105 protein-coding genes, 2 tRNA genes and 1 riboswitch (1 of these 108 only partly in view) are annotated in these 112,401 nt (G+C 72.5%); of the genes, 35 read left to right on the plus strand and 72 right to left on the minus strand.

From position 1 onward, the window contains the following. Positions 1–445 precede the first annotated feature (445 nt). The gene (locus ABIB16_RS05145) at positions 446–703 is read left to right on the plus strand and encodes a hypothetical protein (protein ID WP_134377518.1); all 258 of its coding nucleotides are present in this window, start codon (positions 446–448) and stop codon (positions 701–703) included. Between the two features lie 151 nt (positions 704–854). On the opposite strand, the gene ABIB16_RS05150 is transcribed toward ABIB16_RS05145, so the two are convergent. The 15 genes from ABIB16_RS05150 to ABIB16_RS05220 all read right to left on the minus strand — a co-directional run bounded on the left by ABIB16_RS05150 (position 855) and on the right by ABIB16_RS05220 (position 14,438). Then, a complete protein-coding gene (locus tag ABIB16_RS05150) occupies positions 855–1,232 on the minus strand; it encodes a hypothetical protein (protein WP_049145134.1) in 378 nt (125 codons plus the stop codon). Continuing rightward, complete coding sequence (locus tag ABIB16_RS05155; RefSeq protein ID WP_049145136.1) at positions 1,229–2,077, minus strand: hypothetical protein; 849 nt, start codon at positions 2,075–2,077, stop codon at positions 1,229–1,231. Before ABIB16_RS05155 ends, ABIB16_RS05150 begins: the two co-directional genes overlap by 4 nt. Positions 2,078–2,345: 268 nt before the next feature. Further along, positions 2,346–2,726: a hypothetical protein gene (locus ABIB16_RS05160; protein ID WP_049145137.1), complete on the minus strand. Its 381-nt coding sequence runs from the start codon at positions 2,724–2,726 to the stop codon at positions 2,346–2,348. A gap of 4 nt (positions 2,727–2,730) precedes the next feature. Further along, positions 2,731–4,635, minus strand: coding sequence for a type IV secretory system conjugative DNA transfer family protein (locus tag ABIB16_RS05165; protein WP_049145140.1), 1,905 nt, complete (start codon positions 4,633–4,635; stop codon positions 2,731–2,733). Beyond that, positions 4,635–6,137: a putative type IV secretion/conjugal transfer ATPase gene (locus ABIB16_RS05170; RefSeq protein WP_049145144.1), complete on the minus strand. Its 1,503-nt coding sequence runs from the start codon at positions 6,135–6,137 to the stop codon at positions 4,635–4,637. The genes ABIB16_RS05165 and ABIB16_RS05170 overlap by 1 nt, the downstream gene beginning before the upstream one ends. Beyond that, entirely contained in the window at positions 6,137–7,726 is a 1,590-nt protein-coding gene (locus ABIB16_RS05175) for an SCO6880 family protein (RefSeq protein ID WP_060973428.1), read from the minus strand. The genes ABIB16_RS05170 and ABIB16_RS05175 overlap by 1 nt, the downstream gene beginning before the upstream one ends. Continuing rightward, positions 7,726–8,766 (minus strand): hypothetical protein, encoded by a 1,041-nt coding sequence (locus tag ABIB16_RS05180; RefSeq protein WP_060973427.1) that lies wholly within the window; start codon positions 8,764–8,766, stop codon positions 7,726–7,728. Before ABIB16_RS05180 ends, ABIB16_RS05175 begins: the two co-directional genes overlap by 1 nt. A 32-nt stretch (positions 8,767–8,798) precedes the next feature. Further along, positions 8,799–9,104 (minus strand): hypothetical protein, encoded by a 306-nt coding sequence (locus ABIB16_RS05185; protein WP_060774791.1) that lies wholly within the window; start codon positions 9,102–9,104, stop codon positions 8,799–8,801. Between the two features lie 183 nt (positions 9,105–9,287). Then, positions 9,288–9,950 carry a hypothetical protein gene (locus ABIB16_RS05190; RefSeq protein ID WP_060973426.1) on the minus strand — a complete coding sequence of 221 codons (663 nt, stop codon included), beginning with the start codon at positions 9,948–9,950 and terminating at the stop codon, positions 9,288–9,290. Positions 9,951–10,036: 86 nt separating this feature from the next. After that, positions 10,037–10,333 carry a hypothetical protein gene (locus ABIB16_RS05195; protein ID WP_036340685.1) on the minus strand — a complete coding sequence of 99 codons (297 nt, stop codon included), beginning with the start codon at positions 10,331–10,333 and terminating at the stop codon, positions 10,037–10,039. Beyond that, complete coding sequence (locus tag ABIB16_RS05200; protein ID WP_231119441.1) at positions 10,330–11,139, minus strand: RNA polymerase sigma factor; 810 nt, start codon at positions 11,137–11,139, stop codon at positions 10,330–10,332. Before ABIB16_RS05200 ends, ABIB16_RS05195 begins: the two co-directional genes overlap by 4 nt. Before the next feature lie 35 nt (positions 11,140–11,174). Beyond that, on the minus strand, positions 11,175–12,233 hold the full coding sequence (locus ABIB16_RS05205; protein ID WP_061873033.1) for a helix-turn-helix domain-containing protein: 1,059 nt from the start codon (positions 12,231–12,233) through the stop codon (positions 11,175–11,177). Then, the gene (locus ABIB16_RS05210; protein ID WP_354436090.1) at positions 12,230–13,363 is read right to left on the minus strand and encodes a DUF2637 domain-containing protein; all 1,134 of its coding nucleotides are present in this window, start codon (positions 13,361–13,363) and stop codon (positions 12,230–12,232) included. Before ABIB16_RS05210 ends, ABIB16_RS05205 begins: the two co-directional genes overlap by 4 nt. Then, entirely contained in the window at positions 13,360–14,127 is a 768-nt protein-coding gene (locus ABIB16_RS05215) for a helix-turn-helix domain-containing protein (protein ID WP_231862087.1), read from the minus strand. The genes ABIB16_RS05210 and ABIB16_RS05215 overlap by 4 nt, the downstream gene beginning before the upstream one ends. An 83-nt stretch (positions 14,128–14,210) precedes the next feature. Further along, entirely contained in the window at positions 14,211–14,438 is a 228-nt protein-coding gene (locus tag ABIB16_RS05220) for a helix-turn-helix domain-containing protein (protein ID WP_060974140.1), read from the minus strand. 161 nt (positions 14,439–14,599) lie between these two features. Here ABIB16_RS05220 and ABIB16_RS05225 point away from each other — a divergent pair, with 161 nt between their 5' ends. Further along, complete coding sequence (locus ABIB16_RS05225; RefSeq protein ID WP_223246458.1) at positions 14,600–14,863, plus strand: helix-turn-helix domain-containing protein; 264 nt, start codon at positions 14,600–14,602, stop codon at positions 14,861–14,863. Here the strand turns inward: ABIB16_RS05225 and ABIB16_RS05230 are convergent. Beyond that, positions 14,825–14,896: transfer RNA gene (locus ABIB16_RS05230), tRNA-Asn, on the minus strand. The two genes, ABIB16_RS05225 and ABIB16_RS05230, sit on opposite strands and share 39 nt — an antisense overlap. 203 nt (positions 14,897–15,099) lie before the next feature. Between ABIB16_RS05230 and ABIB16_RS05235 the strand changes: the two genes are divergently transcribed. Continuing rightward, entirely contained in the window at positions 15,100–15,765 is a 666-nt protein-coding gene (locus ABIB16_RS05235; RefSeq protein ID WP_060974139.1) for a PepSY domain-containing protein, read from the plus strand. An 81-nt stretch (positions 15,766–15,846) separates the two neighbouring features. On the opposite strand, the gene dnaG is transcribed toward ABIB16_RS05235, so the two are convergent. The 3 genes from dnaG to ABIB16_RS05250 all read right to left on the minus strand — a co-directional run bounded on the left by dnaG (position 15,847) and on the right by ABIB16_RS05250 (position 18,962). Continuing rightward, a complete protein-coding gene (gene dnaG, locus ABIB16_RS05240) occupies positions 15,847–17,757 on the minus strand; it encodes a DNA primase (protein WP_060974138.1) in 1,911 nt (636 codons plus the stop codon). Positions 17,758–17,787: 30 nt separating this feature from the next. Continuing rightward, positions 17,788–18,033 (minus strand): hypothetical protein, encoded by a 246-nt coding sequence (locus ABIB16_RS05245; RefSeq protein ID WP_060974141.1) that lies wholly within the window; start codon positions 18,031–18,033, stop codon positions 17,788–17,790. Positions 18,034–18,095: 62 nt separating this feature from the next. Further along, a complete protein-coding gene (locus ABIB16_RS05250) occupies positions 18,096–18,962 on the minus strand; it encodes an arsenic resistance protein (RefSeq protein ID WP_060974137.1) in 867 nt (288 codons plus the stop codon). 32 nt (positions 18,963–18,994) lie between these two features. Here ABIB16_RS05250 and ABIB16_RS05255 point away from each other — a divergent pair, with 32 nt between their 5' ends. Next, complete coding sequence (locus ABIB16_RS05255; RefSeq protein ID WP_095353463.1) at positions 18,995–20,578, plus strand: anthranilate synthase component I family protein; 1,584 nt, start codon at positions 18,995–18,997, stop codon at positions 20,576–20,578. Positions 20,579–20,691: 113 nt separating this feature from the next. Next, complete coding sequence (locus ABIB16_RS05260) at positions 20,692–21,594, plus strand: NAD-dependent deacylase (RefSeq protein WP_060973407.1); 903 nt, start codon at positions 20,692–20,694, stop codon at positions 21,592–21,594. On the opposite strand, the gene ABIB16_RS05265 is transcribed toward ABIB16_RS05260, so the two are convergent. The 3 genes from ABIB16_RS05265 to ABIB16_RS05275 form a co-directional block, all read right to left on the minus strand. Continuing rightward, entirely contained in the window at positions 21,521–22,927 is a 1,407-nt protein-coding gene (locus ABIB16_RS05265) for a deoxyguanosinetriphosphate triphosphohydrolase (RefSeq protein WP_082067624.1), read from the minus strand. The two genes, ABIB16_RS05260 and ABIB16_RS05265, sit on opposite strands and share 74 nt — an antisense overlap. Then, complete coding sequence (dusB, locus tag ABIB16_RS05270; protein ID WP_354436091.1) at positions 22,920–24,215, minus strand: tRNA dihydrouridine synthase DusB; 1,296 nt, start codon at positions 24,213–24,215, stop codon at positions 22,920–22,922. Before dusB ends, ABIB16_RS05265 begins: the two co-directional genes overlap by 8 nt. Positions 24,216–24,334: 119 nt before the next feature. Continuing rightward, a complete protein-coding gene (locus tag ABIB16_RS05275) occupies positions 24,335–24,751 on the minus strand; it encodes an ankyrin repeat domain-containing protein (protein ID WP_170748003.1) in 417 nt (138 codons plus the stop codon). 139 nt (positions 24,752–24,890) lie between these two features. Here ABIB16_RS05275 and ABIB16_RS05280 point away from each other — a divergent pair, with 139 nt between their 5' ends. Next, positions 24,891–25,913: an LLM class flavin-dependent oxidoreductase gene (locus ABIB16_RS05280; protein WP_354436092.1), complete on the plus strand. Its 1,023-nt coding sequence runs from the start codon at positions 24,891–24,893 to the stop codon at positions 25,911–25,913. Beyond that, positions 25,910–27,223, plus strand: a complete 1,314-nt coding sequence (locus tag ABIB16_RS05285) for an MFS transporter (protein ID WP_354436093.1) — start codon at positions 25,910–25,912, stop codon at positions 27,221–27,223. Before ABIB16_RS05280 ends, ABIB16_RS05285 begins: the two co-directional genes overlap by 4 nt. A gap of 7 nt (positions 27,224–27,230) precedes the next feature. On the opposite strand, the gene ABIB16_RS05290 is transcribed toward ABIB16_RS05285, so the two are convergent. Genes ABIB16_RS05290 through ABIB16_RS05300 form a run of 3 tightly spaced genes read right to left on the minus strand, consistent with a single transcriptional unit; the run spans position 27,231 to position 30,378 of the window. Beyond that, positions 27,231–27,866: a cation efflux transmembrane domain-containing protein gene (locus tag ABIB16_RS05290; RefSeq protein WP_354436094.1), complete on the minus strand. Its 636-nt coding sequence runs from the start codon at positions 27,864–27,866 to the stop codon at positions 27,231–27,233. Next, complete coding sequence (locus tag ABIB16_RS05295; RefSeq protein ID WP_041103530.1) at positions 27,863–28,999, minus strand: GNAT family N-acetyltransferase; 1,137 nt, start codon at positions 28,997–28,999, stop codon at positions 27,863–27,865. Before ABIB16_RS05295 ends, ABIB16_RS05290 begins: the two co-directional genes overlap by 4 nt. After that, positions 28,996–30,378 carry a glycine--tRNA ligase gene (locus ABIB16_RS05300; RefSeq protein ID WP_041103531.1) on the minus strand — a complete coding sequence of 461 codons (1,383 nt, stop codon included), beginning with the start codon at positions 30,376–30,378 and terminating at the stop codon, positions 28,996–28,998. The genes ABIB16_RS05295 and ABIB16_RS05300 overlap by 4 nt, the downstream gene beginning before the upstream one ends. A 141-nt stretch (positions 30,379–30,519) precedes the next feature. On the opposite strand from ABIB16_RS05300, the gene ABIB16_RS05305 reads away from it, so the two are divergent. Continuing rightward, a complete protein-coding gene (locus ABIB16_RS05305; protein ID WP_041103532.1) occupies positions 30,520–30,762 on the plus strand; it encodes an RNA-binding S4 domain-containing protein in 243 nt (80 codons plus the stop codon). Between the two features lie 52 nt (positions 30,763–30,814). Here ABIB16_RS05305 and ABIB16_RS05310 read toward each other — a convergent pair whose 3' ends face one another. Continuing rightward, positions 30,815–31,507 carry an alpha/beta hydrolase gene (locus tag ABIB16_RS05310; protein ID WP_069941721.1) on the minus strand — a complete coding sequence of 231 codons (693 nt, stop codon included), beginning with the start codon at positions 31,505–31,507 and terminating at the stop codon, positions 30,815–30,817. Positions 31,508–31,587: 80 nt separating this feature from the next. On the opposite strand from ABIB16_RS05310, the gene ABIB16_RS05315 reads away from it, so the two are divergent. Further along, on the plus strand, positions 31,588–32,481 hold the full coding sequence (locus tag ABIB16_RS05315) for an SGNH/GDSL hydrolase family protein (RefSeq protein ID WP_041103533.1): 894 nt from the start codon (positions 31,588–31,590) through the stop codon (positions 32,479–32,481). 75 nt (positions 32,482–32,556) lie between these two features. Here ABIB16_RS05315 and metX read toward each other — a convergent pair whose 3' ends face one another. Together metX and ABIB16_RS05325 are read right to left on the minus strand one after the other, a co-directional pair. Beyond that, positions 32,557–33,687, minus strand: coding sequence for a homoserine O-acetyltransferase MetX (metX, locus tag ABIB16_RS05320; protein ID WP_041103534.1), 1,131 nt, complete (start codon positions 33,685–33,687; stop codon positions 32,557–32,559). Beyond that, positions 33,684–35,051, minus strand: a complete 1,368-nt coding sequence (locus ABIB16_RS05325) for a bifunctional o-acetylhomoserine/o-acetylserine sulfhydrylase (protein ID WP_354436095.1) — start codon at positions 35,049–35,051, stop codon at positions 33,684–33,686. The genes metX and ABIB16_RS05325 overlap by 4 nt, the downstream gene beginning before the upstream one ends. 130 nt (positions 35,052–35,181) lie before the next feature. Then, a riboswitch (SAM riboswitch) is annotated at positions 35,182–35,297 on the minus strand. A 177-nt stretch (positions 35,298–35,474) separates the two neighbouring features. Here ABIB16_RS05325 and ABIB16_RS05330 point away from each other — a divergent pair. Continuing rightward, a complete protein-coding gene (locus ABIB16_RS05330; RefSeq protein WP_020625524.1) occupies positions 35,475–36,113 on the plus strand; it encodes a VOC family protein in 639 nt (212 codons plus the stop codon). Positions 36,114–36,131: 18 nt separating this feature from the next. On the opposite strand, the gene ABIB16_RS05335 is transcribed toward ABIB16_RS05330, so the two are convergent. Next, entirely contained in the window at positions 36,132–37,028 is an 897-nt protein-coding gene (locus ABIB16_RS05335) for a CPBP family intramembrane glutamic endopeptidase (RefSeq protein WP_354436096.1), read from the minus strand. A 138-nt stretch (positions 37,029–37,166) separates the two neighbouring features. Here ABIB16_RS05335 and ABIB16_RS05340 point away from each other — a divergent pair, with 138 nt between their 5' ends. Beyond that, positions 37,167–38,243: a phosphotransferase family protein gene (locus ABIB16_RS05340; RefSeq protein WP_354436097.1), complete on the plus strand. Its 1,077-nt coding sequence runs from the start codon at positions 37,167–37,169 to the stop codon at positions 38,241–38,243. A 73-nt stretch (positions 38,244–38,316) separates the two neighbouring features. Here ABIB16_RS05340 and ABIB16_RS05345 read toward each other — a convergent pair whose 3' ends face one another. From ABIB16_RS05345 to ABIB16_RS05400, 12 genes are all read right to left on the minus strand, one after another. Further along, on the minus strand, positions 38,317–39,045 hold the full coding sequence (locus tag ABIB16_RS05345; protein ID WP_166437609.1) for a polysaccharide pyruvyl transferase family protein: 729 nt from the start codon (positions 39,043–39,045) through the stop codon (positions 38,317–38,319). A 251-nt stretch (positions 39,046–39,296) separates the two neighbouring features. Then, positions 39,297–40,802 carry an Asp-tRNA(Asn)/Glu-tRNA(Gln) amidotransferase subunit GatB gene (gene gatB, locus ABIB16_RS05350; RefSeq protein ID WP_078025703.1) on the minus strand — a complete coding sequence of 502 codons (1,506 nt, stop codon included), beginning with the start codon at positions 40,800–40,802 and terminating at the stop codon, positions 39,297–39,299. Next, positions 40,799–42,415, minus strand: a complete 1,617-nt coding sequence (gene gatA, locus ABIB16_RS05355; protein ID WP_155933499.1) for an Asp-tRNA(Asn)/Glu-tRNA(Gln) amidotransferase subunit GatA — start codon at positions 42,413–42,415, stop codon at positions 40,799–40,801. Before gatA ends, gatB begins: the two co-directional genes overlap by 4 nt. A gap of 8 nt (positions 42,416–42,423) precedes the next feature. Further along, positions 42,424–42,720, minus strand: a complete 297-nt coding sequence (gene gatC / locus ABIB16_RS05360; RefSeq protein WP_002854348.1) for an Asp-tRNA(Asn)/Glu-tRNA(Gln) amidotransferase subunit GatC — start codon at positions 42,718–42,720, stop codon at positions 42,424–42,426. A 204-nt stretch (positions 42,721–42,924) separates the two neighbouring features. Continuing rightward, a complete protein-coding gene (locus tag ABIB16_RS05365; protein ID WP_060973931.1) occupies positions 42,925–43,449 on the minus strand; it encodes a GNAT family N-acetyltransferase in 525 nt (174 codons plus the stop codon). Continuing rightward, positions 43,446–43,928: a hypothetical protein gene (locus ABIB16_RS05370; protein ID WP_060973932.1), complete on the minus strand. Its 483-nt coding sequence runs from the start codon at positions 43,926–43,928 to the stop codon at positions 43,446–43,448. The genes ABIB16_RS05365 and ABIB16_RS05370 overlap by 4 nt, the downstream gene beginning before the upstream one ends. Beyond that, complete coding sequence (locus ABIB16_RS05375; RefSeq protein ID WP_078025706.1) at positions 43,925–44,842, minus strand: inositol monophosphatase family protein; 918 nt, start codon at positions 44,840–44,842, stop codon at positions 43,925–43,927. The genes ABIB16_RS05370 and ABIB16_RS05375 overlap by 4 nt, the downstream gene beginning before the upstream one ends. Beyond that, the gene (ligA, locus tag ABIB16_RS05380; RefSeq protein WP_354436098.1) at positions 44,839–47,232 is read right to left on the minus strand and encodes an NAD-dependent DNA ligase LigA; all 2,394 of its coding nucleotides are present in this window, start codon (positions 47,230–47,232) and stop codon (positions 44,839–44,841) included. Before ligA ends, ABIB16_RS05375 begins: the two co-directional genes overlap by 4 nt. A 40-nt stretch (positions 47,233–47,272) precedes the next feature. Continuing rightward, positions 47,273–48,031, minus strand: coding sequence for a PP2C family protein-serine/threonine phosphatase (locus ABIB16_RS05385; RefSeq protein WP_323663011.1), 759 nt, complete (start codon positions 48,029–48,031; stop codon positions 47,273–47,275). A gap of 11 nt (positions 48,032–48,042) precedes the next feature. Further along, positions 48,043–49,182, minus strand: coding sequence for an adenylate/guanylate cyclase domain-containing protein (locus ABIB16_RS05390; protein ID WP_354436099.1), 1,140 nt, complete (start codon positions 49,180–49,182; stop codon positions 48,043–48,045). Next, on the minus strand, positions 49,179–49,706 hold the full coding sequence (locus ABIB16_RS05395; protein WP_206480676.1) for a PH domain-containing protein: 528 nt from the start codon (positions 49,704–49,706) through the stop codon (positions 49,179–49,181). The genes ABIB16_RS05390 and ABIB16_RS05395 overlap by 4 nt, the downstream gene beginning before the upstream one ends. 30 nt (positions 49,707–49,736) lie before the next feature. Then, positions 49,737–50,573: a biotin--[acetyl-CoA-carboxylase] ligase gene (locus tag ABIB16_RS05400; RefSeq protein WP_170079798.1), complete on the minus strand. Its 837-nt coding sequence runs from the start codon at positions 50,571–50,573 to the stop codon at positions 49,737–49,739. A gap of 189 nt (positions 50,574–50,762) precedes the next feature. On the opposite strand from ABIB16_RS05400, the gene ABIB16_RS05405 reads away from it, so the two are divergent. From ABIB16_RS05405 to ABIB16_RS05430, 6 genes are all read left to right on the plus strand, one after another. After that, on the plus strand, positions 50,763–52,346 hold the full coding sequence (locus tag ABIB16_RS05405) for an acyl-CoA carboxylase subunit beta (protein ID WP_044659702.1): 1,584 nt from the start codon (positions 50,763–50,765) through the stop codon (positions 52,344–52,346). Continuing rightward, complete coding sequence (locus ABIB16_RS05410) at positions 52,343–52,636, plus strand: hypothetical protein (protein WP_101967302.1); 294 nt, start codon at positions 52,343–52,345, stop codon at positions 52,634–52,636. The genes ABIB16_RS05405 and ABIB16_RS05410 overlap by 4 nt, the downstream gene beginning before the upstream one ends. A 35-nt stretch (positions 52,637–52,671) precedes the next feature. After that, positions 52,672–54,360: a DUF885 domain-containing protein gene (locus ABIB16_RS05415; RefSeq protein ID WP_144826470.1), complete on the plus strand. Its 1,689-nt coding sequence runs from the start codon at positions 52,672–52,674 to the stop codon at positions 54,358–54,360. Next, positions 54,357–55,052, plus strand: a complete 696-nt coding sequence (locus ABIB16_RS05420) for a Maf family protein (RefSeq protein WP_144826468.1) — start codon at positions 54,357–54,359, stop codon at positions 55,050–55,052. Before ABIB16_RS05415 ends, ABIB16_RS05420 begins: the two co-directional genes overlap by 4 nt. Before the next feature lie 164 nt (positions 55,053–55,216). Beyond that, complete coding sequence (locus tag ABIB16_RS05425; RefSeq protein WP_354436100.1) at positions 55,217–57,073, plus strand: acetyl/propionyl/methylcrotonyl-CoA carboxylase subunit alpha; 1,857 nt, start codon at positions 55,217–55,219, stop codon at positions 57,071–57,073. Between the two features lie 171 nt (positions 57,074–57,244). After that, positions 57,245–58,684 carry an MFS transporter gene (locus tag ABIB16_RS05430; protein ID WP_020623707.1) on the plus strand — a complete coding sequence of 480 codons (1,440 nt, stop codon included), beginning with the start codon at positions 57,245–57,247 and terminating at the stop codon, positions 58,682–58,684. Positions 58,685–58,800: 116 nt separating this feature from the next. On the opposite strand, the gene ABIB16_RS05435 is transcribed toward ABIB16_RS05430, so the two are convergent. Further along, positions 58,801–60,240, minus strand: coding sequence for an NAD(P)H-quinone dehydrogenase (locus ABIB16_RS05435; protein ID WP_186315064.1), 1,440 nt, complete (start codon positions 60,238–60,240; stop codon positions 58,801–58,803). A gap of 64 nt (positions 60,241–60,304) precedes the next feature. On the opposite strand from ABIB16_RS05435, the gene ABIB16_RS05440 reads away from it, so the two are divergent. The 6 genes from ABIB16_RS05440 (at position 60,305) to ABIB16_RS05465 (ending at position 65,936) form a co-directional block, all read left to right on the plus strand. Continuing rightward, complete coding sequence (locus ABIB16_RS05440; RefSeq protein WP_354436101.1) at positions 60,305–61,150, plus strand: purine-nucleoside phosphorylase; 846 nt, start codon at positions 60,305–60,307, stop codon at positions 61,148–61,150. Further along, a complete protein-coding gene (locus ABIB16_RS05445) occupies positions 61,150–62,880 on the plus strand; it encodes a phospho-sugar mutase (protein ID WP_354436102.1) in 1,731 nt (576 codons plus the stop codon). Before ABIB16_RS05440 ends, ABIB16_RS05445 begins: the two co-directional genes overlap by 1 nt. Positions 62,881–62,900: 20 nt before the next feature. Then, positions 62,901–63,590, plus strand: a complete 690-nt coding sequence (gene deoC / locus ABIB16_RS05450; RefSeq protein WP_182488493.1) for a deoxyribose-phosphate aldolase — start codon at positions 62,901–62,903, stop codon at positions 63,588–63,590. Between the two features lie 58 nt (positions 63,591–63,648). Further along, entirely contained in the window at positions 63,649–63,954 is a 306-nt protein-coding gene (locus tag ABIB16_RS05455; protein WP_354436103.1) for a hypothetical protein, read from the plus strand. A 78-nt stretch (positions 63,955–64,032) separates the two neighbouring features. Then, a complete protein-coding gene (locus tag ABIB16_RS05460; RefSeq protein WP_127435584.1) occupies positions 64,033–65,100 on the plus strand; it encodes an acyltransferase family protein in 1,068 nt (355 codons plus the stop codon). Continuing rightward, positions 65,097–65,936, plus strand: coding sequence for an arsenate-mycothiol transferase ArsC (locus tag ABIB16_RS05465; protein ID WP_134416402.1), 840 nt, complete (start codon positions 65,097–65,099; stop codon positions 65,934–65,936). Before ABIB16_RS05460 ends, ABIB16_RS05465 begins: the two co-directional genes overlap by 4 nt. A 10-nt stretch (positions 65,937–65,946) precedes the next feature. Here ABIB16_RS05465 and ABIB16_RS05470 read toward each other — a convergent pair whose 3' ends face one another. Then, entirely contained in the window at positions 65,947–67,281 is a 1,335-nt protein-coding gene (locus tag ABIB16_RS05470) for an O-antigen ligase family protein (RefSeq protein ID WP_129867207.1), read from the minus strand. 126 nt (positions 67,282–67,407) lie between these two features. Here ABIB16_RS05470 and ABIB16_RS05475 point away from each other — a divergent pair, with 126 nt between their 5' ends. Continuing rightward, positions 67,408–68,799: a tyrosine-protein kinase domain-containing protein gene (locus tag ABIB16_RS05475; RefSeq protein ID WP_134416400.1), complete on the plus strand. Its 1,392-nt coding sequence runs from the start codon at positions 67,408–67,410 to the stop codon at positions 68,797–68,799. A 108-nt stretch (positions 68,800–68,907) separates the two neighbouring features. Here the strand turns inward: ABIB16_RS05475 and ABIB16_RS05480 are convergent, their stop codons facing one another. Continuing rightward, positions 68,908–69,483: a hypothetical protein gene (locus tag ABIB16_RS05480; RefSeq protein WP_134416398.1), complete on the minus strand. Its 576-nt coding sequence runs from the start codon at positions 69,481–69,483 to the stop codon at positions 68,908–68,910. A 221-nt stretch (positions 69,484–69,704) separates the two neighbouring features. Here ABIB16_RS05480 and ABIB16_RS05485 point away from each other — a divergent pair, with 221 nt between their 5' ends. Together ABIB16_RS05485 and ABIB16_RS05490 are read left to right on the plus strand one after the other, a co-directional pair. Beyond that, a complete protein-coding gene (locus ABIB16_RS05485) occupies positions 69,705–70,592 on the plus strand; it encodes a nucleotidyltransferase family protein (protein ID WP_354436104.1) in 888 nt (295 codons plus the stop codon). Further along, positions 70,582–70,914 carry a PqqD family protein gene (locus tag ABIB16_RS05490; RefSeq protein ID WP_354436105.1) on the plus strand — a complete coding sequence of 111 codons (333 nt, stop codon included), beginning with the start codon at positions 70,582–70,584 and terminating at the stop codon, positions 70,912–70,914. Before ABIB16_RS05485 ends, ABIB16_RS05490 begins: the two co-directional genes overlap by 11 nt. Before the next feature lie 6 nt (positions 70,915–70,920). Here ABIB16_RS05490 and mfd read toward each other — a convergent pair whose 3' ends face one another. Further along, the gene (gene mfd / locus ABIB16_RS05495) at positions 70,921–74,577 is read right to left on the minus strand and encodes a transcription-repair coupling factor (RefSeq protein WP_324701502.1); all 3,657 of its coding nucleotides are present in this window, start codon (positions 74,575–74,577) and stop codon (positions 70,921–70,923) included. After that, positions 74,574–75,638, minus strand: coding sequence for a MauE/DoxX family redox-associated membrane protein (locus ABIB16_RS05500; protein ID WP_144879255.1), 1,065 nt, complete (start codon positions 75,636–75,638; stop codon positions 74,574–74,576). Before ABIB16_RS05500 ends, mfd begins: the two co-directional genes overlap by 4 nt. A gap of 184 nt (positions 75,639–75,822) precedes the next feature. Between ABIB16_RS05500 and ABIB16_RS05505 the strand changes: the two genes are divergently transcribed. Further along, on the plus strand, positions 75,823–76,350 hold the full coding sequence (locus ABIB16_RS05505; RefSeq protein WP_144879253.1) for a DUF2505 domain-containing protein: 528 nt from the start codon (positions 75,823–75,825) through the stop codon (positions 76,348–76,350). An 83-nt stretch (positions 76,351–76,433) separates the two neighbouring features. After that, positions 76,434–77,009 (plus strand): arsenate-mycothiol transferase ArsC, encoded by a 576-nt coding sequence (locus ABIB16_RS05510; RefSeq protein ID WP_230260078.1) that lies wholly within the window; start codon positions 76,434–76,436, stop codon positions 77,007–77,009. A 47-nt stretch (positions 77,010–77,056) separates the two neighbouring features. Here the strand turns inward: ABIB16_RS05510 and pth are convergent, their stop codons facing one another. The 3 genes from pth to ABIB16_RS05525 all read right to left on the minus strand — a co-directional run bounded on the left by pth (position 77,057) and on the right by ABIB16_RS05525 (position 79,759). Next, entirely contained in the window at positions 77,057–77,632 is a 576-nt protein-coding gene (gene pth / locus ABIB16_RS05515) for an aminoacyl-tRNA hydrolase (RefSeq protein ID WP_036340560.1), read from the minus strand. Positions 77,633–77,639: 7 nt separating this feature from the next. Further along, complete coding sequence (locus tag ABIB16_RS05520) at positions 77,640–78,263, minus strand: 50S ribosomal protein L25/general stress protein Ctc (RefSeq protein ID WP_044659564.1); 624 nt, start codon at positions 78,261–78,263, stop codon at positions 77,640–77,642. A 185-nt stretch (positions 78,264–78,448) separates the two neighbouring features. Beyond that, positions 78,449–79,759, minus strand: a complete 1,311-nt coding sequence (locus ABIB16_RS05525; protein WP_230277898.1) for an O-antigen ligase family protein — start codon at positions 79,757–79,759, stop codon at positions 78,449–78,451. A gap of 168 nt (positions 79,760–79,927) precedes the next feature. Here ABIB16_RS05525 and ABIB16_RS05530 point away from each other — a divergent pair, with 168 nt between their 5' ends. After that, a complete protein-coding gene (locus ABIB16_RS05530) occupies positions 79,928–81,325 on the plus strand; it encodes a tyrosine-protein kinase domain-containing protein (RefSeq protein ID WP_020626568.1) in 1,398 nt (465 codons plus the stop codon). Positions 81,326–81,496: 171 nt separating this feature from the next. On the opposite strand, the gene ABIB16_RS05535 is transcribed toward ABIB16_RS05530, so the two are convergent. The 3 genes from ABIB16_RS05535 to rfbB all read right to left on the minus strand — a co-directional run bounded on the left by ABIB16_RS05535 (position 81,497) and on the right by rfbB (position 84,768). Then, complete coding sequence (locus tag ABIB16_RS05535) at positions 81,497–82,255, minus strand: hypothetical protein (protein ID WP_036340554.1); 759 nt, start codon at positions 82,253–82,255, stop codon at positions 81,497–81,499. 70 nt (positions 82,256–82,325) lie between these two features. Next, complete coding sequence (locus tag ABIB16_RS05540; protein ID WP_036340551.1) at positions 82,326–83,759, minus strand: sugar nucleotide-binding protein; 1,434 nt, start codon at positions 83,757–83,759, stop codon at positions 82,326–82,328. A 13-nt stretch (positions 83,760–83,772) separates the two neighbouring features. Next, a complete protein-coding gene (rfbB, locus tag ABIB16_RS05545) occupies positions 83,773–84,768 on the minus strand; it encodes a dTDP-glucose 4,6-dehydratase (RefSeq protein ID WP_036340549.1) in 996 nt (331 codons plus the stop codon). 516 nt (positions 84,769–85,284) lie between these two features. Here rfbB and ABIB16_RS05550 point away from each other — a divergent pair. Continuing rightward, the gene (locus ABIB16_RS05550) at positions 85,285–86,115 is read left to right on the plus strand and encodes an alpha-1,2-fucosyltransferase (RefSeq protein WP_080695004.1); all 831 of its coding nucleotides are present in this window, start codon (positions 85,285–85,287) and stop codon (positions 86,113–86,115) included. A gap of 51 nt (positions 86,116–86,166) precedes the next feature. Then, positions 86,167–87,006, plus strand: coding sequence for a glycosyltransferase family 25 protein (locus ABIB16_RS05555; RefSeq protein WP_080695003.1), 840 nt, complete (start codon positions 86,167–86,169; stop codon positions 87,004–87,006). A 51-nt stretch (positions 87,007–87,057) separates the two neighbouring features. On the opposite strand, the gene ABIB16_RS05560 is transcribed toward ABIB16_RS05555, so the two are convergent. Further along, positions 87,058–89,025, minus strand: a complete 1,968-nt coding sequence (locus tag ABIB16_RS05560; protein ID WP_036340540.1) for a glycosyltransferase — start codon at positions 89,023–89,025, stop codon at positions 87,058–87,060. A gap of 4 nt (positions 89,026–89,029) precedes the next feature. Then, positions 89,030–89,890 carry an alpha-1,2-fucosyltransferase gene (locus ABIB16_RS05565; RefSeq protein WP_052001262.1) on the minus strand — a complete coding sequence of 287 codons (861 nt, stop codon included), beginning with the start codon at positions 89,888–89,890 and terminating at the stop codon, positions 89,030–89,032. Between the two features lie 51 nt (positions 89,891–89,941). Here ABIB16_RS05565 and ABIB16_RS05570 point away from each other — a divergent pair, with 51 nt between their 5' ends. Genes ABIB16_RS05570 through ABIB16_RS05580 form a run of 3 tightly spaced genes read left to right on the plus strand, consistent with a single transcriptional unit; the run spans position 89,942 to position 92,851 of the window. After that, positions 89,942–90,928: a glycosyltransferase family 2 protein gene (locus tag ABIB16_RS05570; protein WP_052001260.1), complete on the plus strand. Its 987-nt coding sequence runs from the start codon at positions 89,942–89,944 to the stop codon at positions 90,926–90,928. A 21-nt stretch (positions 90,929–90,949) separates the two neighbouring features. Next, the gene (gene rfbA / locus ABIB16_RS05575) at positions 90,950–91,819 is read left to right on the plus strand and encodes a glucose-1-phosphate thymidylyltransferase RfbA (protein WP_036340537.1); all 870 of its coding nucleotides are present in this window, start codon (positions 90,950–90,952) and stop codon (positions 91,817–91,819) included. A gap of 24 nt (positions 91,820–91,843) precedes the next feature. Beyond that, a complete protein-coding gene (locus ABIB16_RS05580; RefSeq protein WP_052001258.1) occupies positions 91,844–92,851 on the plus strand; it encodes a CgeB family protein in 1,008 nt (335 codons plus the stop codon). A gap of 10 nt (positions 92,852–92,861) precedes the next feature. Here ABIB16_RS05580 and galE read toward each other — a convergent pair whose 3' ends face one another. Genes galE through ABIB16_RS05635 form a run of 11 tightly spaced genes read right to left on the minus strand, consistent with a single transcriptional unit; the run spans position 92,862 to position 105,425 of the window. Continuing rightward, positions 92,862–93,845 carry a UDP-glucose 4-epimerase GalE gene (gene galE, locus ABIB16_RS05585; protein WP_036340621.1) on the minus strand — a complete coding sequence of 328 codons (984 nt, stop codon included), beginning with the start codon at positions 93,843–93,845 and terminating at the stop codon, positions 92,862–92,864. Beyond that, positions 93,845–94,987 (minus strand): glycosyltransferase, encoded by a 1,143-nt coding sequence (locus ABIB16_RS05590; protein ID WP_144862311.1) that lies wholly within the window; start codon positions 94,985–94,987, stop codon positions 93,845–93,847. The genes galE and ABIB16_RS05590 overlap by 1 nt, the downstream gene beginning before the upstream one ends. Before the next feature lie 25 nt (positions 94,988–95,012). Continuing rightward, complete coding sequence (locus ABIB16_RS05595) at positions 95,013–95,975, minus strand: glycosyltransferase family 2 protein (RefSeq protein ID WP_036340531.1); 963 nt, start codon at positions 95,973–95,975, stop codon at positions 95,013–95,015. A 16-nt stretch (positions 95,976–95,991) separates the two neighbouring features. Continuing rightward, positions 95,992–97,029 carry a glycosyltransferase gene (locus ABIB16_RS05600; RefSeq protein WP_036340528.1) on the minus strand — a complete coding sequence of 346 codons (1,038 nt, stop codon included), beginning with the start codon at positions 97,027–97,029 and terminating at the stop codon, positions 95,992–95,994. Then, positions 97,026–98,171, minus strand: a complete 1,146-nt coding sequence (locus ABIB16_RS05605; RefSeq protein ID WP_036340526.1) for an acyltransferase family protein — start codon at positions 98,169–98,171, stop codon at positions 97,026–97,028. The genes ABIB16_RS05600 and ABIB16_RS05605 overlap by 4 nt, the downstream gene beginning before the upstream one ends. Next, positions 98,168–99,250, minus strand: a complete 1,083-nt coding sequence (locus tag ABIB16_RS05610; protein ID WP_230297412.1) for a glycosyltransferase — start codon at positions 99,248–99,250, stop codon at positions 98,168–98,170. Before ABIB16_RS05610 ends, ABIB16_RS05605 begins: the two co-directional genes overlap by 4 nt. 47 nt (positions 99,251–99,297) lie before the next feature. After that, positions 99,298–101,541: an N-acetylneuraminate synthase family protein gene (locus ABIB16_RS05615; RefSeq protein ID WP_036340523.1), complete on the minus strand. Its 2,244-nt coding sequence runs from the start codon at positions 101,539–101,541 to the stop codon at positions 99,298–99,300. After that, complete coding sequence (locus ABIB16_RS05620; protein WP_036340520.1) at positions 101,538–102,329, minus strand: acylneuraminate cytidylyltransferase family protein; 792 nt, start codon at positions 102,327–102,329, stop codon at positions 101,538–101,540. The genes ABIB16_RS05615 and ABIB16_RS05620 overlap by 4 nt, the downstream gene beginning before the upstream one ends. Further along, positions 102,326–103,447, minus strand: coding sequence for an RNA-binding protein (locus ABIB16_RS05625; RefSeq protein ID WP_144879251.1), 1,122 nt, complete (start codon positions 103,445–103,447; stop codon positions 102,326–102,328). Before ABIB16_RS05625 ends, ABIB16_RS05620 begins: the two co-directional genes overlap by 4 nt. After that, on the minus strand, positions 103,444–104,505 hold the full coding sequence (locus tag ABIB16_RS05630) for a CgeB family protein (protein WP_052001243.1): 1,062 nt from the start codon (positions 104,503–104,505) through the stop codon (positions 103,444–103,446). Before ABIB16_RS05630 ends, ABIB16_RS05625 begins: the two co-directional genes overlap by 4 nt. After that, positions 104,502–105,425, minus strand: coding sequence for a glycosyltransferase family 2 protein (locus ABIB16_RS05635; protein ID WP_036340450.1), 924 nt, complete (start codon positions 105,423–105,425; stop codon positions 104,502–104,504). The genes ABIB16_RS05630 and ABIB16_RS05635 overlap by 4 nt, the downstream gene beginning before the upstream one ends. Positions 105,426–105,625: 200 nt before the next feature. Here ABIB16_RS05635 and ABIB16_RS05640 point away from each other — a divergent pair, with 200 nt between their 5' ends. Further along, positions 105,626–106,720, plus strand: a complete 1,095-nt coding sequence (locus ABIB16_RS05640) for a PqqD family peptide modification chaperone (RefSeq protein WP_152540188.1) — start codon at positions 105,626–105,628, stop codon at positions 106,718–106,720. A 46-nt stretch (positions 106,721–106,766) separates the two neighbouring features. Here ABIB16_RS05640 and lepB read toward each other — a convergent pair whose 3' ends face one another. The 7 genes from lepB to ABIB16_RS05675 form a co-directional block, all read right to left on the minus strand. Beyond that, the gene (gene lepB, locus ABIB16_RS05645; RefSeq protein ID WP_098093417.1) at positions 106,767–107,513 is read right to left on the minus strand and encodes a signal peptidase I; all 747 of its coding nucleotides are present in this window, start codon (positions 107,511–107,513) and stop codon (positions 106,767–106,769) included. Between the two features lie 2 nt (positions 107,514–107,515). Next, positions 107,516–108,496, minus strand: a complete 981-nt coding sequence (locus ABIB16_RS05650) for a ribose-phosphate diphosphokinase (RefSeq protein WP_036340441.1) — start codon at positions 108,494–108,496, stop codon at positions 107,516–107,518. A gap of 111 nt (positions 108,497–108,607) precedes the next feature. Next, positions 108,608–109,645, minus strand: a complete 1,038-nt coding sequence (locus ABIB16_RS05655) for a nucleotidyl transferase AbiEii/AbiGii toxin family protein (protein ID WP_020627446.1) — start codon at positions 109,643–109,645, stop codon at positions 108,608–108,610. Further along, positions 109,623–110,192, minus strand: coding sequence for a type IV toxin-antitoxin system AbiEi family antitoxin domain-containing protein (locus ABIB16_RS05660; protein ID WP_020627445.1), 570 nt, complete (start codon positions 110,190–110,192; stop codon positions 109,623–109,625). The genes ABIB16_RS05655 and ABIB16_RS05660 overlap by 23 nt, the downstream gene beginning before the upstream one ends. Positions 110,193–110,277: 85 nt before the next feature. Then, positions 110,278–111,771: a bifunctional UDP-N-acetylglucosamine diphosphorylase/glucosamine-1-phosphate N-acetyltransferase GlmU gene (gene glmU, locus ABIB16_RS05665; protein WP_144786288.1), complete on the minus strand. Its 1,494-nt coding sequence runs from the start codon at positions 111,769–111,771 to the stop codon at positions 110,278–110,280. A gap of 37 nt (positions 111,772–111,808) precedes the next feature. Continuing rightward, positions 111,809–111,880, minus strand: a tRNA-Gln gene (locus tag ABIB16_RS05670). A gap of 64 nt (positions 111,881–111,944) precedes the next feature. Beyond that, positions 111,945–112,401: the 3' end of a sugar transferase gene (locus tag ABIB16_RS05675; RefSeq protein ID WP_036384942.1), read on the minus strand. It continues 1,037 nt past the right edge of the window; only the last 457 of its 1,494 coding nucleotides appear in the window; the start codon falls outside the window, past its right edge; the stop codon is at positions 111,945–111,947.

Genomic DNA, 112,401 nt, shown 5'->3' on the forward strand with positions numbered 1-112,401 from the left:
CCACTACAACTACCATCGGCCTCATACCTCCTGCGGAGACGCTCCTCCGGCCTCGTTGGCACCGGCCCGAGTCAACAACGTCATGCCCTCCTACAACTAGGCCGAAAGCGACTTAGCATAGCTAAGTATCTAACTTGCTCCGGCTCCGCCGGTCCGCACCCTGCACGCCCTCCTGCGCCCCTGCACGCCCTCCTGCGCCCCTGCACGCCCTCCTGCGCCCCTGCACGCCCTCCTGCTGCTTACCGCCTCCGCCTCAGCCACCGACCCGTCTTCTGACGCACCCAACGACCAACCCACTGACGCAACCACCGACCCCCAACCAGTCCCGATCCTCGCTGGTGTCGAAGAAGTCAAAAATGACCAGGTCCCGACTTCGCTCCAGAACCTGGTGGGGTCGTTGATGCTGACAAGCGCCCTCCCTATCGTCGTGGGATTCTGGACCGTCATGTTCGGTGCATCCATCCTCATCCGCAAACGAGCAGTCGCATGGGCCACACTTGTTGTCCTGGTCAGCTTGTCAGCCATCGTCAGCTACAAGTTCAAGAGCACCATCACCGACCTTCAGAACCAGGGCCACGACATCGCGAACCTTAGCCTGGACGGGTGGACGTGGTTTGCACTTGCTCTGATTCTGGTTGCCTCGATCCTGCACGTGATCTTCGAGACCGCACGGCATCGTCGCGCCACCAATCGCACTGACTGACCCCAACACGACGGCCAGCCTCAGCCTGAGCCAACTATTCGAAGGCATCACAGGCTGGCCGTCCTGACTGAATCTCCTACGTCAGACCGAGAAGCCCGCGGCCCCGATACCTCTCCGGTATCGGGGCCGCTCCGTCATGGTGCTCCTGTAGTCAGCTCTGCGTCACAGCGACCTGGAGCTTCCGTTCGATTGCTTCGACGCATTCCCGACGCACGGCCTGATACCGCCCAGCACCCTCCTGGCGTTCATCGAAGTGCCCACCATGAGCCAGCCCCGAGAACAACACATCCGTGCGCTCGATAACATCGGTTCCGGCCAACTCGAACACGCGGTACCGGGACCGGTACGGCGCCCCGTTCTTCGTCATCCGCCAGCCACCGTCGCTGAGCATGGCCAGCACGGTGCCGTACTCCCGCTCCACCCACATTGCGCCGGTGCGGTCGTCCTCATAGAGGTCCCACTCCTGCCTGTCCATTTGCTGGACCCAGTGCATGTTCCACGGGCTACCGGTGCCGCGAACCCAGTTCATCGTCGTTCCTCCTCGCTCGAGTCTTCCGGCTGTTGCTCATCTCCCAGGGTGCCCCAGATGTGCCCGTCCGGGGAGCTCTCCCACTCCACACTGAGGTCGTCCCGACTATCAGCCACGGACACCGCCAGCCGTGGAGCCGACGGCGTAGACGAGGACATCTCCAGCACCACGGCCACGTCTTCAGGCTGCCGGGAGGCGGCCAGCCCCACCGGGTTCGACACCGCGACCTGCCCGCCGTCGCCGTCCACCACACGTGCCCGCACGTATTGCACGCCCGTCGCGGGTCGTTCGAGGGTGTCCTGTTCACGGGTGGTACCAGCCCAGGCCGTGAAGTCGTCCTCGTCGTAGTCCAGCGTGAACGCTGGCCGGTCTCCGTACGCCTCGGGCTCCTTGTGCCTCCCGATCTTCGCGCAGCCGGCCTCATCCACCATGCGGCGCAGACGCGCGGTGAGCATCTCCACATGCGGGTGCCACATCATCATCGGGCCCAGCCCCGGAGCCTGTTCCTCCCAGACCTTGTACTCCATGCACATCGCCGCATACAGCTCGGCCGTCAGGTCCGAGTGCTTGTACCAGCAGGGTGGCACTACCGAGGTCACCAGCCGGTACTCGGCTACGAACCAGTCCACCCACCGACGCAGCGTGTTCCACGCCTCCCACTGGTGCTCTGCCTTGATCTCCCTCCACCGCGTGCCCATCCACACCGGCGGACCCTCGCCCGCGAGTTCCGCGGCGACCTCCGGGTCGACGTAGGGCAGCGGAGTTCCCGTCTGTCCGTCGTCATCGGCGGCCGCCGGCGCCTCCCAGTCCGTGGGCTCGTCGTCTTCAACCCAGGGCGATGCCATCAGTTCCGTCCTTCCCTCGTGTACCGGCGTGCTGGCCCGCCCAACAGCCTCTCGAGCCGGGCGAACAGCTCCTCAACGGCCTCGCGCCCGTCTGCCCCGGTCGAGCGCATGTAGCGATGCGCGGCGTCCTCGCATGTACCGCACAACCACACCCCGATTCCGCCGGTGGCACGACACTCGGCGCGGTCCAGGTATCGTCCATCGGCGCAGTGCCACCTCGTGGAGACGGGCCGCTGGCAGACATGGCACCGTGCACCCCCGTCCGTGCTCATGCCTGCCTCTGCCGGATCATCCTGGCCACGATCACGACCGTGGCCCGCCTGCGGTCCCATCCAAAGAACTCCTTCTTGCCGTCCATGATCTGATGCAGCCGCTGATGGTGGTCCCGGCACAACGGCATCAGGTCGTTGTGCGCTTCGCGGGCCTGCCACCGGCCCTCCTCGTCCTGGCCCACGCCCTTGTACGAGACGTGGTGCAGGTCCAGGGTCCCAGCCTGGGTCAGCGTGATCCCGCAGACCTGGCAGGCCGGCTCTTGGCCGGCCTGCCGGCAGTCTGCGAACCACCGCACCCGCCTGTACCCCCATGCCTGGGACCGCAGGTACCGCTTGTACTCGGCCGAGCTGGTGCGGTGCAGCCCGAACCTGCCCATGCCCTCACCGCACCGGGATCGCCGGGGCCGTCTCCGGCACCGGGTCCAACGCCGCCACGGATTCTTCGGCCCGGTCCGCGTCGGTCGGTGTGGACGGGGCCGGGTCCTTGGACTCCAGCTCAGCCAGCAGCGCCTTCGAGTACCGCCCCGCGGCCTCCTTGATCTGCTTGCCGTCCTTGCGGTCCCACCAGCGGGTCATCTGCATCAGGATCGGACGCCCATTACGGTTCAGCAGGACCCCCCACCCGAACGGCAGCCGACGCAGCTCCGCGACCGAGACCACGTCGGTGTCGTGGATCTGCTCGGAGACCGAGGTGTGGTCCTTGCCGCGAGACTTCGAGGTCCGCATGATCTTGCGCTGGCCGGCCAGCTTGGCGAACTGCTCCAGGTCGGACACGTTCGAGGCACCCCCGAGCTGGACCTTCACCGTGGCCGCATCGAACAACGCCTGCGCCTGCTGCTCGCCCCACTCGTTGCGGGCCTGAGCCATCGACTGGAACACCGCGAACGGGGAGATGCCCACGCCGCCGCCGTCAGCCATGAGCTGGGTCAGCCCCGGCCAGGCACCGGAGATGTTCGCAATCTCATCGAGCACCAGCGACAGCGGCGGGTCGAGCCGGTTCCCGGGCGACTTCGCCGCCAGCTCGCGCGCCCGCTCGGTGATGGCGTCCATCATCGCGATCAGGAACGGCCCCGCCGACGAGCCGCCGGTCTTGGTGCCCACGATGTAGAGCGTCCCGCACTCGGTGAGGAACTTGTCGATGTCCAGGGTCTCCTCGAACCGGTTGGGTCGCAGCACGTCGCGGACCTCGGGCACCGACAGCCCCTTGACCGCACCTTCGACGCCGAACCACTTGGACTGGAGCAGCTTCGGGTCGCCCTCGATGATGCCCTTGAGCACCAGGTTCCAGTTCAGCGCGGCCTTGGGATGTTCGGTGAGGATTTTCACGGCCTCCTTGGCCTCGGCCGGGTTGTTGCCCCACCGCATCAGGTCATCCACGGTGCGCTCACCCAGCGCCGCGGCGTGCAGCAGGCACTCCATGATCGTGATGGCCGGGGCCTGCCACTCCGCGTTCGAGCTGGAGGACCCCAGGCCGGAGGCACCGATCAGCGACGCCGCCCGCTGGTTCGCCACACGCGGCTCTTCACAGCCCGTGATCGGGGACCACTTCAGCGTGGAGGGCTGACCGGTCAGTCCCTGCGGGTCGAACAGGGCCACTGGTCCCTTCTTCTTGCGCAGCTCGGCTGTGGCCCCCAGGTTGTCCGCACGTGAGCTGGTCGTGATGACCGGGCCGGGTGCGTCGAGAATCGCGCCGATCAGCAGGTGCACGCCCTTGCCCGAGCGCGGCGGGCCGATCAGCACCACCGACTCCTCGTAGCTCGCGAACACGTCCACGCCCTCGGCCTTGCCCAGGCGCATGGCCCCGTCCGTGATGGCCGGCTTCTTGATCGAGGGCCGGACCTTCTTCACCCGGGACAGCACCGACTTGCGGCCCACCGTCTTGGTGATCTCCGTAGACCGGGCCAGGCCCTCGCGTTCGCGCAGCTCCTTGATGAACTTCTTGTCCGACTGCTGGTATCGGCTCCACGCCGTCACCGCGACGCCGATCAGCACGAGCACCAACACACCCAGACCGATCAGCCAGCCGATGACCCCGCCGGTGGTCGCCGTGCATCCCTGCGCGGTGGCCCCGAACGTGGCCGGGTCGTGCTCGCCCACGAGGAAGCCCAGCGGCGCGAACAGCGAGTCCGGCTTCGTCGGTGCCCCACAGTGGATACGCCCGGCCAGGAACCCGGCCAGCAGGTACGCCCCGTAGAGCAGCACGGCCGGACCGATGAGCCAGATCAGTGCCGTCTCGGCCGGGCTGTCCCCTTCCAGGACCGAGTTGTTGCCACGTTCACGTCGCATCAGGCCACCGCCTCCTTCGCCTTGTCCATGCGCTCGTCCGTATCGAACAGCGGCAGCTCGGCCCGCGTGAGCACGTTCTGCACCTCGAACGAGGAATCCCCCAGACGCCACAGGCCCGTGCCCTTGGGCAGGGACCGCACCAGGGACCGCTCCCGGTCGGACAGTTCCATCTCCGACGTCGTGATCTTCAGCGCGGACCGGTCCTGCCGGTAGATCACCTTCACGTCCGCGTCGGCCAGCAGGGACCGGGCCATCGCGGCCATCTTCGAGCTCTGATCACCAGCCATGTCCAGGTCAGCGATCTTGTGCAGCACAAGCACGTTGAAGATGCCGTAGGCGCGGCTGAGCTTCCACTGCTCGACCATGCGCCGCAGGTCGGCCTCGGAGCTGATGTTGTCCCAGCCCTCTTCGTAGATCACGATCCGCTGCCCGCCGTCGCGCGTGGTGACCATCGCTTCGGTCCACGCGCCCGCGCACGCGTTGACCACGCGCACCGCCTCCGGGGAGGCACCCAGCAACGCGGAGGTGTCGATGCTCGTCGCGCACGCCTGATCGTCCAGGACCACCGTGGTCTCCCCGTCGAACATGCCGGCCAGATCGCCGGAGGACACGCGGCCCAGCGTCATCATCGTCACCGACGCGGCCTGCGCCTTCATCGCGTCCGGGTCCGTGCGGGCCGCGTCCAGCGCCCGGATCACGTCCGGGATGATCGGCGGACGTCCCTCGGCGTCCGCGACCGCCACAGCCGCGTCCAGGCCCGCCGAGAGCACATGGTGCTCGGGCGAGGTCATGTCCCGGTCGGTGAGGATCTTCACCAGGGCCACCAAGATGGACATGCGCCGAGTCCGCACCATCGAGGCCCACGCCCGATCCGTCATCAGCTCGCCCTGCACGTCCGTCGAGGGCCGGGTGCCCGGGTCCAACGGGTTCAGGCGCGTGTCCAGGCCAGGGCCGACCTGGATCACCGATCCACCCAGGCCCTTGACCACACGGGTCCACTCGCCCTTCTTGTCCGAGGCCACCGAGAGCTTGCGCCCGGCCAGCACCTGCCGCACCGCCAGCGACTTGGCCAGTGACGACTTCCCGGTGCCCACCTGACCGAACAGCATCATCGACATGCCCGAGATGATCCCGGCCTCATAGAGTGCCCACGGGTCGAAGCAGAACGCGCCGCCGCCGTGCATGTCCTTGCCGATCATCAGCCCGCGCGCACCCAGACCGGGGCCGGCCACGAACGGGTACGCCGTCGAGGCCGTATGCGTCGTCGTGCGGACCGGCCGCGGGGCCAGCGTGCGCATCCCCCGCAGCTGCCGTGCCCCGCGCGGTCCGGCCTTGCCCCACTGCGGCTGAGGGAACCGCACCTCCTTAGCCTGCGCAGCCATCGCCTTCCGCAGCGCCCGCTGGCCTCGCTCCAGCTCCCGGGCCGCACGCTTGGCCTCTCGGGCTTCGTCCTTGCCCGGTTCGATGATCTGGAACAGATCGACCTTCGGTTCTTCACGCATCAGAGCTTCATCCTTCCGAACGGCAGGGCACCGGCCACGAACGCCGCGTCCTGCTCCATCCACACCGGGCGCAGCTCGCACCCGGCCGTGATCCCGGAGGCCACGACCTCCGCAGCCGCGGACTCCAGCTCGGACCGCGAGGACCCGGTCACCGTGACCAGCACGACGACATCCACGCCCGTGTGCCGACGCCGCAGCTCGGCCTCCTCGCGCTCCACGTCCTCCAGGGACTGGTCATGTTCCAACGACCCGATGCGCCCGAGCTTGCTCATCAGCCGCGAGTTCGTGTGCCAGTCCGTCTTGCGCCGCTGCACGGACCGCACCGCGGCCCCACGCTCCACCGGAGCCAGGAACACCGAGACCGTGTGCCGGAAGTCCCCGGCGAACACCAGCTCGTCCAGGAACCCCAGCCGGGCCAGGTTCTGCGGCAGCTCGGAGACCTTGTAGGTGCGGTGGTAGTTCCCGTCCGTGACCATGTGGCCCGCATGGACCTCCACGGCCATCGGTCCCGCGCTCGAGGGCGCGGTACCCGCCGTCTTCCCGTCCGCCTTCATGGTCGAGACCATCACCGAGGCGTCCGGGTCGAACGCCGACCGCGAGAGACCGGCCAGCGTGCGCGGAGAGTGCCAGGCGGTCACCTGGGTCCCCGAGCGCGGCAGCGTGCTCTCCACCGTCGTCATCAGCTTGAGCATGTGCTCCATGAGCGCCGGGGTGCCCCCGCCGAGCGCCTTGACCTGCGAGGTGATCTTCGACGGGGAGACCACCAGCGTCAGCCACTGCTCGTGCACCGGCATCGACTGGGCCTCCTTCATCAGCTCACGGAACGCCTGGTCCAGGAACGGGTCGACGCTTGCCCCTGACCGGCCCGCGCCCTCCTGCTTGGACTCGTAGAAGTCCTCCACGGCCGCACCGGAGATGAGCGTCGTCTGATCCGACGCCTGAATCCGCACCACACCCGGCAGACGCGACAGCGCCGCCAGCGACGATCCCCACGACAGGGACCGTTCCTCCTGAGCGTCGAAGGACTCCAGGTCAAAGCCCCGCGTCGTCATGACCTTCGCACAGACCACCGCTTCCCGGGCGCGCGGGTCCCAGACGAACCCGGCCCCGTTGGGCATCGCGTAGACCATCAGCTCACCGGCCACACCCGGCAGCCGGAACCGTGCCGGCTCACCCGGCTTGATCCGCCCCTTCGCATCGCGCTGAGCCTGCGGCCCTGCCTCGCTCACCGGGGCCTGCGGCTCGCCGTCCACCAGCTCCAGCACGTGTGCCGGGGCCATCCCCTGGCGGTACTCGAGCTGATCCGTTGCCCCGCGCCGCAGGTACTGCATCGCCACCCACACCCAGCCAGGCAGGGACCGGCCACGGAACCGGGTCGCGCCGAACGCGCCGATCACGGCCATCAGCCCGATACCCACGAGCATGGCCGGCCCGCCACGCAGGATGAACGCCATGCCGATCAGCACGCCGGCCAGAACCACGATCACCTGCTCCAGGGTCAGCCCCAGGATCAGTCCCTGAGTCCGTTCCTGGGGGAATCGGACGTCGTCGTACTCCGAGTCCATCGACTCCTGAATCATCGTTGCCATCAGCGGCCTCCTCGCATCACCATCGCCCCGGCACGCTGGCGCATCCGGCCAGCCCGCGCCGAAACGCCCCGCATCGAATTCATTGCTCCACGCCCGGCCCGGCTCGCGGCCATCACGCCCGCCTGCTCAGCCTGGCCAGCACCGCCGGCCAGCCACGCGGTGACTGCAAGCATGAAGATCGGCATGGCCGCGGCCACGAACACCAGCACCATGCCAGCCACGGTCTGCACCCAATCCGTGGACAATGCCGCCATCGCCATGCCCAGCCGCACAACGGCGGCTGCGAGTGGCCCGGCCATGATCAGCCCCAGCATCATCGACAGCCACCGCCCCGCCAGCGCCTTGGCCGGCTCCAGGGCCAACGAGAAGATCGCCGGGGCCGCGAACGAGGCCAAGATCAGAATCAGCACCAGACGGAAGATCATCATCGCCATCAGCACGAAGCAGGCGAAGAAGATCACCAGCGCGATGATCACCGCGACCACGATCATCCCGTTCTCCGAGTTCTCGCTGGCCATCTCCCACTGCGCGAAGTTCTCATCCAGCAGGATCTTGTCGTTGGCGGCGTCGTAGGTCAGACCGAACAGCCCCAGCACGCCGGCCACCGCCTCGTCCTGGCCATCGGTGCCACCGGAACCGACCCGCAAGATCCACAAGGTCAGCTGCTGGGTCGCCCCCATCGCCATCCACACCAGCCCGACCACCACGTAAGTCGCCGGGATGCTGAACACCGCCGCCAGGAACGCGCGCACCATGCCGGCCGTAGACCCGCGCACCGCCGAGAGCACGACCTGCACGGCCACGAAGATCATCAGCAGCGGGATCATCGCCACCACGATGATGTTCAGCATCCCCGGGTGGTCGATCACCGTGCTCTCGCCACCGGCCACCGTCGTAGTGACCTGCCCGCCGACGACCGTGACCCACCACTCCGGGGTCAGCGCACCCACGGAGAAAGCCTGCTCGAGCAGCCCGGAAGCGGCCTTCGCCAGCCCCAGGATCGAACCCCGCATGAACTCCTCGAAGTCCTTCTCCCACATCGTTCTCTCCCTCCGTGAGTGCGCTCAGGACCTCAGAACAGCGGCAGGCCAGCGCCCCAGCCGATCAGGCTCGCAGCACCGGCGATCAGGGCCGCAGCAACGATGCCCCAGACCACGAAGCTGATACCCACGTCCTGCGCGCGGCCGCTCGAGGAGAGCTTGCCGAAGATCCAGACCAGCACGCCGATGCCGACGGCGACGATCAGGATGACCAGGAAGGTGCCCAACGCCAGGCCCGTGATGTTCTGGATGGTGGGCATCCACGGCCCGTTGAAGCTCGGTGCGATGTCCGGGACACCGGCAGCCACCGTGGTGGCCGCGTGAATCAGATTGCTCATCAGAGGTCCTCCCGTAGGGATGTGATGTGACGACGGCCTGGATACCTTCCGGGCCGAACGGGCAACTCCCGCCCGCTGCCAGATGTACGACGCGCCCCACCGCCACGCATGTCACCTGGCCCGCACACGAGAAAGCCCCCACCCGCTGCATCCGCAGCAGGTGGGGGCAACTCGCAGATCAGATTAAGAGCAGTTCTGACCCCGCGTCAGCGTCAGGGTCCGCCCGGTCTGAGCACCGTTGGTCAGCGACTGACGCGCCACGTGCACCTCGACCGGCGAGCACTCGGCCGTGGCCTCGTTCTGTGCCGAGCAGTCCGGCTCACCCGACCCGTTCACCTCGCCCGTGGCGTACCACTTCACCGATGTGACGACCGTGTACGAGGATTCCGTGCCCGTAGCCTCCTTGCCCCACTCGTACCCGTCCAACGCGGGCTGTCCACCGAGCAACGCACTGATCACACGCTCACGCTCTGCCCGATCCGGCGACGGCTCCTCCTTGTCGAAGTCCCGCACCGCCTGCCGGTTGCAGGTCTGCTTCGGGGCGTTCTTCTCGATCGCGACCGACTGTGGCCTGGCCCCGGCGGGCATCAGCTCGCTCGTGCCCAGCCCAGCCCCCCAGCTCGTGCCGGCCGTGCCAGCGCCCAGCACCGTCGCCCCCACCGCCGCCAACGCGACCATCGTCCACCCCTTGCGCATCCCGCCAGGTGAGAACAAGGCCCTGCCCCACACCGCCAGCGCCACGCCAGCCCCCACCGCCAGGATCAGCACGACCAGCGCCGTCCCGACCACCCATCCACTGATCTGTGACCACCCCGACAGCCCGTCCGGGTTGATTCCGTTCAACATGTCCGACTCCTCGCCGCTCGTCTGGCCCGCTCTTGCTTCGTTGCCGTGTCTCGTCCTGGGTTCGCGGTCCCCACCGCGAAGGTCTGTCAGCGCGCCATCGCCTGCACCACCAGCACCCACACCACGAGCACCGCCAGCGCCACGGCCGCGATCACCCACCGACCCCGCGCCGAGTCCCACGCGTCCGGTACCCGCTCCTGCCACGACGTCGGCAGCGGCGCGTCCACGGACTCCGCCACCCACCGCCGCCCGGCCTCGCCTGCGCGCTGGCGCAGTCGCCGCACGGACGCGACCAGTCCCCGGTCCCGCTCTACGTAGACCACGCGCGGCTCCTGACCCTCCGGGACGTCATGGCTCTGCTCGAACTCCGTCTGCTCGCTCACTTCTCTGCCCTCTCGTTTCGGATCACCGTTGTCGCCACCCTCAGCAGGTGCCGTGTCTCGGCCAGGTACTGCCGACTCGTGGAGTGGCTGAACCCGGTGGCCTGCATGACGTCCTCGACCGTGACCGCTTCCATCCGGCCCCCCGCCTGCGCGCAGGCCAACGCGACCTGCCGCGCCCAGTCCCCCGCGTCCCCGTCGTCGGGAAGGCAGCTGATCAGCACACGCATCGTCACCGCCTGCCCCGAACGGGCCACCTCCTGCGCCGCCCGGACCACCCGGGCACAGCGCACCAGCTCACGCCGGGCCTGACGCAGTGCGGTCACCGAGACGCCCATCGCCTCCGATGCCGCCACGACGTCATCCCCGAACGCCAGCACCACGGCCAGGGCACGGGCCGTCATCTCCGAGGACTCCATGACCGACTCGACCACCCGCATCACCTCCGCGACTTCCCGGTGTGCAGCCAGCGCTTCAACCACAGCCTCGGCCGGGTCCTCCATGACCGTCGACACCGCGGTCTTCTCCCGCGCCACCGCGGAAGCCTCCAGCGCCTCCTGGCCCGCCCGCGACCGGCCGACCGCCCGCAGATGATCCACCGCTCGGTTCCGGGCGATGGTGCCGACCCAGGTCCGCAGGGAACCCCGGTCCGGATCGAACCGCTCCCGGGAGTGCCACGCGGACTCCCACGTGCTCTGGAGCACGTCCTCGACGACGTCGCCGTTGCCCGAGGGTCCGAGTACGGCCACCACCGTGCCTCGCACCGAGGCCACCGCTTCCGCCAGCTCGTCACCGGTCACCAGCACCATCCCCGCCGGAGCCACCCGGTCCGCCTGCCCGGTCATCAGTCCACCGCCTCCATCAACGCCCGTGGCATCGCCCGCCGCTCCAGCCGGCAGTGCGGGCAGTCTGCAAGCACGGCCTGCCCGTACGCCGGGATGTGCACGTCCGGGTCCTGGCACGGCTCACCGGTCCGCAGCTCACGCACCTGCCCCGAAGCAGCCGGAGCCTGAGTCACGGCGACCGGCCGGGGCCGGGTCACAGCGACCAATTCCTCGAACTCCGAGGCCAAGGACCGCGCCACGAAGGCCGTGGGCTTGCGCACCGGCCCCGAGGCCCGCGCCAAGACCACGTCCACGATGGACCGCAGCTGCCCGTCTCCGAGGTCCGCAGCCGCCGGCACCCGCTGAACCAAGTCCGCCAGGACCACACCCCGATGGACCAGCCCCACGCCTTCCCCACCGTCGATGACCTGATCGGTCCGTCGTCCGTCGTCCGTCGTCGTCTCCGCGCGCACTGCACCGGACTGACGGACTGACGGACGGACAGATGAGGGTTCTTGAGGGTTAGTCCGCGCGCGATCCTTATAGTCGGCAAAGTCGTGATTGTCGGGTGAGTCCGCCGAAATTGTCGGGTGAGTCGACTCACCCGACAGATTGTCGGGTCGCGTGTTCATGCGGGTCTCAGATTTACCCGACAGATTGTCGGGTCGCGTCTTCGTGCGGGTCTCAGATTTACCCGACAGATTGTCGGGTCGCGTCTTCGTGCGGGTCTCAGATTTACCCGACAGATTGTCGGGTCGCGTGTTCATGCGGGTCTCGGCGTCTTGGACAAGGTCGTTCAGGGCCTCTTCGCGGAGGTAGTACCTCAAGCCGATCCGCCCGCGCCCGTCCCCGTAGCGAGACTCGGTGTCCACCAGGCCCAGGTCTCGCAGGCGGGCGATGTGCCGCTCCACCGAACGCACCGTCTGGGCCGACCGCCGGGCCAACAACTCCTGGCTCGGGTGGCACGACCACGCCTCGTCCGCATGGTCACCCAGCAGCAAAAGCACGAACGCCTGGCCGGTGTTGAGTTGGCCTGTCTCCGCGACTTTCTGCGCCCACTTCATCGCTTCGATGCTCATGCCTGCTCCTCCTCGGTCCCGAATGCCTCGGCGTGCGCCTCACGGGCATCGGCCAAGCGGCGGCGCCCGGTGCGCTCTGAGCACCCGAACTTCTCTGCGACCTCCGCCGCCGAGGGCACCTGGCCCTCCTGCGCGCGGGACACGATCCATGCGGTGATGTTCGCACCCGATGCCTTCTCCACCGTCTTCGTCTCTGCGGCGACCGGCTCTGACGACGCCACGGTCTCGACGACCTCGATCCCCTGGGCGACCTGCGATTCCTCGACCACGGCCTGCGGAACCTCGCGGGCCTCGCGTTCGGTCTCGAGTTTGGCTTGACGCTCCATCCGTTCCAGCTCCTGCCGGTGCCGAGCCTCGGCCACCTCGGCCTCCCGCTCGGCCTCGCGCCGCTGGGCCTCGATCTGCCAGCGGCTCGCTGCGAGTTCGGCCTCCAGCTCCGCGCGCTGACGATCCAGCTCCGCCTGAGCCTTCAGCTGCTCTGCTTCCTCCGACACCTGCGATGCGCGCTCGGCCCGCCGCGAGTCCGGGTTCTCCACCGCGACCCGCGCCAGCTGATCCGTGGCCACGAACACCGCCACCGGAACCATCACCGCGATGAGCGCACCCACCACGGACTGCCACACGCTCGCGTTCTCAGCACTCCACGCATGCGCCCCGTTGGCGATCATCGACAGCCCCGTGAACGCCCCCAGCGCCCACCACGACGCCCGCGCGGACTCCCCTCGAGACTCGTGCACCAGTACGGAGCCTGCGTAGACCAGGATCGCCAGGTCTATGAAGACCGGCACTGCCCAATGCATGAACGGCGGCAGCCCCAGCCACGCCGCGACCTCGTACAGCGCCGCGAACGAAATGGAGAACGCCACCAGCCCGGCCACAGCGGTCCCGGCCACCACGGCCCGGATGAACCGCCCATCGTTCGGGTTGACCCGGCGCGGAAGCGTCCGAATCCCACTGTCCGTGGGCCGCGCCCCGGTGCTATCCTTTGAGTGCTCGACCAGCGTGTTCTTTGGAATGTGCACCGTCTCGGATTGAGCGTTTTCGGAAGCCCCGACAGCCTGCCCGCTGGCCGGGGCTTCCGCCCTTTTCGGCCCAGACGTTCGGGCCTCCCACATCTGCTGCGCGCTCATCGCGTGCCCTCCTCGATCTTCTTCAGCACCTCATCCAGGTCGTCCACCGCGTCCCGCAGCGTCGACCGGATCTCCGCCTGGGACTCGCCCTCGACATGCCCCACGGACCGGATCACGTGCGCCAGCGTCCGCACGCACCGCACCGAGTCCCACACGACCCCGTGCAAGTCCTCGTCTTCGACCAGCGCCTTACCCGTCGCCGGAGACACCAGCGAGGCCACCGGGGTAGCCGCCTTGATCAGCGCTGGCACCGCGGCCGCACCCGACCCGTTGAACGCAGTCAGCACACGACGCGCGCGGTTCTTCTGTTCCTCGTCGTGCCGGACCAAGTCCAGCGGCTCGATCCCGAAGTCTTCGGCCGGCATGTCCAGCACCGAGTCCAGGCCCATCTGGCCCTCGAGCACCGCCTCTGGCCCTTCGGACGACGTCGCGGCTCGCTCGCGCACCGGCTGATAGGTCTTCCCGTCCGTGCCAGTCACCCGCCGAGCGTTTCCAGGTGTCCCATTTGGGACATCTCGACCCGCCGTCGCGTCGAGTTCCCGGTGCACGGTGCTCTTAGACAACTGAGTGGCGGTTGCGATGGCGCGTGCGCTCATGCCGGCCTCACGAAGTGAGAGGACCACGTCCTGCCGATATTCCAAGGGCGGACGGAGGTGGAGGTTTCCGAACTCACGGGTCACGTAGTCGTCCCAGCTGCGGTAGCCAAGAACGGCCCAGGCCCGTCCTCGATATGCCGAACGGATGAGGTGGTAGACCGACTCCATGCCAGTCTTAATCTGGTCCGTGAGGTCACGCGCTGCCGCAGCAGTCATGGACGCGCCGTGGTCAGGGTCAACCACTGTCGCCGTCACGGCTTCCCCTCCTCGGCCTCGAACACGAAGAGGTCTCGCATCGACAACCCAAGAAAGTCAGCGACGGTCTCGAGTTCCGTGAAGGTGAAATCGCGGTGCCCGTTCATACGTGCTGACACCGATGCGCGGCTTAGACCGAGGGCTTCGCCCAGGTCCCCCATGCTTTTGTCGGCCAGGGCCAACCTGGAGCGGATTTGCAGAGTTAACTGCTTCTGTCTCGTCATGGCCACCAGTGTTGTGCTACCCGCAACACTGGTCAAGCCGTATGTTGCTTATGTAGCAATTTTTTTTCGTATCCCATGACGACTGGCCTGCCCTTCGCTACGCTGGACACATGGATGAGTCAGAAATCAAGACCGCGCTCCTCGCGGAGATCCGCGCCTGGATGGGCCGCCGGCAGGTCAACCAGTCCGACATGGCCCGGCACATGGGCCTGACACGCAGCGCGGTCAGCCGGCGGATGAGCGGACAGCAGGACTTCACGTTCCCCGAACTGGCCTCGATCGCGGGGTGGCTCGACATCACGCTCGCTGAACTGTTCGGCCCGGTCGTCCTCCAGGCACGAAGAAGCCCCCGCACCGACATGGTCGGTGCAGGGGCCTCAGGATCGCTCCCCCGGTTGGATTCGAACCAACAACCCTTCGATTAACAGTCGAATGCTCTGCCGTTGAGCTACGGGGGAATGTGCCGCGAACCGCCGGAGCCGTTCGGACAACGGATGGAACTCTACCAGAGCCCCTGCCTGCGCGCCACCCGGCCGCGGGGCGCCGTCGTCGTCCTACCCACGCCCGGGGACCGGGCCCTTGCCAGGCACGGTTCCGGCGGGCCTACGGTGCGCGGACACCCCAAAACCATCAGGAACGGACCCGAAGGAGAGACGTGTCCATGACCATCACGACCCTCACACGCAAGACCGCCCTGACCGGCACGGGCATGCTCGCCGCCCTCGCCCTCGCGGCCTGCGGCACCACCTCCGACAACGGCGACGACGGCTCCGCCTCGCCGGGGGTCGACGCCTCCTCGGCGGTGGCGAGCACCCCCACCACGGACGACGCGTCGGGCTCGGCGTCGTCATCAGCCTCCTCCGCTTCGGCCTCGTCGACGGCCGCCGCGGCCGGCAGCGGCTCGGCCACCGGCCAGGCCGACGAGCCCGCCTACGCGGTGATCGACGCGGTCCTGGAGAAGTACGCCGACGGCATCATCGTCGCGGTGGATGCCAACGACGATGACACGACCTGGGAGGTCGACGTCGTGGTGGGCGAGGGGGCCAAGGAGCTGGACGTCACCGCCGACGGCGACATCACCGAGACCGATCGCGAGTCGGATCCCGAGGACGTCCAGAAGGCGAAGGAGGCCGAGGTCACCGCCCAGCAGGCCCTCGACACCGCCCGGGAGGGCCGTGACGGGGTGACCCTGGACGAGATGGACCTGGAGGACGACAACGGCACCCTCCAGTGGGAGGTCCGGTTCGATCGCGAGGACGGCTCCGACGGCCCCGAGGTCGAGATCGACGCCACGTCCGGCGAGGTGCTCACGGTCGACGAGCGCTGACGCCGCGCGGCCGACGGGCCGCCGTTTCCCGAACGAAAACGCGCCTGGAGCCGCCGTTTCCCGAACGAAAACGGGTGGGGGTCAGTCGTCGGCTCGGAGGGCCCGGCGGCGCGCCTCCAGTTCCATGAGCTCGCTGTTGAGGCGGGTGAACTCGGCGGGGTCGCCCTCGGGGCCGAGCCGCTGCAGGCGCCCGAGCAGCTCCTCCTTGCGGTGCACGATCTGCAGGGCGAACAGGCGGTTCATGATGTCCCGGCAGTACCGGTCCACATCCTCGGGAGTGCGGGCGGGCAGGTCGCGGACGGCCAGCTCGGAGACGACGCCGGCCACCTCCTGGGGCACGGCGTCCCGCACGGCGTCCACCCAGCGCTGCGGTGTCGCCCCCGCCGACCCGGCCACCTTCACGCCCTGGTGGACGGCGGCGTACTGCGGGACCGTGAAGCGGGCGGCGTACAGCGCGGTCCACTGCTCCGCGGAGAGCAGGGTGGGGTGCTGCAGCACCACCTCGAGGGACTCCCGCTCCCGGCGGGCGACGGGGTCACGCGGGTCCACCGGCACCACGATCCGCGGCGCCGGGGCGGCAGCCTCCCCGTGGCGGCCCGTGGGCCCGACCGCCTGCCCGTCGCTCGCCGGGGTCGGCCGTGCCTCGGGCTCGGGCCCCCGCCGCGGTGCGCGCCCGGCCGCGGCCACGGCCCGGTGCACGGCGTTCGGGCCCAGGCCGAGCCAGCCGGCCAACTCCCGCTCGTAGCCCGGGCGCAGGACGGCGTCCTTGATCCCCGCCACGATCGGCGCCGCGTGGCGCAGGGCGCCGGCGCGGCCCTCCACGGTGTTCAGGTCGTAGTCCTTCAGCCCCGCCCGGATCGCGAATTCGAAGAGCGGCCGCCGCGAGGCGATGAGCGCGCGCACGGCCTCGTCGCCCTTCTGCATGCGCAGGTCGCACGGGTCCATGCCGCTGGGCTCCACGGCCACGAACGTCTTGGCGAGGAACCGGTGGTCCTCGTCGAACGCCTTGAGGGCGGCCTTCTGCCCGGCCTCGTCGCCGTCGAAGGTGAAGATCACCTCGCCGCCCGTGCCGTCGTCGGAGATCAGGCGGCGGGCCACCTTGATGTGGTCCGCGCCGAACGCGGTGCCGCACGTGGCCACGGCCGTGCCGACGCCGGCCAGGTGGGCCGCCATCACGTCCGTGTAGCCCTCGACGAGCACCAGCTGGCGTTCCTTGGCGATCGTGCGCTTGGCCAGGTCGATGCCGTAGAGCACCTGGGACTTCTTGTAGAGCGGCGTCTCGGGGGTGTTCAGGTACTTGGGGCCGGGATCGTCGTCGTAGAGCTTGCGGGCGCCGAAGCCGATGGTCGCGCCGGTCATGTCCCGGATGGGCCAGAGCAGGCGGCCGCGGAACCGGTCGTACAGGCCGCGCTGTCCCTCGGACACCAGCCCGGAGGCGCGCAGCTCCTCGTCCCGGAAGCCGCGCTGCCGGAGGTGGTCCAGCAGATGCGACCACCCCTGCGGGGCGTACCCGAGGCCGAACTGCACCGCGTGCTCCTGCGTGAACCCGCGCTGGGTGAGGAAGTCGCGGGCGGCCTGGGCCTCGGGCGAGCCGAGGGCCCGACGGAAGAACTCGTCCGCCACCTTGTTCGCCTCGAACAGGCGACGACGGCGCCCCGTCTCCGCCTTGTCCGGGCCGGTGCCGCCGTCCTCGTAGTGCAGCTCCACCCCCACCCGGGACGCCAGTCGCTCCACGGTCTCCATGAACGTGGTGTGTTCAAGTTCCATGAGGAAGCTGATGACGTCCCCGTGCGCGCCGCATCCGAAGCAGTGATAGGTGCCCACGCCGGGGCGCACGTGGAACGACGGCGTCCGCTCGTCGTGGAACGGGCACAGCCCCTTGAACGAGCCCACGCCCGCCGAGCGCAGGGTGACGAACTCCTCCACCACGGCCTTCAGGTCCGTGCGCTCGCGGACGAGGTCGATGTCCTTGCGCACGATCAGTCCAGCCATGCGGACCATTCTAGGGACGGGGCGGGGCGGTCAGCCCCGAGCGGAACCGCCCTGCGTGGATGGCTCGGTCTCCGCTGCGGCCTGTGCAGGACCGGTCCCTGCCGCGCGGGACGCTTCGGTCCGCGCCGCGTCCACTCCCTCGGACGCGGGGCGCCCGGTGGCGGGGTCGATGACGGGCAGTGCGCCGGTGGCCGCCTCGACCAGCGGATGGAACAGCGCGGCCGACGCCAGGCCGCCGTGACGGCGGCGCGCCGAGGACACGAACGAGAGGCTCATGTCGCCCACCATAGCCACCCGGGACCGTGATTCCGGTCACGGTAAGGCAACATTCTGGGCGGTCAGGTCACGGTTCGACCCGCGCCCGCCCCCGCGGACTGCCCGTGCAGCGGCAGCAGCCGGGGCACCAGGCGGACGAGGCTCACCATCGCCCCGAGCTCCACGAGCGTCTGCGTCACCACCACGAGCGGGGCCGGGTCCAGGCTCGCCGGCAGGGCCAACGCCAGCGGCAGCACGACCAGGGAGTTCCGCGTCGCGCCCGAGGACACGAGCGCTCGTCCTGCGGGCACATCGAGGCGCGCCCACCGCGCAGCCACCACACCGAGGGCCACCATCACGACGGCGAACGCCACGAACAGGGGCACGACGGCGGCCAGCGCGGGCAGCCGTTCCCCCACCCCGCGGATCTGCGAGGCGACCACCGTGAACAGCGTGACGACCATGAGCGGGACCATCGCCACCGTGAACCCGCGCACCACCCCGGCCGCCGTGTCCCGCACCCCACCGCGGCCGCGCACCGCACCCCACTGGAGCAGCGCCGCGAGCGCGAGCGGCACCAGAATCAGCATGACCAGAGCACGGACGAAGGGCCCGACGTCGACCGCGGCCACCGCCGCCCCGCCCGCGAGTGCGGTGAACGCGATGACGTAGTCCACGCACGGGGCCAGCAGCACGAGGAGCACGCCCACGAGCAGCGCGTCGTCGTGGGCCACGAACCGGCTCAGCCCGAACACCACCGCCGGCACCACCACGAAGTTCAGGACCAGCAGTGCCCCGAGGAACCTGCCGTCCCGCAGCCCCGCGCCCAGCGCGGCGAACGGCACCGCCAGGAACGTCGCCAGCAGGAGCAGCGCGAGGACCGGCTCGACGAGCACCGCCCACGCGTCGGCCCCGGGCACGGCCCACCCGACGACGGCGCCCGCGGCGATCCCGGCGGGGGCTGACCCCTACGCTGGGGGCCATGCCCACCGCCCCCGCACCGTCCGAGGCCGCTGCCACCCCGTTGCACGTGGCCGTGCGCACGCTCGACGCCGCGGCGCTCGCGGCGGCCGGGCACACGGCGGCGACCGCCGTGGCCGCGGTCTATGCGCACGCCGTCGTGCGCGGGGCCGCGTCGTTCTGGCTGGACTCCGCTCTGCCGGACCCGGCCGAGGCGCGCTGGTCCGTGGCGGGCGACGGGCTGGACGTGCTCGGCGAGGAGCAGGGTCGCGTGCCCTCCCCTGGCCCGCGGCTGGTCCGGCACGACGACCCCGCCGATCCGGACCGCGCGTGGGCGGACCTCGGGGCCGCGGCCGCGCCCCGGTCGGTGGTCGGCGGCGAGGGCCTGCCCCTGCGCGGCGGCCTGGTCGGCTGGCTCGGCTACGAACTTGGCATGGCGGATTTGGGGGTGTCCCCGCCCTCACGCCGACCCGAGGACCCCGCGCCCCTGCCCGCGCAGTTCTGGGTGCGCCCGTCCCGCTACGTCGTGGCCGACCACGCGGCCGGGGTGCTGCACTGCTGCGTCGTCTCCCTCGATCCGACCACCGCGGAGGCCGGGGCCGACCGCTGGGCGGCGGACGTGCGCCGCGCCCTCGCCGCGGCCCGCCGCGCTCTCGAGACGGCGGCGGGCGACGTCGTCGTGCCCCCGCCGCGGGACGCCGGCCCGGGGCCGCGGGCCGATGAGGAGGCGCCGGGCACGTGGCGCGAGGACCGGGCGGCGTACGCCGAGCAGATCGCCCGTTGCCGCGCCGCGCTGCATGCCGGCGACTCCTACGAGCTGTGCCTGACCACCCGCTTCGACGCCGATCCCGGGCTGCGCGTGAACCCGCTGGTCCTGTTCCACGAGCTCGCCGCGCACCAGCCGGCCCCGTACGCGGCGCTGCTGGAGCACGGCACGGGCGCCCGCCGGTGGGCCGTGGTCTCTGCCTCACCGGAGCGGTTCCTCGCCGGGCGCGAGGGCCGGTACAGCACCAAGCCGATCAAGGGCACGGCCGCCCGCCTGCCGGACCCGGCCGGGGACGCCGAGGCCGCCCGCGCGCTCGCCGCCGACCCCAAGACGCGCGCCGAGAACCTCATGATCGTGGACCTGCTGCGCAACGACCTCTCCCGGGTGTGCGAGCCCGGCTCCGTGCAGGTGCCCTCCCTCATGGCGGTGGAGAGCTACGCGAGCGTCCACCAGCTCGTCTCCACGGTCACGGGCACGGCACGGGCCGGCGTCGAGCCCGTGGACGTGGTGCGGTCGCTGTTCCCCGGCGGGTCGATGACGGGCGCGCCGAAGCGCCGCAGCGTCGAGCTGCTGGCCGCGTGGGAGGCCTCCCCGCGCGGGGTCTACTCCGGGGCGCTGGGGATGCTGAGCGCGGACGGGACGACGTCGTTGTCCGTCGTGATCCGCACGGCCGTGCTCGCCGGGGGCCGCTGGTCCGTGGGGGCCGGCGGGGCGATCGTCGCGGACTCTGACCCGGCCGCCGAGCACGACGAGGTCCTCCTCAAGGCCCGCGGCCTGCGCCGGGCCCTCGCCCGCGCCGCCGGCACGGGCCTGCCGACGACGGCGCCCGACATCGCCTGACCCCACCCTGTGGTTCGGGGGCGATATTCGGCGGTATTCCGACGGAATAACGCCGCAAACCGCCCCCGAACAAGGGGAGGCGACCACCCGTGCGGCCTGCCTAGGCTGGGGACATGGCCGATCCGCACCCCGTCCTCGCCGCCTCCGCCCCCGACCTCGACCCTGACGCGCTGGACGCCGTCCGCGCGCTCGTGGCCGCCGCCGAGCGTCCCGTGGTGCTCTCCGGGGCGGGGATGAGCGCCGAGTCCGGCATCCCCACGTTCCGCGACGCCCGGACCGGCCTGTGGGAGCGATTCTCCGCGGAGGAGCTCGCCACGGAGGAGGCGTTCCTCGCCGATCCCGCGCTTGTGTGGTCCTGGTACCGGTGGCGTGCCCGGATGGTGCGAGCCCGCCGACCCAACCCGGGGCACGACGCCGTCGCCGCCTGGCAGCGCCGCACACCCGGTCTGGAGGTGGTCACCCAGAACGTGGACGACCTGCACGAGCGCGCCGGCGCCCGGGTCCTCGCACACCTGCACGGCTCCCTGTTCGAGCACCGCTGCGCCGAATGCTGGGCCCCCGCCGACGTCGACCCGGGCGCGCCCGCGGACGAGGCGACGGCCGGCTCCGAGGCCGACCTCGAGGCGATGCTCCGCGAGGCACCGCCGGCCTGCACCGTGTGCGGGGACGGGCTGATCCGCCCGGGGATCGTGTGGTTCGGGGAGATGCTGCCGGCCGAGCCCTGGGACCGGGCGTTCGCCGCGCTCGAGGACTGCGACCTGTGCGTCGTCGTCGGCACCTCGGGCATCGTCCAGCCGGCGGCGTCCCTGCCGTTCGTGGCGCTGGGGGCCGGGGCCGCCGTCGTCGAGGTGAATCCGGTGGAGACCGAGCTGAGCGGCGCGGTCACGCACGTCCTGCGGGGTCCCGCCGGCGCGGTGCTTCCCGCGCTGCTGGACCCGCCGGTCAGAGCCAGACGCGCCGGAACTCCGCGCCCTGCACCAGGGTGTGATGCCACTCGACGGCGGTCGAATCGGTGAGCGAGGCGATCTGGTCGATCACCACGCGCCGCCGGGCTGCGTCGTCGGGGGCCTGCGCCCAGTCGAACGCGAACATCGGCTCGAGGTACCGGTCCCCCGTCGCGTCGAGCAGCGTCACGAGCTCCGCGAGCACCTCGCGCTGCCGCGCGTAGAGCGGCTGGCGCTGCTCCGCGGTCATCACGTAGGCCGCCGCGATGCCCTTCATCACGGCGATCTCGGTCTCCGTCTCCTCGGGCACCACGACGTCGGCCCCGTGGCGGGTCAGCGGCTCGTTGCCGAACACCTGGCGCGTGGCGTCGAAGGCGGCGCTGCAGAACCGGCCGATCAGCTGGCTCGTCATGTCCTTCATCGCCGCCAGCGCCCGCCGGGAGCCGTCCATCTCGGAGACCCACACGTCGGTGGCCTCGAGGCGGGCCAGGGCCGCGTCGACCTCGGCCGGGTCCGTGTGCGGCAGGTACCACTGGCGGGTGGTCTCCACGACGCGCTCCCGGTGCTCCGGGATGGCCAGCCACTTGAGCTGGAACACGGCGTTGACCACGCCGTCCTCGACGTCGTGCACGGAGTAGGAGATGTCGTCCGCGAGGTCCATGACCTGGGCCTCCATGGACGTGCGCGTGCCGGGCACCCCGGCGCGGAACCAGCGGAACACGGGCAGGTCGTCCTCGTAGACGCCGAACTTGCGCGAGCGCGTGCCGTCGGGGCGCAGCGGGGCGTCCTCACGGGTCCACGGGTACTTGCATGCGGCGTCGAGGGCGGCGCGCGTGAGGTTCAGGCCCGCGGAGGAGCCGTCCGCGAAGAGCTTCTTCTGCTCGAGGCGGGCCAGCAGGCGCAGGGTCTGGGCGTTGCCCTCGAAGCCGCCGACGTCCTCGCTGAGCGCGTCGAGCGCCTTCTCCCCGTTGTGCCCGAAGGGCGGGTGGCCGAGGTCGTGGGACAGGCAGGCGGTGTCCACGAGGTCGGGGTCGCAGCCCAGCGACCGGCCGAGCTCACGCCCCACCTGCGCCACCTCGAGCGAGTGCGTCAGGCGGGTGCGGGCGAAGTCGTCCGCGTCCGGGGCGACCACCTGGGTCTTGGCCCCCAGCCGGCGCAGGCCCGCGGAGTGCAGCACGCGGGCACGATCCCGCTCGAAGTCCGAGCGGTACGAGGACTTGGGCGGCTCGGGCAGCCACCGCTCCCGGTCCCACGGCGTGTAGCCGGGGGTCTGCACGGCGCGGCCGGCATACGGGGGCCGGCCTTCCGGGCCGAACAGCACCGGCTGGTGGGCGGCGCCGGTCCAGGGCGACGACGGCGCGGCGGGCGTTCCGGCGGCGGGCTCCGGCGGCGTGGGCTCAGCCACCGGAGACGTCCAGCTCGGCGGCCTGGATCATGGCCTGCTGCTCGGCGTTGAGCTCGCGGGAGTCCAGCCAGCCGTCCGGCAGGTGCGGGCGCTTGGGGGCGCCGGCCCGGCCGCGGGGGCCCTCGGCGGCCTCGCCCGGGTAGGGCTGGTCCCGGTCCACGCGGGCGAGGATCTCGCGCATCGTGGCGAGGTCCGGGACGGTGGACAGCGCGGTGCGGATCTCCGAGCCCACGGGGTAGCCCTTTAAGTACCACGCCACGTGCTTGCGGATGTCCCGCAGCGCCTTCGTCTCGTCGCCGCCGAAGGTGTCCACGAGCAGCTCGGCGTGGCGGTACAGCGTGTCCGCGACCATGCCCAGGGTCGGCTGGAACCGGTCCTGGCGGCCCTCGAACGCGGCCTGCAGGTCCCCGAACAGCCAGGGCCTTCCCTGGCAGCCGCGGCCGATCACGACGCCGTCCGCGCCGGTCTGCTCGACCATCGCGATGGCGTCCTCCGCGGACCAGATGTCGCCGTTGCCGAGCACGGGGATGTCCGGCAGGGCCTCGCGCAGCCGGGCGATGTCGTCCCACACGGCGGTGCCCGAGTAGAACTGGCGGGTGGTGCGGCCGTGGAGGGCGACGGCGGCGACGCCGAGGTCGCGGGCCGTGCGGCCGGCGTCGAGGAAGGTCAGGTGGTCCTCGTCGATGCCGCGGCGCATCTTCACGGTCACCGGGATGTCCTTCTTGGCCGCCTCGGTCACGGCCGCCTTGACGATGGAGGCGAACAGCTCCGCCTTCCACGGCAGGGCGGAGCCGCCGCCGCGCCGGGTCACCTTGGGCACGGGGCAGCCGAAGTTCATGTCGATGTGGTCGCAGCGGTCCTCCTCGACCAGCATCCGCACCGCCGCGCCGGTGGTGACCGGGTCCACGGAGTAGAGCTGCACGGAGCGGGGCACCTCGTCCGGGTCGTGCTGGATGATCCGCATCGACTCGGGCTTCCGCTCGACCAGCGCGCGGGCCGTGACCATCTCGTTGACGTAGAGGCCGCCACCGTACTCGCGGCACAGGCGGCGGAACGCCGTGTTGGTGATGCCGGCCATCGGGGCGAGCACCACGGGGACGTCGATGGTCAGCGGCCCCAGCCGCAGCGGGGGCAGGGCCAGGCGGTCCGTCGTCGGGGCGGGGTGGCGGGCCTCGTGGAGCTGATCGTCGTCGGTGATGCGTCGACCGGCGCCGGCGGACTTGGCGTAGTGCGCGACGTCGTCGGCGTCGGTCACCGCCGCGGCGGGGAGGGTGTGGGAAGAAGTCATGTCGGACCCCATTCTTCCATTCCGCCCGGCACCCGCGTCACCGTGCCCCACGACGAGGCCCGCTGGGAGGCGATCGCAGAGGCACCCCGCCGGGACGGGCAGACCGTCCTCCCGGCGGGTCAGGCCTCCGACGCCGGCGCCGCGTCCCCGCCGTCGAGCACCGCCAGCAGGTCAGCACCGGCGAACATCTGAGCGGTCTGACGCGCCGAGGGGGTGCCCGCGTCCGGGTCCGCACCGGCCGCGAGCAGATGCCGCATCGAGGCGACATCCCGTTTGAACGTGGCGCAGGTCAGGGCGCGCTGGCCGCGATCGTTGGCGTGCTCGATCTCGGCGCCGGCCTCGATCAGCATCGCCACCGTGTCCGGGTGCTCGTGATAGGCGGCGAGGGTGAGGAAGGAGTCGCCCGCGTGGTTGCGCAGGCGCGTGCTCACCCCGGCGTCCAGGTATGCCTTCAGCTGGACCGTGTCCCCGTCCCGCGCCATGTCGAAGAGCCGGTTCGCCAGCTCGATGTCCTTCTCGCTCCACTGCTCACTCATGCCCGCCAGTATGGCGGACGCCGCGGCGATCGACCGCTCCGCAGCGACATCTCCGCGGGTCTGCCCGCAGGTGATGTCGCCGGCCGGCGGTCAGACGAGCACCGGGAACAGCCCCGCCCGCCCCGCGGTTGCACCCGGCATGACCCGCAAGCACCTCGGCTTCCTCAACTTCGGCCACTGGATCCACCGGCCCGGCACCGAACCGGACGCGCGGCAGGCCCTGGACGACGTCGTCGCCATGGCCGTGGCCGCCGAGGACGCCGGGCTCGACGGCGCCTGGCTGCGCGTCCACCACTTCCAGCGGATGTTCTCCTCGCCGTTCCCGATCCTCGCCGCGATGGCCGCCCGCACCGAGCGGATCAGCCTCGGCACCGGCGTGATCGACCTGCGGTATGAGAACCCCCTGTACATGGCCGAGGCCGCGGGCACCACGGACCTCCTCTCCGGCGGCCGGCTCGAGCTCGGTGTCTCCCGCGGCTCACCCGAGGCCGCCCTCGACGGCCAGGCGCAGTTCGGCTACGCCCTCGCCGAGGGGCAGACCTGGGCCGACGTGACCCGCGAGCGCGGACGCCGGTTCCTCTCGGCCGTGCGCGGCGAGGGCATCGCGACGCCGGACCTCACCTCCGGCTGGGCGCACAGCTCGCAGCCGCTGCGGATCGAGCCGCACTCCCCCGGGCTCGCGGACCGCATCTGGTGGGGGTCCGGCTCCGTGGGCTCGGTGGCCGGCGCCGCCACGGACGGCTACAACATGCTCTCCTCCACCCTGCTCCTGCAGGACGACGGCCGCCCCTTCCACGTCCAGCAGGCCGACCAGATCGCGCGCTACCGGGAGGCCTTCGCCGCGGCCGGCCACGCCGGTCCGGGCCGCACGGCGGTCACGCGCTCCGCGTTCGTCATCCAGGACCGGGAGGACGAGCTGTACTTCGGCCGGGAGCGGGCCTCGCGCGACTCCTCCGGCATGCTCGAGGGCGGCGCCGCCCGCTCCGGCCCGACCTATGCCGGGTCCGCCGAGGAGGTCGCGGAGAAGCTCGCCGCCGACGACGCCGTCGCCGCCGCCGACTGGGTCCTGTTCGCCAACCCCAACCAGCTCGGGGTCGAGTACAACGCGAAGATCTTCGCCGGCTGGGCGGAGGTCTGGCGCCTGCTCGGCTGGGATGCATGAGCCAGGCCGCGCCGCACGTTCCGGCCGCCGACGGGTTCACCCGAGCCCGTCGCGCGCGCTGGGCCGTCACCGCCGCCTTCGCGACGAACGGCGCCCTGCTCGGCGCGCTCATCCCGCACTACCCGGAGGCCAAGGCCGCGTTCGGCCTGGACCCGGCCGCGTTCGGCCTGCTCGTCATCGCGCTCGCCGTGGGCGGCACGCTCGCCGGGCCCCTGCCCGCCCCGATCCTGCGCCGGTTCGGCGCCCGACGCGTCATGCTCGCCGGCAGCGTGGCCATCGCCCTGCTCACGACGGCGGCCGGTCTCGTCCTCGACATCGCCGGGGCGGGCGCGGGGGCCGAGCACGGTGCGGGCACGGCCGCGGCCTGGCTGCTGTGGGTCTTCGCGGGCCTCGTCCTGGCCTCGGGGGTGCTCGATGCCGTCGTGGACACCGCCCAGAACGCGCAGGGCCTGCAGGTGCAGACCCGGCTGGCCCGGCCCGTGCTCACGACCATGCACGCCGGCTGGAGTCTCGGGGCGGCGGCCGGTGCCGGGCTCGGTGCGGTGGTCATCACCGTGGGCGGCCCCGCGGCCCTGCACCTGGGGCTCAACGGCGCCGTGTGCGTCGCGGTGCTGCTGGGGGTCCGGCGCCTGTTCCTGGCGGAGGCTCCCGTGGACTCGGCGTCCGCCCGCGGCGCCGCGGATCAGTCACCCGCACCGTCGGAGACGTCCACGCCGCCTGCCCCGGCCGCCCAAGCCCTCCCCCGCCGCGCCGCCGTGGCCGTGCTCGTCCCCGCCGTGGTGATCGCGATGGCCGGGTTCGGTGTGGAGGAGTTCGGCAACGCGTGGGCCACCCTGTTCCTGATCACCGAGCGCGGCCTGGACCCGGCCGCGGCGGTGCTCGGCGCGTCGACGCTGCTGGGCGCGCAGTTCGTCGGCCGCCTCGCGGGCGACCGCACCCTCGCCGCCCTGGGACGCCGCGGGGCGCTGACGGCGGGGCTGGGCGCCGTCGTCGTGGGGCTGGGACTGGCCCTGGCGCCGCTGCCGGGGCCGGTGGCCGTGCCTGCTGCGTTCGCGGGGCTGGCGCTGGCGGGGCTGGGCTGCGCCGTGGTGGTGCCCGTGGCCTATGCGCTCGGCGACGAGGCGCCCGGGCTCCGGCCGCAGACCGGGCTGGCGGTGACGAGCTGGTGCATGCGCCTGGCCGGGGTCGGGCTCAGCCCGGCGGTCGGGGCGCTGGCCGGCGCCGTCGGTCTTGCACCGGCGCTGACGGTGTTCCTGGGCCTGGCCGCCGTCGGGGCGGTGCTCGCCGCCCGGCTGCCCGCCGCCCCGTAGGAACCGCTCAGTCGTCGTCGACCTCGCCGGCGAGGGCCTGGGCCGCCAGGTGCTCCTCGGTCGCGGCCTCCCAGATCTCCTTGGCGGCGGAGCCGTTGAGCAGCACGAGCAGCACGCCCACGATGATATCCGCCCAGCCCGACGCCGTCAGCACCGTGATCCCGGACAGGGCGATCAGCACGGCGCCGGCCACGAGGTCGTTGCGCGCCGCGAGCCACGCCGCCCGGGTGAGGGAGCCGCCGTCGGTGCGGACGCGGGCCAGCAGGACCACGCACACGAGGTTCACGAGGATCGAGCCGACGGCCACCCCCAGCAGCACGCCCGCGGCCGGCGGCTCGGGCTCCCCGACCTTCGTGGCCGCCATGACGAGCGCCGCCACGGCCGGCAGCACGATGATCCCGGCCATGACCTTGCCGATGACCGCCTGCCGGGCCGCCGTCCACCCCAGCGCCACGAAGATCAGCAGGTTGACGGCGAAGTCCTCGAAGAAGTCGACGGAGTCCGCCACGAGGGCCACCGAGCCGATCCCCAGGGCCAGGATGATCTCGACCACCAGGTAGGCGCCGTTGAGCAGGGCCACCGCCAGGACGGTGCCCCGCAGGGTGCGGGTGCGCCGGCGGTCCGCTGCGGCCGCCCGGTTCACGCGCCCGGCGCGTCGTCCACGAACACGTACGTGTCCACCAGCGTCCGCGCCGCGTTGCCGCCGATGAGCCCGTCCACGATCCGCTCCAGCGGGGCCATCGCCTCGTCCACCTCGATCTGCACGGGGTACTGGGCCACGAGCAGGGCGAGCAGGTCGGCCACGGCCTGCAGCGCGTCCTCCTCCCCCAGCTCCGGATCCCAGCCCACGAGCACATCGGCCGGCGCGTCCTGGCGCTCCGGGGTGTAGGACACCGCGAACGCGCGGATGCGCCCGCCCTCGGCCTTCGGCGCGTCGCGGAGCACGACGGCGCCCGCGGCCCCGGTGGCCGGGCCCAGCAGCAGCTGCTGGGCGGCCCCGACGCTCAGGGTCGACGGGTCCCACGCGTGCACGGCGTCATAGAACGCGGCGACCGCCTGCGTCAGCTCGACGGAGCCGGTCGAGGCCTCCTCGAGGACCACGCCGTCCGGGTGCTCCTCCCCGCGCACATCCGGCAGGCCGATGGCCCCCGGGGCGATCGCGACGCGGCGGGAGCGCTGCACGGGGGTGAAGCCCTGGGCCACGAGGAACGCCTCGGTGCCGGCGGCCAGTGCGGCGGTCTGGGACCGCACGGCCTCCGTGTCCACGGGCGGGCGGCCCGTCGCACCGTCGGCCTCGGTCTGCGGGTCGGCGCCGGCCACGCCGGGCACCAGGGCGTCCTTGGCGAACCGGGCCTTCAGGGCCGTCGTCGGGATGGTGCCGGCGGCATGCGCCTCCGCGGCGAGCCCCCGCAGGGCCGCCACGAGCGCCCGGCCGATGCCCCGGCGCCGCTCGGCGGCCGCGGTCTCGACGTACAGCCACAGCCGCCGCGGGTGCACGGACGAGGCGTAGACGACGCCGGCCGCCACCGGCACGCCGGCGTCCTCGGCCACGAGCGCGCGGCGCCAGGGCCGTTCCGCGTCCTCGGCGAGCATCGCCCGGTCCTGGTGCTGCTGCGCGTTGGCCGGGTCGCCCCACACCTCGAGCAGGGCCAGGTCGTCCCCGGGCCGCCAGGGACGCAGCACGATCTCCCCGTCGGCGACCGCGGCGGAGTCGAACAGCGCGCCGCCGTCGTCATGCCCCGCGGCCCCGGCCGCTCCCGTCACGTCCCCGCTCACTTGACCAGGCGCTCCAGCAGGTAGGACTTCACCTGGGACAGCGCCACGCGCTCCTGGGCCATGGTGTCCCGCTCGCGGATGGTCACGGCCTGGTCCTCGAGGGTGTCGAAGTCCACGGTGATGCAGAACGGGGTGCCGATCTCGTCCTGGCGGCGGTAGCGACGGCCGATCGCGCCGGAGTCGTCCGTCTCGATGTTCCAGAGGGTGCGCAGCTCCGCCGCGAGGGACTGGGTGGCCGGCTGCAGCTCGGGCTTCTTCGACAGCGGGAGCACGGCGGCCTTGACCGGGGCCAGGCGCGGGTCCAGCTTGAGCACGGTGCGCACGTCCACGCCGCCCTTGGCGTTCGGGGCCTCGTCCTCGGCATAGGCGTCCACGAGGAACGCCATCATGGCGCGGGTCAGGCCGAAGGACGGCTCGATCACGTACGGGGTGTAGTGCTCGTTGTTCGCCTGGTCGAAGTACTGCATCTTCGTGCCGGAGTGCGTCGTGTGCTGGCCCAGGTCGTAGTCGGTGCGGTTCGCGATGCCCATCAGCTCGCCCCAGCCGTCGCCGCCGGTGAAGCCGAAGTCGTACTCGAGGTCGATGGTGCCGTCCGAATAGTGCGCACGGTCCTCCGCGGGCACGTCGAGGCGGCGCAGGTGCGCGGGGTCGATGCCGAGGTCGATGAACCAGTCCCAGCAGTCCTCGACCCAGCGGTCGAAGTGCTGCTTCGCCTCGGCCGGCGGCACGAAGTACTCGATCTCCATCTGCTCGAACTCGCGGGTGCGGAAGATGAAGTTGCCCGGGGTGATCTCGTTGCGGAACGCCTTGCCGATCTGGCCGATGCCGAACGGCGGCTTCTTCCGGGCCGCGCCCAGCACGTTGAGGAAGTTCACGAAGATGCCCTGCGCCGTCTCCGGGCGCATGTAGTGCAGGCCCTCCTCGTTGTCCACGGGGCCGAGGTAGGTCTTGACCAGGCCCGAGAACAGCTGCGGCTCGGTCCAGGCGCCCTGGGTGCCGCAGTCCGGGCACACGATCTCGGCCATGCCCTCGGCCGGCCGGCCCTTCTTGGCCTCGAACGCCTCGAGCAGGTGGTCCTGGCGGTGGCGCCTGTGGCACTGGGTGCACTCCACGAGCGGGTCGGTGAAGGTCTCGACGTGGCCGGAGGCCTCCCACACCGCGCGCGGCAGGATGATGGAGGAGTCCAGGCCCACCATGTCCTCACGGGAGCGCACGAAGGTCTTCCACCACTCGGCCTTGATGTTCTCCTTCAGCTCCACGCCCAGGGGCCCGTAGTCCCACGCGGAGCGCGAACCGCCGTAGATCTCACCGGCCTGGAACACGAAGCCTCGGCGCTTGGCGAGGTTGATGACGTTGTCCAGCGGGGACTTGGCAGCCATGGGGGCATCACTTCCGTACTCATCGGCGGGGCGGGAGGGGATCACGACGACGACGGCACCCGGCCGCCTTCGACGCGGCGGGCCCGTTCCGGCGCGGCGCGCCGGTCGATCCCGTCCAGCCTACCGGCCATGATGGACACCATGACCGAGACGAACGCACCCGACGCCCAGCCCCTGCCCATCCGTGACGAGTCCATCCGCCTCGGCCAGGCGCTCAAGCTCGCCTCCCTCGTGGACGACGGGGCCATGGCCCGCGACGTCGTCACCGACGGGCTCGTCACCGTCAACGGCGCGGTGGAGACGCGCCGCGGCGCCCAGCTGCACGACGGGGACGTCGTCGAGTTCGCCGGCGAGGCGTTCGTCGTCCAGGCCGGGCAGGCCTGAGCCGACGCCCCGTCGGGCGGCCGCGGCGCCGTCGTCGAGCGTGTCCGGTGCGTCAGCCGCGGGGCGGCACCATGTGGGCGAGGTACTCCTTCACGTGGCCCAGCTCCTGCTCGTTGATCGCGTGGCCGAGCCCGGCATAGACGATCTTCATGAGGTCCACGTGGGCGTTCAGCCAGGCATGGGTCTCCTCGACCCGGGGCTCGGAGATGATCGGGTCCTCCTGGCCGCGGCCCCAGAAGACCTTCGGTCGGACGCGGGCGACGTCGTCGTCGCGGGTGAACAGCTCGCGCAGCCGCGGCTCGTCCAGCTCCGGGTCCACCACGAAGCCGGACAGCGCCACGGTGCACGCGTAGGCCTCCGGGTCCAGGCGCAGCAGCGACGTGGCCATCGCCATGCCCTGCGAGAAGCCGAGCAGGGAGACGGTGCGGAAGTCCCCGCGCACCGCCTGCACCCAGGCGTGCAGGGCCTCGACGGCCTCGCGGACCGGCTCGGCGGTGGAGCCCAGCTCGCCCGTGACGGGGTCCTGGGAGAGCGGGAACCAGGCGTGGGAGCCCGGCTGCAGGGGCAGGGGCGCGCGCACGGCGGCCACCGTGACGTGCTCGGGCAGGTGCGGGACGAGGCCGAACAGGTCGTCCTCGTTCGCGCCGTAGCCGTGCAGGACGATCAGCAGGTCCTCGGTGCGCTCGCCCTCGGGGCGGGACCAGCGGACGACGGGCTCGACGGCGGGGGTGGGGTTCGCGTTCACGTCCGCCAGCCTAGCGAGCGGCGCGGTCGGCCCCTCCCGGAGGTTGACCCCTCCCGCGCGATGCGGGCAGAATCCTACCCGTGGGTAACCCATCCTCCTCCCAGCCTCCGCACGCCTCCGACGCGACCCCGGTCGACGACCCCGCCGCCCATCCGTGGCGCCGCTACGTCGCCATCGGGGACTCGTTCTCCGAGGGCATCGGCGACCCGGACCCGGACCGTCCCGGCTACCACCGCGGCTGGGCCGACCGCCTGGCCGAGGAGCTCTCCCGCCTGACGCCGCCCGGCGAGGACCTGGCCTACGCCAACCTGGCGGTCCGCGGGAAGCTGCTGGACCAGATCGCCGAGGACCAGGTGGAGCCGGCGCTCGCCCTGCGGCCGGACCTCATCAGCGTCTGCGCAGGCGGCAACGACATCCTGCGCGGCGCGGACCCGGACGAGATCGCGGTCCGGTTGGACGCCGTCGTCGAGCGTCTGGCCTCCGACGGCGCCACCGTGCTGCTGTTCAACGCGACCGACGTGAAGGGCACGCCCGTCATCGGCCGCATCCGCGGCACCGTGGCGATCTACAACGAGAACGTGCGCACCATCGCGCTGCGGCACGACGCGCTGGTGCCGGACATGTGGTCGCTCAAGGACCTCGCCCGGCGGGAGATGTGGGCCGAGGACCGCCTGCACTTCTCTGCGCTCGGCCACCACACGATCGCCGCGATGGTGCTGGACACCCTCGGCGTGGAGCACGGCCTCGAGCACCTGCGCCTCTCCCCGCCGGCGCCGCGCACGTGGCGCGCGGCCCGCGCGTCGGACGCCGCATGGGTGCGCACGCACCTGGCGCCGTGGGTGGTCCGCCGCCTCCGCGGCGTCTCCTCCGGCGACGGCGTCACGGCCAAGCGCCCCGTCCCCGAGCCGCTCTTCGGCGCGCCGATGCCGCAGGGCTCGGACCACACCGAGCCGCTGGACATCGTCGAGCCCTGAGCCCGGCCGGCGGGGACCGGTGGCCGTTTCCCGAACGACAGTGCCGCGACACGCCGCCGTTTCCCGAACGAAAGTTCAGAGGGCGAGGGTGCGCTTGAGCGTGTCGGCCACCTGGCCGTATTCGGTGAGGAAGCCGTCGTGGCCGATGGGCGAGGCGATCGTGTGCACCGGCGGCCGCGCGGGCAGCGCCGCCGCGAGCGCCTCGGACTCGGCCGGCAGGTAGAGCCGGTCCGAGTCGACGGCGGCCACGAACGCCCGGCCCCGGTAGTCCGCGAGCGCCGCCGCCACGCCGCCGCGCCCGCGCCCGACGTCGTGGCCCATGAGGGCCTCGGTGACCACGAGGTAGGAGTTCGCGTCGAACCGGTCGGTGAGCTTGGCCGCCTGGTGGTCCAGGTAGGACTCCACGGCGTAGCGCCCGCGCCCGCCCGGCACCCCGACGACGGCGCCGAACGGGTCCTCGATGCCCTGCGGTTCCCGGCCGAACCGCTGGCCGAGCTCGCCCGCCGTGCGGTAGGTGGTGTGGGCGATGCGCCGGGCGATGCCCAGGCCGGCCACGGGGCCGGGGCCGGGGTAGTAGTCGCCGCCCTGGAAGTCCGGGTCGAGGCGGATGGCCGCGGTCTGCGCCTGGCCCCACGCGATCTGGTCGGCGGAGGAGGCCGCGGTGGCGGCCAGCACGCCCACCCCGGCGACGCGCGCGGGGTGGGTCGCGGCCCACTCGAGGGCGCGGGCCCCGCCCATCGATCCGCCGATCACGGCACGCCAGGCGCCGATCCCGAGGTGGTCGGCCAGGCGCCGCTCGGCCTCGACCGCGTCCCGCAGCGTGAGGAACGGGAACCGGGAGCCCCAGGGCCGCCCGTCGGGCGCGGGCGTCGAGGGCCCGGTGGAGCCGTGGCAGCCGCCGATCATGGCGGGGGCGACCACGAACCACCGGTCCGTGTCCACGGCGCGGCCCGGGCCGACGAGGGCGTCCCACCAGCCCGGCGTCGGGTCCTCCTCGTGCGCGGCCACGTGCGCGTCGCCGGTGAGGGCGTGCAGCACGAGCACGGCGTTGGCGCCGTCGGCGGCGAGGGTGCCCCAGGTCTCGTAGGCCAGCTCGACGTCGGGCAGCAGCCCGCCGGTCTCGGTGCGCAGCTCGCCGACCCGCAGGCGGTGGCGGCCGCCGCGGGGCAGCGCGGTGCGCGACGGACGCGTGGCGACGGCGGTCATGCCCGCTCCCCCGCGTCGTCGGCGCCGCGGCGGGCGGCGGCCGCGAAGCCGCGCTCGAGGTCGGCGAGGATGTCCTCGACGTCCTCCACGCCGAGCGAGAGCCGCACCAGGCCGGGGGTGACGCCGGCGGCGCGCTGCTCGTCGTCGGTGAGCTGGGAGTGGGTGGTGGAGGCCGGGTGCACCACGAGCGAGCGGACGTCGCCGATGTTGGCCACGTGGTGGTGCAGGGTGAGCCCGTCCACGAACGCGGCCCCGGCCTCGCGGCCGCCCGCGATCTCGAAGGAGACGAACGCGCCCGCGCCCTTCGGCAGGTAGCGCTGGGCGCGCTCGTGCCACGGGCTGGACTCCAGGCCGGCGTAGACCACGTGCTCGACGTCGTCGCGGCCCTCCAGCCAGCGCGCCACCGCGGCCGCGTTGGCCACCTGCCGCTCCATGCGCAGGGACAGGGTCTCCAGGCCGAGGTTCACCAGGAACGCGTTGAACGGGGAGATGGCCGAGCCGTAGTCGCGCAGCAGTTGCACGCGCGCCTTGAGGATGAAGGCCAGGTTGGCGCCGAGCGGCGAGCCCACCCCGAGGTCCCGCGCGTAGACGAGGCCGTGGTACGACTCGTCCGGCTCGTTGAAGCCGGGGTACCGCTCGGCGTGCTGCGCGTAGTCGAACGTGCCGGCGTCGACGATCACGCCCGCGATGGCCGCGGCGTGCCCGCCGAGGTACTTCGTGGCGGAGTGGGTGACGACGTCGGCGCCGTGCTCGATCGGCCGCAGCAGGTACGGGGTGGCCAGCGTGTTGTCCACGATCAGCGGCACGCCGGCCTCGTGGGCGGCGTCGGCGACGGCGCGCACGTCCAGGACGTCCCCGCGCGGGTTGCCGAGGGTCTCGCCGAAGAACGCCGTGGTGTTCGGCCGGACGGCGGCGCGCCAGGACTCGAGGTCGTCCGGGTCGGTCACGAACGTCGTCTCGACGCCGACCTTGGCGAGGGTGTGCTTGAACAGGTTCTGCGTGCCGCCGTAGAGGCTGGCCGAGGCGACCACGTGGTCGCCGGCGCCGGCGAGGTTGAGGATCGCGAACGTCGTCGCCGCCTGGCCGGAGGCCAGCAGCAGCGCGCCCACACCGCCCTCGAGCGCGGCGATCTTCTCCTCCACCGGGCCCTGCGTCGGGTTGCCGATGCGGGTGTAGAGCGGGTCGAGGTCCTTGAGCGCGAACCGGTCCGCGGCCACCTGGGCGGACGGGAAGTCGTACGAGGTGGTCTGGAAGATCGGCAGGGCGGTCGCACCGAAGGCGTGCTGGCCGACGGCGACGCCCGCGTGGACCTGCGCGGTGGAGAAGCCCCAGGCATCGGGGGTCGGGGTGGTCTGGTCGGTCATGGCGGACCCTCCTGAGGGGTTCAGGGGCCGGACCCGGCCGCCCCGCCCGCCGGCCGACGTGCCGATCCGGGAACCGGCGTCGTCGAGGTGCCGGAGATGACCCGGCGCCGTCGAGAGGGGCCGTGGGATCGGCCCGCGCTTGCCGGCGTCCGTTGTGGGGCCGGCCTGGTCGTCACCCGGGGCACCCCACCGCGGAAGGAGGGTTGCCGGTCAGCATGCCGGGGCCTGTTGCTGACTCTCGTGACCGTGCCTCCGAGTGTAGCCCGCCGCCCCGCCACGATTTCGTCACGCGTGTCACACGCGGATACGCTCTCCGCACGGGGCGCCCGACCCGTCAAGGGCTCGACGCCCCGCGACTCGCACCAGGTCAACCCCCGGGGCAGCCCGGGAACGGAGAGGAACAGCGCAGTGCACACCTGTCGCATGGACCACGTGTCCTACGCCGCCGGCCCCGAGGGCCTGGACGCCACGGTCGCCCGCATCGCCGAGACGCTGGGCATCGAGCGGATCAAGGGCGGTGTCCACCCACGTTTCGGCACCCAGAACGCGCTCTTCCCCATGACGGAGGGGCAGTATCTGGAGGTCGTCGAGGCCCTGGACCACCCGGCCTCCCTCAGTGCGCCGTTCGGCCAGCTCGTGCGCGCCCGCACCGAGCAGGGCGGGGGCTGGATGAGCTGGGCCGTGGCCACCCCGGACATCGGCCGGTTCGAGCGCCGCCTCGGCCGCGAGGCCGTCCCCGGCAACCGTCGCTTCCCGGACGGCCGCGAGCTGTCCTGGCGGCAGATCGGCATCAAGGGCACCCTCGCGGACCCGCAGCTGCCGTACATCCTGCGCTGGGCCGACGGCCAGGAGGACATGCACCCCTCGCAGGCGGCCGAGCCGCAGGCCACCATCGAGCACCTGAACATCGCCGGCTCCCCCGAGCGCCTCGCCGAGTGGCTGGGCGGCGAGGACGAGGACGGCCAGGTCCAGGACGTGAACATCGAGTACGTCGCGCCCTCCGGCACCCCGGGGATCGTCTCGGTCACCTTCCGCACCCCGAAGGGTGAGATCACGCTCTGAGCGCGGGGGCGGGGCCGCTCAGCCGAGCAGCCCCGCCCGCGCCAGCAGCGGGTAGCCGACGAACCCGACGGCGTCCAGCAGCGCGTGCGCGATGACCAGCGGCATCACCCGGCGCACCCGCAGGAACACGAGCGCGAACACCACGCCCATCAGGGCGTTGCCCACGCCCGGCCCGATCCCCTGGTACAGGTGGTACGCCCCGCGCAGCAGCGCGAGGGCGAGCACCACGACGGCCGCGCGGGTCGGCAGGTACAGCCCCTCGGCGCTCACCCACGACGACGGCACGGCCGGTGCCGGATCGCGCGCCAGGCCCGCGGCGCGCAGCCGCTGCAGATACCCGAGCCGGTCGACGAGCCAGGCGCCCACGATGACCTCCTCCAGCAGCCCGTGCCGCAGCGCGGAGAGCAGCAGGACCGGCACCTGGTACCAGCTCTCCCCGAGCGCCGAGCCGACGATCGCCGTCGTGATCCCCAGGGCCCGGCCGGCGGCGTAGACGCCGAGCGTGCCCAGCCCGATGGCCGCGAACAGGCCCAGGCCCCAGGCCAGGTCGCGGCCGGGGCGGCGCAGGTCGAGGCCGAGCACCCGGAACGGGTTCCGGCCGCGCAGGTGCATCAGGTGCAGCACGAGGGCCACCGGCACGAGCGCGAACCCGATGCCGAGCAGCTGATAGGTCAGGTCGAAGGCCCAGCGGTCGGCCAGGGCCGGGTTGAGGACCGTGGTCTGCTCGCCGAGCGGGGCCTGGGTGGCCTTGTCGATGAGCTGGACGATCGCGTAGACCGCCGACTTCCCCAGGGAGAGGCCGAGGACGATCGCGATCTCCCACCGCACCGTGCGCGCCGAGGGGGCGGGCAGCGCGGGGGCGGGTCGGACGGCCGGGCCGGCCGGGGAGCGGGACGTGCGCGGGGTGGCGGGCATGCCCCCCAGTATCCGCCCGCCCCTCCCCCCGGGCGCTTTCGAACGTGTGGTAGGGCCTCTCTCCCGTTCGAAAGTCCCCATTCCCCCGATGTCACGTTCGAAAGTCCGGGCGGGCGGCGGGAGCGTTAGCGTGGTCGTGTGGTCTCCCCGCCTGCCCCCAGCGAGCTCGAGCTGGTCCACCGCGCCCTGAGGCACCTCCGCCCCGGCCTCGACCCCGCTCTCGCCCACCGGCTCCGCACAGCCGACTGGGCCGCGGCGTCCGTGGAGGAGGGCGGGCAGTTCCACCGCGTGCTCGTGCTCGAGGACGTCGGCGTCCTCCGGATGACGCGGGCCCACGAGGTCGGCGCCGCCCCGGCCGCGCGGTGGGCGCCCGAGCGGGACCCCGCGGCACACCTGCCCCGGCGCCTGGCCCTCCTCGACGGGCTCGCCGCGGCCCTGGCCGAACGCGACGTGTCGTGGGCCGTCCCGGTCGCCCTCTCGGACCCCGTCCCCGCGGGCCCGGGCGCCGCGGTGCTGCAGCGCTTCCTCCCGGGCGGGCCGCACCCGCCGCACGAGGGCGATCCGGCCGTGCTGCGCGGCGTCCTCGACGATCTCGCCGTCGTGGACGTCACCGACCCGCGGATCGCCCCGCACCTCGGCCGCCCGTTCGCCTTCCGCGGGCCGTGGACGCCGGAGCGCGCCCGGCACGTCGCGGCGCTGCCGGGGGCGGTCGCCGCGCGCCTGGAGGCGTGGGAGGGCCACGACGTCGACGCACGGCTGGGCGCCGAGGCGTGGCCGGACGCGGTGGCCGCCCTCACGGACGCGGTGACGACGTGGACCGCCGCGCCGCCCGTGCCGCCGTCGCTGGTGCACGGCGACCTGGCCGGGCACAACATGCGCTGGCGTGCCGTGCCCGAGGACGAGGACCCGCGCGCCCCGCTGCGCTGGGCGCTGGCCGGTGTGCTCGACTGGGACCTCGCGTGCGCGTGGGACCCGGCCCTCAACGTCGCCTACCTGGCGTTGTGGCACGGCGAGCAGAAGGTGCCCGACCTGGCCCGGGACGCGGCCGAGGCGCGGCGGGCCCGCGTGTGGCTCGGGGCGATGGCCCTGGAGACGCTCGACGACGCGGCGGCCCGGGACGCGATCGTCGGCGGGCTGGCCGCGGGGTCCTGGCGGCGTCTGCTGCGCAAGACCCTGCCCCGCGTGGCGCGGGCCCTCACCGCCCTGGACGGCTGAGGGCCCGCGCGGTCGTCAGGACACGCCCAGGCGCTCCAGCACGATCTCGCGGACGCGGCCGGCGTCGCGAGCATCACCGCCGGTAGAGCGTGGCGAGGTCCTCGGCCGGGAAGGAAGCGATCAAGGCGTCGAGGATCGCGTCCAACCCTTGACGCGGCGTCCATGCGGCGGCGAGCGCCGGTGCAGCGTCCAAGGCCTCGGCGAGGTGGAGCGGCTCGGGCTGCTGCCCGAAAACCGAGTAGTAGTCCGCGAACTTGTAATCGCCCCCTCCGAGATCGCCAGAGATCGGCACCCAGCGATTCGGCACATCGAGGGCGTCGGCGCATATCAGTCCGTGGAGGCTGGACGAGAGGATGATCTCGCTCGCTCCGATCTCTTCCAACACCCGGCGCGGATCCGCGCGGACGTCGATCACGTGGAGGTCCGGGACATCGACACGCGCCCGCGCCACGTCATCGTGCCAGGCTTCGCTGATGTGCGGGACCAGACTGACCCGATACCGCTTGGGAATCGCCATGAGCTGGGGATACATGCGACGCACCAGCAGCCCGGGGTCGCCCAGCGCGACGACCGAATCCGACAGATGGGCCACACGTTCCCTCGACAGCGTCCCTCGCACGGCCACGGGACGAATGTCTCGGCCCCGCCACCGGCCGCCTTCGCGAAGGAATCCCGACCCCCAGACGACCGGGGTGTAGGGATTCCGCCATCGTTCGAGCGGATCCAGGATCGACCCGATGGCCGAGAGGTCCGCCCCAGCGAAATGTGCTTCCACCACCGGGGCGCCGAGGACGAACTCCACGACGCGTGGACTGAGCTGGTCCCCGAAGTTCCGCCCGTTGTAATACGAGAGATGCACAGCCTGACTGCGCAGCGGTCGCGGAACGGCCGACTGGGCGAGGAACCGTGCACTCCGGATCTTCCATCGCGTGGCAGAGGACAACACCCATCGCCCGGCCGCGCTCATGTGACCCCCATTCCCATCTCAGTGAGCATGTTCAACTGGGTGCGCATTCGTGGTCTCCTCCAGGGACTCGCACAGCCTCCCCTGCGTCAGGACACGCCCAGGCGCTCCAGGACGATCTCGCGGACGCGGCCGGCGTCGGCCTGCCCGCGGGTGGCCTTCATGACCGGGCCGATCAGGGCGCCGACGGCGGCCATCTTGCCGCCCTTGATCTTCTCGGCCACGTCCGGGTTGGCGGCGATCGCGGCGTCGACGGCCTCGGTGAGCGCGCCGTCGTCGGACACCACGGCCAGGCCCTTCGCCGCGACGACCTCCTTCGGGGCGCCCTCGCCGTCGGCCACCAGACCGAGCACCTGCTTGGCGATCTTGTCGTTGATCGTCTTCGCGGCGATCAGCTCCTCGACCTCCACCACGTGCGCCGGGGTGATCCCCAGCTCGGCGACGGCGACCTCGCGGACGTTCGCCAGGCGGGCGATCTCGCCCATCCACCACTTGCGGGCGGCCGCCGCGGAGGCGCCGGCCTCCACGGTCGCGACGATCTCGTCCAGGACGCCGGCGTTGACGACGTCGCGGAACTCCTCGTCCGAGAAGCCCCACTCGGCCTTGAGCCGCTTGTTCCGCACGGCCGGCAGCTCGGGCATGGCCGCGCGCACGCGCTCGACCCACGCGGCGTCCACGTGCACGGGCACGAGGTCCGGCTCGGGGAAGTACCGGTAGTCGTCCGCGTCCGACTTCGGGCGGCCCGAGGTGGTGCTGCGGGTGTCCTCGTGCCAGTGGCGGGTCTCCTGCGTCACGGTGCCGCCCGCGGCGAGCACCGCGGCCTGGCGCTGGATCTCGTGGGTGACCGCGTGCTGCACGGCGCGCGTGGAGTTCACGTTCTTCGTCTCGGTGCGGGTGCCGAACTCGGTGGCGCCCTTGGGCATCAGCGAGACGTTCGCATCGCAGCGGACGTTGCCGCGCTCCATCCGCGCGTCGGAGATGTCGATGGCCTGCACGATGTCCCGGATCGCGGTGACGTAGGCGCGGGCCAGCTCGGGGGCCCGCGCACCGGCGCCGACGATCGGCTTGGTGACGATCTCGATGAGCGGCACGCCCGCACGGTTGTAGTCGACGAGGGACGCGGAGGCGCCCTGGATCCGCCCGGAGCCGCCCACGTGGGTGAGCTTGCCGGCGTCGTCCTCGAGGTGCGCGCGCTCGATCTCCACGCGGAAGACCTCACCGTCCTCCAACTCGACGTCCAGGTGGCCGTCGAAGACGATCGGCTCGTCGTACTGGGAGGTCTGGAAGTTCTTCGGCGTGTCCGGGTAGAAGTAGTTCTTCCGCGCGAACCGGCAGGTCTCGGCGACCTGCGCGTCCAGGGCCACGCCCAGGCGGATCGCGTACTCCACGACCTTGCGGTTGAGCACCGGCAGGGTGCCCGGCAGGCCGAGGTCGAGCGGGGTCACGTTCGTGTTCGGCTCGTCGCCGAACGCGTTGGGCGCCGAGGAGAAGATCTTCGTGGCGGTGTTCAGCTCCACGTGCACCTCGAAGCCCAGCACGGGGTCGAAGCGCTCCATCGCCTCCGCGAAGTCCATGGTCTGCTCTGCGTGGCTCATGCCCGGCCTCCTGCCGTGGTCGCGGTGGTGGCGCGCTGCGCGCCCTTCTCCAGCTCGGGGGCCTCGGCCCACACCGGCCCGCCCCGGCGCTGGGCCACGAGGCGTTCGAGCGCGGCGCCGGCCTCGTACAGGCGCGCGTCCTCGCGCGCCGGTGCCATCAGCTGCAGGCCGTAGGGCAGCCCGTCGACGACGCCACCCGGCACGGACATGCCCGGGATGCCGGCGAGGTTGGCCGGGATGGTTGCGAGGTCGTTGACGTACATGGTCATCGGGTCGTCCGTCTTCGCGCCCAGCTCGAACGCCGGGGTCGGCGCGGTGGGCGTGAGGATGACGTCCACCTGCTCGAAGGCGCGGGCGAAGTCCTCCTGCACGAGCGTGCGGACCTTCTGCGCGGAGCCGTAGTAGGCGTCGTAGTAGCCGGCGGACAGCGCATAGGTGCCCAGGATGATGCGCCGCTTGACCTCGGCGCCGAACCCGGCGGCGCGGGTGGCGCCCATGACCTGCTCGATCGTGCCGCCGCCATCGGGCACCACGCGGTGGCCGTAGCGGACGCCGTCGAAGCGGGCCAGGTTGGAGGAGGCCTCCGAGGGCATGATCAGATAGTACGCGCCGAGGGCGGCGTCGAAGCTCGGGCAGGAGACCTCCACGATCTCCGCGCCGGCCTCCCGCAGGGCGGCGACGTGCTCGTCGAAGCCGGCCCGGATGCCGGGGTGGAACGCGTCCGCCGGCAGGTCCGTCACGACGCCGACGCGCAGCCCCGCCAGGTCGCGGCCGCGGGCCGCGGCGGTCAGGTCCGCCGGCGCGTCGGCCAGGGACGTGGAGTCCTGCGGGTCGTGGCCGGCGATGACCTGCTGCAGCGCCGCGGCGTCGGCCACGGTGCGGGCGGCGGGGCCGATCTGGTCCAGCGAGGAGGCCATGGCGATGAGGCCGTAGCGGGAGACCGCGCCGTAGGTGGGCTTCACGCCGACCGTGCCGGTGAACGCGGCGGGCTCACGCACGGAGCCGCCGGTGTCCGAGCCGAGGGCGAAGGGGGCCAGGAAGGCGGCCACGGCGGCCGCCGACCCGCCGCCCGAGCCGCCGGGCACCCGGTCCCCGTCCCACGGGTTGCGGGTGATGCCGAACGCGGAGTGCTCGGTGGAGCCGCCCATCGCGAACTCGTCGAGGTTGGTCTTGCCGAGGATCGGCAGGCGGGCCTCGCGGAGGCGGGCCACCACCGTGGCGTCGTACGGGCTGAGCCAGCCCTCGAGCATGCGGGAGGCGGCCGTGGTCGGCTGGCCGCGCGTGACGATGTTGTCCTTCACGGCCACGGGCACGCCGGCCAGCGGGTGCAGGGCGTCGGCCTCGGGGCCGCCGGCGGCACGGATCGCGTCCACCTCGGCGGCGACGGCGAGGGCCTCGTCCGTGTTCACGTGGAGGTAGGCGCGCACGCCGCGGTCGCCGTCGGCGTCGGCGCGCACGTCGCCGTCGTGGGCCGCGATGCGGTCCAGGTGGGCCTGGACGAGCTCCACGGACGTGGTGGTGCCGGCGCGCAGGCGCTCGGCCATCTGCAGCGCGGTGAGCCGGACGAGCTCGTCGGCGCCGAGGGTCGCGTTCACGTCGAACGTCTCGGTCATGGGGGTGATCACTCTCCGTCCAGGATGGCGGGGACCTTGAACTGGCCGTCCTCGGAGTCCGGCGCCTGGTCGAGGGCCTCCTCCTGCGTGAGCATGCCGGCGGGCACATCCTCGCGGAACACGTTCTCCAACGCGATGGGGTGGGACGTCGGCGTCACGTCGTCGCCCGCGGCGGCCTGGACCGCGGAGACGTGCTCCAGGATCTTCTCCAGGTCGCCGGACATCGTGTCCAGCTCCTCGTCGGTCATCCGGATGTGGGCCAGGCGAGCCAGATGCTCCACCTGATCCCGGGTGATCTCAGGCATGGATCTCCTCGTGTGACGGGTCGGGGCGGGGTGGACGACGCCGGCGCGGCGGCGGCCACATCGGGGTCGAGTCTAGTGCCGGGGCCTGGACGGCCGCCGCCACCGCTTCGAGGCGGGAGATCCACCCCACCGCGGCGCTCCGGGCCCGCATGACAGGGATTTCCCGCCCCGAATGGGGTCCCGGTGCCGATGTCCCGCCCGGGGTCAGTCCAGCGCGAGCCGGTAGACGAGGAACGGGCCGGTCTCGTCGGCCGGGTCGAGGTCCGGCACCACGTCCGCGAGGAACCAGTCCCGCTCCGGGACGCGCACGAAGCCGGCGCGCTCGTACATCCGGTGGGCGCCGGTCATGGAGGGCATGGTGGTCAGCACGACGGCGTCCACGCCCTTCTCGGCGCGGGCCCGCGCCACGATCTCGGCCAGCAGGGCGCCGCCCACCCCGCGGCGGTGGAACCGCGGGTGCACGGCGAGCATGCGGAACTCGTACTCCCCGTCGCCGGAGGTCTCGGCCAGGGGCGAGCCGGGCGGGGTGAGCACCACTGACCCGGCCACCTCGCCGTCGACCTCGGCCACGAGCACCTCCGCGCGGCCGGCCCGGTCGGCCACGTCCATGAGGGTCTTCACGTAGGCGTCGTCGGGGGCGATGTGGCCGCCGTCGACATAGGACGCCAGGGTGAGCTCGGCGACCGCCTCGTGGTCCTCGGGGCGCAGCGGGCGGACGAGGGCGCTCATGCGTCGCCTCCGGCGTGCTGGCGCAGCGTGTCCTTCAGGCGGGCGCGGGTCGCGTCCGTGGCCACGACGTAGTCGCGCCGGCGCAGCCAGGCGGTGGGCACGGCCTGGTGGGGGTGGCCGTCGCGCGCCTCGTGCAGCCCCGCGAGGAACGTCGCGGCCGCCGGCTCCTGCCAGATGTTCACCCAGTAGGCGCGCTCCCGCTCCTGCGCCGTCAGTTCCGTGACCAGCCGCCTCGTGAACGAACAGCCCGGCCGCCAGAACACGACGACGCCGCCGCGCTCGACGTGCGCCTGCGCGCCGGCGAACGGCCGCGAGCGGACCCGGACCGCCCACCGGTACGTGACCGCGTAGCCGGCCAGGACGAGCCCGGCCACGATCATGCCGACCTGCTGCAGGCGCGTCCCCGCGATCATGAACGTCAGTCCGCCGGCCACGAACAGGACCGGGTAGAACCACGGGTCTCCGACGATCCGCCTCATGCCCTCTCCCCCGTCATGGCGGCCAGGGCGGACCCGTCCACGTCGCCGGCCACCATCCAGTCAGGATGTGCCGTGCCGTCCGCCGAGGCGGGCCGCGTCACCGCGACGCCGGCCTCCTCCGCCACCAACGCGCCGGCGGCCCAGTCGTACTCCTGCGTGCCGAACTCGGCGTACGCGTCCAGGGTGCCGTCGGCGACCATGCACAGGTCCAGCGCCGCCGAGCCGATCCGTCGCACGTCCCCGAACGCGGGCAGCAGGGCCGCGAGCGCCCGCACCTGCAGGGCCCGGCGGGCGGGGTCGTAGCCGAAGCCGGTGGCGAGCAGTCGCCCCGAGCGTCCGGGCAGGGGACCGGTGAGCCGCACGGGGGCGGCATCGCGGTCGGGCAGGTCCACGCCCGCCGTCGTCGCGTCCGCGGTGCTGAAGGCGCCCCGGCCCGCGCTCGCGTACCAGGTGCGCCCCAGCGCGGGCGCCGCCACGACGCCGGCCAGCCAGCGTTCGGTGCCCTCGGCCACCCCCAGCAGGTCGGCGGTCTCGGCGTCCACCGGGCCGGTGACGGCCACCGAGGTGCAGAACTGCGGAAGCCCGCGCACGAAGTTCGTGGTGCCATCCAGCGGGTCGATGGACCAGCGGTACCCGGACGGCTCGGCCGGACGGGTGGCGCCGTACTCCTCGCCGGTGATCTCGTCCGAGGGGCGGTAGCCGGCGACGACCTCCCGGACGGCCTGCTCGGCGCGGCGGTCGTAGTCGGTGACCCAGTCGGAGCCGGAGGACTTCGTCTGCGCGCCGATCTCCTCGATGCCCAGCGGGACGGCCGGGTGGTGACCGGTCCAGCGCCGGGCCAGGACGTCCGCGCCGGCGCGCGCGGCGGCCTTGGCGACCACGAGCAGGCCCGGGACCGTGGTGCGCGCGCTCATGCCGAGGCCTCCCCCTCTGCGGCGTCGTCGGTGGCGTCGTCCGTGCCCGCCGGGCGCACGGCGTCCGGGCCACCGGCCAGCAGCGCCGTGAACCCGGCCTCGTCCAGCACGGGCACGCCGAGGGACTGCGCCTTGTCCAGCTTGGAGCCGGCGGCCTCGCCGGCCACCAGGAAGTCGGTCTTCTTGGACACGGACCCGGAGGCCCTGCCGCCGCGCACGAGGATCGCCTCCTTCGCGGAGTCGCGGGAGAAGCCCTCGAGCGAGCCGGTGACCACCACGGTCAGGCCCTCGAGCGTGCGCGGGGTGGACTCGTCCTGCTCGTCCTCCATGGCCACACCCGCCGCGGCCCAGCGGTCCACGATCTCCCGGTGCCAGTCCTCGGCGAACCACTCGATGAGCGCGTCCGCGATGATCGGACCGACGCCGTCGATCTCGGCCAGCCGGTCCCGGTCGCCGGCCTCGGCCGCCGCGCGCAGCGCCGCCATCGAGCCGAACGCCGTGGCCAGCGAGCGGGCCGCCGTCGGGCCCACGTGCCGGATGGACAGCGCCACGAGGGTGCGCCACAGCGGCTGGGACTTGGCCTTCTCGAGCTCGTCGAACAGGCGGAGCGTGTTGGCCGTGGGCGCGGACGGCTTCTTCGCGGTGCCGGCGGTGAAGAAGTACGGCTTGAGCGTGAACACGCCCGAGGGCACCATGCGGCCGTCCACCTTCGTACGGCCCTCGCGCCACACGCGGACCTCGCCGAGGGAGCGCTGCAGGTCCGTCAGCCCGTCCTCGCCGCGGGGGCCCGTGATCTCCTCCGGCGTGCCGGAGGCGAGGTCGAAGATCTGCGCCTCCGCCGTGATGGGGCCGGGACCCTCGGGGCGCACCTGCCCCTCGTGCTCGGCCGGGTCCTCGCCGGGGCCCTGGACGAGCCAGCGGGCGGCCTCCTCGCCGAGCGCCTCCACGTCGAAGGCGCCGCGGCTGGCCAGGTGCTCGACGCGGCCGGCCAGCTGGGCCGGGCAGGAGCGGGCGTTGGGGCAGCGCAGGTCCACGTCCCCCTCCTTGGCCGGGGCCAGCGGCGTGCCGCACGAGGGGCAGTGCGCGGGCATGACGAACTCGCGCAGCTCCCGGCCCGCCTCGATCGCCTTCTCGCGCAGCGGCAGCACGGGGCCCACGACCTCGGGGATCACGTCCCCGGCCTTGCGCACCACCACGGTGTCCCCGATCAGCACGCCCTTGGCCTTGACCACGTCCTGGTTGTGCAGGGTGGCCAGAGAGACGGTGGACCCGGCCACGGTGACCGGCTCCAACACCGCGAACGGGGTCACCCGACCGGTGCGGCCCACCGAGACCGCGATGTCCCGCAGCAGCGTGTGCACCTCCTCCGGCGGGTACTTGTACGCCGCCGCCCAGCGGGGCACGCGGGAGGTGTGGCCGAGGTAGCGCTGGTCCGCGAACGCGTCCGCCTTCACCACGATGCCGTCGATCTCGTGGATCAGCTCGTGCCGGCGCCGGCCGTACTCCTCGATCACCGCGACGACGGCGGCCAACGCCTCCTCGTCCGCACCCTCCACCACGCGGGTGTAGGGGCTCACGGGCAGGCCCCAGCCCGCGAGCGCGTCGTACACCTCGTGCTGGGACTCCAGTCCGAACGCCTCGACCGAGCCGATGCCGTGCACGAACATGGCCAGCGGGCGCTGCGCGGTGACGGCCGGGTCCTTCTGACGCAGGGCGCCGGCGGCGGCGTTGCGCGGGTTCGCGAACGGCGTCTGACCCTCCTCGGCACGACGCGCGTTGAGCTCGGCGAAGGCGGCGGAGGACATGAACACCTCGCCGCGCACCTCGAACTCGGCGGGCCAGCCCTCGCCGGAGAGCTCGTGCGGGATGTCCCCGATGGTGCGCACGTTGGCGGTGACGTCCTCGCCCGTGACGCCGTCGCCGCGGGTGGCGGCCTGCACGAGCCGCCCGTCCCGGTAGCGCAGGGCGAGGGCGAGCCCGTCGATCTTCACCTCCACGAGCCAGCGGGGCGCCACGCCCGGTCGCACCTGCGTCAGGGCCTGCGCCGCGCGGCGGAACCAGACCGCGAGCTCCTCGATGGAGAACAGGTCCTCGAGCGAGTACATGCGGGCCCCGTGCCGGACGGGGGCGAACGCCTCCGAGACCTCGCCGCCGACCTCCTGGGTGGGCGAGTCGTTGGCCACGAGCTCGGGGTGCAGGGCCTCGAGGTCCTCGAGGCGGCGGTACAGCGCGTCGTACTCGGCGTCCGAGATCTCCGGGGCGTCCCGCTGGTAGTAGGCGGTCCGGGCGGCGCGGACCCGCTCCACGAGGTCCTCGTACTCCTCCCGCAGGTCCGCGGCGGGGATGTCCTGCGGATCGGGCTGGGCGGCGGATTCCTTGGGGGTGCTCACCCGGCCCAGCGTAGTCGGCGTCCCGGACGGCGCACCCGGGTCAGGGGATGCGCACGAGCACCGCCGTGATGTTGTCCCGGCCGCCGCGCCACAGGGCGGCGCCGATGAGCTTCTCGAGGGCGTCCTCGAGGGTGTCGGCGTCGTCGATCAGCGCGCGGATCTCCTCGTCCAGCAGCTCGCCGGTCAGGCCGTCGCTGCACAGCAGGACGAGGTCCCCGGAGGCGAGGGGGACCTCGGCCACGTCCACCGTGAGCGCCTCGCGCGAGCCGAGCGCGCGGGTGATGACGTTGCGGCGCGGGTGGACGCGGGCTTCGGCGGGGGTGAGCTCCCCCGCGTCGACGAGCATCTGGACCGCCGAGTGGTCCACCGTGAGCTGCTGGAGCACCGGCGAGCCGACGGGCCGCAGGTACACCCGTGAGTCGCCGACGTTCGCCACGGCCCAGCGGCCGCGCTCCGTGTCCAGGCAGGCCAGGACGGTCAGGGTGGTGCCGGAGCGCCCCAGCCCGGCCTCGACGACGGCGGCGTCCGCCTCGTGGATCAGGTGGCCGAGCTCCTGGGGCGTGTGGGCCGTGCCCGGGGCGAGCACCTCGGGGGCGCGGCGGCGCAGGGTCTCGATCGCGGCGGCCGAGGCCACCTCGCCGGCCTCGTGCCCGCCCATGCCGTCGGCCACGGCGGCGAGCACCGGCGGCTCCCCGACGAGGGTCCACGCGTCCTCGTTCAGGTCGCGGACGGCGCCCACGTGGGTGGCGCCCGCGGCCTGGGGCCGCGGCGCGGACGGGGTCTCGGGGCGGGGGTCCACGGGGTCCTCGATCAGTCGGCGAGCAGGGTCTGGGCCGACCCGTCCAAGAGCAGGGAGGGGCGGACCTCTCCGAACCCGCGGACGATCCTGGGCGGCTGCGGGACGAGCACGAAGCGCTCGTCCCGGGACAGGGCCGCAGCGGTCATGGCGTCCACGAGCACGGTACCCGGATCGGCCAGGGACGTCAGCCGCGCGGCGAGGTTCACGGTGGGCCCGTAGATGTCCCCCATGCGGGAGAGCACCCGTCCCCATGTCAGGGCGACGCGCGCCGAGGGCAGCTCCTCGTCCGCGGCGATGGTCTCGGCCAGGGAGAGCGCGATCGCGGCGCCGGCCTCGGGGGTCTCGGCGTTGAACATGACCTCGTCGCCGATGGTCTTCACGAGCCAGCCGCCGCCGGCCGAGATGGTCTCCGCGGCGAGGGACTCGAAGCGCAGCACCATGCGGGCCAGCGTCCGGTCGTCCATGGTCCGGGAGAGCGTCGTGTAGGAGACCATGTCCGCGAAGCCGACGGCGCGGGCCAGCGGCAGCGGCGCGTCCGACTCGGAGCCGTCGCGGCCCCGGGCGCTGGCCGCCAGCCCGGCCTCCACGCGCACGGTCAGGCGCTGCACGGCGCGGTTGAGCTGGCGCCGGTAGACGATCCGCATGGCCTTCTCGAGCGGTCCGACCATGTCCGGGAGCATGTCGACGACGGCCCGCCGCGCCTCCGGGTCCGTCAGGTCCTCGGAGGCGATCTTGTCCTCCACGAGCGCCTCGATCTGCCACACCACCATGCGGTCCGTCATCTGCCCGATCGAGCGGGCCAGCGAGATGGCGGTGTCCTCGTTCAGCGTCCCCGAGCGTACGAGCGTGAGCACGGACTCGAACGCCTCGATGTCCGCCTCGGTGAAGGCCTTGTGCCCCTCCGGCGACGTCGGATAGCCCAGCGCACGCCAGATCTTCCGGGCGGAGGCCATCGAGACGCCGAGGCGCTGCGCCACCTCCCGTGAGGTGTAGGCGCGCGGGCCCACCACCAGGCCGGCGTCGAGCGTGCGCATCGCGCTCGTCCAGCCGGCGGGCTCGGCGGACCGCTCCTGGGCGCCGCGGGCGGTCTCGTCCTCGGCCGGCGGGACGATCGGCAGCGGTGCGGTGTCCGGTGTCTCCGGACGGCTCATCGGAGGTCTCCTGTCGGGACGGGGGCGGGCCAGGTCGCGGTGCGGGCCTGGCGGGTGAGGTGGGCCAGGGCCTCCTCGAAGCGCGCGGCCTCGGGGACGTCGCGCAGCCGCCAGTGGACCTGGCGGGCGGGCTCCTGGAAGAGGATGTGCAGGTCTCCGGCACCCGAGCCGCGGCGGCGCCGCTGCACGTCCGCGATGGACACGAGCGGCATGGCGGCACCGGAGCCGCCGATGCCGGCGCCCTGGAGGATGCGGCGGTCGGTGAGCACGGTGCGCCGGAAGACCCAGCGCCACAGCGGGCGGACGGTGCCGGGGAGCAGGACGAGCGCCGCGAGCACCCACGCGGCCGCCTCGAGCACGGCGCGGTTCGCGGCGACGAGCCCGGGCAGGTCGGGGCGTGCGAGCACGCCGACGGCCAGGCCGAGCAGGAACGCGACGGCCACGAGGACCGCGGCGGGGCGCAGCAGCGCGCGCGGGTGGGTGCGGGTGCGCACCATCACCTGCTCACCGGGCTCGAGCCGCACGGCGGTCACCTCCTGGCCGGGACGGGTGTGTCATGCGCCGCGATGGACGTCTCCGCGCAGGTGGGCCACGTCCCCCGCACTGACCTCGGTCTCGATTGTGCCATGATCCGGTGTGACGTGCCTCACGCGCAGGGTGCCGCCGGGGCCGAGGCCCACGGCCGTGCCCTCCAGCACGCCGCCGCCGGGCAGCTCGGCGCGCACCGCGCGGCCCAGCGTGGAGAGCCGGTCCGCCACGGCCGCCACGGCCGGGTGACGCCCGTCCACGGCCGCCGTCTGACCCGCCACGCCCGCCGCGAAGCGGTCCACGGCCGCCACGACGGCGTCACGCAGCTCGACCGCGAGGTCCCGGGGCGCGGGCACGGCGTCCGCGCCGATCCACTCCGCCAGGTCCGAGGCGGTGTCCACCGGGGCGGCCCCGCGGTGGTCCAGGTTCACGCCCATCCCGACGACGACGCCGGGCCCCTTGCCGTCCGAGGACAGCGCCACCGTGGCCAGCACGCCGCACAGCTTGCGCCCGTCCGTGGCGAGCACGTCGTTCGGCCACTTCACGTGCGTCGGGACGCCCCGGGCCGCGAGGCGCTCGGCGACCGTGGCGGAGGCGACGAGCGAGAGCCAGCTCAGGTGGGCCGGGGAGACCGGCACCCCGCCGGACTCGGGACGCAGGTACACGGACAGGGCGAGCGCCGCCCCCGGGGCGGCGCTCCACACGCGGGAGTGTCGACCCCGGCCGGCCCGCTGGTCCGCGGTGGCCACGGCCGCACCGTGCCGGTGCCCCTCGCGGTCCAGCCGCGCGAGGAGCTCATCCTGCGTGGAGCCGGCGGAGTCCAGCCAGGTCAGATCCGGTGTGGGGGCGTCGTCGGGGTGCATGCCCCTAGATATACACGGCGTCCCCGGGGGCGGGCTGGGCGGGCCGATCCGCCGCCGGGGCGCGCGGACGGGCGGCCCGGGCCGACGTCCTCGCCGTTTGTGGGCTTCCTCCAACCGTGGGCGTCCGCGGCGGCCCGTACACTGGCCGACTGAGCCTCCGCATCTGGCGGACCACCACAAGGAGGACGTGTGACCGATCCCGATCTGACCACCACGGCCGGCCGGCTGGCCGACCTGCATCGGCGGCTCGAGGCGACGGCCGCGCCCGGCGGCCCGGACGCCGTCGAGCGCCAGCACGCGCGCGGCAAGCACACCGCGCGCGAGCGGATCGATCTCCTCCTGGACGAGGGCTCCTTCGTGGAGCTGGACGCGCTGGCCGTGCACCGCACCACCGCGTTCGGCATGGACGCCAAGCACCCGGCCGGCGACGGCCTGGTGTCCGGCTTCGGCACCGTGGACGGGCGCCAGGTGGCCGTCTACTCCCAGGACTTCACCGTGTTCGGCGGCTCGCTGTCCGAGCGCAACGGCCAGAAGATCGTGAAGGTCCAGGAGTTCGCCGCGCGCAACGGCTGCCCCGTGATCGGCATCCTCGACGGCGGCGGCGCGCGCATCCAGGAGGGCGTGGCCTCCCTCGCCCAGTTCGCGGACATCTTCCGGAACAACGTCCTGGCCTCGGGCATGATCCCGCAGATCTCGCTGATCATGGGCCCCTCCGCCGGCGGCGCGGCCTATTCGCCGGCGCTGACGGACGTCGTGGTGATGGTGGACCGGACCTCGCACATGTTCATCACCGGCCCGGACGTGATCAAGACCGTCACGGGCGAGGACGTGGACATGGAGACCCTCGGCGGCGCCCGCTCGCACAACGCCACCTCCGGCACCGCCCACTACATGGCCTCCTCGGAGGAGGACGCGATCGCCTACGTGCAGGAGCTGCTCGAGCTGCTGCCCTCCAACAACCTTGCGGAGGCCCCGACCTTCGAGGCCGCGGACCCGGAGCCCACGGACGAGGACCTGGCCCTGGACGAGATCGTCCCGGACTCCGCCAACCAGCCCTACGACATGCTCGAGGTCATCGCCTCGATCGTGGACGAGGGCCACCTGCTGCAGCTGCAGGAGCTGTACGCGCCCAACGTGATCACCGGCCTGGCGCGCCTGGACGGCATGAGCGTGGGCGTCGTCGCGAACCAGCCGATGCAGTTCGCCGGCACCCTGGACATCGCCGCCTCGGAGAAGGCCGCGCGGTTCGTGCGCTTCTGCGACGCGTTCAACATCCCGATCATCACCCTCGTGGACGTGCCCGGGTTCCTGCCCGGCACGGACCAGGAGTTCAACGGCATCATCCGCCGCGGCGCCAAGCTGATCTACGCCTACGCCGAGGCCACCGTGCCGAAGCTGACCGTGATCACGCGCAAGGCCTTCGGCGGCGCGTACATCGTGATGGGCTCCAAGAAGCTCGGCGCGGACCTGAACCTGGCCTGGCCGAGCGCGCAGATCGGCGTGATGGGCGCCCAGGGCGCCGTGAACATCCTGTACCGGCGCGACCTGAAGGCGACGGCGGAGGCGGGCGGCGACGTCGACGCGCGCCGGGCCGAGATCGTGGCCGACTACGAGGCCGAGCTGCTCAACCCGTACCAGGCCGCCGAGCTGGGCTACGTGGACGCCGTGGTGCCCCCGCACGCCACCCGCGGCCAGCTCATCCGCGCCCTACGCGCCACCCTGCACAAGCGCGAGGCCCGCCCCGCCAAGAAGCACGGGAACATGCCGCTGTGAGCGCCCTGCTGGGTCCGGGCGCCCCGGACGAGAACGACGAGTCGACGCAGGCCACGCCGGCGTCGGCCGACCCGCTGCAGCTCAGCGGCCCGGAGTTGGAGCCGGAGGAGATGGCGGCGCTGGCCGCCGTCCTCGAGGCGGCCGCCGCGGCCCGGGCCGAAGCCGCCCGGCTCGCCGCCGCGGCCGCCGACCCCCGTCCCCTGGACCGCACGCTCCGCCGTCGCGGCGACCTGGGCCTGTGGGCCCGGCCCGGCCGCGGCCAGTGGCGTCACGGCGCGGGCCCGCAGTGAGCCGGGAGGCGGGCGCCAGCGCCTAGAGTGCCGGTATGACCCAGCACACCTCCGAGGCCGCCGCCGACGGCGCCCGCACCCCGTCCGCCATCGACGCGCTCGCCGAGCGCTACGTGACCGACCTCCTCGCCCTGCATCCGGACACCGCCACCGAGCTCGGCTTCCCCGGCCGGGAGACCGAGTACACGGACTTCTCCCCCGCCGGCGCCCGCGCCGACGACGAGCTCAACGCCCGCCTGCTCGAGGACTTGGCCGCGCTCGAGCCGCAGGACGAGACGGACCGCGTCACGAAGGCGGCCATGCAGGAGCGCATCGGCCTCGAGCGCGAGATCCACGCGACCGGCCGCACCGAACTGAACAACATCGCCTCCCCCGCTCAGGGCATCCGCGCGGTCTTCGACCTCATGCCCACGGACACCGCGGAGCAGTGGGGCCACATCGCCGGCCGCCTCGAGAACCTGCCGGCCGCCCTGCGCGGCTACACCGAGTCCCTGCTCGCCTCCCGCGACGCCGGCCACGTGGCCGCGGTGCGCCAGGTGGACATCGTGGTGGAGCAGGCCCGCGCCCACGGCGCCGCGGGCGGGTTCTTCCCGGGCCTGGTCGAGCGGGCCGAGGCAGCCGACGTCGTGGACGACGCCCTGGCCGCCCGCATCCGCTCCGGCGCGGACACCGCCGCGCAGGCCTACCGCGACTTCGCGGACACACTCGAGGCCGAGCTGCGCCCGCACGCCCCGGAGGCGGACGGCGTCGGGATCGAGTACTACCGGCTGGCCTCCCGCGTCTTCCTCGGTGCCGAGATCGACCTCGAGGAGACCTACCGGTGGGGCCAGGAGGAGCTGGCCCGCATCATCGCGGCGCAGCAGGCGGACGCCGAGCGCATCCGGCCGGGCGCCACGATCGAGGAGGCGCGCGCGATCCTGGACGCGGACCCGGAGCGCACCCTGAAGGGCACCGAGGCCCTGCGCACGTGGATGCAGCGGCTCTCCGACGACGCGGTCGAGGCCATGAAGGAGCACTTCGAGATCCCGGCCCCGATGGACCGGCTCGAGTGCATGATCGCCCCCACCCAGGAGGGCGGCATCTACTACACCGGCCCCTCGGACGACTTCTCCCGGCCCGGCCGCATGTGGTGGTCCGTGCCCCCGGGCGAGGACGAGTTCACCACGTGGGCGGAGACCACCACGGTCTACCACGAGGGCGTGCCGGGCCATCACCTGCAGATCGCCACCGCCATGATGAACCGGGCGAACCTCAACCTGTGGCGCCGCAGCTTCTGCTGGACGTCCGGCCACGGCGAGGGCTGGGCGCTGTATGCGGAGAAGCTCATGGAGGAGCTCGGCTTCCTCGACGATCCGGGCGACCACCTCGGCATGCTGGACATGCAGCGCATGCGCGCGGCCCGCGTGGTGTTCGACATCGGCTACCACTGCGGCTTCGACGCCCCCGAGTCCGAGGGCGGCGGCGCGTGGACCCCGGAGAAGGGCTACGCGTTCCTGTCCAAGCACCTGAGGATCTCCGAGGGCCAGCGCCGCTTCGAGTTCACGCGGTACCTCGGCTGGCCGGGGCAGGCGCCGGCGTACAAGGTGGGTCAGCGCATCTGGGAGCAGATCCGCGCCGAGCACGAGCAGACCGAGGGCGCCGACTTCGACCTCAAGGCCTTCCACACGCGGGCCCTGCGCCTGGGAGGCATGGGCCTGGACACCCTGCGGGAGGCGCTCGCGTGATCCTGCACGACGACGGCGCGGCCGGCCTCGGCACGGGCCTGCGGCTGGTGCTCGGTTCGGCCTCCCCCGGCCGAGCGGAGGTCCTGACCCGGGCGCGGGTGCCGTTCCGCGTCGTCGTCTCGGGGGTGGACGAGGCGGCCGTGGGCGCGGCGGCGGGCGACCCGTCGCCGGCGGAGCTGGCGGGCCTGCTGGCGGAGGCCAAGGGCCGCGACGTGGCCGCCCGGGTGGCGGCCGCCGGCGTCGAGGCCCCCACGCTCGTGCTCGGCTGCGACTCCGTGTTCGAGTTCGACGGCCGCGCCCACGGCAAGCCCTATGAGCCCGAGGTCGCCGTCGAGCGCTGGCGCGCCCAGGCCGGCCGGCAGGGCGTGCTGCACTCGGGCCACTGGCTGGGCCTGGTGCTGCCGGAGTCCGGGGCCGCGTCGGGGATGGCGGCGGAGGCGGGCGTGGTGTCCGCCGTCGTGCGCTTCGGCGCCGTCACCGAGGCCGAGATCCAGGCCTACGTGGCCACGGGCGAGCCGCTGCACTGCGCGGGCGCGTTCACGGTGGACGGCGCGGGCGCGGCCCTCGTGGACGGCGTGGACGGGGACCCCAACGCGGTGATCGGGCTGTCCGTGGCGTGGCTGCGGCGGGCCGCGGCGGCCCTGGGCCAGGACTTCACCCGGTTGTGGGAACCCTCCAACGCGCAGCGCTGATCCGGCGCGACAGGGCCGCGTGCCTCGGAGGGTTCCGCCACAACGAGTAGGGTGCTGGTCAGAGTCGGCGCCGTCCCGCGCCTTTCGCCCCACCGGGTGAGGGGCACGACCCCGGACGTGGCGCCCGCACCCCCAGCCGTGATCGTCCGAGGAGTCCATCGCCCATGAGCATCGCCGACGCACCGCAGGCCTCGGTCGTCCCGCCCGTCGACCCCGCGGCGGAGCGCCGGTTCTCCCGGGTGCTGATCGCCAACCGCGGCGAGATCGCCGTGCGCATCATCCGGGCCTGCCAGGACGAGGGGCTGACCTCCGTGGCCGTCTACGCCGAGCCGGACCGGGACGCCCTGCACGTGACGCTCGCGGACGAGGCCGTGGCCCTCGGCGGGGAGACCGCCGCCGACTCCTATCTGGTGATCGGCAAGATCCTCGACGCCGCCGAGCGCGCGGGCGCGGACGCCGTGCACCCCGGCTACGGCTTCCTCTCCGAGAACGCGGACTTCGCGCGCGCCGTGACCGACGCCGGCCTCGTGTGGATCGGCCCGCCCGCCGAGGCGATCGACCGGCTGGGCGACAAGGTCTCGGCCCGCCAGCTGGCCACCAAGGTCGGCGCCCCGCTGGCGCCGGGCACCACCTCCCCCGTGACCGGCACGGAGGAGGTCGTCGCGTTCGCGGACGAGTTCGGCCTGCCGGTGGCCATCAAGGCGGCCTACGGCGGCGGCGGCCGCGGCATCAAGGTGGCCCGCACGCGCGAGGAGATCCCTGAGTTCTACGAGTCCGCGGTCCGTGAGGCCGTGGCCGCGTTCGGCCGGGGCGAGTGCTTCGTGGAGCGCTTCCTGGACAAGCCGCGCCACGTGGAGACGCAGTGCCTGGCGGACGTGCACGGCGACGTCGTCGTGATCTCCACCCGCGACTGCTCGCTGCAGCGCCGCAATCAGAAGCTCGTGGAGGAGGCCCCGGCGCCGTTCATCACGGACGAGCAGAACGCCCGCCTCGTGGAGTCCTCCAAGGCGATCCTGCAGGAGGCCGGCTACGTCGGCGCGGGCACGTGCGAGTTCCTCGTGGGCCAGGACGGCACCATCTCCTTCCTCGAGGTGAACACGCGCCTGCAGGTGGAGCACCCGGTCTCCGAGGAGATCACCGGCATCGACCTCGTGCGCGAGCAGTTCCGCCTGGCCCGCGGCGAGGCCCTCGGTTACGAGGACCCGCAGCCCCGCGGCCACTCGATCGAGTTCCGCCTCAACGGCGAGGACCCGGGCCGCAACTTCCTGCCCGCCCCCGGCCGGCTCACCACGTTCCGCATGCCCAGCGGCCCGGGCGTGCGCGTGGACTCCGGCGTGGTGGAGGGCGAGGCCGTCTCCGGGGCCTTCGACTCCATGGTCGCCAAGCTGATCGTCACCGGCGCGGACCGCCGTCAGGCCCTGCAGCGCGCCGCCCGCGCCTTGCGCGAGGCCGAGATCGTCGGCATGCCCTCGGTGCTGCCCTTCCATCGCGCCGTGGTGCGCGACCCCGCCTTCGCCCCCGAGATCGCCGGCTCGGAGGAGCCGTTCTCGGTGCACACCCGGTGGATCGAGACGGAGTTCGCGAACCGCATCGAGCCGAGCGCCCTCACCCCGGCGGAGCCGGCCCCCCGCGAGGCGCGCCACACCGTGACCGTGGAGGTCAACGGCAAGCGCGTGGACGTCACCCTGCCCACGTGGGGCGAGGCCCTGCACACGATCTCCGGCGCCGCCCAGCGGGCCGGTGCGGGACGACGCCGGCCCCGCGGCAAGCGCGGCGCACCGGTGGCCGCGGCCGTCAGCACGGACGCGCTGACCGCCCCGATGCAGGGCACCGTGGTGAAGGTCGCCGCCGAGAACGGCCAGACCGTGGCCGAGGGCGACCTGATCGTGGTCGTGGAGGCCATGAAGATGGAGCAGCCGCTCGCGGCCCACCGCGCGGGCGTGGTCAGCGGTCTCGAGGTCGAGCCGGGCCAGACGGTCACGGCCGGCACGGTGATCGCCACCATCGCCGACGCGGAGTGAGCCGCCGGCGACGACGGCGGGGAGCGCCGGCGTCGTGGGCTGGTTCCACATGGTGGACGACGGGGACATGACTCTCGCAGATCGGCGCGACGAGGCTTAACCTGACACGCATCTTCGTCTCACATCGTGGTCGTTCGCGACCCCCTGTGCCCGTCATACCAGGGAGACACCATGTCCCACTCCACCCCGCCCGCGAACCCGGGCGCCCCCACCGATCTCACGTCGGACGCGGTCGCCACTGCGGAGGAGGTGCCCCGCTCGCGGGTCATCATCGCCTCGCTCGTGGGCACCTCGATCGAGTTCTACGACTTCTACATCTACGCCACGGCCGCCGTCTCGGTGTTCCCGCTGATCTTCTTCGCGGGCGGCGACGACAACACGGCCCTGCTGGCCTCCATGGCCACCTTCGGCGCGGCGTTCGTCGCCCGGCCGCTGGGCGCCGTCGTCTTCGGCCACCTGGGCGATCGCGTGGGCCGCAAGACCACGCTCATCGGCTCGCTGCTGACCATGGGCATCGCGACGTTCCTCATCGGCCTGCTGCCCACGTACTACCAGATCGGCCTGTGGGCGCCGGCCATGCTGACGCTGCTGCGCTTCTTCCAGGGCCTGGGGCTCGGCGGCGAATGGTCCGGTGCCGCCCTGCTGGCCACCGAGTACGCCAAGGACGGCAAGCGCGCGCAGGCGGCCATGTGGCCGCAGCTCGGCGCGCCGATCGGCTTCCTGCTGGCCAACGGCCTGTTCCTCGCGCTCGTGCTCGGCTTCAGCCACGACTCCACGAGCCCGGTGCTCGACGGCCCGTTCCTCACGTGGGTGTGGCGCGTGCCGTTCCTGCTCTCGATCGTGATGGTGGCCGTGGGCCTCTACGTCCGCGTCAAGCTCGAGGAGACCCCGGTCTTCCAGCGCGCCCTCGACCGCGACCAGCGCGTGAAGGCGCCGCTGGGCGAGGTGTTCCGCCGCAACTGGTGGGAGCTGATCCTGGGCACCTTCGTCATGTACGCCACCTACGTGCTCTTCTACCTGATGACCACGTGGATCCTCTCCTACGCGATCGGCAAGCCGGCCAACGGCTTCCTGGGTGTCCCCTACGCCGAGTTCCTCGTGCTGCAGCTGGTCGGCATCCTGTTCTTCGCGGCGTTCGTGCCGGTCTCCGGCCTGCTGGCGGACCGCTTCGGCCGCCGCCCCACCCTGATCGTGATCTCGGTGCTCATGGTGGTGTTCGGCCTCTCGTTCGGCCTGTGGCTCGCGCCGGCGAACATGGGCGTGGGTGCGGAGCTGAACGTGCCGCTGATGCTGACGTTCCTGGCCACCGGCATGACGCTCATGGGCCTGACCTTCGGGCCGATGTCCGCGGTGCTGCCCGAGCTGTTCCCCACGAACACGCGCTACACCGGCTCCGGCATCGCGTACAACGTGTCCTCCATCCTCGGCGCGGCGCTGACCCCGTTCATCGCCGCCTGGCTGGTGCAGAAGTTCGACGTCTCCTACGTCGGCTACTACCTGGCCGCCGCGTCGGCGATCACCGTCATCGCGCTGGCGCTCTCCCCCGAGACCCGGCACACGGACCTCGACACCGTCACCTCGGCCCGGGAGCGCCGCGCCGCCACCCGCTGACCCCGCCCGGTTCCCCGCCCGGGGCCCCCGCCCGCACTGTCGAACGTGACATCGGGGGAATGGACGCTTTCGGTCGTGAGATAGGCCCTATCTCACGACCGAAAGTCGTCTCTGGGTCAGATGCGCACGTGCAGGCGTCGCGCCGCCTCCGCGATCGAGCCGGACATGGACGGGTACACGGTGAAGGTGTCCGCGAGGTCGTCCACGTGCAGCTTGTGCGTGACCGCGAGCGCGAGCGCGTAGATCAGCTCGGACGCGCGCGGCGAGACCACCACGCCGCCGATCACGGTGCCGGAGCCCTGTCGCGCGAAGATCTTCACGAACCCCTCCTCCGCGCCGGACATCTTGGCGCGGGGGTTGGTGTGGAAGTCCAGGCGCAGCACGTCCGCCTGGTACTGGCCGGAGTCCACCTGCGCCTGCGTGACGCCCACGGTGGCGATCTCCGGCGAGGTGAAGATGTTCGAGGCCAGCAGGTGCGGGCGCAGCGGCTTGAGGGCGTCGCCGAGCAGGTGGGCGACGGCGATGCGCCCCTGCATGGCCGCCACCGACGCGAGGGCGAGCTTGCCCGTGCAGTCGCCCGCCGCGTAGATGCTCGGCACGGACGTGCGGGAGACGCCGTCCACGAGCACGTGGCCGGAGCCGGTCAGCTTCACGCCCACGTCGTCGAGGCCGAGGCCCGCCGTGTTCGGCACGCCGCCGACGGCCACGAGGGCGTGGGAGCCCTCGATCGACGGGGTGTCCTCGGCGCCCTCGCCGGAGAGGTGCACGCGCACGCCGGTCTCGGTCCGCTCGACGGACTCGGCCCGGGAGCGGGAGACCACCCTGAGGCCGTTGCCCTCGAAGACCTTCTCGAGCAGCTCGGCGGCGTCGGCGTCCTCGCCGGGGAGCACGCGGTCGCGCGAGGAGACGAGGGTGACCTTGGCGCCGAGGCGGTTGTAGGCCGAGGCGAACTCGGCGCCGGTGACGCCGGAGCCCACGACGATCAGGTGCTCGGGAAGCTCCTTGAGGTTGTAGACCTGCTTCCAGTTGAAGATCCGCTCGCCGTCCGGGACGGCGGTGGGCAGCTCGCGGGGGCTCGCGCCGACGGCCACGAGGATCGCGTCCGAGGTGATGATCTCGGGCTCGGCGCCGGCGTCGGCGTCGTCGAGGGCGCGGACGGACACCTCGTGGGGGCCGACGACGCGGCCCACGCCGTCGATCACCCGGACGCCGACCCGCTCGAGGCCCGCGCGGATGTCCGAGGACTGCTCGTGGGCCAGGTTCAGGATGCGGTGGCCGACCCGGCCCATGTCCGCGTGGACGTCGCCCCCGCCGAGGTCGACGCCCAGGTCCACGGAGGCGCCCACGCGGCGCATCGAGTCGGCGGCGGCGATCAGCGTCTTGGAGGGGACCACGTCCGTGAGGACGGCCGCGCCGCCCACCCCCTGGCGCTCGACCAGGGTCACGCGGGCGCCCAGCTTCGCGGCCACCATGGCGGCCTCGTAGCCGCCGGGGCCGCCGCCGATGATGGTCAGGGACGGGATGAAGGTGCTGTTTTCCTCGCTCACGGGCTCCATTGTGTCCGCCGCGGACGGGAAAGTCCTAGCCCGCGCTCACGGGACACCGCCTAGACTCCACGACGTGACCGACCAGACCAGCATCCCCTCCCCCGACTCCCCCTTGACCGGCGACCATCCGGGCTTCGCCGAGGCCCGCGCGGCCGCCGACACCATCGCCCGGGCGACGGGCGTGGCGGAGCACCGCGTCGCCGTCGTCCTCGGCTCCGGCTGGGGCGAGGCCGCCGGCCTGATCGGCGACGAGGTCGCCGCCGTGCCGCTGGCCGAGGTGCCCGGCTTCCACGCCCCGAAGGTGCCCGGCCACAACGCGGTGATCCGCTCGGTCCGGCTGCCGGACGGCACGCACGCCCTCGTCTTCGGCTCGCGCACGCACTTCTACGAGTCCCGCGACGCCCAGGCCGTGGCGCACACCGTCCGCACCGCCGCCGCCGCCGGGGCGCGCACCGTGGTGCTGACCAACGGCTGTGGCGGGCTGGACCCGGAGATCGCCCCGGGCACCCCCGTCCTGATCGCGGACCACATCAACCTCACCGGTGCCACCCCGCTGACCGGCGCCACGTTCGTGGACCTGACCGACCTCTACTCCCCGCGGCTGCGTGCGATCGCCCGTGAGGTGGACCCGTCCCTGCGTGAGGGCGTGTACGTCCAGTTCGCCGGCCCGCAGTACGAGACCCCCGCCGAGGTGCGGATGGCGCGCACCCTCGGCGGCGACCTCGTCGGCATGTCCACGGCGCTGGACGCGATCGCGGCCCGTCACGCCGGGCTGGAGGTGTTCGGCATCTCGCTGGTGACCAACCTCGGCGCCGGCATCTCGGAGACGCCGCTGTCCCACGCCGAGGTCGTCGAGGCCGGCCAGGCCGCCGGCCCGCGCATCGCGCGCCTGCTCGCGGACATCGTGGGGCGGCTCTGATGCCCGCGCATCCCCCGCACGACGACGTCGCCGCGCTCCCGGAGGACGTCCTCGCCCGGGCTGAGCGGTGGGCGGCGGAGGACCCCGATCCCGCGCACCGGGACACCCTGCGCGCCGAGCTCGACGCGGCCGCCGGCGTCGGCCCGGAGGCCGCGGCCGCCCGGGCGGCGCTCGCCGCCCGCTTCGCCGGGCCGCTCGTCTTCGGCACCGCCGGCCTGCGCGCCGAGGAGGGCCCGGGCGAGTCCCGTATGAACCGGCTCGTGGTGCGCCGCACCGCGGCGGGTCTGGCCGCGCACCTGTGGGACGGCGTCGGACGGGACGCGGCCCCGCCGCTGGCCGTCGTCGGGTACGACGCGCGGCGCGGTTCGGCCTCCTTCGCCGCGGACACGGCCGCCGTCCTGACGGCCGCGGGCGTGCAGACCGTCCTGCTGCCGGACCCGCTGCCGACGCCGGTGCTCGCCTTCGCGGTGCGCCATCTCAGCGCGGACGCGGGTGTGATGGTCACGGCCAGCCACAACCCGCCCGCGGACAACGGCTACAAGGTCTACCTCGGCGGGCGGCTCACGGACGAGGCGGGTCGCGGGGCGCAGATCGTCTCCCCCGCGGACGCGGAGATCGCCGCCCGCATCGACCACGCGGCGTGGGCCGCGGACATCCCGCTCGCCGACGACGGCTGGACCGTGGCCGGGCCGGACCTGCTGGAGGCCTACCGCGCGGCGGCCCTCGGCGTGCTCGACGACGGCCGGCACGGCCACCGCGACCTGCGCGTGGTCTACACGCCCCTGCACGGGGTGGGCGGCGCCGTGGTCCCGGGCCTGCTCGAGGACGCCGGCTTCGGCCCCGTCCACGTGGTGGCCGAGCAGGCCGCCCCGGACCCGGCCTTCCCCACGGTCGCGTTCCCCAACCCGGAGGAGCCGGGGGCGATGGACCTCGCCCTCGCCCTGGCCGCCGAGGTGGACGCGGACCTGGTGATCGCCAACGACCCCGACGCCGACCGCCTGGCCCTGGCCGCGCCCGTCACCGACGCGGACGGCGTCCGCACGTGGCGGATGCTCTCGGGCGACGCCGTCGGGACGCTGCTGGGCGCGCACGCGATGCCGGCCCTGCACGCGGCCGGCCGCAGCGCCGCGAACTCCGTGGTCTCCTCCCCGCAGCTGGCCGCCCTGGCGGAGGCGAACGGGGTGAGGCACCACGTCACGCTGACCGGCTTCAAGTGGATCTCCCGCGCCCCGGACCTCGGCTTCGGCTACGAGGAGGCCCTCGGCTACTGCGTGGACCCGGACATGGTGCGGGACAAGGACGGCATCACGGCCGCCCTCATGGCCGCGGAGCTGGCCGCCGCCCTCACAGCGCAGGGACGGGGGCTGATGGACGCCCTGGCCGACGTCGACGCGGTCACCGGCGCCATGCCCAGCGCCCAGGTCTCGGTCCGCGTGGCGGACCTGTCCCTGATCGCCCGCACCATGGCGGCCCTGCGTCAGCAGGCGCCGGCCACGCTCGCGGGGGAACCGGTCACCGTGCGCCGGGACCTGGCCGCCGGCGGGGACGGGCTGCCGCCCACGGACGCGCTGCTGTTCGCCACCGACTCCGGCACCCGCGTGCTCGTGCGCCCCTCCGGCACCGAGCCGAAGCTCAAGTGCTACCTCGGCACCCGGGACGCCGACCCGGCCGCGGCCGCCGAGCGGCTCGAGGCGCTGCGGGCCGAGGTGACGGCCCTCGTGGGCGGCTGAGCCTCGGTAGGCTGGCGGACATGACCGTCTCCCTCACCACCGCCGAGCTGGCGAAGTACATCGACGCGACCGCCCTGAAGGCCGACACCTCGGAGGCGGACGTGCGCCGCCTCGTGGCCGAGTCCCGCGAGGCCGGGGTCAAGAGCGTGTGCATCAACCCCGTGTGGGTGCCGCTGGTGGCCGCCGAGCTCGAGGGCTCGGACGTGCTGACCTGCACCGTGATCGGCTTCCCCCTCGGCGCCAACGCCTCGGAGGTCAAGGCCTTCGAGGCCCGGCAGGCGATCGACGCCGGCGCGGACGAGGTGGACATGGTCCTCGACGTCGCCGCGGCCCGTGCCGGGGACCGCGCCCGGCTCGTCGCGGACGTCCGCGCCGTGGCCGAGGCCGCGCACGCGGGCGGCCCCGCGGGTGACGGCGGGGCGCTGCTCAAGGTGATCGTGGAGACCGCCCTGCTGGACGACGACGCGATCGTCCTGGCCTGCGAGGCCGCGGTCGAGGCCGGGGCGGACTTCGTGAAGACCTCCACGGGCTTCTCCACCGCGGGCGCCACCGTCGAGCACGTCGCGCTGATGCGCCGCACCGTGGGCGAGGGCATCGGCGTGAAGGCCTCCGGCGGGGTGCGCACCCGCGCGGACGCCCTGGCGATGATCGAGGCCGGGGCCACCCGGATCGGGGCCAGCTCCGCGCTTGCTATCCTGGGATCCGACTGACTCGCATCATTTCGGCCGGGCGTCCGCCCCGGCCGGGACCGCACCGAAGGAGCATCACGTGATCCGCAACGGCAAGGCCATCGACCACTCCAACGTGGGCGGCGTCTGGGGTTCCCTGATCGCCTTCATCGTCGCCTTCGGCGCGTTCCTCGGCTGCCTCTACGCCATGGGCTTCTGGTCGCTCGAGTCGGTCTGGGTCCCCGGCCTGATCGCGCTGGCCCTGGCCACCGTGGCCTTCCTGATCCCCAAGGCGTTCCTGGGCCGCAGCGACACCGTGGACACCACCGCCATCCACACCCGTCCCGTCGTCGAGCACGCCGCCTCCGGCGCCCACGCCGTCGAGACCGGCGCCGCGCACCGCTGAGCCGTCCCGGAGTCGAGGATCGCTGACACCGGTCGTCCGGCCGCCGCGCGCCGAAGGGCGTCCACCCGCAACACGGGGGTGGACGCCCTTCGGCTTGTCTCCATCGCGGCGGTGGTGCTGGGTCACGCATACCTGACGGACCTCACCTTCAGCCGGTACCTGGAGATCTGGCGGATGCCGCTGTTCTTCTTCCTCACCGGCTACTTCTGGACGCGCGGCCGCCCCTGGGCCAAGGACGTGCGGGGCCGCTTCCGGAGCCTGATGGTGCCGTACCTGGTGTGGGCGGCGCTCATGTCCGTGGCCGCGTTCGCGTGGTTCGCCGACGACCCCGACCTCCTGCGGCGCCTGATGATCACCGGCTGGTACGGGGGCGCGGACCAGGAGCCCCCGTGGTGGGCGTTCTGGTTCATCTCCGTCCTGTTCTTCACCACGGTGCTGCGCCGATTCCTCGAGCGCTTCCCGTCCGCCGTCGCCTGGGCAGTGGGCCTGGCCGGGCTGGCGTGGGCCCACCTCGTGCCGGACTCCGCGATCGCCCGCACGCCGCTGGGCGTCGGGCTGGCCCTGCCCTGCCTGCTGTTCGTCCTCAGCGGCGAGACGTTCCGTCGCCGCGTCCAGCCGCACGTGCGGCGCCACCGGACGCTCATCGGCGTCGGCCTGGTGCTGCTCGGGATGGTCGCGGTCCGGCTGGGCCTGGAGGCGCCCAACATCAAGTTCGGCGGTTTCGGTACGCCGGTGCTCACCCCCGTCGTGGGCGTCCTGATGTCCGCGGGGATGGTGCTCGTGTTCGGTTCCACGGTGGAGAGACTGCTGCGCTCCTTCGCCCGACGCACCGGGACGGGTCAGGCCCTGCGCCGCGCCATCACCGCCCTGGTCCGGACGGGCACGGTGGTGGTGCTGCTGCACGGCTGGGTGCTGATGTGGGTCACGCGCCACGGCGTGGAGGACAACGCCGCCAAGTTCGCCCTCGCGCTCGCCCTCAGCTGGCTGGCAGGCCTCGCCCTGCTCGCCACCCCCCTGTCCAAGCCGTTCACGGGGGCGCGCCGCCGCTGGCACCCGGTGCACCGCCTGCGACACGTGGAGCCCCCGCACCCCGTCACGTCCGCGCTGCCGCGCGTCACGACCGCCTCGGAGAGGACACACCCATGAGCAGGGATCATCGCCCCCCGATCCGCAATCCGTTCCTGCCGCCGACGCCGGAGGAGCCCGAGGTGTCGACCCGCGACGGCGGCCACCCGGCGGGTGACGGCGGCGACGCCGACGCCCCGGCGGCCTCCCCGGCGCGGGAGGATCGCCTCGCCGAGTTCCGGCTCGGCCCGGCGTTCCTCCCCCACCCGGCCGACCGTGTCCCCGGCCCCCTGCCGAGCGCCCGCGTCCTCGTCGTATGCACGGGCAACATCTGCCGCTCCGCCTACGTGGAGTACGCGCTGCAGGCGCAGCTCAACGCCCTGCTCGGCGACCGGGGCCGCGCGGTGGTCACGAGCGCGGGCACGGAACCGAACCAGGCGCTGACCGTCCCGGGTCCGCTGCTCGACCTCGCGCCGAGCCGCCGAGTCCGCGCCGCGTTGACGCAGCATCGACCGCAGCAGCTGACCGGGCGTTCGCTGGCGGACCAGGACCTCGTCCTGACCGCGACGGACGACCACCTGGACGAGGTGCTGCGTGAGGACCCCGCGGCGGTGCGCCGGACCTTCACGATCCTCGGCATGGGCACCCTCCTGCGCGACCACGGCGAGGAGCTCGCCGCGGCGGTCCCTCCGGGCGCGGGCGTCACCGCGCTCGTCACGGCGCTGGCGGAGCTGCGCTCCCGCCTGATCGCCCAGGGGGAGCGACCGGACGCGGATCTGCCGGACCCGTTCCGCGGCCCCGCCGAGGGCTACGCCGCCATGGCGCAGACCGCGCAGCCGATCGTCGAGCTGCTGGCGTGGGAGATCGCCCGGGCCCTCGACGGGGACCTCGTGGAGGAGGAGCCGACGGGCGCCTGACCGGCCGGCGTCAGAGATCGGGGACGGCGTGCCCGCCGGAGGACGGGGCGTGCTGCCCCCGGCGCGCCGCGGCCAGCACCCGACGGCGGCGCCGCTCGAGCACCTCGCTCTCGAGCGGGGCGTCCCGCTCGTCGAGCCAGAGGGTCACGCCGGCGGCGACGACGAGCATGCTCGGGATCGTGATGAACACCTCGCCCAGCTGCGTCGCGGAGACGAACACGACGACGGCCGCCGCCTCCACCGCCACGCGTGAGGGGGTGCGCAGCCGGGCGCTGAACAGGCGCAGCCCGAAGAACGCGTACGCGCCGAGGACGGCGAGGAGGAGCACGACGCCGCCCTCGGTGTAGAGGCCCGCGTAGGAGTTGTGGTAGTGCCACGTGGCACCGCCGAAGTCCACGTACGCCGTGGTGAGGCCCCGGCCGTACCACGGCGTCTCCGCGACGCGCACGGCCGTCTCGGCCTGGATGTTCGAGCGCAGCCAGTCCGTGCCGGTGCGGTCCGCGAAGAAGGCGATGCGGGCCAGGTTCTCCTCGGCGAACGCGACCGCCCAGGCGAGGACCGCCAGCAGGACCAGGCGCAGACCCGCCCCCATCCGCGGCGTCAGCCAGAGCCACAGGACGGCGCAGGCGAAGCCCGCCATGGAGGTGCGGGAGCCCGTGAGGACGACGCACACCGCGGCGGCGACGAGCAGGATCAGCTTCCACCGCCGCGTCCGCACGAGGGCGAGCGCCAGGACCGGCATGGCCGCGTAGTAGAGGCCCGCCACGTTCTTGTCCGCGAGGACGCCGGTCAGGAAGCTGCCGTAGGGCGCGGGCACGAGGCCGGCGTAGAAGAGGGGCACGTTCAGGGCCATGGCGGCGCCGAGCCCGACGGCGAGCGAGCGCAGGCTGAGCCGGCCGCCGGCGATGCAGCCGACGAGCCCGACGAGGGCCGCCATCCGCACCCACCGGCGCAGCCACTCCAGGTCCGGGATGCCCTGGGACACGGAGACGATCGCGAGGAACAGCAGCACGGCGGCGGCGAGCACGGCGGTCAACCCGAGGGCGGAGACATCGCGGCGGGACCGTCGGCACAGCGCCAGGGCCAGCAGCAGGAGCATGCCGGCCTCGTTCAGCGGGAGCGCCACGGGGCCGAGGGGGACGCCGAACGCCTCCATGGCCAGCAGGGCGCCGAGCAGCAGTTCGGGGATGCGCAGGGGCTCGCGGGGGACGACGGCGTCCGGGTCGGCCGACCACACGGACGTGCCGCGGGCGGCGGCGCGGGCGTGTCTCTCCCGCTCCGCCTGCAGGGCCACGTAGCGGGGGTCGGAGTGCCGCGGTCCGTGCGCATCGTGCCCCACCGTCATGACCGCCCCTCCGTCGCCCTGCCGGGGCGCGTCTCCGCCCCACGCCCAGCGTAGACGAGTGCGAAGGAATGGGCTGTCCCGCTTGTTAGAGTGAGCTGAGCCGCTGCCCTTCGATCCTGGGACCCCATGAACGTCATCGATTTCCTCCGTGTGCTGCGCGCGAACCGCCTGGTGATCCTGGGGTGCGCCGCCCTGGGCCTGGCATTGGGCCTCCTCTACTCGCTGTTGCAGCCCACGCTGTACACCGCGACCTCGACCGCGTTCGTCACGGTGGAGGGGGAGGCGAGCATCTCCGGCACCGAGACCGCCCAGACCCGGGCCCAGTCCTACATCCCGCTGATCAACAGCCGCACGGTCCGTGAGCGGATCGCGGCCGAGGGCTTGGACACCGTCGGCGCGACCATGAGCGCCGCCCTGGTGCCGAACTCGAACCTCATCACGGTGTCCGCCGTGGCCCCCGATGCGCAGCAGGCCGCCGCGCTGGCCAACGGGGCGCTCGTGGCGACCGCCGACGTGGCGAACGAGCTCGATCCGACGTCCAACGTCAAGGTCACGGCCATGGAGGACGCCCTCGCGCCGGCCGCGCCCTCGAGCCCGGACCGCGTCCGCCACCTGCTGTACGGCCTGGGCGCAGGTCTCGTCCTCGGTCTGGTCGTCGCGTTCCTGCGGCGGCTGCTGGACGTCAACGTGCGGACGACGACGGACGCCCAGGTGGCGGGCGGGGCGGGCCTGCTCGGCGCCATCCCCCTGGATCCCAGCATGAAGGCGGAACGCGCGGCGCCGATGGCGCCCCTCTCCCCCCGCGCGTCGGAGGCGGTGCGCCAGCTGCGCACCAATCTGCGGTTCGCTGCGGTGGACGACCCGCCCCGCACCATCGCGTTCACCAGCTCGAACCCCGGCGAGGGCAAGTCGACCGTGATCGGCAGCCTGGCCCTGACCGTGGCGGCCGCCGGCCAGCCGGTGATCCTCATCGACGCCGATCTGCGTCGCCCGCGCCAGGCCCTGCAGTTCGGCGTCGACGGCCGTGTGGGCCTGTCCGAGGTCCTCAACGGGGACGTCGCCCTCCAGGACGTGTTGATCCCCGTGGGCGAGGACGGGCTGCTGCTCCTGCCGGCCGGCCGCACCCCTCCTAACCCGTCCGAGCAGCTCGGCTCCGAGCGGATGAGGGATCTGCTCACCGCCCTCGCCGAGACGCACATGGTGCTCGTGGACGCCCCGCCCGTGCTGCCCGTCACGGACTCCACCCTGCTCGCCGCGGCGGTGGACGGCACCGTCCTGGTGGTCCGCCACGGCGAGACCCGCAAGGAGCACCTCGAGGTGGCCCGGGACATGCTCGCGGGCGTCAACGCCCGGGTGCTCGGCGTCGTGCTCAACGGCACCCCGGCCTCCGGTGTGGGCTCGGACTACTACGGCGGGGGCTACGGCGCGGACGGCGGCAGCTATGACGTCTACTACCAGGCGCCCCGGGACGCCGCCGACGCCGCGGCCGGGACCGCGGGCGACGCGTCGCGACGCTGACCTCGCCCGGCTGCGGGGCCAGGTCGTCGCACCGACGGCGCAGGCCCGGGGATGCAGAAGGGCCCCGCCTCTGAGGAGGCGGGACCCTTCGCGGTGGCGCTCAGAACATCAGCAGACAGCCGACGGCGGGGTGGCCGTGAAGCAGGCCTTGTCCACCGCGGCCTCGGTGCACAGGTTGGCCACGGGCTGGCTACCCTTGACCAGAGCCACGCCCAGAGTGGCGCGGATGCAGCCGGCATCGTTGGCCGAGTTGCCGGTGTTGCTCACGACGAACCAGAACGTGCGGGTGTCCCCGGCGGTCCCGGAAGGCTCGAGGATCAGCCGGTCGCTGTTGCCATTCAGCTGCACGCCGCCCAGGCACGGATCCTTGTCGAAGATCATCAGCTGTTCACCGGTGTACGTGCCCTTCTTCTCGAAGTCGATGAGCACGCTCTTCGCAGACAGTCGGATCCGGCCACGCGTCGGGTTGGTCACGGTGACGGAGAAGCCGTAGGCGTGCTTCAGCTTGCCACCTCCACCAGTCGAGTTGCCGGGGTACTTCACCGGTTCCGTGCTCGCGGTGTTGACGCACGAGGGGGAGGCGGCGGCGAACGGGGCGGCGGCGACGGCGGCGACCGCCGGAACCGACCACGCGATGCCGGCGGTCACCTTGCGACGGGAGAGGGTGGAGGTGTTCTTCTGCATGGCTTCACTCGTTTCGAGTCGAGGTGTGGCTTTCGCGCCCGAACGGGGTTACGCGAGTGGACGGAGCACCGCGGGATACTCGGTGAGTATTTGCTGTGGAACTCTCCAGCTGAGTGTAGATGGGCCGCACAGCTCATTGCCAGCCCTGTCGCACATTCCAGGGATGGCACGCCGGCACGGTCACCGATGGACCCTTCTGACGGTCGACTATGCTCGCGGCCATGGGAGAACGAGCGACGGGACAGCGACCGGCCGCCCCGCCGTCCCTGGACCTCGAGGTCCGCGTCCGCCTCGCTCACGCCCGCATCACGCATCTGCTGGACCGGGCCGGCATCCGCGGCCTGCATCTCAAGGGCTACGCCACCGAGCCCGGCGTCTACCCCGACCACCGCCGCAGTTCGGACGTGGACCTGCTGGTCCCTCCGGCCGATGCCGACGCCGTCATCGCACTCCTGGGCTCCCACGGCTGGGAACCGGTCGCCACCTTCTCTCAGGGGTCGATCTTCCAGCACGCGGCCACGCTCTGGCATGACCAGCTGGGGTACGTGGACGTGCATCGGCTCTTCCCCGGCCTCGGCGCGTCCCCCGAGGCGGCCTTCGACGCCCTGTGGAGCGAGCACATCCACCTCGTGATCGCCGGCCGGTCTGTCCCGGTGCCGAGCCCGCGCCATCAGCGGCTCGTCGTGATCGTCCACGCGGCCCGCGACCCGTTCCGCGGTGGCCTCGACGTCCGGCACATCCGGGAGTCCCTCCCCGCCGAGAGCTGGGCCGCCCTGCGCGAGGAAGCCCGCCGACTGGACGCGGGCGCGGCCTGGCACGTCGCCACGGGCGAGGCCGCCGACGGCGTCGACACCCGGCAGCTGACCCTCTTCGCGGCGCTGCACGAGAGCCAGAGCGGTCTTGAGCTGTTCCGCACCCGGTGGCGGTCGGCCGCCACGGTGCGGGAGCGGGCCGCCCTCGTGGCCCGCACGATCCCGGTGAACCGCCCCCATCTGCAGATGCGCCTGGGCCGACCCGTCACCCGCGCAGACCTGTGGCGCGAGCAGCGCGCCCGGCTCGGCGCACTCGCCGGCTGGGCCTGGACGAAGGCGGTGCGCCGTGGCCGGTGAGACCACCGAGGGCTGGGCGCTCGCCCCCGACATCGCGTGGGCCCGCACCGCCGGCGGCCAGACCGCCGTCATGACGCTCGAGGCCGGTCAGCCGCTGCTGCTGAGCGCCTCGGGCGACGTGATCTGGGACGTCCTCGTGGGAGGCCGCACCCCGGAGGACGACCTGGTCGCGGATCCGCCGGCGCCGCTGTCGACGACGGAGGTCACGGTCCAGGTGGCGAAGGCGTTCGGCCTCTACCCCGCCGACGTCGCAGCCGACGTCCACGCCTTCCTCGAGATGCTCGAGGCGCACGGCGTCCTCGTCCGCGTGCGGACGGCCTGACCCGGCTCAGCTCTCCGGCGCGAAGATCGCGTCGACCACCTGCTGCGCCCACTCGAGCAGCGGGACGTCCACGAGATCCTGACCCATGACCGGCTTGGTCTTGGGCCGCGGGATGAGGACGCCGTTCAGGGCCGGCTTGACCTGGGCGCCCTTGTACATGCGGGTCAGGCGCATCTGACGGGACTCCGGCAGGTCCGCGGCGGGGCCGAACTTCACGTTCTGGCCCAGCAGCATCACCTCGGTGACGCCCGCGGCCCGCGCCCGGTTGCGGAACCGGGCGACGGCGACGAGCGCCTCCACCGGCTCCGGCAGCGGGCCGTAGCGGTCCTTGAGCTCCTCCACCACGGCGTCCACGGCGGCGTCGTCCGCGGCCTGGGCGAGGTTGCGGTACATCTCCAGGCGCAGCCGCTCCCCCGGCACGTAGTCGTGCGGCAGATGGGCGTTGACCGGCAGCTCCACCTTCACCTCGGCGGGCGCGGTGTCCTCCTCGCCCTTGAAGTCGGCCACGGCCTCGCCCACCATCCGCAGGTAGAGGTCGAAGCCCACGCCGGCGATGTGGCCGGACTGCTCCCCGCCCAGCAGGTTGCCGGCGCCGCGGATCTCGAGGTCCTTCATGGCCAGCTGCATGCCCGCGCCGAGCTCGTTGTGGGTGGCCACGGCCTTGAGGCGTTCGAGGGCCACCTCGCCGAGGGGCTTCTGCGGGTCGTACAGGAAGTACGCGTACGCCCGCTCGCGGCCACGGCCCACGCGGCCGCGCAGCTGGTGCAGCTGCGAGAGGCCGTAGCGGTGGGCGTCCTCCACGATCAGGGTGTTGGCGTTGGCGATGTCCAGGCCGGTCTCGATGATCGTGGTGGACACGAGCACGTCGAGCTTCCGCTCCCAGAAGTCCACCATGATCTGCTCGAGCCGGGCCTCGCTCATCTTGCCGTGGGCGACGGCGATCCGCGCCTCCGGCACCAGCTCGGCGATGCGCTTGGCCACCTTGTCGATGGTGGTGACGCGGTTGTGCACGTAGAACACCTGGCCCTCGCGCATCAGCTCGCGGCGGATGGCCGCGGTGACCTGCTGGTCCGAGTACGGGCCCACCGAGGTGAGCACGGGGTGGCGCTCCTCCGGGGCGGTGGCCAGCGTGGAGGTCTCACGGATGCCGGTGAGGGACATCTCGAGGGTGCGCGGGATGGGCGTGGCGGACATGGCGAGCACGTCCACGTTGGTGCGCATCTTCTTCAGCGCCTCCTTGTGCTCGACGCCGAAGCGCTGCTCCTCGTCCACGACCACCAGGCCCAGGTCCTTGAACTGCACCTGGTCGGAGAGCAGCCGGTGGGTGCCGATCACCACGTCCACCTCGCCGTGCGCGAGCCCCTCGATGACCTCCTTGGACTCCTTGGCGGTCTGGAACCGGGAGAGCGCGGCCACCTTCACGGGGAAGCCGGCGAACCGGTCGGAGAACGTCTGGTGGTGCTGGCGGGTGAGCAGCGTCGTGGGGACGAGGACGGCCACCTGCTTGCCGTCCTGCACCGCCTTGAACGCGGCGCGCACGGCCACCTCGGTCTTGCCGAAGCCGACGTCGCCGGAGACGAGCCGGTCCATGGGCACGGCCGCCTCCATGTCCTTCTTGACGTCCTCGATGGTGGTCAGCTGGTCCGGCGTCTCGATGAACGGGAACGCCCCCTCCAGCTCGCCCTGCCACGGGGTGTCCGGGGCGAACGCGTGGCCGCGCGAGGCCATGCGGGCCGAGTACAGACGGATGAGCTCGCCGGCGATCTCGCGGGTGGCGCGCTTGGCCTTGGACTTGGTCTGCGCCCAGTCCGAGCCGCCCATCTTGGACAGCGACGGCGTCTCCCCGCCCACGTAGGTGGAGATCAGGTCGAGCTGGTCGGTGGGCACGAACAGCCGGTCGCCCGGGGCGCCGCGCTTCGAGGGCGCGTACTCGAGCACGAGGTACTCGCGGTAGGACTCCTCGGCGCCGGGGGCGGTGCGCGGGCCGCCGGTGACCTTGCGGCGCTGCAGCTCCACGAAGCGGGCGATGCCGTGCTGGGAGTGCACCACGTGGTCACCGGGCTGCAGGGTCAGCGGGTCGACGGCGTTGCGCCGCTTCCGGGCCAGCCGCGCCCCGGGGGCGCGCGTGCCCGCGGTGCGGTGCCGGCCGAAGAGGTCGTGCTCCGTGATCAGGGCGATCTGCGCGTCCGGGATCGTGAAGCCGGAGCCGACGGGCGCCGTCGCGATGGAGACCCGCCCCGGGGCGAGGTCCGCGGGCAGGGGCCCGTCCACCACGGCGGCGGTGAGGCCGGCCTCCGTGGTGAGCTCGGCGAGACGGCGGGCGGAGCCGGGGCCGTCGGTGAGGACCACGGCATGCCACCCCTCCGCGAGCCGGACGCGGGTGTGCGCGACCATGGCCTCGATGTCGCCGGAGAAGGTCTGCGGGACGCCGAGGGTGGCGCGCAGGGTGGCGGCGTCGGGCAGCAGCTCATCGTCCGAGACCAGCGCGGTGACGGACCAGAACCCCTGGTCCTGCTCGAGCGCGGCCGCGCGGAGTTCGGCCACCGTGAGGAAGCCGCCCGCGGCGGACTGGTCCGCCCCGGCCACGTCCACCGGGGCGACCGCGCCCTGCGCGGCACCGGCCCACGCGGCCTGGAGGAACTCCTCGTTGGTGGCCAGCAGGTCGTCGGCGCGGCCGCGCAGGCGCTCGGGCTCCACGAGGACGGTCAGCGACCCGGCGGGCAGCATGCGCGGCAGCGACGTCATGGCCTCGGCCAGCAGCGGGGAGAGGGACTCCATGCCCTCCACGGCCACGCCCTCCGCGATCCGGTCCAGCATGTCCGCGGCGGCCGGCATGGCCGGGATCAGCTCCTTCGCGCGCCGGCGCACGTGGTCCGTGATCAGCAGTTCGCGGCACGGGGGCGCGTACAGCTCGGACGGGTGGCCCGAGCCGTCCTCCGTGGTGTCCTCGAGGGAGCGCTGGTCCGCCACGGAGAACCAGCGCATCTGCTCCACCTCGTCGCCGAAGAACTCGATGCGCACGGGGTAGTCCTCGGTGGGCGGGAACACGTCGATCAGCCCGCCGCGCACGGCGAACTCGCCGCGTCGGCTGACCATGTCCACGCGCGAGTAGGCGGCGTCCACGAGCGCGGCCACCACGCCGTCGAAGTCCCGTTCCTCCCCCGTCCGCAGGGTCACGGGGCTCAGCTCGCCGAGCCCGGCCACGAGGGGCTGCAGCACGGCGCGCACCGGGGCGACGACGATGCGCAGCGGGCCCTCCGCGTGCTCCTCGGGGTGGGCGAGGCGGCGCAGCACGGCCAGGCGCGCGCCCACGGTGTCCGAGCGCGGGGACAGTCGCTCGTGGGGCAGCGTCTCCCAGGACGGAAACAGCGCGGCGGCACCGGCGGGGGCCCAGGCGGCCAGGTCGGTCACGAGGTCCTCGGCCTCGCGGGTGGTCGCGGTGACCACGAGGACGGCGGCGCGCTCGCCGTGGCCCTCGGCCAGCGCCTCGGCCAGGACGGTCAATAGGGGCGCGCGGGCTCCGTCGGGCAGGCCGATCTCCAGTTCGACGCCCCGGGACTCGAGCGGCCGGGCGGCGGAGGCGGCGGCCGCCTCGAGCGCGCGTTCGGCGCGCAGGCGCGGCAGCAGCGGGGCGAGGACGGGGGTGGTCTCGGGGGCGCTCATGCGCGGACCTCCGGGGTGGCGGTGGAGCCGTCCGTGGCGGCGGGCAGTTCGGTGGTCATGATCTCCCGGATCTCTTCGAGGAAGGCGAGGACGTCGTCGGCGCCGCCCACCGGGCCGCCGGCGGTCAGCCGGTCCGTGCCGAGCAGCACCGCGGTGGGGAACGAGTGCAGGCCGAGGGCCTGCGAGGCGGCGCCGGCCGGGTCGGCCAGCACGAGCGACGCGTCGACGGCGCCGCTGTGGATCGCCCCCTCGGCGCCGGGGGCGCGCTGGGGCATGAGGACCCGCAGCCGGACCGGCCCGAGCGCGTCCGTGAACTCGTCCAGCCGCTCGATCACCCGCGCGCAGGAGCCGCACCCCGTGGAAAGGCGCAGGGCCACCACGGCCCCGTCCGCGACCAGCCGGTGCAGACCGGTGTACTCGCCGTCCGCGACCACGACGGCGTCCGGGAACGGGCGGCGTTCGGGCTCGGCCTCGCCCACGGGGTCGACGGCGGCCGGGGCCTCCGCGATGGGCATCGCCGGGGCCGCGTCGGGTGCGGCCGGGACGGACTCGCGCCCGGCCAGGAACGCGGCGGTCGCGAGCAGCACGGACACGAACAGGGCCCAGGCCCACGCGCCGGCGCCGAAGGCGGTGAGCGGCTGCCAGGCCAGGCCCGCGCCGTGCACCGCCAGCGAGACGATCCCCTCGGCCAGGGCCAGGACGGCGAGGGCCAGGAAGACGACGTTGCGGACCACGGTGGTGCGGGAGATCGGGGCGGCCGAGGCCTCGCCGAAGCAGCCGCACGAGACGCCGTCGTCCTGGGCCCGGACCACGAGCGCGAGGAAGGCGGCGAAGAGGGCCACGGCCACCAGGCCGACGACGGGACGCAGCAGGGTGAAGGGCTGCAGGAGGGCGGCGGCGAGCAGCAGCTCGAGCCAGGGGAACGCGCGCGCCAGGGTGGGGGCCGCGAACGGGCGGGGCACCCTGAGTCGGGTGAACGTGGCCTGCACGTCCTCGCCGGAGCGGAGCTTCGCCGTCCCGCTCAGGAGCATGATGAGGGCCACGGCCCAGAGTGCCGACATGGCGGACACACCTTCCAGGGGGTTCACGAGGGGTCGCGCGGCCGGTCCCGGCGCCGTGCACGGGACCCGGGTCGCGGAGGCCAGCATATAAGGTGAGGGATGGACGCCCATCGCCGTCGGCGAACCGGTGCCGGCCCTCTCACGGCCCGCCGGGCGCGGTCCGACTTGACCCCGAGGAGACACCGTGGCCTTTTCCGCTCAGCAGCCCATCCCGCACCCGCCGTCGGCCGTGGCAGCCGCCCTGGCGTCCGAGGACTTCCACCGTTCCGTGGTCGAGTCCTTCGGCGGCTCCCTGGTCTCGTTCTCCGTGGAGGGCTCCCCGGAGGGCGCGATGACCGTCACCGCCGTGCGCTCCCTGCCCGCGGACCGTATCCCGGATCGGGTCCCGGACATGGCCCGCAAGCTCATCGGCTCCGCCCTCCAGGTGGAGCAGGTGGAGCGCTGGGACGCGCCCGCCGCGGACGGCTCCCGCGCCGGCACCACCACCATCACCGTGCCCTCCGCCAAGGCGACGGCGGACGGCTCCCTCCGCCTGACTGCCGCCGGTGAGGGCTCCCAGTTCTCCGTGGACGGCACCCTCGTCTGCCGGATCCCGCTGGTGGGCTCGAAGCTCGCGGCGAAGGCCGAGCCGATGGTCGGCAAGGTCGTCGATCGTCAGGCCCGGGCGCTGTCCTCGTGGCTCGAGCGTGACGGCGGAGCCGCGCGCAGTTGATCTCGTTCGCCCGTCGCCCGGCGCCGACGAGCTCGGCTCCGCCTGCCCGGCGGGGGCGCCGGGCCCTCCCCACGCCGGACGCCGTGCTCATCGTGTGCACCGGCAACGTGTGCCGCTCGGCCTATGCGAGCCGCGCCCTCCAGGGACGGCTGGCGGCTCTGGTCCCCGGCCGGGTGGAGGTCGGCAGCGCCGGCTCCCAGCCGAACCAGGCACTGAGGGTGCCGCCGCCGCTCGTGCGGCTCAGCGCCGAGGCCGGCGTCACCGGGCTGGAAGGCCACCGTCCCGTCGCGTTGCAACCGTTCATGGTCGCGGAGGCGGATCTCGTGTTGGCGGCGGCTCAAGAGCACATGCGCTTCGCGCTGCGGGAGGTGCCGCAGGCCGTCGCGCGGGTGTTCACCGTACTGGAGCTCGCAGCGCTGGTCCGCATCTTGGACGCGCGGGACGGACGGGACTGGATCCCCGCGGGCCGAGGAGTGCGTGCCTTCGCGGCGGAGGCGGCCCACCACCGGGCCCTCGCACGGTCGACCACCCAGCCCCTCGACGTCGTGGACCCGTTCCGCGGACCGGTGGAGGGGTACGCGGAGATGATCCGGATCATGGATCCCGCGCTGGAGACCATCGCGGATGCCCTGGCCCGTGCCGTGACCCCGACCCCCTGAGCGTGGGGCTGCACCCCCGTCGAGGACGTCCGCCCGGGGCGGGAGGCTCAGTGGAACGCCTGCTGGGCGGGCGCGAGCCCGTCCGTGACGATCTTCTCGACGGCGTCCGCCGCGCGGTCCACGTGCAGCGGCAGGGCGTCCTGCTCGGGCTTGGTGAAGGGGCGCAGCACGAAGTCGGCCACGTCCATGCGGCCCGGGGGTCGGCCGATGCCGACGCGCACGCGGGCGTAGTCCTTCGTGCCGAGCGAGGCGGTGATGGACTTCAGGCCGTTGTGGCCGCCCTCTCCCCCGCCGCGCTTGAGGCGCAGGGTGTCGAACGGGATGTCCAGCTCGTCGTGGACCACCACGAGGTCCTCGGGTCCGATCCCGTAGAAGGACGCCAGCGCGGAGACGGGGCGTCCAGAGACGTTCATGTAGCCGGTGGACTTCGCGAGCACGACGCGCGGCCCCCCGATGCCGAGGCGACCCGTGGCCACCACGGCGCCGGCCCGGTGGCGGGTGAACCCGACCCCCATGCGGGAGGCGAGCTCATCCGCCACCATCTGGCCGACGTTGTGACGGGTGCGCTCGTACTCGGGCCCGGGATTGCCGAGCCCGACGATGAGCGTGGTCCCCGTCGTCATGGCGTGATCAGTCCTCGGAGCCCTCGGACTCGCCCTCGGCGGACTCGGCGGCCTGCTCCTCCTGCACGGACTCGTCGCCGAGGTCCTGCTCGACGACCTCCGAGACGGTGGCGATGACGATGTCGTCCTCGAGCTGCAGGGTGGTGCCGGCGGGGACCTGCACGTCCGGGGCGTACACGTGGTCGCCGGCCTCGCGGCCCTCGACGGAGATGGTGACGGCCTCGGGCAGGTCGGTGGCGTCGGCCTCGACCGGCACGGTGACGTAGTCCAGCACGTAGTCGTTGCCGGGGGCGACCTCGCCCTCGACATGCACGGTGACCTCGACGATGACCTTCTCGCCGCGGCGGACCTCGATGAGGTCCAGGTGCTCCACGGTGTCCTTGATGGCGTGGCGCTGGATGTCCTTGGGCAGGACCAGGTGCTCCTCGCCGGCCTCGTTCACGACGGTGAGCAGGGCGTTGGGGTTGCGGACGGCCAGGGTGGTCTCCTGGGCCGGCAGCAGCAGGTGCACGGGATCCTGGCCGTGGCCGTAGACGACGGCGGGGATCAGGCCGGCACGGCGGGCCTGGCGGGCGGCACCCTTGCCGAAGTCGGTGCGGCGGGTGACCTTGATCTTGAGCTGGTCAGACATGATGCGTCCTCCTGTGGGGGTCTCGGCCGCGCAGCCGGGGGCGGCGCGGGATGCGGCCAGGAGGGGGCTTCAGTGCCGCAGCGGGTCAGCATGCTGACGCGCGGCGGCGGCCTCGTCGATCACGGAGCGCGCGCTCCCTCGCCTGGGCAACCTGGACAGGATAGCACCGGTGATGCTCGTCGCGCTCAGCGGCCCGCTCGTCGGGACCGCTCCACGATGCGGTCCAGCTTGCGGCGGTGAGCCCGTTCACCCGCGGACGCGCCGTGGGATTCGTCGTCCTCCTGGGCGCTCAGCAGCAGGCCGCAGCCGAGGACGACGGCGCCGAAGATCGTGATGAACACCTCACCCAGCTGGAGGGAGGTCACCAGGATGATGAGCGCGGCGGCCTCGACAGCCACGCGGGACGGCGATCGGTGCGTCCGGGCGAAGGGCCGCAGGCACAGCCACAGGTAGGCGCCCACCACCACGATCAGGAACGGCCAGCCGCCCTCCACCAGCAGCCCCAGATAGGAGTTGTGGAAGAACATGGTCACGTTGTCCAGATCGACGACGGCGGTGGAGAGCCCCTGGCCGAAGAACGAGGTGTCGGCCACCTTCTCCGCGGACGCCTGCTGGATCTCGGCCCGGAACCAGTCCGTGCCGGTGCGGTCTCCGAAGATGCCGAGGTCGGCCAGGTTCTCCTCGGCCCAGCTGACGAACCAGCCCATGACGACCGCGAGTGCGATACGGAGGACCCGCCCCAGGTAGGGGCTCACGAGGATCCACACGACGGCGCAGAGCAGACCGGCCATCGAGGTCCGCGAGCCGGTGAGGAACGTCAGGGCGGAGCCGGCGCCCAGCACGAGGAGCTTGGGGCCCATGCGCTGCATGGTGGCCACGAGCAGCACGGGCAGGAGCGCGTAGAAGAGGCCGGAGACGTTCTTGTCCCCCAGGAACCCGGTGAGGTAGCCGCCGTAGGTGTCCGGGGCCAGGCCCGCGTAGAAGAGGGGCACGTTGATCAGTGCGCCGGCCGTCATCCCGTAGAGGACGCCCTTGATGTCGATCCTCTCGCTGGCGATGGCGTAGATCAGCAGGATCAGGAGCGTGATCCTCGTGGCGCGACGCGTGGGGTCGAGGTCGTTGTGCACGGTCACCGCGACGAGATACGCCACCAGGGCCAGTGCGACGAGGGCCAGCACGCCGTAGTGGGAGAGGTCCCGGCGGGGCTGCCGGAATGAGGCGAGGAGCAGCAGAAGGATGGCGGAGAACTCCGCGAACGGGATCGGCAGGCCGGGAGCGGTGAACGCATCCATCACCAGGCCGATGGCCAGCACGGCCTCGAACAGCCGCGGTGAGGCCGGCGTGACCAAGGGGTTCCACGGGGAGCGGGTCCACGCGGCCTGACCGTCCGGGACGAGGCCGAGTGAGGCGTGACGCCTGGCAGGCCGGGCCTCGGGTGGCGCGACGGCCCCCATGGCGCGGGCAGCCGTCCGGTCACGGGGCGTGCTCGGGCGCATGGTGCGGAACCTTTCGTGGACGCCGGGCAATACTCGGCTCAGCGTAGCGCGGTGGCGGGCCTCGTCCTCGGGGCCTCAGAGCGCACGGTAGGTGTTGGTACCGTGGACCTGTGCGTTTCCTGGCCACAACGGCCCGCGCATCCCCGTCCATGACCCCCGAGGTGCTCCGTGACGATCGTCGACTTCTTCCGCCTCCTGCGCGCCAACCTCCTGCTGCTCCTGGCAGCAGCCCTTGTGGGGGGTCTGTTGGGTTGGGGCTACTCCGCACTGCAGCCCCGGATCTACGCATCCGAATCTCAGGGGTTCCTCGCCGCCCGGGCTGCAGATCAGAGCCTCATCACCAGCAACCTGCCCGCCGAGAGCCGGGCTCAGGCCTACGTCGCCCTGATCAACAGCGAGGCCGTGCGTGAACGCGTGGCACAGGACACGGGGCAGGACGGCGACGGCTCGCTCTCCGCGGTGCTCGTCCCCGAGTCCAGCATGATCAAGGTGACCGCCACCTCGACCGATCCCGAGACCGCCGCGCAGCTGGCGAACAGTGCACTGCAGGCGACGGCGGACGTGGCGGCGGACGTGGACAAGAACAGCCCGCTGGAGGTCGTGCCGCTGTCCGATGCCCGCGTGCCCTCTGCCCCCGTGAGCCCTGACACCCGGCGCAACGTCCTCTTGGGCGCGGTGGCCGGACTGGGTGCGGGACTCGCCATCGCCGTGCTCCGTCGTCTCCTGGACGTGAAGGTGCGCAGCCGCGCCGACGTGAAGGAGATCACCGGCGCCGGCGTCATCGGGGCCGTCCCGGAGAACGCGTCCCTGACCCGCACGGGCGAGGAGGCCGTGGACCTCGACCCCCGGGCCGGCGAGGCCATCCGGGCGCTGCGCACCAATCTCAAGTTCGTCTCCGTCGACGAGCCGCCCCGCGTCGTCTCGTTCACGAGCGCGGACCCCTCCGAGGGCAAGTCGACCGTCGCATCGAACCTGGCCCGCGCCCTGGCCCTGGCCGGCGAACGGGTGCTCGTGGTGGACGCCGACCTGCGGCGGCCCCGGCAGCACGACCTCTTCCAGGTGGCGGGCGACGTGGGCCTGTCCGAGGTGCTGGCCGGTGAGGTGCAGCCGGACGACGCCCTCGCGGCGACCGGCATCCCGAACCTCACGCTGCTTCCCGCCGGCCGGACGCCCCCGAACCCGTCGGAGCTGCTGGGCTCGAAGCGCATGCGGGCCCTGCTGAAGCTGGCATCGGAGGACTTCTTCGTCATCGTCGACTCCCCTCCCCTGCTGCCCGTCACGGACGGCTCCCTCCTGGCCACGGCCGTGGACGGGACTGTGCTCGTGGTGCGTCAGGGGCGGACCCGCAAGGACCACCTGGAGGCGGCTGTGGAGAATCTCGCCGCGGTGGACGCGCATCTGCTGGGCGTGGTCATGAACGGCGTCGCGCGCTCCCAGCGCGGCGGCGGCTACTCCTACGGCTACGGGTACGAGAGCACGTACCACAAGTCCCATGACAAGTACCTGCAGGGAACCGGCAAGGGCGGAAAGAAGTCCCGTCGGGCCGCACGGGCGAAGAAGGGCTGACGCCAGTCCCCTCCACACGCTGGGGCCCCGCACCTTCCGGTGCGGGGCCCCACTACGTCTGTGCGAGCCGGCCAGTGCTGGCTGCGGCCCCGTCGATCACGGAGCGCGCGCTCCCTCGCCTGGGCAACCCCGACAGGACACCACCCGCACGACGGGGGCGGGTGGCCCGGTTCAGCTGCTCAGCTGCTGCAGATTTGCTGTGGCTTCGGCGTCCGGCGTGACCGCCATGCGCCCCTGAGCGCCGGGAACGTAGGGTCCGCTCGGCCCGTTGCGGCGTTCGAAGCTGAGTGTCATCGGCTGCTGCGGCCCGGTGGGCCCGTCCGGGTCCACGACGATCTCCCGGTATGTCCAGTAGTCCAGGGGCAGGCAACGGTTATTCTCCCACATGGAGAAGTCGGCGGCCTGCACATGGAAGGTCTCGAGGTAGAGCCGCCCGTCACTACGGACGTCCGCCGGGTCAATGGTGCCGGTGTACGTCCAGGTGTAGGGGGTGTACACGAAACCGTCAGCCTTGGTCTGCGCGGCACCCCGCACGGGGCCTGACCACTTCGTCGAATGCCCGGTGGCCGCCTGCCAGGTGATCGGGTTCCGGGTCGCAGTATGAGTGCCGCGCACCCAGTAGACGAGCTTGGCGCCGCTGTAGCTGGCGTCCTTGGAGACGTCGTAGAGGTAGAGCCCCCAGGGCGCGCCATCGGGAGTGGCGCCCCCACGGGAGGGCGCCGAGTTCACCTCGAGAGAATAGCGGCAGCCACCAAGATCACGTGTCGTGTTCAGCACCCAGCCGTTGATGCCGGGATCCTTGCGCAGCGAAGCGGCAAAGGACGGCGCCGCCGAGACCATGGCCACGGCGGGGACAGACCAGGCCAGACCGGTGGCGACGGCGCGCCGGCTCGGGCCTGACGCGGGGGTGGAAGCGGAGCGAGCAGTCATGAGGGGCCTTTCGGGGCGAGATGTATGCCAGATGTATTTTCTTTGAGCAGACGCGATGTCCGCAAGAGTATCAGCGTGTGCCACCCGCCGTTTCTGACAGGTACGTCCGCAGCCGTTCGCGCTGGTCCGGGGCGGTGTAGCCGACGGCGGCCAGGGATCCGAGGTCGAGGGCGCTGTTGGTCGGCCGCGGGGCCACGCCCTCCTTGCCGGCCAGGTACGCGGCGGTGGTCGTGGCGGAGACGCGCGCGGCGTCGTGGCCGGTGTCCTCGAAGACCCACCGGGCGACGTCGTGCCAGGTGACCACGTCGCCGCTGTTGGTCATGTGGAACGTGCCCGTGGGCGCGTCCGTGGTGACCAGGTGCAGCAGGGCGTCGGCGAGGTCGTCGGCGAAGGTGAGGCGGCCGTGCTGGTCGGCGACGACGGCCGGGTCGATCCCGCGCTCGGCGAGGGAGGCCATCGTGGCCACGAAGTTCTTCCCCTCCCCGATCACCCAGGAGGTGCGCACGATCCAGTGCCGCGGCACGGTGCGCACTGCGGCCTCGCCGGCGGCCTTCGACTGGCCGTAGACGCCCAGCGGCGCGAGCGGGTGGTCCACCGGGTGCTCGTGGCCCACGGGGAGGGCGCCGTCGAACACGTAGTCGGTCGAGACGTGGGCCAGGGGGACGCCGGCCTCGGTGCAGCGGCGGGCGAGCTCGGCGACGGCGGTCGCGTTGACGGCCCAGGCCTGGGCCCGGCCCTCGGGCGTCTCAGCGGCGTCCACCGCGGTCATGGCGGACGCGTTGACCACGGCGCGCAGGCCGCGGAAGTGCTCCCGCGGCCAGGACACCGGATCGGTCATGTCCCAGGTGTCCCGGCCGTGGGCCTCGACCGGGATCCCCGCGGCCTCGGCGCGGGCCACGAGGGCGCGGCCGAGCTGGCCGCCGGCGCCGAGCACGAGGATCGGGGCGGGCGGCATGGGGGTGACGTCCGCGAGCATCGGGTGGGCGCGGTCCTTGTCCGAGAGTACGGCGTCCTCGAGCGGGATGGGCCAGGTGATGGCCGCCGTCGGGTCCGCGAGGTTGAGGAACGTGTACTGGCCTTGCGCGTCGGCGGACCAGTGGTCGTTCACCAGGTAGGTGTAGGCGGTGTCCGGTTCGAGCGTCTGGTAGGAGTTGCCCACCCCGCGCGGCACGAAGACGGCCTTCTCCGGGCCGAGCTCCACGGTGGCGACGGCGCCGAAGGACGGCCCTTCCCGCAGGTCCACCCAGGCGCCGAAGATCCGGCCGTGGGCGACGGCCACGTACTTGTCCCACGGTTCGGCGTGGATGCCGCGGGTGGTGCCGACGGCGTCGTTGAAGGAGATGTTGTTCTGCACCGGGGCGAGCGCGGCCAGGCGGGGGTGCTCGGCGGCGAGGGCGCGGATCTTCTCCCGCTGCCAGTTCTCCTTGAACCAGCCGCGGTTGTCCCCGTGGACGTCGAGGTCGAGGACGAGCAGGCCGGGGATGGCGGTCTCGGTGATGCGCATCAGCGGTGCCTCCTCACTGACCCTGGGCGCGGTACGTGGCCTCGACGGCGGCCTTGGCCGGACGCCACCAGGCCTCGTTCTCGCGGTACCAGCGGACCGTGTCCGCCAGACCGGCGCGGATGTCCGTGAACTGCGGCTCCCAGCCGAGCTCGGTGCGCAGGGCGGTGTTGTCGATCGCGTAGCGCAGGTCGTGGCCGGGGCGGTCGGCCACGAGGTCGTAGTCGTCCGCGGGGCGGTCGAAGAGCTCGAGGAGGATCTCCACGATCTCCCTGTTGTTCCTCTCGCCGTCCGAGCCGATCAGGTACGTGCGGCCGATCTCGCCGCGTTCGAGGATGCGCAGCACGGCCGAGGAGTGGTCCTCCGTGTGGATCCAGTCGCGGACGTTGACGCCCTGGCCGTAGAGGCGGGGGCGGACGCCGTCGATCAGGTTGGTGATCTGGCGCGGGATGAACTTCTCGATGTGCTGGTACGGCCCGTAGTTGTTGGAGCAGTTGCTCAGCGTGGCCTGCACGCCGAAGGAGCGCACCCACGCGCGCACCAGGTGGTCCGAGCCGGCCTTCGAGGCCGAGTAGGGGCTGGAGGGGTTGTACGGGGTGGTCTCGGTGAACTTCGCCGGGTCCTCGAGCTCGAGGTCACCGTAGACCTCGTCCGTGGACACGTGGTGGAACCGCTTGCCGTGCTTGCGCACCGCCTCCAGGAGGACGAAGGTCCCGACGATGTTCGTCTGGATGAACGGCGAGGGATCGTTCAGCGAATTGTCGTTGTGGGACTCCGCCGCGTAGTGCACGACGGCGTCCGACTCGGCGACCAGGCGGTCCACCAGGGCCGCGTCGCAGATGTCCCCGACCTCGAGAGTGACGCGGTCCTCCGGCAGGCCGGCGAGGTTCTCCCGGTTGCCGGCGTAGGTCAGCTTGTCCAGGACGACGACGTCGTGCCCAGTCTCGCGGACCACGTGGTGGACGAAGTTCGAACCGATGAACCCGGCGCCGCCGGTGACGAGGAGGTGCATGGGGCAAGGGTAACGGGAGCGCAGGCGGCGAGCATGGTGCCCCATTCGACACTGGCAGGATGGAGCGCCGGCCCCCATGGCCCACGACGGAGTTGTTCCACGAGGTCGAACGGCGCCTGGACTACTTCCTCCCCCTTCTGAGGAACCACCCGGGAGGCGTACGGGGCGAGGTCGAATTGTATCCCGTGGGCTGGACTCAGATCCTCACAGACATTGCCTACCCCTCTCCCACAAGTACCACGAGCACAATCCCTTGGAGAAGGAGATCACACCGCTGGACAAGGCCTATCGCTGCGACGACTCGCAGGCCACGCAATGGACTGGATCTTCGCCACAGCAGTTGGAGGCGTCTGCTCCAGGGGGGAGCGCGGGCAGCCCATCGCCCGAGGGGCCATAAATAGAACCAGCAGGGGGATACCCTCGGGGCGACAATCCCCTGGGCAAGATTGCGAAGCTCGTCACGCTCTAGAAGGCGAAAGGAACGCCTGTTCATGACCGCCCTGTAGATTGCAAGGCATGAGGTTCCTCAACAAAGCGAAGTCACGCGCCCTGACAACCATCCGTCGCGGCGATCCTGTGTCCTGGGTTCCCGATTGGATGGGCTTGGGAAATCTCCTGTATCAAGGGTTGTGGGCGTTCGAAGGCCACACGCATCGAGAGTCGCGCAGGGTCCTATTGCACCCCAAACGCGAGGCAGCGGTCGCACTCTTCCCCACTTTGCGGGAGCGCTACTTCATCCCGAGGGACCGCGTACCCTTCACCGCTCGACGGGTGATGCCGTGGCGAGAGGAGTCCCCGCAGCCGGTGCCCTATCAGCCCGCCGAACTCAGGAGCTTCATACGTGAGGTGTTGCTCTCCGGCTCCCCCGTCGCCTTGGACCCGGATGGCCTCTCCAAGGATGATGTCATCGTGAACGTGCGGCGGGGCGACTACTACTCGGTTCCCCAGCATGAGGCCGAGTTCGGAATGGACCAGGTGGCCTACATTCGGGCCGCCATCAGCCGAACAGCGGCGCTCTCCGGCCCCCTCTCACGGATCGTGGTGATTTCGGACGGCCTAGACTGGTGCAGGGAGCATCTCGGTCCCGTTCTCGGCCTTCACGGCGAGGTGGTCTATAAGGACGGCGACCTCTTCCACGATCTGCGCGCCGTCGTGCATGCCCGCCGCCTGATCATCACGAACTCCACCTTCTCCTATTGGGGTGGATACATCGGCGACGAGTTGCACCCGGGCCGTCTCGTCATTGCACCGGCACTGTTCAGCCGTAACCTCAACGGTGGTCGTGCTCACCAGCTCAGGCCTTCGTGGACCGTGCTGGAGGAAGGGTGCGGGGACCTCGCCAGGTAGCCCTCTGTCGGAACCTCGGAAAGGGGAACCGCCCTTGGCTATGCTGGGCGCATGGTTCATTCAAGCCGGTTGGAGCGCCGGGTTTGCATCTCGCTCACCGACAGTGATCGACGCCCCCGGTTCATGGATGGGCCGGGGGCCGCCTGGTTCCGCTTTTACGATGCGTTCAACGGCTCCACCTCGGATCCGTCCCCTTACTTCAATGTGGCCCGCTACCGCGAGCACTACCCCGGTTCACCCACCCCCGGCCAGGCGGGATGCGCCATCAGCCACTTCCGTGTCCTCGAGTCCTTCGCGTCGAGCACAGGCCCCGACGACGGGGTGGCTCTTATCTCCGAGGACGACGTCCTCATGCCGACCGAGACGGAGGCGGTCCTCAACTGCATCCTAAAGGACAACTCCTTCGACATCGCCGTGCTGGCAGATCGCGCCCCCACGAACCCCTCGCTCGCGTTCCACCGCATTCTTATGACCGAGTCCCAACTCTCGCTACTGTCTCGCCCCATTGTGCGCGGGGGCCGAATCCGACGGATCGGCCGGTTCGAGGGAAATCCATACACGACAGCCTTTTATCTGGTCACTCGCTCGGGTGCACGCAAGCTCGTCTCGGGACTCGTAGAAGATGCGGGCGGCCCCTGGACCATCGCCGACGACTGGCCGCTGTTCCGGGACAGGTACGGTCTCGACATTCGCGTGCTGAGACCCGGGCTGGTGACCTATATGGGCGGGTCCACGACGCGGGATGCGGAGTCCCTTGCCCGCGATGGCGAGACGCCTGGCCACGCCGATGGTCTCCTGGTCCGCCTGAAGACGGCGGTAGCGCTGCGCTCGCGATGGCAAGCCTCGCGTCTCGCCGTTCGGGCCACCGCGCACGACATCAAGGCTCGCTGAGGCGACCCGGCGAGCCGCCGCGGCGGCCCGCCAGGCAGGAGGGTCCGTAGATCAGAACCCGACGGCGGAGGCCCCGTCCATCAGCCGCCGTGGTGGGATCCGCTTCAACAGCCGGTAGCGGACCATACCCTGCAGGGCGCCCAGGTGCCCGCCGGCGATTCGGGCGTGGCGTAGCCGCGCGCCGCGCTCGCGGGTGACGACGTAGGCCGGAAGGTGGCGAGCCACCTCCGTGGCCGACACCCGCCAGCTCGGCCCACTCATGCCCTCGTGTCGGTGGCGGATCCACAGCAGCATCCTGCCGACCTGCTGGATCCGCTGCTGCCGGAAGACGGTCTGCGGGGTGGACCGCAGGCGATAGTGGACGACCGCATGCGGCGCGTGCACGACGACCACCCCGCGGCGCTGGGCGCGCCAGGAGAAGTCCGTCTCCTCAGAGCCACCGGGGAAAGAGGAGTCCATCCCGCCAGCCGCGAGGTACATGGAGCGGCGGACGCCGAAGTCATTACCCGCCACGGTGGGGAGGTGCCCGGCGAACCCGCCATGCACCACCGGATACCCCGTCGCGTCCGTGCCGGGCACGCCGACCTCGGAAGGGATGTCATAGGCGGCGAGCACGGCGGCGTCGTTGAACCGCCGGTGGAGGAGGGTACCCACGGCCAGGGCGTCCTCCCGCGAGCGCACGGCCGCGGCGAGCTCCCGGACCCACTCGGGCCCGACGAAGTCGTCTGCGTCGCAGAAAAGCAGGACCTCTCCCGCAGCCGCCAGGGCCCCGACGTTGCGGGCGTGCGAGGCGCTCGCCGGCCCCCGGGCGTCGACCACGGTCACAGTGAGACCGTAGCGCTTCGCGGCCTCGCGGGTAGCCGACACCGTGCGGTCCGTGCTCCCATTGTCGGCCACGATCACCTCGAACTCCGGAGGGTCCACCTGCACGGCCAGGCTCTCGATCTGCTCGGCGATGTAGGCCTCGGCGTTGTACGCCGGGATAATCACACTGACCAACTCGGGATCGCCGGGTTCCCCTGCGCCCTGCCGCACTTCCCCGGGGAGCGCCGGGTCGTCGGGGCCAAGGCCCAGGCCGACCTGCGGTGTGGGACGACGGCGCAACAGGTGGTACTCCACGGCTCCCGCGAGCGTGCCGGCGGCCATCGCCGTCCGCGAAGCGAGCCCCCGCCAGTCCGCCGTCGTCGGATGGGCCGCCATCTTCAGCGCCGCCCCCAGGCACCGCACGGGCTCGCTCGCCCACGTCGTGGCTCGAGAGCGGTCCCACACGCCATAGCGATCCGCCAGGAGCGCATGGGCCTTCGCGGACCGGAACGCGATCTTGCGAGCCGCCCGCGGGCTGGCCTTGCCCCGGGAGGCGACCCTTACCTGCGGCATCTCCACCAGCCGGTGCCCGGCTCGTAGGACGCGGAAGGCGAGGTCGTTGTCATCGCCCGCGTGGGGGAATGACTGGTCGAAGCCACCTACGGCTTCGAGCAACTGACGCGATGCTCCGAAGTCGCCCCCCATCAGCACGGGGAAGGGGCCGGAGACCTCCCGGCCGGGTCCGTCCTGCGGCTGCAGCTCGTCTCCGAGCCGGTCGCGGACGGCGTCCAGTCCCTGGTCGAAGATCTCGGCGGGAAGGTGCGTCACGCTACCCGTCCAGATCGACGTCGTGCCGAAGGCCGCCGCCCCGGCGGCCACCCAGTGCCGCGAGACGACGTCGTCCGCATCGCAGAACATGACGTAGGGGGCGCGGGCGGCGGCGATCCCCCTGTTGCGGGCGTAGGAGGACCCCTGATGCGCCTCAGCCCGGACCACCCTGAGCGAGGGGCCGGACTCCATGAAGGGCCGCATGGCGCCCTGTAGGTCGTCGGTGGAACGGTTGTCCACGACGATGACCTCGAACGGGGGCGCACCGACCTGCGTGCGGAGCGCCTCCAGCTGCAGCGGCAGGGTGCGCGCGCCGTTGTAGACGGGGATCACCACGGACACCGACGGCGCCGTGGGGGTCGAGGCGCTGTGGGCGTGGATGGACATGATGTCAGGCCTCTTCCTGGATTCGGTCCGGCATGGAGAACTCGTCATCGGGGATCGCCGTCCACTCGGGGAGGAGCAGCGGGGACTCCCCGTCGCTGTAGAGGCGGTTGAAATGGAGCGGGGCGAAGACGGTCCTCGGGCGCTCCCATGCGGAGCGCGCGGTGGCGAGGTACCCGCCCCAGTACGAAAACGTGGAGTTGCCCAGGATCAGGTCTCGCGCCACGGCCAGCTGCGCCAGGTCCTCGAACATGTCGTGCGGGGTCGGCATAAAGTCGACGGACCTCCCCTTCCCGAGGAAGCCGAGGTGCGCGGCGCACCAGCCCGGGTCGTCGGACACGACGACGACACGCTCCTGCCGCTCGGCCGGGATGCGCCGGAGCGCGGCATGCACGTAGCCGGGGATGTCGAAGCCGAAGACTGCCCTGAGGCCGGCGTCCGCGTAGTAGTCGCCGCGTCGCACATTGACGACCACGACGCCGTCCGGGCGAGCGGCCATCCGGCTGCGGAAGGACTCGCTCGCGAGCAGCAGCTCGCGCGCGAAGTCCCGCAGGTCCTTGAAGCGGAAATCCTGCCCCGCCTGCTGCCCCCACTCCACCGTGCGCCTCTGCCGCCAGCCCACGTCCGCCTCGTCGACCGTCAACGCCTGCAGCAGGGGGAACTCCTGGAGCCACGGGTCCATCTTGGGCTTGTGTCGCACGAGCCATCGCTCGCCGGTGTGCCGCTGCCGCGCCCACGCCGTCGCCCACAGGTAGAGGTAGTTCCCCCCGTTCATGGGCTCGGCGCCCCAGATGACGAAGGGCTGCTGGGTGCGTACCAGGGAGAGCGCCCGCGCACGGGCGGCGGCGGCAGGATCGCGGCGGGCCATGCCGCTACCCTACCGAGAGGACCTCTCCTCCCCGAGACGGAAGCGATCACTGTGGACCTCCTCTCCCCGGCGCGTGCCCTCAAGCACCGCGCCTTCCTGGCCCGCAAGGACGCGGAGCTTCGCGCAGAGGCCCGCCGCCTGCGGGCGGACCCCGTCTTCCGGGCCCAGTACTCGGCCGCCGAGGCCGGTCTCGAGGTTCCGCCGCTCGAGGACCATCCGGGGCCCTGGGCGATCGCCATGGTGCGCAACGAGGCGGACGTCATCGAGACGGCGGTCCGTCACCTCGTGCGGCAGGGCGTGGACCACCTGCTGATCGTGGACAACCTGTCCGAGGACGACACCCCCCAGGTGCTGGCACGACTGGCGGAGGAGTTCCCCCATGTGCACGTCGGCACGGACCGTGAGGCGGCCTACTACCAGTCCGCGAAGATGACCCGCCTGGCCGACCTGGTCTCCGCCGCGGGGGCCCGGTGGATCATCCCCTTCGACGCGGACGAACTGTGGTTCGCCCCGCAAGGCCGGCTGGTCGACGCCCTCACCGGCTCGGGGGCGCCGGTGCGCCGGGCCCACCTGTACAACCTCTTCCCGACGCCGGACGGGCAGCAGTGGCGCCTCGACACCGCCCGCCACTTCGACGACAAGGTCGCCTTCCGCGCATGGGAGGGGGCGGTCCTGGCGATGGGCAACCACGAGGTGAGCCGCCCGGGATCCCGCGAGGGCGAGGGGCTGCGCATCCTCCACCTGCCCTGGCGGTCCTTCGAGCAGTTCGCAAGGAAAACCCGCATCGGTGCCGCTGCGGTGGCCCTGGCGGACCTGGACGGGGACAAGGCCTACCACTGGCGCTGGCTCGGCTCGGCCTCGGAGGACGAACTGCGCACCGTGTGGCGTCGGCTCCTGTCCGGTGAGGCGGTCGCGAACGCCGCCTGGTATCCCCGGGGGACGCTGCGCCCGATCGGGGACACGTTGCCGTCGTCGTGGGCCGACGTCCAGGCGCTGCTGGGCCCGGGCCCGGCGGAAGGCAACGTGCTGAGCCGGTGAGGCCCCGATAGAGTCGCCACCATGAAGGGCATCATCCTGGCCGGCGGCACGGGCTCCCGGCTGCACCCGATCACCCACGCCATCTCGAAGCAGCTCGTGCCGGTGTACGACAAGCCGATGATCTACTACCCGCTCTCGACGCTCATCCTGGCGGGGATCAGCGACATCCTGGTGATCACCACCCCCCACGACGCCGGCCAGTTCCAGCGCCTTCTGGGGGACGGCTCCCAGTTCGGGATCTCCCTCACCTATGTGCAGCAGCCCTCCCCCGACGGTCTCGCCCAGGCGTTCCTCCTGGGAGAGGAGCACATCGGCGACGACCACGTGGCCCTCGTGCTCGGGGACAACATCTTCTACGGGCCGGGGATGGGCCAGCAGCTGCGGCGCCACACCGAGGTCCACGGGGCCACGGTGTTCGGCTACTGGGTGGCCGACCCCACCGCCTACGGCGTCGTCGAGTTCGACGGCACCGGGCGGGCGGTCTCCCTCGAGGAGAAGCCCACGGCGCCGAAGTCCCACTACGCCGTGCCCGGGCTGTACTTCTACGACAACGACGTCGTGGAGATCGCGCGCGCCCTGAAGCCCTCTGCACGTGGTGAGCTGGAGATCACCGACGTCAACCGCACCTACCTGGAGCGCGGCACCCTGAACGTCGAGGTCCTCCCCCGGGGCACGGCCTGGCTGGACACCGGCACCTTCCACGACCTCAACGACGCCTCGAACTTCATCCGCACCATCGAGTCCCGCCAGGGGCTCAAGGTCGGAGCGCCGGAGGAGGTCGCCTGGCGCCAGGGCCTGCTGACAGACGACGAGCTGCGCGAGCGCGCCGAGCCGCTGGTGAAGTCCGGGTACGGCCGGTATCTCCTGGACCTGCTCGAGAACGCCCGCTGAACCGGCGCGCACCCCGGAGAACCCATGACTCTCGACATCCTGTACGTCCGCCCCAGGGGCTCCGGCTGGGGGCCCGTCGCCGAGCTTGTGGCCCTCGCTGCTCGCCTCTTCGACGCCCGCGTGGCGGTGGTGGATGACCACGGGGAGGTGTCGCTGTTCCGGAAGACGGCAGCGTCCCTGCCCCGGGGTCGCCGGCGCCCGGGTCACCACCTCCTCGTCGTCGCCCCCCACGCGGGCATGGCCGCCTACGCGGCCCGGCCCCGTCTGTGGTTTCCGGGTTACGACTCCACCGCGGTGTGGGTCATCGACTCGTTCTGGACCGACAGGACACCGCGACTCCTGCGCGGCACCGCCCACGTGGATCGGGTGTTCATCACGGACCCCCAGCTCGTCGAGGAGTGGGAGCAGATCACCGGCACCCCGGTCTCCGTCCTGCCCTGGGGCGCGGACACAGCGCTCTACCCCGGCGCCGCGCAACACCGCGGCATCGATGTGCTGCGCCTGGGCCGCCAGCCCGAAGCCTGGGCGGACGACGACGCTACGGCCCTGGAAGCCCACCGGCAGGGCCTACGGTTCGCGGGGCGCCCGCCGACGAGTGACGACCCGGGCCAGAACCAGCGCAACGTCCGAGAGGCCCTCATGGGGGCGAAACTGGTGCTCGCATTCTCGAACCTCGTCAGCCCCGCTCCGTACACCCATCCCACACGGGACTACCTGACCGGCCGGTGGATGGATGCACTCGCGGCCGGATGCCTCGTGGCGGGGACCGCGCCAGCCGCAGCGACGAGCACGCTATGGGACGGGGCCACGCTGGAGATCTCCCCGACGTCGCGTGAGGATGCCTGGCCCATCCTGACCGCGGCCGCCGAACGCTGGTCCCCCGAGCGAGCTGCCGAGCAGCAGGAGTGCGCGCGTCGCACCCTCGACTGGCGATGGCGCCTGCGACAGATGGGCACCGTGATGGGGTGGCCCGAGCCGCCGCGTCTGACCCAAGAGCTAGAACGGCTGATCTCGTCCCCTCAGCAAGGCTGAACCGATTCGCCTATTCGTCGCCGCTTGCTGAGATCCCCAGGCGTCGATGGGCGTCCCACGCCGACCGGACCATGTCCTCCACCGAGTGGCGCATACGCCAGCCGAAGTCCTGGGCTGCCAGCGTGCCGTCGGCCACGATTCGCGCCGGATCCCCGGGGCGTCGGGCGTGCACCTCCGGCGGGTCGGAGACCCCCGTGACGTCACGGACCGCGGCCATGATCTCGCGCACAGAGGTCCCTTCCCCCGACCCCAGGTTGTACACGGAGTGCAGGCCCGCGCCGGACGTCAGCGCCCGCGCGGCCGCCACGTGCGCGTCCGCGACATCCTGGACGTGGACGTAGTCCCGGATGCAGGTGCCGTCGGGGGTCGCATAGTCGTCGCCGAAGATACGGGGCCGCTCGCCCCTCTCCAGCGCAGAGAAGACCATGGGGAAGAGGTTGTGGGGGCTGAGATCCGTGATGTCCGCCCACCCGGATCCGACCACGTTGAAGTACCGCAGGCTGGTATGACGGATGCCGACGGCACGCTCCTGGTCCCGCAGCAGCCACTCTCCGATCAGCTTTGACTCGCCATACGGCGACTCAGGTGCCGGCGATGTGTCCTCGGTGACCCGCTCAACGGCGGGTGTCCCGTAGACCGCAGCCGACGACGAGAAGACGATGTTCTCCACCTGCGTGGCCGCCATCGCGGCGAGTACGCTCGCGGTTCCCTGGACGTTGACGTGGTACGCCGTCAACGGCACCCGAACAGACTCCCCCGCGTACTTGTACCCGGCGACGTGGACGACCCCCTCTGCCTCATTCTCACGGAGCACCGCCGTCAGCGCTGCGGTGTCCGTGACATCCGCATGAAAGAACGGGACGCCGTCGGGGACGAACTCCCGGTGCCCGGTGGACAGGTCGTCTACGACCGCGACCGGCAGACCCCGCTCCCTAAACGCCCGGACGACGTGCGCCCCGATGTAGCCGGCGCCTCCGGTCACGACCCAGGTCATCACATCGCCCCCTTGTTCCGGGCATGGGTCTGGAGCTGCCCAAGTTGGGTGCGGACCTGACGGGCGATTTGGTCCTCCGAGAAGCGCTCCGCGTGCGCCCGCATCGCAGGGGGGTCCCAGTCCCGGGCCAGCGCCTGCTCGACGCCATCGGTCACGGCTTCCACCGTGGGCGCCTCGACGAACACCCCGTTGACGCCCTCTGTGATCGTGTCCAGATACCCGCCGGCCCGCAGCGCCACGGTGGGGACGCCCCACGCGCTCGCCTCCAGGGGAGTGATTCCGAAGTCCTCGTGGCTGGCCGCGATCAGCGCGGTGGCATGGGCGTAGGCCCAGCGCAGCTGCGCGTCGGTGAGGTCCTGGGCGAAGACGACGCCGTCGCCAGCCATCGCCTTCAGGCGCGCCTCTTCGGGGCCCTTGCCGATCACCAGCAGCCGCAGGCCGGTGCGCTCCGCTGCACGGATGGCCACGTCCACGTGCTTGTACGGCATGAGCCGCGCCACGGAGAGCAAGTATCCGCCCTCGGCAAGGTGCTCGGCGCCCGGGATCGGCTCCTGGGGTCCATCAGTGGACACCGAGTGCGGCGGGAACACGACGGGCACGTCTATCAGCCCGTACACCTCCTCGATGCGCTCCTTCACCACCGTGGAGTTGGCCACATAGCGTGATCGACGTCGAACGGCCGCGCGGTCCCACCTGCGCAGACCCGGGCGCAGCACGCGGGCGATCCGGCCCTTGATGCTGTTCTGACCGTCCTCGCCCAGGTAGTCGTCCAGCAGGTAGACCCAGCGCGCCGGGGTGTGGCAGTAGACGAGCGTGGCGCCGTCGTAACGGAATCCGTGGGCCCATCCGGAGGTCGAGACCACCGCGACCGGCTCCTTCACGTGCATGAGCGAGGAGGCGACGGGCAGCAACGGCAGGGCGCGGCGCGGATCCCTGCGCAGGACGCCGACCCGGTTCAGGGGGGAGGTGATGATCCGGGCGTCCTTGAACTCCGGGAACGTCCCCTCGGGGTCGTAGAAGGTCGTGTAGATCGGGGCGTCCGGCCACATGCGGTGCAGGGCCAGGACGACCCGCTCGGCTCCGCCCTTCTGCGTCAGGTAGTCGTGGGCGATCGCGATGCGGCCGGCGGCGTCGGCGGTCATGGGGTCCTCTCCTGCGAGCCGATGGTCAGAACGTGCGGCGAGCACGCTCGGGGTGGACGCGGCCAGCCTCCGCGGCGGCCTCCACCTGCAGCGCGATGAGCTTGCGGGCGACCGGGGCGGGGAGGCGGCCCGTCAGGGCGTCGACCGCCTTGGATCCCTGTTCCAAGGTGGCTTCCGTAGTGACCGCGGCGAGCGCCCGCACGGCGGCGCCCCACAGCCCCGCGGGGGCGCCGACCCCCTCGAGGACACCGACGCCGTGCTTGGCTACGAACGTCTGCCGGGCAGAACCCGAGTGCAGGGCCCGGCGGGCCTTGGTGTACGTCGTCGCGGCGGCGGCATGATGCCGCGTCTCCAGCTCCGGGCAGATCACCACGGGGTATCCCGCCGCGTGGAGCCGGTAGCCGAAGTCGACGTCCTCCCACCCGTAGCGGCGGTAGTCCGGGTCGTAGCCGCCGAGCTCCTCGTGCAGAGTGCGGGGCACGGAGACGTTGCCCGCCCAGTGCCGCCACTGCTGCTCTGCGGGCAGAGCGTATGCGTGGGCCCGGTGGGTGCGCCCCTGCGCCGTGCCGTAGACCTTTTGATAGGCCGTTTCGGGCAGGACGTCCTTGGTCAGGCCGATGACACCCCGAGGACCCTCCTCATGAGCGGCCACGTGGTCCCGGATGTAGTGCGGTCCGGGCTCGAGATCGTCGTCCGCGCGGATGAGGATGCGGCCGGACGTCGCGTCGGCGCCGGCGTTGAGCGCAGCGACCCGTCCGCGGTTCTCCCGGAAGACGGTCCAACTCAGGTCCAGGCCCGGATGTTCTGCGGCCAACTGGGCGAGCACCGCTGCCGACCCGTCCACATCCCCGTCCACGGCCACATGGACCTCGAACGGCGGGGCGTCCTCCTGCGCGGCGAGGGCGCCGATCAGGCGCGGCAGCCGCTGGGCTCCGCCCCGGCTGGGGACGATCACGCTGGCCTCGGGGGTCAGGGGCGTCTCGGTCATGAGTCCTCCGCGGGGATCATAGGGACAGGTCATCCAGGAGCTCGGCGACGGCGGCGCGGCCGGCCTCGGGTGAGAACAGCGACTCCCAGCGGCGCCGCTGGGAGTGGGCCACCGCCCCCAGATCGACCGCACGTACCGCCCGCAAGCAATTCGCGAGTGCGGCAGCGTCGCGCTGCGGAAAAACGAAGGGGTGCTCGCTGCCGACCACCTCGGGAACGGCCCCCGCATCGGAGGCCACCACCGGAACGCCCGCGGCCATCGCCTCGGCCGCCACGAGGCCGAAGGACTCCGCCCACTGCGACGGCACGGCCAGCACGTCCACGGAGGTCAGGAACTCGCCGGTGTCCTGCCAGCCGAGCACCTGGACGTCCTCACCGGCTGCCTTCAGGGCGGTGGCGAGCCGCTCGGCTTCGTCCTCCGCCACGAATCGGCTCTCCCCCGCGATGCGGAACACGAAAGCACCCGGGTCGGTCCTCCGCAGCAGCGCGGCAGCCTCCAACAGGGTGACGATGCCCTTGTCCTCGGACAGCCGTCCGAGGAAGCCCACGGTCACCGGATCATCGGCACCGCGGGCCGGACGTGTCTGCGGCGCCGTCGGGGCCGGAACCCAGTTGTGGAGCACGCGCGCCCCGCGGATGCGGTCCGCCGCGAATCGGGACGGCGCGAGGACCGCGAGCGCACCGGGACGCGCCAGGGCGGAGAACACCCGCAGAAGCGGCTTCTCGGGCACCTGATGCAGGTGCACGATCCGGCGCGGCCGGCCGGCCAGCGCCGTGGCCGGCAGCAGCCCGTTGCACCACACGACGTCGTCCCCGCCACGGCCACGGTCCCAGGCCCGGAGAGCACGCATGTACCCCAGTCGTCCGGGCCCACCCACGCGGACCACGTCGAAGCCGTCCGCGGCCAGGCGATCGGCAGTCTCGGCCGGGTGGGCCGGAGCCACGACGCCCACGTCCCGCCCCAGCTCGCGCAGGGCCGTGGCGAGGTGGTGCAGCATCACCTCGCCGCCACCCACTTTGCCCTGGTTCGCCAGGATCCAGATGCGACCGGTCATCGGGCCGGCTCCAGGGATCGGGGTTGTCCGGTCCGCGCGTCCACGACGGAGCGGACGCGGGTCAACCCCCGCTTGGCCGCGCGGCCGAGGTGCTCCTCGCCGTACTTCTGCAGGGCCCAGGCGAGCACGGAGACCACGGCCAAGGCCACGAGCATGGCCATGTTCCGGCCCACATACGGCCAGAGCGCGTGGATGAGGATGTATCCGGGGATGGCGTGGAGGATGTAGAGGGAATAGCTGATCTTCCCGTACCACTGGACAGGGGCCAGGAGCAGCACGGACGTCCTCTCCCGCAGCATCACCGTGACTGCGAGGAGCACCACCACGAGGACCTCGAGGGCCAAGGGCATCCCCCGCATGACGAACGTGCTGCCCACCGCGGACACCGCGGCCGCCGCGACCCAGCCGCGGTGCTGCCCCGTCTGCCGCGCGATGTACAAGGCCATCCCCAGCACGAACAACGGAGCGTACTCGGCCACGGTGGCGTTGTTGAGGAGCTTCACCCACAGGGGGTCCCGCTGAGGGTCCGAGCCCACGTGCGGCGCGGTGAACAACACCACGGCCCACGAGATCACCGACCACGCGAGGCTCCCCCACAGCACCACGCGGTCCGAAAGGCGGCAGCGCGTGAGATACAGGAGGATCAGGATGATCACGTAGAACTGCATCTCCACCGCGAGCGTCCAGTAGACGTCCACCACGTTGTCCACGCCGACCCACCGCTGGACCATCGTCAGGTTGACGAGGGCCTGGCCCCACGTGAAGGGGAAGCCGGGCACCGGGTGCAGCAGGAGCAGCACCACGGCGAACACCAGGGAGATCCAGTACGGCGGATAGAGCCGGGCGGCCCGGGAGATGGCGAAGTCGCTCGGCCGGTCGGCCCGCCGGGCGGACATGAAGATGACGAACCCGGAGATGATGAAGAACAGCTGCACGCCCGCCGCACCCCAGGCCGCGTCGTGGAACGCGGCGGGATCCTGCGGATAGTGCGAATTGTGGGCGCCTGTGTAGTGCGAGAACACCACGGCCAGCGCGGCAAGGCCGCGGAGCCCGTCCAGCTCCCGGAACCGGGGCCCCGGCACTCGCTTCTCGGCCGGAGCCACCGACACCGATCCCGGCTCGTTCGGGCTCGCCGCGGTCATCGGTGCCCGCCCTTCCCCACCCGGCGCCCGAGCACCTCGAGGGTCGCCTCGGCGGTCGCCCGGGCCATGGTCTCTACATCGTCCACGCGCACCTCGCCCGGGCCGTCGGCCGCGGCACGCATGACGGCGTCAGCGATGGCCGCCGGAGTGGTCTCGTGGGCCAGGCGCTCGGGGGGCAGGATCTCCCCGTTGCCGCCCACGTCCGTGGCGACGGCGGGCAGGCCCGCGGCCGCGGCGTCGAGCAGGGTGTAGCTGAGGTTCTCCCACGCGGAGAGCTGCACCAGCACGTCGTGCTCGGCCATGGTCTCCCACGGCTCCACGAAGCCGGGCAGGTCGACCGCCTCCGCGACACCGAGCGCCTCGGCCTGGGCGCGCAGCTCCCCCTCCAGGGGACCAGCGCCGGCCAGCGTCAACCGCGTCCCGGGGTCCCGCTCCAGCAGGGCCGGCAGCGCGGCGATCAGCCGGTCGAGGTTCTTCTCGGGCGCCAGCCGGGACAGGGAGAGGATCCGCAGCCCCTCCCCCGGTGCGCGCCGCTGCCCCGCGGCCGCGGCCCGCACCGCGGACACGTCCACCCCGTTGCGCACCACGGTGAGGGGCCCCCCCGTGCCCCACTTGCGCCGGAGCACGTCCGCGGTGGACTGCGCCACCGCGATCACGAGGTCCGTGCCGCGCAGCCGGGCGCGGTGCGCGGCGTTCTTCACCCGGGCCGCCGCGGCGCGGTTGTACAGCCCGTCGTCCGGGGCGATCCCATGCTCGGTGCTGAGCAGCGCCGGCGCACCGGCCCGCCACCGGGCCCGCCCCGGGCCGAACGCGGTGAACGCCGCGAGGTCGGCGTAGGCCAGGTGTGTGTGGACCGCGGCCGGGCGCAGGGTGCGCACCGCCGTCCGGAGCGTGCGCACCGAGGCGGCCAGGCCGGCGTCGGGCCCGACGGCCCCGGTGAACACCGCCGCACCCTGCTCGCGGAGGCGCTCGGCGAGCGGCCCCTCGGGGCAGAGCACCGCCAGACGCAGGCCGGGCAGGCCCACGCGCGCGACGTCGAGGACGTGCCGGGCCACGCCGCCGAGGTCGGCGACGGGCACCACCCAAAGCGTCAGCGGGGCCGGAGTGGTCCTCGCGGCCTCGGGGATCACAGCCACTGCTCCAGGCGGTCCAGGGCCGTCCAGAAGCCCTCGCCGTTGTTGATGTGGCCCTGCCAGATCTCCGGGATGAAGCTCACCCCGGGGGCCAGGCGGTCCAGCTGCTCGCACAGCACGGGCCAGTCGACGTCACCCTCCCCGATCTGCGGTCCCTCCCCGTCCACACCGGTGGCGTCCACGAGATGCAGGTGGATGGTGTGCGGGGCCAGCTTCTCCACCATCTCCGAGAAGGGGATCCCCAGGAACGTGGCCGAGAGCTTGGAGTGGGAGATGTCCAGGCACAGGGGCACCCCCGTGGCCTCCACGAACGCCACGGTGTCGTCCGGGTCCATGAAGAGGTTGTGGTACTGCTGACCGCCCATCAGCCACGGGAACGGCGGCAGCGTCTGCGCGGCGATCCGGATGCCGGAGGTGTCCAGGCGCTGCACGGCCTCGGCGATGCGCTCGTACTTCGGCAGCCGCTCCTCCGGGCGGATGTGCCGGTCCAGGGTGAACCCGCCCATGGTGATGACCATGATGGGCTCCTCCTCGTGCGGGAACCAGCGCTTCAGGTCCCGGGTGATGTCGATCGTGCGCTGCACCTCGGCGATCGAGCGCTCCCACACGGCGTCGTCGTCGCTGGCCAGGTCCACGAGGAAGTCGCCGGAGAAGATGTCCGGCAGGTGGGTGGTGAAGCCCATCGGCATGGGCTCGGTGAACACCGAGTCGATGTCGATCTCGAGGTCCTTGTAGGAGAAGTGGAACTCGAGGAAGTCCGGGGTGCAGTCCTTCGTCAGCGCCTCGACGTCGTGGTAGCGCACCGGCAGGCCCCAGGGGCGCCGGAACTGGAACTGGCGTCCGGTGGGCACCGTGTCCGTGAGGTCGCCGGCGAAGAAGAAGTCGCCCTCGGCCATGTCGCGGTGCAGCGTGCGGCCGACCAGGCGCGGCAGCTCGTTGGGCTGCAGGCCACGGCCCGGGGACTTCACGGTCACGTCGTCGGTGGTGATCGTGGCGCCGGCCCGCAGCGGACGGGCCGCCACCAGGGACTTGGCCAGGTTGATGCGGTTCATCGCCTCGCCCGTGGAGACCACGCGCTCGGTCCCGACGCCGATCGACTCCTCGATGTCCCGGGTCTGCCGCACCATCTGCGCGAACTCCTCCGGCAGCAGGGAGACCTTGTGGTCGTTGCCCTCGAGCCCGCGGTCCACGGTGAAGTGCTTCTCGATGATCGCAGCGCCCCGGGCGACCGCGGCCAGGGCCACGTGGAAGCCGCGCTCGTGGCCCGAGTAGCCCACCGGCGTCTGCGCGATCTCCGCGAGCCGGTCCAGGTAGGCCAGGTTCACGTCCTTGTAGGGGGCGGGATAGGTGGACTGGGCGTGCAGCATCGCGAAGGGGACGCCGGAGGAGCGCACCAGGGCCGCCGCCTCGCGGATCTCCTCCTCCCGGGACATGCCGGTGGAGAGCACCATCGGCAGGCCGGAGGCGGCCGCGTCCCGCAGCAGACCGTGGTTCGTCAGGTCCGCCGAGGCGATCTTCACGCCGTCCACCGGGTACTCGCGCAGCACCCGCATGGACGGGGCGTCCCACGGGGTGCACATCAGGGCGACGCCGGCCTCCCGGACGTGGTCGAACACCCGCACCATGTCCGCGGCGGAGAGCGAGAACTTGGCCAGCTCGTCCAGGGTGCGCTGGGCCCCCAGGTCCTCGCCGGCGGTGGCCGCGCCGGACTGCCGGTACAGGGCGTCCATGTCCCGCAGCTGGAACTTCACGGCGTCCGCGCCCGCCTCGACGGCCAGGTCCACGAGACGGCGGGCCAGGTCCACATCGCCCTGATGGTTGTTGCCGATCTCCGCGATCAGGAACGCCGGGTGGCCCTCCCCGATCCGGTGCCCGCCGATCCGCAGCTCCGCCTCCCGGTTGATCGCCAGGGCCGTCAGACGGCCGCGCTCGTCCAGCAGCGGCAGGTGCAGCGCCCCGGTGGGCAGGGCCTCGCGCATCTCGGCCGGGGAGGCGCCCAGGGGCGCCGTCACCGGGTCGCGATGGGCGACGTCGGCCGCGGCCACATCCAGCGACGCCTCCGGATGCGCCACCAGCCAGCGGCGCACGTCCCCGTCCGTCAGCGAGCCGACGAGGAAGCCGTGGGAGTCCACCACGAACACGGTGCGCTCGCGGTTGTCGGTCATCTTCTGCAGGGCGACCAGGAGCGAGTCCTTGGGGAAGACGAGGTAGGGGGTGAGCCTGCGTTCGATGATCACTGCGCGCCTCCGGGGGTGCGGTTCGGGCCGGTGGTGGGGGTCCCGGCGGTGCGCGGGGCACCGAGCTCGGGGCGGTGCCGGAGCACCTTGTGGACCGCCAGGTACTGGTCCATCTGCTGCTCGGCGAGGGCGAAGTCCAGCTCGGTGTCGATGTCCACGCCCTCGAGGTCGTCGAGTTCCAGCAGGCCGATCCGGCCGCCGAGCCGGTTGTGCAGCCGGTCGTAGACCCAGGGGCGCGTCACGTAGAGGGACCCGTTCTCGCGGAACCGCAGATCGGCGCGCGTCATGTCCTGCCGGCGCTTGCGCGCCGTGACGTCGAAGTCCGGGATCGGCTCCCCGTCGGGGTCCCCGGCGTGGCGCCACAGGAACGGGGACACCGGGACGACGCCGACCAGCGAGTCCACCCCCGTGTCCCGGAACTGCCGCACGGCGCGGTCCAGGGTGCCGGGCAGGCGCAGCGGGCTGGTGGCCTGGAGGAGCATCACGCCCTCCGGTTCGACGCCGGCCGCGCGCTCGGCCGCGAGCACGTGCTCGATCACGGGCTCGGTGGGGGTCGAGTCCTGGGCCAGGTGGGCCGGACGCAGGCCCGGCACGTCCGCGCCGTAGCGGAGGGCGACCTCGGCGATCTCGGCCGAGTCCGTGGAGACCACCACGTGCAGGTCCTCCTCCGCCTCGAGGGCGGCCTGGATGGTCCAGGCGACGAGCGGGTGGCCGCCCAGGAGGCGGATGTTCTTGCCGGGCAGCCCCCGGGACCCGCCGCGCACGGGGATGACGCACAGGATGCTCACGCGGTCTCCTTCCAGACGTGTTCGGCGATCGCGGCCGCGGGGTCCGCGGTCGGCGAGGCCAGGGGCGGGGTGGGCTCCGGGGTGCGGCCGGGCCGCCACCGGGTCATGCCGTAGCGCTGCCAGAACCCCTCGAGCCAGGCGGGCGGGTCCGGGTGGACGGCCCACGCGGGTCTGCCGGCCTGCGCGGCCTCGAGGATCCCGGTGGAGAAGACGGCGGCCACGGGCCCGCGGGTGGCGACGAGGGGCGCCCCGGCGTCGTCGATCCGCACGCCGGCCCTGCGCCAGGCCGCGTGCTGACCGCGGGAGAGGCGGTCCCGCTCGGCCGGGTGGGGGCGGTAGGCGGCGCCGGTGGCCCGCACGTACTGTTCGGCGGCCGCGGCGAAGTCCCGGCGGGGCAGCTCGGCGCCGTGCAGCTGGCCGAGGAACACCCCGGGGCCGTCGTCTCCGGCGCCCGAGAGCGCGGGCGCGGTTCGGCGGGCCTGCTCCAGCAGTGCCGAGCCCACCGGGACGGCCTCCACATCGGCGCGGCCCTGGGTCCACCAGTCCGCGTCCGCGCTCGTGAAGGCGTACAGGGTGGCGTCCTGCGGGACGGGCGGCGTGGACACGGCCAGCAGCCCGTGCTGGACGACGCCGATCCGCGCCCCCCGCTGCCGGGCCCAGCGCACGGCGGCGCGGCCCGAGGGCAGGTACTCCCCCGCCACCAGGACGCGGCGGAGCCCGGACAGGCGATCCCTCACGACGTCGGCGGTGGCGGCGTGCTCCCGGTGGCCCGCGGCCCCGGGCAGGGCGGGTGCGTCACCGGCGGGCAGCACCCAGCCGACCCCGGCGGCGGCCTCCGGCCGCGCGGTGGCCAGGGCGGCCACGGGCGAGGCCAGCGCGGCCAGCTGCGTGGGGCCGAAGGACTCCAGGGCGACGAGGGTGTGCACGTCCCCCGCCGGCAGGAGCAGGCGCGGGACGTCGTCGCCGGTGAACCGGCGGCGTGTCAGGGCGCCGGCCACGCCGCGCACGGTCGAGCGCGCGGTGTCCGCGGCCCGCCGGGTCAGCGGCCACTGGGCGCGCTGCCAGGCGTGCCACCGCGGCAGGTCCTCGGAGCGCCAGAAGAGGGGCGCGTCGGTCATGCCCACCACCCCTGGGCCATGGCCGCCCGGTGCGCGAACGTGTGCTCCGCGTGCGACCGGCGGCGGCCGGCCTCCCGGATGCGCGCTCCCCAGGCGGGATCCGCGACGACCCGGCGGCCCAGCTCGATGAGGTGGTCCGCGTCCTCGAAGACGAGCACCTCCTCGTCCGGGACGTAGAACTCGGCCACGTCGGCCCGATCGACGAGCTGGAGACCGCCCATGCCGGGCACCTCGAAGGTCCGCATCGCGTGGCCGGCCTGCAGGCCGTGGATGTTGATGGCGCCCGCGGCGGCCGCCTGCACGGCGTACGCCTCCTCGAGGGGGATGTCCCGTTCGGCCGGCAGGTCCGGCCGGGTCAGCTCCCACGTGCGCAGGCGGTCCACCGGGTGGTGGCTCCACTGACGCCCGTAGGCGCGCACCGGCACCCCGGCCGCGGCCAGGCGGGTGAGCAGCTCCACGCGGTTCGGGTAGCGCGAGCCCACGAAGACCAGCTCGTCGCGCCGCGGCACCTCCGGCAGCGCCATCGCCGGGTCGAAACCGTTGGGCATGTAGTGCGCGTCCACGCCCTCGCCGGCCAGCAGCTCGGCCTCGGAGCGGGCGTAGCTGAGCACCGGCCCGACGGAGCGCAGGAACTCCATCGAGTAGTCGTGCCGCGCGAGGTCGTCGTACAGCCAGAGCATGCGGGGCAGGCCCGCATCGAGGATCTCGGACCAGAAGTCCTCGCCCAGCGAGTCCCCCTTGATCACGAGCACGCGGTCCGGCCGGGCCTCGCGCAGCGCGGCCACGGCCCGCCCCGTGTCCCAGGCGACCCGCGCGGCCGTGCGGTCCACGCCCGCCTTCTGCGGCAGCTCGAGCAGCCCCTTGTTCCGGAGCTTCATGCCGAGCGTGGCGTAGGCGTCGTAGCAGTGCACCGCGACGTCGAAGCCCTGGGCAGCCCACGCCGCCGCGATGGAGCGGTGGTAGCCGTGGAACGCCGGCGAGACGAGGAACAGCCGTTCCGGTGAGCGGCCGCCCCGCGCGTCGGGCGGCGCGGGCACGGTGTAACCGGTGGCGCTCATCGGCGCTGCCCCTTCCAGACCAGCGCGTGCTCGTCCCGGAGCACGGCGCGGGCGTCCACGTTCACACCCCGGGCCTGCCGGAGCGCGTTCACGGCGAAGTTCGCCCCGGTGGCCGCGGTGAGCGCGGCCTTGAGGACCCGGGGGTGACCGAACTTCCGGGCGTAGCGGTACCGGGAGTCCACCAACCAGCCGCGCCGGCGCAGCGGGTCCGAGGAGCCGTGCAGCCCGTGCGGCACACGGACGGCCGGGACCACGATCGACGGCACGCCGCGCTCGCGCAGGCGGCGCTGCAGGTCGACCTCCTCGGAATTCATGAAGTACTCCTCGTCGAACCCGCCGACGGCGCGGACCTGGGCCATCGGCAGGAGCAGCACGGCGCCCATCACCCAGTCGACCGCCACGGGCGAGGCGGACCGGGCCGCCGCGACGTCGTGCCCCACGGCCTCGTGGAGCACGTCCAGGTGACGGAAGCGGGCCAGCGGAGTCAGCCACTCCACGGTCTGGTGCAGGACCGTCGGGAAGTGCCGCCCGGACCACTGCGGCGTGCCGTCCTCGTTGACGACCTGCGGGCTGACCACGGCCGGCTGATACGGGGCGGCCGCCGCCACCAGAGCGTCGATCTGCGCCCCCGTGATCTCGGCGTCCGAGTTGAGGACCAGGGCCAGCTCGGTGGTGACCGCGGCCAGGCCGGTGTTCACGTTCGCGCCGAAGCCGCCGTTGCGCTCGCGGCGCACCACGGTCAGACGCGGATCGTGCGCCTCGGGGTACGGGGTGGGCGAGGCGTCGTCCGAGACCACGACGGCGGCCAGCGCGTCTCCGGGATCGCTCAGCAGGCGGTCGACGAGGGCGAGGGTGGGGGCCGCATCGCCGTAGTGCGGGATCACCACGGTCACCGCCGCCGTGGGCGACTGGGCTGCCATGCGGGCTCCTCCCTCAGCTCGGATGGACGGCGCACTCAGCGCCCGAGAACCTGTGTCGAGTATAGGGAGGCTCTGGCGAAGACCCGTGCCAGCCGGTGGGGCGGCGCCATGGCCGCCCACACGGCGCTCAGTACACTGACCGGACAGCCACGGGATGGAAAGGGTGAGCCATGCCCGGCGCCCAGGGGGAGGACGAAGCCATGAGCGAGACCACCGCGTTGCGCATCGGCACCGGTCTCGATGCCGTGACGGTGAGCGGCCTCACAGGAGACGAGCGCGCGGAGGTCATCGCGTCCTGGGCCCGGTGCGGTGTGGAGGCCGTGGAGCCGCCGGCCCGCGCGGATGCGCACCGCGGCGCCGACACCGCGCGTCCGTGGCTCCAGTGGCACGAGGACCTGGTGTCCCTGGCGACCTCGCGGGCGATCGAGTCCGCCCGCGGCACCCACCTGCTGTTCCATGCCGCGTGCCTCGCCGCACCGGACACCGGGGCGGCGATGGTCCTGGTGGCGGCGTCCGGGACGGGCAAGACGACGGCCACGCGCCGGCTGGGACCCCATTTCGCCTACCTCACCGACGAGACGGCGATCATCGCACCGGACGGCCTGACCGTCACGCCCTACCCCAAACCGCTGTCCCTGCTGGGGTCACGGGGGGTGCGCCCGAAGACCCAGCGAGGCCCGGACGACCTGGGTCTCGGTCCGACCCTCCCCGACGCCCGGCTGGCCCGGATCGCCGTGCTGGACCGCGTGCGGGATCCGGCAGGCCCGGTGACGCCGCGGGCGGAGGCCATAGAACTCGTGGCCGCGCTCGAGGCGCTCGTCCCCCAGACATCCTCCCTCTCCCTGCTCCCCCGCGGTCTCGTGACGCTCTGCCGCGTCCTCGACACGGTCGGCGGCGCCCAACGCCTGGTCTACGCCGAAGCGGAGGACCTGCGGGATGTCGTCGACGGCCTCCTGGCGGCCCCGCCCACGCCCGTCACCCCCGCCTGGGAGGCGCTCACCGAGGAAGAGCTGCGGGCCTCGGTCGGTGCGGCGGCCCCGGGCGCGGTGTCCCGCTGCGCCGTCGACGACGGCATCCTGACCGACAGCGGCCGCCTGGTCCTGCTCGCCTCGGACCGCCTGGTCGTGCTCGAAGGTCTGGGCCCGTCCGTCTGGCTCCTGCTGGACGAGTCGCGGACGGCCGTCGACGTGGTGGCCTGCCTCCGCGCCGAAGGGCCCGTTCCCGAGGACGCCGAGGCCCGGGTGCGGAAGGCGATGGACGCCCTGGTCACCGCGGAACTGGCCAGGACCGGCTGAACCGGCACGGGCCGCCGTCGCCCAGGAGGCCCCGCGCCTCAGGAGATCAGTGCCCGCCCCAGTGCGTGGGCGGCCACACCGTCACGAAGACCTCGCCCACGATGTCCTCGCGGGTGACGAAGCGCGCGCAGTCCCCGGCCTGGTCGGCGGGGATGCCGCGGCACGCGATCACGGAGTCGGCCGAGTTGGAGCGGTGGTCGCCGAGCACGAGCATCGAGTCCTCCGGCACGGTGACCGGGCCGAAGCAGCGCGCGGAGATCACCTCGGACTCGCAGTCCAGCTCGTCCCGGAGGAACGGCAGGTCGTTGTGGATGTACGGCTCGTCCAGGGGCTCCCCGTCCACCGTCACCGCGCCCTCGGCGGTGCAGCACTCCACGGTCTGCCCCGCGGTGCCGATCACGCGCTTGACCAGGGCCTGCTCGTGCGAGCGGCCGATGCCGGTGAGGTCGCCGAACGTGCGGACGGCGTTCTCCACGGCCCCCTCCGGTGGCATGGGGTGCGCCCAGTCCTCGTTGGCCGTGAAGACCACCACGTCCTGGGACTCCGCCATCCCGTCCGGGTAGGCGGTGCGGTTGACCAGCATGCGGTCCCCCACCTCGAGGGTGTTCTCCATCGAGCCGGACGGCACCGAGTACACCTTCACCCACAGGGCCTGCACCACGGCGACGACCGCGAGGGCCACCACCACGTTCAGCAGCAGGGAGGCCCAGAACGGCAGGCGCGGACGGTGAGGCTGCGGCGCGGCCACCGCGCCGCCGTCTTCCCCGTGGGCCGGCTCGACGCGCTCGGCCATGGTCAGGCGACGCCGTCGAAGAGGCTGGTGACCGAGCCGTCCTCGAAGACCTCGCGGATCGCGCGGGCGATCAGCGGGGCGATCGAGAGCACGGTGAGGGTCTCGAAGCGCTTCTCCTCCGGGATGGGCAGGGTGTTGGTCACCACGACCTCACGGGCGCCGCACTCGCCGAGACGCTGGGCGGCCGGGTCCGAGAACACCGGGTGCGTGGCGGCGATGATGACGTCCTTGGCGCCGGCGTCCTTGAGGATCTGCACGGCGCCGGCGATGGTGCCGCCGGTGTCGATCATGTCGTCGATCAGCACGCAGACGCGGCCCTCGACGTCCCCGACCACGGTCTTGGACTCGGCCTTGTTCGGAACGGTGAGGTCCCGGCTCTTGTGCACGAAGCCCAGCGGCACGCCGCCCAGGCGGTCCGCCCACTGCTCCGCCACGCGCACGCGACCGGTGTCCGGGGAGACCACCGTGACCTCCTCGCCCTCCACGCTGGAGCGGATGTGGTCCGCCAGCAGCGGGATGGCGAACAGGTGGTCCACCGGGCCGTCGAAGAAGCCCTGGATCTGGGCGGTGTGCAGGTCCACGCTCATCACGCGGGAGGCGCCGGCGGTCTTGTACAGGTCCGCCACGAGGCGGGCCGAGATCGGCTCGCGGCCGCGGCCCTTCTTGTCCTGGCGGGCGTATGGGTAGAACGGCGAGACCACTGTGATGCGGCGGGCGGAGGCGCGCTTCATGGAGTCCACCATGATCAGCTGCTCCATGAGGTGGTTGTTCAGCGGCGCCGGGTGCGACTGGATGATGAACACGTCCTTGCCGCGCACCGACTCGCCCGAGCGCACGTAGATCTCGCCGTTGGCGAAGTCGTAGGCGCTCATGGGGAGCAGCTCGGTGCCCAGCTCCTCGGCGATCTCCTGCGCGAGCTCGGGGTGGGCGCGGCCCGTGGCCAGCACCAGTCGCTTGTCCTCGCTGCGGCTCAGCTCCGTCATGACGTCCTCAACATCCTTCGTGGTCTCGCGTTCCAGGACCGACGGCGTCCGGCGTCGGTGTCGGCCGCCCGGGGCGGCCCGGTCCTCGCACCCATCCTAGGGCGCGCGGGGTCAGCCCTGAGCGCCGGAGCCCTCGGCGCCGGCGGCCCGCGCGATCCTTGTGATCAACGACTCCAGCCAATCCGCCGCGTCGGACACGCGCGGCTGCAGGAGCCTGGCCTGTCCCTCCGCACCCACTCGTGTCTCCTCCAGCGCATCCAGGTACCCCTGCTCGAGAGTCCGGACGTGAGCGACCGGAGGCGGCCACTCATGCGGTGTGTGTCCTGCCGCAGTCCGGCCGGGTGACCGAAACATGAAAGTACGGCTGACGAGATCTGCGAGCAACGGGATGTCGACACCACCCTCGGCCTCCGCCCCATGCCAGAGCAACTGGATGTCCACGAGATCGTGGCCTCGCGTCTGATGTGGATCCGTGACGGCATGGATCTTCTGTGCGAGCTGCTGCTCGACAGCCATCACGGCCACAGACCGCGGTGTTCCACATCCCAACGCGGTGACCGCCTCCGCGACCTGGGGTGCCACGACCTCGACTGGCTGCGCCAGCGTGCTGCCCTCGAATTCGTCGCGCCCGATCTCGATCGGGACCGACACCCAACTTGTCCTCGCGGAGAGAAAATGCAGGGTCACCTTCGCTCGTGACAGGACGTAGGGATCGGGCACTCCGAGAGGCTCCGCAGGATCGTCCTCATGCACCGTGCCGAAGAAGGCCACCCGGGTCGCAGCCGGGTCGGCCTTGAGTTCTCTCTTGCTCCCGGGCGCGGCCCCCCATCCCCGGTCGACGAACCCGGTCAAGTCCTTCAGCGCCTGCTGGGGATCGCGAGCCAGTAGATCGAGATCCCGGGTCGCCCGCGTCCCGGTGGCTCCATGTCGGAGTCGAACGCCATTTCCACCCTTGACTACGACGCCTTCCGGCAACATCTGCGCCACGATCACTGCTCCCAGCAACCGGCGCGCCCGGTCCACCGGAACGCCCATCGCGTCAGCGATCGCCTCCAGTCGACGGTTGAGTTGGCCTTCGCTCCTGGGCGCACCTCGAGCTCCCAGATCGCCCAGGCCCACGACCACGTCATCGACCGCCACGATGTCCACCGTTCTGCCGCGCCTCCAGGTCCTTCTTCAAGCTCCTCGCCTCGCCCACCGTGAGCAGCCCGCGCGCGCGGGCCTCCTCGATCGCAGCGGCGACGCGCTCGAGAGGGATGCGGTCGAGTGCCTCACGAAGGGCTTGGTTGATCGTGAGGCCTCGCACGCCGCCGTGAAAGGTGAGGTCCTCGTCGCCCGGCGGGGGACGGCGTCGTGTCACTCGTACATGCGCGCGCGGCGAGCCGCGGTACCGCCTCGTCACGCCCACCCGTACGACGGAGGGATCGACCAGGGCGAGGTCGTACAGTGACAGCACTGCGTCCCAGTCCAGGAATGCATCTTCACCGCCCGTGGCCACGGCCTCCGCCGCGTCCGTGAACCGGTCGCGGGGAACCTGGCGATGGAGGTACACCCCGTGGGCCAGCCTCCGCAGAACGCCGCGCTGGGCGAGCTTGCGGACCTCGACGGCGGGCACGCCCGCCTCCTCCGCTTCCGTAGTGGTGATGACCCCGTGGTTCCCCGCAGCCACGTCCCACAGATCGTCACGATACGTCACGGGATCACCACCTCATCTCTGGTGTCACAACCGTACCGGAATCGGTACGGTTGTGACACGCCGACCTCTTGTCGGGCGCGCGGGGTCAGCCCTGAGCGCCGGAGCCCTCCGCGCCGGCGGCCCGCGCGGCCTCGGCCGAGGAGGTGCCCGGGCGCTTGGCCGGCACCCAGCCCTCGAGGGTGCGCTGGCTCACGGCGTTCAGCGCCAGGGCCCCGGCGGGCACGTCCTCGCGGACCACGGCGCCCGCGCCGGTGTAGGCGCCGTCGCCCACGGTCACCGGGGCCGTGAACACGGTGTTGGAGCCGGTGCGCACGTGCGCGCCGATCACCGTGCGGTGCTTGTTGACGCCGTCGTAGTTGGCGGTGATGTTGCCGCAGCCGATGTTGGTGTACTCGCCGATCTCGGCGTCCCCGGCGTAGCCCAGGTGGGAGAGCTTGGCGCCGCGGCCCACGGTCACGTTCTTGGTCTCGTAGAACGCGCCGATCTTGCCGTCCTCCCCCAGCACCGTGCCCGGGCGCAGGTAGGTGAACGGGCCGACGGTCGCGCCCGCGCCGATCACGGCCTCCGTGGCGTCGGTGCGCTTCACCACGGCGCCCTCCCCCACCTGCGTGTCCGTGAGGGTGGAGTCCGGGCCGACGACGGCGCCCGTGGCCACCGACGTCGTGCCATGCAGCTGGGTGCCGGGCTTGAGCGTGACGTCCGAGGCGAGGGAGACGGTGACGTCCACCCACGTGGAGGACGGGTCGACGACCGTGACACCCTCCTTCATCCAGCCGCGCAGCACGCGGTCGTTGAGCTGGCGGCCCAGGTCGGAGAGCTGGCGGCGGTCGTTGGCGCCCTCGACCTCCCACACGTCGTCCGTGCCCACCGAGGCGACGCGGCCGCCCTCGGCGCGGGCCATGCCGAGCACGTCCGTGAGGTACTTCTCGCCCTGCACGTTGTCCGTGGAGATCTCCGGCAGGGTGCGGCGCAGCAGGGCGGCGTCGAAGGCGTAGATGCCGGAGTTGACCTCGCGGATCGCCACGAAGGAGTCGTCCCCCGTGGACTCGGCGTGGGCGAGGGCGTCCTTGTGCTCCATGATCCGCTCCACGAGGCCCTCGGCGTCGCGGACGATGCGGCCGTAGCCCGTGGCGTCCTCGAGGGTGGCGGTGAGGACGGTGACGGCGTTGCCGTCCGCCTCGTGGTCCGCGACGAGGCGGGCGAGCGTCTCCGGGGTCAGCAGCGGGACGTCGCCGTAGGTCACCACGACGGTGCCCTCGAGGTCCGCGGGCAGGGCGGCCAGGCCCAGCTCGACGGCGCGGCCGGTGCCCGGCACGTCGTCCTGGTCGGCGATCGCCAGCGCGTCGATGCCCAGCTGGGCCGCCACCGTCTCGATGTGCTCGGCCACGCGGGCCCGCTCGTGCCGGACCACGGCCACGAGGTGCTCCGGCGCGAGCGACCAGGCCGCCGCGAGCGCGTGGCCCACGAGGGAGCGCCCCCCGATCGCATGCATGATCTTCGGCGTCGTCGACTTCATGCGGGTGCCCTGACCCGCGGCCAGGACGATCACGGCGGAGGGACGGGGGGACGGCTGGGACATGAGGGCTCCTGCACCGGTGGAGGTCAGAGGACGGGTGTTCCGCCCCTAGGATTCGAACCTAGACTGCACGGCTCCAAAGGCCGGCGTGCTGCCATTACACCAGGGCGGAGCGCCGGACCCCAGGGGGCGGCGACGACGGCCCATTCTTCCACACAGGTCGCGCGGATCCGGGGTCAATAGGCGCCGTCGGCGGCGATCACGGCCTTGACGGTCCGGCCCAGGATCACGAGGTCGCCCAGGATGGACCAGTTCTCCACGTAGTAGAGGTCCAGGCGGACCGCCTCCTCCCACGGGAGGTCGGAGCGGCCGGAGACCTGCCAGAGGCCCGTGATGCCGGGCTGCACCAGGAAGCGGCGGTGCACGTACTGCTCGTAGGCCTCGACCTCGTGCGGCAGGTGGGGCCGCGGGCCCACGAGGGACATGTCCCCCCGCAGCACGTTCACGAGCTGGGGCAGCTCGTCGATGCTGGTGCGGCGGATGAGCCTGCCGACCCGGGTGATGCGCGGGTCGTCCTTCATCTTGAACAGCACGTCCGCATCCCCGCCGTCCGAGACGAGCCGCTGCCGGATCTCCTCGGCGTCCACCACCATGGAACGGAACTTGAGCATGGTGAACGGCCTGCCGCCGAGA

Source organism: Micrococcus sp. UYEF5, assembly GCF_040546065.1.
Classification (GTDB): domain Bacteria; phylum Actinomycetota; class Actinomycetes; order Actinomycetales; family Micrococcaceae; genus Micrococcus; species Micrococcus luteus.

Bases quoted from the DNA above. Each gene is read 5' to 3' on its own strand.
- ABIB16_RS05580 (WP_052001258.1), top strand. From the start codon at position 91,844: ATGACTCTCGACATCCTGTACGTCCGCCCCAGGGGCTCCGGCTGGGGG.
- ABIB16_RS05220 (WP_060974140.1), bottom strand. From the start codon at position 14,438: ATGACGAGACAGAAGCAGTTAACTCTGCAAATCCGCTCCAGGTTGGCC.
- ABIB16_RS05400 (WP_170079798.1), bottom strand. From the start codon at position 50,573: ATGCACCCCGACGACGCCCCCACACCGGATCTGACCTGGCTGGACTCC.
- ABIB16_RS05325 (WP_354436095.1), bottom strand. From the start codon at position 35,051: ATGACCGACCAGACCACCCCGACCCCCGATGCCTGGGGCTTCTCCACC.
- ABIB16_RS05635 (WP_036340450.1), bottom strand. From the start codon at position 105,425: ATGGCAGCCCAGTCGCCCACGGCGGCGGTGACCGTGGTGATCCCGCAC.
- ABIB16_RS05225 (WP_223246458.1), top strand. From the start codon at position 14,600: ATGGGCCGCCGGCAGGTCAACCAGTCCGACATGGCCCGGCACATGGGC.
- ABIB16_RS05185 (WP_060774791.1), bottom strand. From the start codon at position 9,104: ATGAGCAATCTGATTCACGCGGCCACCACGGTGGCTGCCGGTGTCCCG.
- ABIB16_RS05425 (WP_354436100.1), top strand. From the start codon at position 55,217: ATGAGCATCGCCGACGCACCGCAGGCCTCGGTCGTCCCGCCCGTCGAC.
- ABIB16_RS05275 (WP_170748003.1), bottom strand. From the start codon at position 24,751: ATGAGTGAGCAGTGGAGCGAGAAGGACATCGAGCTGGCGAACCGGCTC.
- ABIB16_RS05465 (WP_134416402.1), top strand. From the start codon at position 65,097: ATGAGCAGGGATCATCGCCCCCCGATCCGCAATCCGTTCCTGCCGCCG.
- ABIB16_RS05630 (WP_052001243.1), bottom strand. From the start codon at position 104,505: ATGAGCGCCACCGGTTACACCGTGCCCGCGCCGCCCGACGCGCGGGGC.
- pth (WP_036340560.1), bottom strand. From the start codon at position 77,632: ATGACGACGGGGACCACGCTCATCGTCGGGCTCGGCAATCCCGGGCCC.
- ABIB16_RS05555 (WP_080695003.1), top strand. From the start codon at position 86,167: ATGGTTCATTCAAGCCGGTTGGAGCGCCGGGTTTGCATCTCGCTCACC.
- ABIB16_RS05255 (WP_095353463.1), top strand. From the start codon at position 18,995: ATGCCCACCGCCCCCGCACCGTCCGAGGCCGCTGCCACCCCGTTGCAC.
- ABIB16_RS05280 (WP_354436092.1), top strand. From the start codon at position 24,891: ATGACCCGCAAGCACCTCGGCTTCCTCAACTTCGGCCACTGGATCCAC.
- ABIB16_RS05480 (WP_134416398.1), bottom strand. From the start codon at position 69,483: ATGCAGAAGAACACCTCCACCCTCTCCCGTCGCAAGGTGACCGCCGGC.
- ABIB16_RS05190 (WP_060973426.1), bottom strand. From the start codon at position 9,950: ATGTTGAACGGAATCAACCCGGACGGGCTGTCGGGGTGGTCACAGATC.
- ABIB16_RS05500 (WP_144879255.1), bottom strand. From the start codon at position 75,638: ATGTCGGCACTCTGGGCCGTGGCCCTCATCATGCTCCTGAGCGGGACG.
- ABIB16_RS05445 (WP_354436102.1), top strand. From the start codon at position 61,150: ATGCCCGCGCATCCCCCGCACGACGACGTCGCCGCGCTCCCGGAGGAC.
- metX (WP_041103534.1), bottom strand. From the start codon at position 33,687: ATGACCGCCGTCGCCACGCGTCCGTCGCGCACCGCGCTGCCCCGCGGC.
- ABIB16_RS05550 (WP_080695004.1), top strand. From the start codon at position 85,285: ATGAGGTTCCTCAACAAAGCGAAGTCACGCGCCCTGACAACCATCCGT.
- ABIB16_RS05590 (WP_144862311.1), bottom strand. From the start codon at position 94,987: ATGACCGCCGACGCCGCCGGCCGCATCGCGATCGCCCACGACTACCTG.
- gatA (WP_155933499.1), bottom strand. From the start codon at position 42,415: ATGACCGAGACGTTCGACGTGAACGCGACCCTCGGCGCCGACGAGCTC.
- ABIB16_RS05335 (WP_354436096.1), bottom strand. From the start codon at position 37,028: ATGCCCGCCACCCCGCGCACGTCCCGCTCCCCGGCCGGCCCGGCCGTC.
- rfbB (WP_036340549.1), bottom strand. From the start codon at position 84,768: ATGCACCTCCTCGTCACCGGCGGCGCCGGGTTCATCGGTTCGAACTTC.
- ABIB16_RS05260 (WP_060973407.1), top strand. From the start codon at position 20,692: ATGGCCGATCCGCACCCCGTCCTCGCCGCCTCCGCCCCCGACCTCGAC.
- ABIB16_RS05650 (WP_036340441.1), bottom strand. From the start codon at position 108,496: ATGACGGAGCTGAGCCGCAGCGAGGACAAGCGACTGGTGCTGGCCACG.
- ABIB16_RS05175 (WP_060973428.1), bottom strand. From the start codon at position 7,726: ATGGCAACGATGATTCAGGAGTCGATGGACTCGGAGTACGACGACGTC.
- ABIB16_RS05365 (WP_060973931.1), bottom strand. From the start codon at position 43,449: ATGAGCGCCCTCGTCCGCCCGCTGCGCCCCGAGGACCACGAGGCGGTC.
- ABIB16_RS05305 (WP_041103532.1), top strand. From the start codon at position 30,520: ATGACCGAGACGAACGCACCCGACGCCCAGCCCCTGCCCATCCGTGAC.
- ABIB16_RS05540 (WP_036340551.1), bottom strand. From the start codon at position 83,759: ATGCGCATCACCGAGACCGCCATCCCCGGCCTGCTCGTCCTCGACCTC.
- ABIB16_RS05370 (WP_060973932.1), bottom strand. From the start codon at position 43,928: ATGAGGCGGATCGTCGGAGACCCGTGGTTCTACCCGGTCCTGTTCGTG.
- ABIB16_RS05285 (WP_354436093.1), top strand. From the start codon at position 25,910: ATGAGCCAGGCCGCGCCGCACGTTCCGGCCGCCGACGGGTTCACCCGA.
- ABIB16_RS05595 (WP_036340531.1), bottom strand. From the start codon at position 95,975: ATGACCGAGACGCCCCTGACCCCCGAGGCCAGCGTGATCGTCCCCAGC.
- glmU (WP_144786288.1), bottom strand. From the start codon at position 111,771: ATGTCCCAGCCGTCCCCCCGTCCCTCCGCCGTGATCGTCCTGGCCGCG.
- dusB (WP_354436091.1), bottom strand. From the start codon at position 24,215: ATGACTTCTTCCCACACCCTCCCCGCCGCGGCGGTGACCGACGCCGAC.
- ABIB16_RS05160 (WP_049145137.1), bottom strand. From the start codon at position 2,726: ATGGGCAGGTTCGGGCTGCACCGCACCAGCTCGGCCGAGTACAAGCGG.
- ABIB16_RS05600 (WP_036340528.1), bottom strand. From the start codon at position 97,029: ATGACCGGTCGCATCTGGATCCTGGCGAACCAGGGCAAAGTGGGTGGC.
- ABIB16_RS05170 (WP_049145144.1), bottom strand. From the start codon at position 6,137: ATGCGTGAAGAACCGAAGGTCGATCTGTTCCAGATCATCGAACCGGGC.
- ABIB16_RS05235 (WP_060974139.1), top strand. From the start codon at position 15,100: ATGACCATCACGACCCTCACACGCAAGACCGCCCTGACCGGCACGGGC.
- ABIB16_RS05485 (WP_354436104.1), top strand. From the start codon at position 69,705: ATGGGAGAACGAGCGACGGGACAGCGACCGGCCGCCCCGCCGTCCCTG.
- ABIB16_RS05475 (WP_134416400.1), top strand. From the start codon at position 67,408: ATGAACGTCATCGATTTCCTCCGTGTGCTGCGCGCGAACCGCCTGGTG.
- ABIB16_RS05565 (WP_052001262.1), bottom strand. From the start codon at position 89,890: ATGGCCCGCCGCGATCCTGCCGCCGCCGCCCGTGCGCGGGCGCTCTCC.
- ABIB16_RS05210 (WP_354436090.1), bottom strand. From the start codon at position 13,363: ATGAGCGCGCAGCAGATGTGGGAGGCCCGAACGTCTGGGCCGAAAAGG.
- ABIB16_RS05470 (WP_129867207.1), bottom strand. From the start codon at position 67,281: ATGACGGTGGGGCACGATGCGCACGGACCGCGGCACTCCGACCCCCGC.
- rfbA (WP_036340537.1), top strand. From the start codon at position 90,950: ATGAAGGGCATCATCCTGGCCGGCGGCACGGGCTCCCGGCTGCACCCG.
- ABIB16_RS05520 (WP_044659564.1), bottom strand. From the start codon at position 78,263: ATGTCTGACCAGCTCAAGATCAAGGTCACCCGCCGCACCGACTTCGGC.
- ABIB16_RS05165 (WP_049145140.1), bottom strand. From the start codon at position 4,635: ATGCGACGTGAACGTGGCAACAACTCGGTCCTGGAAGGGGACAGCCCG.
- ABIB16_RS05145 (WP_134377518.1), top strand. From the start codon at position 446: ATGTTCGGTGCATCCATCCTCATCCGCAAACGAGCAGTCGCATGGGCC.
- gatC (WP_002854348.1), bottom strand. From the start codon at position 42,720: ATGCCTGAGATCACCCGGGATCAGGTGGAGCATCTGGCTCGCCTGGCC.
- ABIB16_RS05525 (WP_230277898.1), bottom strand. From the start codon at position 79,759: ATGCGCCCGAGCACGCCCCGTGACCGGACGGCTGCCCGCGCCATGGGG.
- lepB (WP_098093417.1), bottom strand. From the start codon at position 107,513: ATGGCCGAGCGCGTCGAGCCGGCCCACGGGGAAGACGGCGGCGCGGTG.
- ABIB16_RS05415 (WP_144826470.1), top strand. From the start codon at position 52,672: ATGACCCAGCACACCTCCGAGGCCGCCGCCGACGGCGCCCGCACCCCG.
- ABIB16_RS05390 (WP_354436099.1), bottom strand. From the start codon at position 49,182: ATGAGCCGTCCGGAGACACCGGACACCGCACCGCTGCCGATCGTCCCG.
- ABIB16_RS05535 (WP_036340554.1), bottom strand. From the start codon at position 82,255: ATGACTGCTCGCTCCGCTTCCACCCCCGCGTCAGGCCCGAGCCGGCGC.
- ABIB16_RS05640 (WP_152540188.1), top strand. From the start codon at position 105,626: ATGAGCGAGACCACCGCGTTGCGCATCGGCACCGGTCTCGATGCCGTG.
- ABIB16_RS05180 (WP_060973427.1), bottom strand. From the start codon at position 8,766: ATGTGGGAGAAGGACTTCGAGGAGTTCATGCGGGGTTCGATCCTGGGG.
- mfd (WP_324701502.1), bottom strand. From the start codon at position 74,577: ATGAGCGCCCCCGAGACCACCCCCGTCCTCGCCCCGCTGCTGCCGCGC.
- gatB (WP_078025703.1), bottom strand. From the start codon at position 40,802: ATGAGCCACGCAGAGCAGACCATGGACTTCGCGGAGGCGATGGAGCGC.
- ABIB16_RS05150 (WP_049145134.1), bottom strand. From the start codon at position 1,232: ATGAACTGGGTTCGCGGCACCGGTAGCCCGTGGAACATGCACTGGGTC.
- ABIB16_RS05435 (WP_186315064.1), bottom strand. From the start codon at position 60,240: ATGGAGCCCGTGAGCGAGGAAAACAGCACCTTCATCCCGTCCCTGACC.
- ABIB16_RS05205 (WP_061873033.1), bottom strand. From the start codon at position 12,233: ATGAGCATCGAAGCGATGAAGTGGGCGCAGAAAGTCGCGGAGACAGGC.
- ABIB16_RS05155 (WP_049145136.1), bottom strand. From the start codon at position 2,077: ATGGCATCGCCCTGGGTTGAAGACGACGAGCCCACGGACTGGGAGGCG.
- ABIB16_RS05375 (WP_078025706.1), bottom strand. From the start codon at position 44,842: ATGAGCGCGCGCACCACGGTCCCGGGCCTGCTCGTGGTCGCCAAGGCC.
- ABIB16_RS05625 (WP_144879251.1), bottom strand. From the start codon at position 103,447: ATGACCGACGCGCCCCTCTTCTGGCGCTCCGAGGACCTGCCGCGGTGG.
- ABIB16_RS05430 (WP_020623707.1), top strand. From the start codon at position 57,245: ATGTCCCACTCCACCCCGCCCGCGAACCCGGGCGCCCCCACCGATCTC.
- galE (WP_036340621.1), bottom strand. From the start codon at position 93,845: ATGACCTGGGTCGTGACCGGAGGCGCCGGCTACATCGGGGCGCACGTC.
- ABIB16_RS05245 (WP_060974141.1), bottom strand. From the start codon at position 18,033: ATGAGCCTCTCGTTCGTGTCCTCGGCGCGCCGCCGTCACGGCGGCCTG.
- ABIB16_RS05215 (WP_231862087.1), bottom strand. From the start codon at position 14,127: ATGGAGTCGGTCTACCACCTCATCCGTTCGGCATATCGAGGACGGGCC.
- ABIB16_RS05330 (WP_020625524.1), top strand. From the start codon at position 35,475: ATGGACCACGTGTCCTACGCCGCCGGCCCCGAGGGCCTGGACGCCACG.
- dnaG (WP_060974138.1), bottom strand. From the start codon at position 17,757: ATGGCTGGACTGATCGTGCGCAAGGACATCGACCTCGTCCGCGAGCGC.
- ABIB16_RS05300 (WP_041103531.1), bottom strand. From the start codon at position 30,378: ATGGCTGCCAAGTCCCCGCTGGACAACGTCATCAACCTCGCCAAGCGC.
- deoC (WP_182488493.1), top strand. From the start codon at position 62,901: ATGACCGTCTCCCTCACCACCGCCGAGCTGGCGAAGTACATCGACGCG.
- ABIB16_RS05605 (WP_036340526.1), bottom strand. From the start codon at position 98,171: ATGACCGCGGCGAGCCCGAACGAGCCGGGATCGGTGTCGGTGGCTCCG.
- ABIB16_RS05560 (WP_036340540.1), bottom strand. From the start codon at position 89,025: ATGTCCATCCACGCCCACAGCGCCTCGACCCCCACGGCGCCGTCGGTG.
- ABIB16_RS05200 (WP_231119441.1), bottom strand. From the start codon at position 11,139: ATGGTGCTGGTGACCGGTGACGAGCTGGCGGAAGCGGTGGCCTCGGTG.